The 109471-nt window shown below is 70.3% G+C and carries 115 protein-coding genes, 1 tRNA gene, 3 pseudogenes and 1 riboswitch (2 of these 120 cut by a window edge); of the genes and pseudogenes, 51 read left to right on the top strand and 68 right to left on the bottom strand.

The genetic code is table 11. The features are described 5' to 3' along the window. The 3 genes from DAETH_RS03285 to DAETH_RS03275 all read right to left on the bottom strand — a co-directional run. Positions 1–65, bottom strand: the start of a protein-coding gene (locus DAETH_RS03285) for a tetratricopeptide repeat protein (protein WP_264776506.1). It extends 2425 nt beyond the left edge of the window; 65 of the gene's 2490 nt are visible here — the first part of the coding sequence; it begins with the start codon at positions 63–65; its stop codon lies beyond the left edge, outside the window. A gap of 135 nt (positions 66–200) precedes the next feature. After that, positions 201–821, bottom strand: a complete 621-nt coding sequence (locus tag DAETH_RS03280; RefSeq protein WP_264776505.1) for a LysE family transporter — start codon at positions 819–821, stop codon at positions 201–203. A 53-nt stretch (positions 822–874) separates the two neighbouring features. Beyond that, positions 875–1678, bottom strand: a complete 804-nt coding sequence (locus tag DAETH_RS03275; RefSeq protein WP_264776504.1) for an AraC family transcriptional regulator — start codon at positions 1676–1678, stop codon at positions 875–877. A 206-nt stretch (positions 1679–1884) separates the two neighbouring features. Here DAETH_RS03275 and DAETH_RS03270 point away from each other — a divergent pair, with 206 nt between their 5' ends. Then, on the top strand, positions 1885–3705 hold the full coding sequence (locus tag DAETH_RS03270) for a S8 family serine peptidase (RefSeq protein ID WP_264776503.1): 1821 nt from the start codon (positions 1885–1887) through the stop codon (positions 3703–3705). A 64-nt stretch (positions 3706–3769) separates the two neighbouring features. Here the strand turns inward: DAETH_RS03270 and DAETH_RS03265 are convergent, their stop codons facing one another. From DAETH_RS03265 to DAETH_RS03240, 6 genes are all read right to left on the bottom strand, one after another. Continuing rightward, on the bottom strand, positions 3770–4117 hold the full coding sequence (locus tag DAETH_RS03265) for a hypothetical protein (RefSeq protein WP_264776502.1): 348 nt from the start codon (positions 4115–4117) through the stop codon (positions 3770–3772). A 66-nt stretch (positions 4118–4183) separates the two neighbouring features. Further along, entirely contained in the window at positions 4184–4963 is a 780-nt protein-coding gene (locus DAETH_RS03260) for a PSP1 domain-containing protein (protein ID WP_264777381.1), read from the bottom strand. Between the two features lie 108 nt (positions 4964–5071). Then, positions 5072–5449, bottom strand: a complete 378-nt coding sequence (locus tag DAETH_RS03255) for a RidA family protein (protein ID WP_264776501.1) — start codon at positions 5447–5449, stop codon at positions 5072–5074. Between the two features lie 45 nt (positions 5450–5494). Further along, complete coding sequence (locus tag DAETH_RS03250) at positions 5495–6553, bottom strand: PP2C family protein-serine/threonine phosphatase (RefSeq protein ID WP_264776500.1); 1059 nt, start codon at positions 6551–6553, stop codon at positions 5495–5497. 103 nt (positions 6554–6656) lie between these two features. Beyond that, the gene (locus tag DAETH_RS03245) at positions 6657–7097 is read right to left on the bottom strand and encodes a methylglyoxal synthase (protein ID WP_264776499.1); all 441 of its coding nucleotides are present in this window, start codon (positions 7095–7097) and stop codon (positions 6657–6659) included. Between the two features lie 78 nt (positions 7098–7175). After that, entirely contained in the window at positions 7176–7673 is a 498-nt protein-coding gene (locus DAETH_RS03240) for a YbjN domain-containing protein (protein WP_264776498.1), read from the bottom strand. 136 nt (positions 7674–7809) lie between these two features. Between DAETH_RS03240 and DAETH_RS03235 the strand changes: the two genes are divergently transcribed. From DAETH_RS03235 to DAETH_RS03215, 5 genes are all read left to right on the top strand, one after another. Next, entirely contained in the window at positions 7810–8874 is a 1065-nt protein-coding gene (locus DAETH_RS03235) for a bifunctional nicotinamide-nucleotide adenylyltransferase/Nudix hydroxylase (RefSeq protein ID WP_264776497.1), read from the top strand. Between the two features lie 115 nt (positions 8875–8989). Beyond that, a complete protein-coding gene (locus DAETH_RS03230) occupies positions 8990–10381 on the top strand; it encodes a nicotinate phosphoribosyltransferase (protein ID WP_264776496.1) in 1392 nt (463 codons plus the stop codon). Between the two features lie 2 nt (positions 10382–10383). Next, the gene (locus DAETH_RS03225; protein ID WP_264776495.1) at positions 10384–11043 is read left to right on the top strand and encodes a hypothetical protein; all 660 of its coding nucleotides are present in this window, start codon (positions 10384–10386) and stop codon (positions 11041–11043) included. A gap of 109 nt (positions 11044–11152) precedes the next feature. Next, complete coding sequence (locus DAETH_RS03220; RefSeq protein WP_264776494.1) at positions 11153–11962, top strand: TM2 domain-containing protein; 810 nt, start codon at positions 11153–11155, stop codon at positions 11960–11962. Positions 11963–12047: 85 nt separating this feature from the next. Next, positions 12048–13043, top strand: a complete 996-nt coding sequence (locus DAETH_RS03215) for a hypothetical protein (RefSeq protein WP_264776493.1) — start codon at positions 12048–12050, stop codon at positions 13041–13043. 69 nt (positions 13044–13112) lie between these two features. Here DAETH_RS03215 and DAETH_RS03210 read toward each other — a convergent pair whose 3' ends face one another. Continuing rightward, positions 13113–14402, bottom strand: coding sequence for a PLP-dependent transferase (locus tag DAETH_RS03210; protein ID WP_264776492.1), 1290 nt, complete (start codon positions 14400–14402; stop codon positions 13113–13115). Positions 14403–14442: 40 nt separating this feature from the next. On the opposite strand from DAETH_RS03210, the gene DAETH_RS03205 reads away from it, so the two are divergent. Next, complete coding sequence (locus DAETH_RS03205; RefSeq protein WP_264776491.1) at positions 14443–15426, top strand: NUDIX domain-containing protein; 984 nt, start codon at positions 14443–14445, stop codon at positions 15424–15426. Between the two features lie 24 nt (positions 15427–15450). Here DAETH_RS03205 and DAETH_RS03200 read toward each other — a convergent pair whose 3' ends face one another. Then, positions 15451–17910 carry a phenylalanine--tRNA ligase subunit beta gene (locus tag DAETH_RS03200; protein WP_264776490.1) on the bottom strand — a complete coding sequence of 820 codons (2460 nt, stop codon included), beginning with the start codon at positions 17908–17910 and terminating at the stop codon, positions 15451–15453. A gap of 125 nt (positions 17911–18035) precedes the next feature. Between DAETH_RS03200 and DAETH_RS03195 the strand changes: the two genes are divergently transcribed. Next, positions 18036–18398, top strand: a complete 363-nt coding sequence (locus DAETH_RS03195) for an endonuclease domain-containing protein (protein WP_264776489.1) — start codon at positions 18036–18038, stop codon at positions 18396–18398. Positions 18399–18460: 62 nt separating this feature from the next. Here DAETH_RS03195 and DAETH_RS03190 read toward each other — a convergent pair whose 3' ends face one another. Then, positions 18461–18967, bottom strand: a complete 507-nt coding sequence (locus DAETH_RS03190; RefSeq protein WP_264776488.1) for an NUDIX hydrolase — start codon at positions 18965–18967, stop codon at positions 18461–18463. A gap of 4 nt (positions 18968–18971) precedes the next feature. Next, positions 18972–19991 (bottom strand): phenylalanine--tRNA ligase subunit alpha, encoded by a 1020-nt coding sequence (gene pheS, locus DAETH_RS03185; RefSeq protein WP_264776487.1) that lies wholly within the window; start codon positions 19989–19991, stop codon positions 18972–18974. A 282-nt stretch (positions 19992–20273) separates the two neighbouring features. On the opposite strand from pheS, the gene DAETH_RS03180 reads away from it, so the two are divergent. The 3 genes from DAETH_RS03180 (at position 20274) to DAETH_RS03170 (ending at position 24427) form a co-directional block, all read left to right on the top strand. After that, on the top strand, positions 20274–21761 hold the full coding sequence (locus tag DAETH_RS03180) for a potassium/proton antiporter (protein ID WP_264776486.1): 1488 nt from the start codon (positions 20274–20276) through the stop codon (positions 21759–21761). Between the two features lie 76 nt (positions 21762–21837). After that, positions 21838–23085, top strand: coding sequence for a serine hydroxymethyltransferase (gene glyA / locus DAETH_RS03175; protein ID WP_264776485.1), 1248 nt, complete (start codon positions 21838–21840; stop codon positions 23083–23085). A gap of 205 nt (positions 23086–23290) precedes the next feature. Next, a complete protein-coding gene (locus DAETH_RS03170; RefSeq protein ID WP_264776484.1) occupies positions 23291–24427 on the top strand; it encodes an HD-GYP domain-containing protein in 1137 nt (378 codons plus the stop codon). Positions 24428–24449: 22 nt separating this feature from the next. Here the strand turns inward: DAETH_RS03170 and DAETH_RS03165 are convergent, their stop codons facing one another. The 3 genes from DAETH_RS03165 to DAETH_RS03155 form a co-directional block, all read right to left on the bottom strand. Then, positions 24450–25148 carry an MT-A70 family methyltransferase gene (locus DAETH_RS03165; protein ID WP_264776483.1) on the bottom strand — a complete coding sequence of 233 codons (699 nt, stop codon included), beginning with the start codon at positions 25146–25148 and terminating at the stop codon, positions 24450–24452. Beyond that, positions 25148–25591, bottom strand: a complete 444-nt coding sequence (locus tag DAETH_RS03160) for a BglII/BstYI family type II restriction endonuclease (protein ID WP_406585101.1) — start codon at positions 25589–25591, stop codon at positions 25148–25150. The genes DAETH_RS03165 and DAETH_RS03160 overlap by 1 nt, the downstream gene beginning before the upstream one ends. Positions 25592–25743: 152 nt before the next feature. Continuing rightward, the gene (locus tag DAETH_RS03155) at positions 25744–26649 is read right to left on the bottom strand and encodes a metallophosphoesterase (RefSeq protein ID WP_264776482.1); all 906 of its coding nucleotides are present in this window, start codon (positions 26647–26649) and stop codon (positions 25744–25746) included. Positions 26650–26831: 182 nt separating this feature from the next. On the opposite strand from DAETH_RS03155, the gene DAETH_RS03150 reads away from it, so the two are divergent. From DAETH_RS03150 to DAETH_RS03140, 3 genes are read left to right on the top strand one after another with little or no spacing between them, the layout of a single operon-like run. Then, on the top strand, positions 26832–27098 hold the full coding sequence (locus tag DAETH_RS03150; protein WP_264776481.1) for a hypothetical protein: 267 nt from the start codon (positions 26832–26834) through the stop codon (positions 27096–27098). After that, positions 27095–27913: a metallophosphoesterase gene (locus tag DAETH_RS03145; protein ID WP_264776480.1), complete on the top strand. Its 819-nt coding sequence runs from the start codon at positions 27095–27097 to the stop codon at positions 27911–27913. The genes DAETH_RS03150 and DAETH_RS03145 overlap by 4 nt, the downstream gene beginning before the upstream one ends. Positions 27914–27950: 37 nt before the next feature. After that, a complete protein-coding gene (locus tag DAETH_RS03140) occupies positions 27951–28748 on the top strand; it encodes a CHAD domain-containing protein (protein ID WP_264776479.1) in 798 nt (265 codons plus the stop codon). Positions 28749–28779: 31 nt separating this feature from the next. Here DAETH_RS03140 and DAETH_RS03135 read toward each other — a convergent pair whose 3' ends face one another. Next, positions 28780–29427 carry a nucleotidyltransferase family protein gene (locus DAETH_RS03135; RefSeq protein WP_264776478.1) on the bottom strand — a complete coding sequence of 216 codons (648 nt, stop codon included), beginning with the start codon at positions 29425–29427 and terminating at the stop codon, positions 28780–28782. 148 nt (positions 29428–29575) lie between these two features. Between DAETH_RS03135 and DAETH_RS03130 the strand changes: the two genes are divergently transcribed. After that, positions 29576–30040, top strand: a complete 465-nt coding sequence (locus tag DAETH_RS03130; RefSeq protein ID WP_264776477.1) for an SRPBCC family protein — start codon at positions 29576–29578, stop codon at positions 30038–30040. Positions 30041–30098: 58 nt separating this feature from the next. Here the strand turns inward: DAETH_RS03130 and DAETH_RS03125 are convergent, their stop codons facing one another. Further along, positions 30099–30386 (bottom strand): hypothetical protein, encoded by a 288-nt coding sequence (locus DAETH_RS03125; RefSeq protein WP_264776476.1) that lies wholly within the window; start codon positions 30384–30386, stop codon positions 30099–30101. Between the two features lie 25 nt (positions 30387–30411). Continuing rightward, complete coding sequence (locus DAETH_RS03120) at positions 30412–31440, bottom strand: acyltransferase family protein (protein ID WP_264776475.1); 1029 nt, start codon at positions 31438–31440, stop codon at positions 30412–30414. 82 nt (positions 31441–31522) lie between these two features. On the opposite strand from DAETH_RS03120, the gene DAETH_RS03115 reads away from it, so the two are divergent. After that, entirely contained in the window at positions 31523–32416 is an 894-nt protein-coding gene (locus DAETH_RS03115) for an AAA family ATPase (protein WP_264776474.1), read from the top strand. Positions 32417–32418: 2 nt separating this feature from the next. Beyond that, on the top strand, positions 32419–33669 hold the full coding sequence (locus tag DAETH_RS03110) for a vWA domain-containing protein (RefSeq protein WP_264776473.1): 1251 nt from the start codon (positions 32419–32421) through the stop codon (positions 33667–33669). 68 nt (positions 33670–33737) lie between these two features. Here the strand turns inward: DAETH_RS03110 and DAETH_RS03105 are convergent, their stop codons facing one another. Then, positions 33738–34058 (bottom strand): hypothetical protein, encoded by a 321-nt coding sequence (locus tag DAETH_RS03105; protein ID WP_264776472.1) that lies wholly within the window; start codon positions 34056–34058, stop codon positions 33738–33740. Between the two features lie 52 nt (positions 34059–34110). Next, the gene (locus DAETH_RS03100; RefSeq protein ID WP_264776471.1) at positions 34111–34329 is read right to left on the bottom strand and encodes a hypothetical protein; all 219 of its coding nucleotides are present in this window, start codon (positions 34327–34329) and stop codon (positions 34111–34113) included. A gap of 223 nt (positions 34330–34552) precedes the next feature. Here DAETH_RS03100 and DAETH_RS03095 point away from each other — a divergent pair, with 223 nt between their 5' ends. The 4 genes from DAETH_RS03095 to DAETH_RS03080 all read left to right on the top strand — a co-directional run bounded on the left by DAETH_RS03095 (position 34553) and on the right by DAETH_RS03080 (position 36549). Then, on the top strand, positions 34553–35731 hold the full coding sequence (locus tag DAETH_RS03095) for a M20 family metallopeptidase (RefSeq protein WP_264776470.1): 1179 nt from the start codon (positions 34553–34555) through the stop codon (positions 35729–35731). A gap of 4 nt (positions 35732–35735) precedes the next feature. Further along, complete coding sequence (sufU, locus tag DAETH_RS03090; RefSeq protein ID WP_264776469.1) at positions 35736–36161, top strand: Fe-S cluster assembly sulfur transfer protein SufU; 426 nt, start codon at positions 35736–35738, stop codon at positions 36159–36161. Continuing rightward, positions 36158–36304 carry a hypothetical protein gene (locus DAETH_RS03085; protein ID WP_264776468.1) on the top strand — a complete coding sequence of 49 codons (147 nt, stop codon included), beginning with the start codon at positions 36158–36160 and terminating at the stop codon, positions 36302–36304. The genes sufU and DAETH_RS03085 overlap by 4 nt, the downstream gene beginning before the upstream one ends. An 80-nt stretch (positions 36305–36384) precedes the next feature. Then, positions 36385–36549, top strand: coding sequence for a hypothetical protein (locus DAETH_RS03080; RefSeq protein ID WP_264776467.1), 165 nt, complete (start codon positions 36385–36387; stop codon positions 36547–36549). 54 nt (positions 36550–36603) lie between these two features. On the opposite strand, the gene folE is transcribed toward DAETH_RS03080, so the two are convergent. The 3 genes from folE to DAETH_RS03065 all read right to left on the bottom strand — a co-directional run bounded on the left by folE (position 36604) and on the right by DAETH_RS03065 (position 40219). Continuing rightward, entirely contained in the window at positions 36604–37215 is a 612-nt protein-coding gene (gene folE, locus DAETH_RS03075; RefSeq protein WP_344870222.1) for a GTP cyclohydrolase I FolE, read from the bottom strand. Between the two features lie 132 nt (positions 37216–37347). Then, the gene (locus DAETH_RS03070) at positions 37348–38562 is read right to left on the bottom strand and encodes an adenylosuccinate synthase (RefSeq protein WP_264776466.1); all 1215 of its coding nucleotides are present in this window, start codon (positions 38560–38562) and stop codon (positions 37348–37350) included. Between the two features lie 184 nt (positions 38563–38746). Beyond that, positions 38747–40219 (bottom strand): E3 binding domain-containing protein, encoded by a 1473-nt coding sequence (locus DAETH_RS03065; RefSeq protein ID WP_264776465.1) that lies wholly within the window; start codon positions 40217–40219, stop codon positions 38747–38749. Positions 40220–40447: 228 nt separating this feature from the next. On the opposite strand from DAETH_RS03065, the gene DAETH_RS03060 reads away from it, so the two are divergent. The 4 genes from DAETH_RS03060 to csaB all read left to right on the top strand — a co-directional run bounded on the left by DAETH_RS03060 (position 40448) and on the right by csaB (position 45201). Continuing rightward, the gene (locus tag DAETH_RS03060) at positions 40448–41503 is read left to right on the top strand and encodes a Glu/Leu/Phe/Val dehydrogenase family protein (protein ID WP_264776464.1); all 1056 of its coding nucleotides are present in this window, start codon (positions 40448–40450) and stop codon (positions 41501–41503) included. Between the two features lie 118 nt (positions 41504–41621). Beyond that, positions 41622–42236 (top strand): uridine kinase, encoded by a 615-nt coding sequence (gene udk / locus DAETH_RS03055; protein ID WP_264776463.1) that lies wholly within the window; start codon positions 41622–41624, stop codon positions 42234–42236. Between the two features lie 89 nt (positions 42237–42325). After that, entirely contained in the window at positions 42326–44233 is a 1908-nt protein-coding gene (locus DAETH_RS03050) for a DUF5693 family protein (protein WP_344870223.1), read from the top strand. Next, positions 44230–45201, top strand: coding sequence for a polysaccharide pyruvyl transferase CsaB (csaB, locus tag DAETH_RS03045; protein ID WP_264776461.1), 972 nt, complete (start codon positions 44230–44232; stop codon positions 45199–45201). Before DAETH_RS03050 ends, csaB begins: the two co-directional genes overlap by 4 nt. 60 nt (positions 45202–45261) lie before the next feature. Here csaB and DAETH_RS03040 read toward each other — a convergent pair whose 3' ends face one another. Then, on the bottom strand, positions 45262–45729 hold the full coding sequence (locus DAETH_RS03040; protein WP_264776460.1) for a PaaI family thioesterase: 468 nt from the start codon (positions 45727–45729) through the stop codon (positions 45262–45264). A gap of 23 nt (positions 45730–45752) precedes the next feature. Continuing rightward, a complete protein-coding gene (locus DAETH_RS03035; RefSeq protein ID WP_264776459.1) occupies positions 45753–46712 on the bottom strand; it encodes a CobW family GTP-binding protein in 960 nt (319 codons plus the stop codon). Between the two features lie 201 nt (positions 46713–46913). Here DAETH_RS03035 and DAETH_RS03030 point away from each other — a divergent pair, with 201 nt between their 5' ends. Continuing rightward, positions 46914–48692 carry an ABC transporter ATP-binding protein gene (locus DAETH_RS03030; protein WP_264776458.1) on the top strand — a complete coding sequence of 593 codons (1779 nt, stop codon included), beginning with the start codon at positions 46914–46916 and terminating at the stop codon, positions 48690–48692. On the opposite strand, the gene DAETH_RS03025 is transcribed toward DAETH_RS03030, so the two are convergent. The 6 genes from DAETH_RS03025 to dnaX form a co-directional block, all read right to left on the bottom strand. Continuing rightward, positions 48679–48948, bottom strand: a complete 270-nt coding sequence (locus tag DAETH_RS03025) for a hypothetical protein (RefSeq protein WP_264776457.1) — start codon at positions 48946–48948, stop codon at positions 48679–48681. The two genes, DAETH_RS03030 and DAETH_RS03025, sit on opposite strands and share 14 nt — an antisense overlap. Positions 48949–48967: 19 nt before the next feature. After that, entirely contained in the window at positions 48968–49873 is a 906-nt protein-coding gene (locus DAETH_RS03020) for an ABC transporter substrate-binding protein (RefSeq protein WP_264776456.1), read from the bottom strand. Between the two features lie 68 nt (positions 49874–49941). Beyond that, complete coding sequence (locus tag DAETH_RS03015; protein ID WP_264776455.1) at positions 49942–50433, bottom strand: flavin reductase family protein; 492 nt, start codon at positions 50431–50433, stop codon at positions 49942–49944. A gap of 40 nt (positions 50434–50473) precedes the next feature. After that, a complete protein-coding gene (locus DAETH_RS03010) occupies positions 50474–52006 on the bottom strand; it encodes a family 10 glycosylhydrolase (protein WP_264777379.1) in 1533 nt (510 codons plus the stop codon). Between the two features lie 94 nt (positions 52007–52100). Further along, a complete protein-coding gene (locus DAETH_RS03005; RefSeq protein WP_264776454.1) occupies positions 52101–53168 on the bottom strand; it encodes a GGDEF domain-containing protein in 1068 nt (355 codons plus the stop codon). An 87-nt stretch (positions 53169–53255) separates the two neighbouring features. After that, entirely contained in the window at positions 53256–55535 is a 2280-nt protein-coding gene (dnaX, locus tag DAETH_RS03000) for a DNA polymerase III subunit gamma/tau (RefSeq protein ID WP_264777378.1), read from the bottom strand. Between the two features lie 298 nt (positions 55536–55833). Between dnaX and DAETH_RS02995 the strand changes: the two genes are divergently transcribed. The 8 genes and pseudogenes from DAETH_RS02995 (at position 55834) to DAETH_RS02965 (ending at position 61393) form a co-directional block, all read left to right on the top strand. Then, complete coding sequence (locus DAETH_RS02995; protein ID WP_264776453.1) at positions 55834–56877, top strand: SRPBCC family protein; 1044 nt, start codon at positions 55834–55836, stop codon at positions 56875–56877. Between the two features lie 121 nt (positions 56878–56998). After that, positions 56999–58219 carry a CinA family nicotinamide mononucleotide deamidase-related protein gene (locus DAETH_RS02990; RefSeq protein WP_264776452.1) on the top strand — a complete coding sequence of 407 codons (1221 nt, stop codon included), beginning with the start codon at positions 56999–57001 and terminating at the stop codon, positions 58217–58219. After that, complete coding sequence (gene thpR, locus DAETH_RS02985) at positions 58216–59055, top strand: RNA 2',3'-cyclic phosphodiesterase (protein WP_264776451.1); 840 nt, start codon at positions 58216–58218, stop codon at positions 59053–59055. Before DAETH_RS02990 ends, thpR begins: the two co-directional genes overlap by 4 nt. Continuing rightward, positions 59052–60128 (top strand): recombinase RecA, encoded by a 1077-nt coding sequence (recA, locus tag DAETH_RS02980; RefSeq protein WP_264776450.1) that lies wholly within the window; start codon positions 59052–59054, stop codon positions 60126–60128. The genes thpR and recA overlap by 4 nt, the downstream gene beginning before the upstream one ends. A gap of 133 nt (positions 60129–60261) precedes the next feature. Next, positions 60262–60513, top strand: coding sequence for a type II toxin-antitoxin system Phd/YefM family antitoxin (locus DAETH_RS02975; protein WP_264776449.1), 252 nt, complete (start codon positions 60262–60264; stop codon positions 60511–60513). Continuing rightward, on the top strand, positions 60513–60917 hold the full coding sequence (locus DAETH_RS02970) for a PIN domain-containing protein (protein ID WP_264776448.1): 405 nt from the start codon (positions 60513–60515) through the stop codon (positions 60915–60917). Before DAETH_RS02975 ends, DAETH_RS02970 begins: the two co-directional genes overlap by 1 nt. Positions 60918–60948: 31 nt before the next feature. Continuing rightward, positions 60949–61083: pseudogene (locus DAETH_RS24610) on the top strand (AbrB/MazE/SpoVT family DNA-binding domain-containing protein); the annotation flags it as partial. A 94-nt stretch (positions 61084–61177) separates the two neighbouring features. Next, positions 61178–61393 (top strand): hypothetical protein, encoded by a 216-nt coding sequence (locus DAETH_RS02965; protein WP_264776447.1) that lies wholly within the window; start codon positions 61178–61180, stop codon positions 61391–61393. Positions 61394–61570: 177 nt separating this feature from the next. On the opposite strand, the gene DAETH_RS02960 is transcribed toward DAETH_RS02965, so the two are convergent. The 3 genes from DAETH_RS02960 to DAETH_RS02950 all read right to left on the bottom strand — a co-directional run bounded on the left by DAETH_RS02960 (position 61571) and on the right by DAETH_RS02950 (position 64049). Next, positions 61571–62392 carry a DUF2971 domain-containing protein gene (locus tag DAETH_RS02960; RefSeq protein WP_264776446.1) on the bottom strand — a complete coding sequence of 274 codons (822 nt, stop codon included), beginning with the start codon at positions 62390–62392 and terminating at the stop codon, positions 61571–61573. Positions 62393–62532: 140 nt separating this feature from the next. Next, positions 62533–63117 (bottom strand): biotin transporter BioY, encoded by a 585-nt coding sequence (locus DAETH_RS02955; protein ID WP_264776445.1) that lies wholly within the window; start codon positions 63115–63117, stop codon positions 62533–62535. Continuing rightward, on the bottom strand, positions 63114–64049 hold the full coding sequence (locus DAETH_RS02950) for a biotin--[acetyl-CoA-carboxylase] ligase (protein ID WP_264776444.1): 936 nt from the start codon (positions 64047–64049) through the stop codon (positions 63114–63116). The genes DAETH_RS02955 and DAETH_RS02950 overlap by 4 nt, the downstream gene beginning before the upstream one ends. Before the next feature lie 207 nt (positions 64050–64256). Here DAETH_RS02950 and DAETH_RS02945 point away from each other — a divergent pair, with 207 nt between their 5' ends. The 7 genes from DAETH_RS02945 (at position 64257) to DAETH_RS02915 (ending at position 70855) form a co-directional block, all read left to right on the top strand. Next, entirely contained in the window at positions 64257–64661 is a 405-nt protein-coding gene (locus DAETH_RS02945) for a Fur family transcriptional regulator (protein WP_264776443.1), read from the top strand. Positions 64662–64854: 193 nt separating this feature from the next. Then, positions 64855–67566 carry a hypothetical protein gene (locus DAETH_RS02940; protein ID WP_264776442.1) on the top strand — a complete coding sequence of 904 codons (2712 nt, stop codon included), beginning with the start codon at positions 64855–64857 and terminating at the stop codon, positions 67564–67566. Positions 67567–67575: 9 nt separating this feature from the next. Beyond that, positions 67576–68232: a hypothetical protein gene (locus tag DAETH_RS02935; RefSeq protein ID WP_264776441.1), complete on the top strand. Its 657-nt coding sequence runs from the start codon at positions 67576–67578 to the stop codon at positions 68230–68232. A gap of 55 nt (positions 68233–68287) precedes the next feature. Further along, on the top strand, positions 68288–68965 hold the full coding sequence (locus DAETH_RS02930) for a MarC family protein (protein WP_264776440.1): 678 nt from the start codon (positions 68288–68290) through the stop codon (positions 68963–68965). A gap of 62 nt (positions 68966–69027) precedes the next feature. Beyond that, the gene (locus DAETH_RS02925; protein WP_264776439.1) at positions 69028–69603 is read left to right on the top strand and encodes an HNH endonuclease; all 576 of its coding nucleotides are present in this window, start codon (positions 69028–69030) and stop codon (positions 69601–69603) included. Between the two features lie 78 nt (positions 69604–69681). Continuing rightward, positions 69682–70257 carry an HD domain-containing protein gene (locus DAETH_RS02920; protein ID WP_264776438.1) on the top strand — a complete coding sequence of 192 codons (576 nt, stop codon included), beginning with the start codon at positions 69682–69684 and terminating at the stop codon, positions 70255–70257. A 121-nt stretch (positions 70258–70378) separates the two neighbouring features. Beyond that, positions 70379–70855 carry a hypothetical protein gene (locus DAETH_RS02915; RefSeq protein ID WP_264776437.1) on the top strand — a complete coding sequence of 159 codons (477 nt, stop codon included), beginning with the start codon at positions 70379–70381 and terminating at the stop codon, positions 70853–70855. Positions 70856–70953: 98 nt separating this feature from the next. On the opposite strand, the gene DAETH_RS02910 is transcribed toward DAETH_RS02915, so the two are convergent. Next, on the bottom strand, positions 70954–71424 hold the full coding sequence (locus DAETH_RS02910) for a response regulator (RefSeq protein ID WP_264776436.1): 471 nt from the start codon (positions 71422–71424) through the stop codon (positions 70954–70956). A 182-nt stretch (positions 71425–71606) separates the two neighbouring features. Beyond that, a complete protein-coding gene (locus tag DAETH_RS02905; RefSeq protein WP_102125289.1) occupies positions 71607–72272 on the bottom strand; it encodes a response regulator transcription factor in 666 nt (221 codons plus the stop codon). Between the two features lie 382 nt (positions 72273–72654). On the opposite strand from DAETH_RS02905, the gene DAETH_RS02900 reads away from it, so the two are divergent. The 4 genes from DAETH_RS02900 (at position 72655) to lon (ending at position 79136) form a co-directional block, all read left to right on the top strand. Beyond that, a complete protein-coding gene (locus tag DAETH_RS02900; RefSeq protein WP_264776435.1) occupies positions 72655–74343 on the top strand; it encodes a ribonuclease J in 1689 nt (562 codons plus the stop codon). Between the two features lie 349 nt (positions 74344–74692). Next, complete coding sequence (gene clpP, locus DAETH_RS02895; protein ID WP_264776434.1) at positions 74693–75304, top strand: ATP-dependent Clp protease proteolytic subunit; 612 nt, start codon at positions 74693–74695, stop codon at positions 75302–75304. Next, positions 75301–76515 carry an ATP-dependent Clp protease ATP-binding subunit ClpX gene (clpX, locus tag DAETH_RS02890; protein ID WP_264776433.1) on the top strand — a complete coding sequence of 405 codons (1215 nt, stop codon included), beginning with the start codon at positions 75301–75303 and terminating at the stop codon, positions 76513–76515. The genes clpP and clpX overlap by 4 nt, the downstream gene beginning before the upstream one ends. A 170-nt stretch (positions 76516–76685) precedes the next feature. Further along, positions 76686–79136, top strand: a complete 2451-nt coding sequence (gene lon / locus DAETH_RS02885; protein WP_264776432.1) for an endopeptidase La — start codon at positions 76686–76688, stop codon at positions 79134–79136. Between the two features lie 81 nt (positions 79137–79217). Here lon and sugE read toward each other — a convergent pair whose 3' ends face one another. From sugE to DAETH_RS02825, 12 genes are all read right to left on the bottom strand, one after another. Next, positions 79218–79538: a quaternary ammonium compound efflux SMR transporter SugE gene (gene sugE, locus DAETH_RS02880; protein ID WP_264776431.1), complete on the bottom strand. Its 321-nt coding sequence runs from the start codon at positions 79536–79538 to the stop codon at positions 79218–79220. 20 nt (positions 79539–79558) lie between these two features. Next, a riboswitch (guanidine-III (ykkC-III) riboswitch) is annotated at positions 79559–79628 on the bottom strand. 68 nt (positions 79629–79696) lie between these two features. Next, positions 79697–80230 (bottom strand): hypothetical protein, encoded by a 534-nt coding sequence (locus DAETH_RS02875; RefSeq protein WP_264776430.1) that lies wholly within the window; start codon positions 80228–80230, stop codon positions 79697–79699. Continuing rightward, complete coding sequence (locus DAETH_RS02870) at positions 80227–80721, bottom strand: hypothetical protein (protein ID WP_264776429.1); 495 nt, start codon at positions 80719–80721, stop codon at positions 80227–80229. The genes DAETH_RS02875 and DAETH_RS02870 overlap by 4 nt, the downstream gene beginning before the upstream one ends. Positions 80722–80820: 99 nt before the next feature. Continuing rightward, on the bottom strand, positions 80821–81528 hold the full coding sequence (locus tag DAETH_RS02865; RefSeq protein WP_264776428.1) for an ABC transporter ATP-binding protein: 708 nt from the start codon (positions 81526–81528) through the stop codon (positions 80821–80823). Beyond that, on the bottom strand, positions 81521–82333 hold the full coding sequence (locus DAETH_RS02860; protein ID WP_264776427.1) for an ABC transporter ATP-binding protein: 813 nt from the start codon (positions 82331–82333) through the stop codon (positions 81521–81523). The genes DAETH_RS02865 and DAETH_RS02860 overlap by 8 nt, the downstream gene beginning before the upstream one ends. Beyond that, positions 82326–83309, bottom strand: a complete 984-nt coding sequence (locus tag DAETH_RS02855) for a branched-chain amino acid ABC transporter permease (RefSeq protein ID WP_264776426.1) — start codon at positions 83307–83309, stop codon at positions 82326–82328. The genes DAETH_RS02860 and DAETH_RS02855 overlap by 8 nt, the downstream gene beginning before the upstream one ends. Then, positions 83306–84166 carry a branched-chain amino acid ABC transporter permease gene (locus tag DAETH_RS02850; RefSeq protein ID WP_264776425.1) on the bottom strand — a complete coding sequence of 287 codons (861 nt, stop codon included), beginning with the start codon at positions 84164–84166 and terminating at the stop codon, positions 83306–83308. Before DAETH_RS02850 ends, DAETH_RS02855 begins: the two co-directional genes overlap by 4 nt. Positions 84167–84255: 89 nt before the next feature. Beyond that, a complete protein-coding gene (locus DAETH_RS02845) occupies positions 84256–85398 on the bottom strand; it encodes an ABC transporter substrate-binding protein (protein ID WP_264776424.1) in 1143 nt (380 codons plus the stop codon). Between the two features lie 199 nt (positions 85399–85597). Then, the gene (locus tag DAETH_RS02840; protein ID WP_264776423.1) at positions 85598–87343 is read right to left on the bottom strand and encodes an NAD-dependent malic enzyme; all 1746 of its coding nucleotides are present in this window, start codon (positions 87341–87343) and stop codon (positions 85598–85600) included. 81 nt (positions 87344–87424) lie between these two features. Next, positions 87425–87553, bottom strand: a complete 129-nt coding sequence (locus DAETH_RS02835; RefSeq protein ID WP_264776422.1) for a hypothetical protein — start codon at positions 87551–87553, stop codon at positions 87425–87427. A 62-nt stretch (positions 87554–87615) separates the two neighbouring features. Next, positions 87616–88152, bottom strand: coding sequence for a hypothetical protein (locus DAETH_RS02830; RefSeq protein WP_264776421.1), 537 nt, complete (start codon positions 88150–88152; stop codon positions 87616–87618). Positions 88153–88156: 4 nt separating this feature from the next. Continuing rightward, positions 88157–88579, bottom strand: a complete 423-nt coding sequence (locus DAETH_RS02825) for a thioesterase family protein (protein WP_264776420.1) — start codon at positions 88577–88579, stop codon at positions 88157–88159. A 92-nt stretch (positions 88580–88671) separates the two neighbouring features. Here DAETH_RS02825 and DAETH_RS02820 point away from each other — a divergent pair, with 92 nt between their 5' ends. After that, entirely contained in the window at positions 88672–89859 is a 1188-nt protein-coding gene (locus tag DAETH_RS02820) for a YihY/virulence factor BrkB family protein (protein WP_264776419.1), read from the top strand. Between the two features lie 292 nt (positions 89860–90151). Here the strand turns inward: DAETH_RS02820 and hisA are convergent, their stop codons facing one another. Continuing rightward, positions 90152–90889 carry a 1-(5-phosphoribosyl)-5-[(5-phosphoribosylamino)methylideneamino]imidazole-4-carboxamide isomerase gene (hisA, locus tag DAETH_RS02815; protein ID WP_264776418.1) on the bottom strand — a complete coding sequence of 246 codons (738 nt, stop codon included), beginning with the start codon at positions 90887–90889 and terminating at the stop codon, positions 90152–90154. 67 nt (positions 90890–90956) lie between these two features. Here hisA and DAETH_RS02810 point away from each other — a divergent pair, with 67 nt between their 5' ends. Further along, positions 90957–92120: a glycosyltransferase family 4 protein gene (locus tag DAETH_RS02810; RefSeq protein WP_264777377.1), complete on the top strand. Its 1164-nt coding sequence runs from the start codon at positions 90957–90959 to the stop codon at positions 92118–92120. A gap of 294 nt (positions 92121–92414) precedes the next feature. Here DAETH_RS02810 and DAETH_RS02805 read toward each other — a convergent pair. The 8 genes from DAETH_RS02805 to DAETH_RS02770 all read right to left on the bottom strand — a co-directional run bounded on the left by DAETH_RS02805 (position 92415) and on the right by DAETH_RS02770 (position 97893). Then, positions 92415–92499: transfer RNA gene (locus DAETH_RS02805), tRNA-Leu, on the bottom strand. 198 nt (positions 92500–92697) lie between these two features. Beyond that, positions 92698–93690, bottom strand: a complete 993-nt coding sequence (locus tag DAETH_RS02800) for a malate dehydrogenase (protein ID WP_264777376.1) — start codon at positions 93688–93690, stop codon at positions 92698–92700. 122 nt (positions 93691–93812) lie between these two features. Then, complete coding sequence (locus tag DAETH_RS02795) at positions 93813–93986, bottom strand: hypothetical protein (RefSeq protein WP_264776417.1); 174 nt, start codon at positions 93984–93986, stop codon at positions 93813–93815. Positions 93987–94233: 247 nt separating this feature from the next. Continuing rightward, positions 94234–95130, bottom strand: coding sequence for an aminoglycoside phosphotransferase family protein (locus DAETH_RS02790; protein WP_264776416.1), 897 nt, complete (start codon positions 95128–95130; stop codon positions 94234–94236). A 25-nt stretch (positions 95131–95155) separates the two neighbouring features. Continuing rightward, positions 95156–96331 carry an MFS transporter gene (locus DAETH_RS02785; protein ID WP_264776415.1) on the bottom strand — a complete coding sequence of 392 codons (1176 nt, stop codon included), beginning with the start codon at positions 96329–96331 and terminating at the stop codon, positions 95156–95158. Beyond that, a complete protein-coding gene (locus tag DAETH_RS02780; RefSeq protein ID WP_264776414.1) occupies positions 96328–96924 on the bottom strand; it encodes a hypothetical protein in 597 nt (198 codons plus the stop codon). The genes DAETH_RS02785 and DAETH_RS02780 overlap by 4 nt, the downstream gene beginning before the upstream one ends. A 52-nt stretch (positions 96925–96976) precedes the next feature. Then, a complete protein-coding gene (locus DAETH_RS02775; RefSeq protein WP_264776413.1) occupies positions 96977–97462 on the bottom strand; it encodes a hypothetical protein in 486 nt (161 codons plus the stop codon). Positions 97463–97578: 116 nt separating this feature from the next. Next, on the bottom strand, positions 97579–97893 hold the full coding sequence (locus tag DAETH_RS02770; protein ID WP_264776412.1) for a PadR family transcriptional regulator: 315 nt from the start codon (positions 97891–97893) through the stop codon (positions 97579–97581). A 68-nt stretch (positions 97894–97961) separates the two neighbouring features. On the opposite strand from DAETH_RS02770, the gene DAETH_RS02765 reads away from it, so the two are divergent. Further along, on the top strand, positions 97962–98489 hold the full coding sequence (locus DAETH_RS02765; RefSeq protein WP_264776411.1) for a DinB family protein: 528 nt from the start codon (positions 97962–97964) through the stop codon (positions 98487–98489). Between the two features lie 24 nt (positions 98490–98513). Here DAETH_RS02765 and DAETH_RS02760 read toward each other — a convergent pair whose 3' ends face one another. The 3 genes and pseudogenes from DAETH_RS02760 to DAETH_RS02750 form a co-directional block, all read right to left on the bottom strand. Next, positions 98514–99131, bottom strand: coding sequence for a histidine phosphatase family protein (locus tag DAETH_RS02760; RefSeq protein WP_264776410.1), 618 nt, complete (start codon positions 99129–99131; stop codon positions 98514–98516). Then, positions 99131–99607 carry an acyl-CoA thioesterase gene (locus DAETH_RS02755; RefSeq protein WP_264777375.1) on the bottom strand — a complete coding sequence of 159 codons (477 nt, stop codon included), beginning with the start codon at positions 99605–99607 and terminating at the stop codon, positions 99131–99133. The genes DAETH_RS02760 and DAETH_RS02755 overlap by 1 nt, the downstream gene beginning before the upstream one ends. 162 nt (positions 99608–99769) lie before the next feature. Further along, positions 99770–99847: pseudogene (locus tag DAETH_RS02750) on the bottom strand (hypothetical protein); the annotation flags it as partial. Positions 99848–99892: 45 nt separating this feature from the next. Here DAETH_RS02750 and DAETH_RS02745 point away from each other — a divergent pair. Continuing rightward, positions 99893–100177, top strand: a pseudogene (locus tag DAETH_RS02745) (PTS fructose transporter subunit EIIBC); the annotation flags it as partial. Between the two features lie 28 nt (positions 100178–100205). On the opposite strand, the gene DAETH_RS02740 reads toward DAETH_RS02745, so the two are convergent. From DAETH_RS02740 to DAETH_RS02715, 6 genes are all read right to left on the bottom strand, one after another. Beyond that, on the bottom strand, positions 100206–101588 hold the full coding sequence (locus DAETH_RS02740) for a flavin monoamine oxidase family protein (RefSeq protein ID WP_264776409.1): 1383 nt from the start codon (positions 101586–101588) through the stop codon (positions 100206–100208). Between the two features lie 91 nt (positions 101589–101679). Next, entirely contained in the window at positions 101680–102630 is a 951-nt protein-coding gene (locus tag DAETH_RS02735) for an acetyl-CoA carboxylase carboxyltransferase subunit alpha (RefSeq protein WP_264776408.1), read from the bottom strand. After that, positions 102627–103481, bottom strand: a complete 855-nt coding sequence (accD, locus tag DAETH_RS02730) for an acetyl-CoA carboxylase, carboxyltransferase subunit beta (RefSeq protein WP_264776407.1) — start codon at positions 103479–103481, stop codon at positions 102627–102629. Before accD ends, DAETH_RS02735 begins: the two co-directional genes overlap by 4 nt. Before the next feature lie 132 nt (positions 103482–103613). Beyond that, entirely contained in the window at positions 103614–104078 is a 465-nt protein-coding gene (locus tag DAETH_RS02725) for a LapA family protein (RefSeq protein WP_264776406.1), read from the bottom strand. Positions 104079–104150: 72 nt separating this feature from the next. Beyond that, positions 104151–105461: a thymidine phosphorylase gene (locus DAETH_RS02720; protein WP_264776405.1), complete on the bottom strand. Its 1311-nt coding sequence runs from the start codon at positions 105459–105461 to the stop codon at positions 104151–104153. An 8-nt stretch (positions 105462–105469) separates the two neighbouring features. After that, positions 105470–106003, bottom strand: a complete 534-nt coding sequence (locus DAETH_RS02715; RefSeq protein WP_264776404.1) for a (4Fe-4S)-binding protein — start codon at positions 106001–106003, stop codon at positions 105470–105472. A 207-nt stretch (positions 106004–106210) separates the two neighbouring features. On the opposite strand from DAETH_RS02715, the gene DAETH_RS02710 reads away from it, so the two are divergent. After that, positions 106211–106732, top strand: a complete 522-nt coding sequence (locus DAETH_RS02710) for a DinB family protein (RefSeq protein ID WP_264776403.1) — start codon at positions 106211–106213, stop codon at positions 106730–106732. A 54-nt stretch (positions 106733–106786) separates the two neighbouring features. Here the strand turns inward: DAETH_RS02710 and ftsH are convergent, their stop codons facing one another. Further along, entirely contained in the window at positions 106787–108646 is a 1860-nt protein-coding gene (gene ftsH, locus DAETH_RS02705) for an ATP-dependent zinc metalloprotease FtsH (protein ID WP_264776402.1), read from the bottom strand. Positions 108647–109047: 401 nt separating this feature from the next. Between ftsH and DAETH_RS02700 the strand changes: the two genes are divergently transcribed. After that, on the top strand, positions 109048–109471 hold the beginning of the coding sequence (locus DAETH_RS02700; protein WP_264776401.1) for a tetratricopeptide repeat protein. The gene runs 977 nt beyond the window's last position; the window shows 424 of its 1401 coding nt (coding positions 1–424); it begins with the start codon at positions 109048–109050; the stop codon falls past the right edge of the window.

Genomic DNA, 109471 nt, shown 5'->3' with positions numbered 1-109471 from the left:
GGCGCGATCACCGGGCCAGGAGCCGCCTCCAGACGCGTTCGCAGCCGTTCGGGCAGGGGGAACATCGGTGGACCGAGTATAGAGAATGAGGGCGGGATGGAGACAATCTGGGACGACGCCGTTCGCGTTGGGGTCTCGCCTCGTCCGTCAGGGGTCTTGCCTGGTCTTCCCCGTGGGGCACCCTTCTCCGCCTGCGGCCGTCAGGTCCACACCAATTTCAGGGCCAGCCCGAGGAGCACCGCGCCCGTGGCGCGCTCGATCAGGTGGGCGAAGCGCAAGTACCGCGTCTGAAACACAGGGCGGGAGAGCGTCAAAGCCACCACGGCAAACCACGCGAACTCGGTGAGCACCACCGTCAGCCCGAACACCCCTTTCCAGACGAGCGGCGTCTCGGGTCGGATGACCTGCGTGAACAGCGCCAGGAAAAAGAGCCCCACCTTCGGATTGAGCAGGCAGGTCAGCAGTCCCATCCGCGCCGCGAGGACGGGGCTCACCGCTCGCCCGGCCGTCGCCCCCGTCTCCAGGGAGGGATACGGCCGGGCCCGCAGAAACTGCACGCCGAGGTAGACGAGGTAGAGGGCCCCCGCGACCTGCACCCCGCGAAACAGCGCGGGGGACGCCTCCAGCAGGGCGACCAGCCCCACCAGGCACAGTCCCACGTACACGGCGTCCCCCAGGGCCAGTCCGGCGGCTGTGGCGACGCCCGCTGCCCGGGAGCCGCCCAGCGTGTTGCGGAGGGTGACCGCGAGGTTCGCCCCCGGACTCATCACGGCGAGCGCGCCCACCGTGAGCACCGCCAGCCAATCCGTGGTCAGCGGCACGTCGTCCTCAGCTTGAAGGAGTAGGGTTCGGGCATACGCCACGCTACGGGGGCTTACCTCGTGCGTCTTGAACGATCTGAACCGCGCGCGTACTGGCCGGGCGGCAGGCCGAAGACGCGCGTGAACGCCCGGGTGAAGTGGCTCTGATCGGCGAAGCCTGCCTCCAGTGCGGCCCGGGCCAGCGGGACCCCGGCGTTGATCAGGCGCCGGGCGTGCTGGAGGCGTAACCCCTGCTGGTAGACGTGTGGAGGCAGCCCCAGCGTGCTCCGAAAGGCCCGCACGAGCGAGCCGGGGTGGAGTCCGCACAGCGCGGCCAGGTGCGCGAGGGTCACCGGCTGCGCGAAGTGCGCGTGCAGGTAGTCCCGCGCAGGCTCGACGCGAGCGGCACCCCGGCCACCTCCGGGCAGCCGGAGCGGCCAGACGGGTGCCAGGGCGTGCAGCAATTCGGTCAGCGTGCTCTCGACCCGTAACGCCTCGCCCCCGGAGGTGATCGCGAGGTCCACCGCCCCGAACAACCTGGCGAAATCGGGTCGGGTGTGCAGGGCGGGCACGAATGTGGTGGCTGTGAAGCCCGCGAGGCGCAGCGCGTCCTCTGCAACGTAGAGCGTGCGGTGCGTGAGGTCCCCTGGCCCGCCTGCGCCACCGGAGTGGGGTTCGCCTGGTGGGGTGACGACCAGATGACGCTCGTGGGCCGTCTCCCGACACCTGGCCTGCTCGAAGAGCATGACGCCGTGTTCGACCAGGGCGAGGGAGAGTTCGGGGTGGGCGTGTTTGGGGAAGTTCCGGTGGTGGTCACGGGCACAGAGGACTTCGACCTGTCCGTTCAGGGCCCGTGCCACCTGCATCTGGACTGACATTGCCTTCCCCATGCTGGAGTCAGCCTGGCATGTCGAGAGTCACGGGAGGTGGGCGACCAGCCGCTCGTCGGGCTGAGGCTGCAACGCGAACGGCGAAGTTTCAGACAATCTTTATTTCTCCAAAAGGCCGGGACCTTTGCGTTTTTTTTGAGGGGCCTTTGCTGAAATGACCCCAAGCAAAAATTTCCCCGTTCCAGGAGCCCCCGATGAAGAAGACCTCCCCCGTCGTCCTGAGCCTGACCGTCCTCCTCGCCGCCTGCGGGCAGAGCACGCCCCAGATGTCCGCTCCCTCCGCCTCCTCGAACGGGGCCCCCCTGGGCACCCTGGCGACGGGCACGACGACCTCGGCGTGCAGCGCGCTCTACGCCACGGCGCCGAGCGGCGTGCAGGTGGACGGCACCATGCGTTACGGGCAGGTGGGGACCCTGATCCTCTCCTTCGCGGACGACACCGCCAAGGGCCGCGCGGTGACGTGGATGGACTCGAACCTCCCTGTGGACCTCGGCAAGGGGCTGGGCGCGTTCCAGAACCTGCCGATGATCGCGGTGAAGACGCTCGTCACGCCCGAGCTGGTCGAGACCCTCAAGGCGAAGCTCCCCGGCCTGTCCTCGATCTACCAGGACGCGCCCCTGCAGTACAAACTCGCCGAGAGCGTGAAGTTCATCGGGGCGGACGTGGCGCGGAGCACCTACGGGGTGACGGGCAAGGGCGTGGGCGTGGCGGTGCTCGACTCCGGGATCGACGGCACGCACCCCGACCTGAAGAACGTCGCCAAGAACGTGAAGCTGGTCGGCCCGATCACCGACGCGGGCGTGGGCGGCTACCTGTACGTGGACACCCCCGACAGCGACACGACGAGCGGGCACGGCACCCACGTGGCGAGCACCATCGGCGGCAGCGGGGCGGCGTCCGAGGGCTCGGCCCGGATGCGGCGCGGCGTGGCGCCGGGGGTCACCCTGGTCGGCGTCGGCGCGGGCGAGGGCCTGAGCATCCTCTACGCCCTGCAAGGCTTCGACTACCTGATGAAGCCCGAGGTGCGCGAGACCTACAACGTGCGCGTGATCTCCAACTCCTGGGGATCGAGCGGCGAGTTCGCCCCGTACAACCCCATCAGCCTCGCCGCCAAGCGGGCCTACGACGCGGGCATGATCGTGACCTTCGCGGCGGGCAACGAGGGCCCGGGGGCGAACACCCTCAACCCGTACTCGGCCAGCCCCTGCGTGATCAGCGTGGCGGCGGGCGACAAGAAGGGCTACCTCGCCGACTTCTCCAGCCGTGGCCGCGCCGGGGACGCGCTCGTCCACCCCGACGTGACGGCCCCCGGCGTGGACATCAGCGCCGCCCGCGCCAAGACCGGCCTCGCCGCGACCACCGTGCCCGACGTGGACAACCCCCAGTACGCCACCATCAGCGGCACCAGTATGGCGACCCCACACATCAGCGGCGTGATCGCCCTGATGCTGGAGGCCAACCCGGGGCTCACGCTCGACGGCGTGATGGCGATCTTCCAGAAGACCAGCCGCCCGATGTACTACGCCGAGCCCGCCACGAGTGGCCTCGATCCCAACCAGGTCGTCACCAAGCGCCGCGAACTGTGGGAGGTCGGCTACGGCTACGTGGACGCGAACGCCGCCGTGCGCGAGGCGGTGCGTCAGAACGCAGCCCGCTACACAGTCACGACGACCGGCCTGCCCGGCTGGAGCGGCACCGTCACCACCAGCGTCTGCGGGCCCCAGGTGAATTGCGTGACCACCGCGCAGGACGCCCACACCCTCAGCGTGCCCTCGGGCGCCAGTGCCCTGCGCGTGGCGACCGAGTGGGGGAACCCCGCCTACGACCTCGACCTGGAGGTCTACAACCCCTCGGGCCAGCTTGTCGGCTCCAGCGCCCAGGGCACGAGCACGGGTGAGGCCGTCAGCATCCCCAACCCGGTCGCGGGCAACTGGAAGGTCGTCCTCAAGGGCTACCTCAACGCCCAGACGAGCTACACCGGCACCGCCGAGGTCGACAAGGTCGTCCGCCGGTAAATCCCAGCCACGAGAAGAGTCCCTCCAGGTCGGAGGGACTCTTTCGTCTGTTCTGCGCCCCGCCCTAATTCAGCCGCCCGCGCTCCCGCCGCCCGGCCTGCTCCAGGGCGCGCCAGCTCGGGGAGCCCCACGCGAGGCGCCCAGCGTGATGCAGCCGGAGCAGCGTGGGAAGGTGATACCACTCGCCGTCCACCCTCACGATGTCTCCCGGGCGGAAGGGGGCGGGGAGGAGCCTGGCCCCGGGTCTTCCCCTTCCAGGGGGTCGGTTGGGGAAGGCGAGCTTGCCCAGGGCCTCCGTCCGAATCGACGGGGCCTTCCAACCCCGGTCGACCTCCTGTCCGGTTCGCGGGCGCCGGGAGGAAGCGGCGGCCCACCCGGCCACGCCCAGCAGCAGGAGGACCAGAACGCTCACGCCTTCTCCGGGAGGCAAGAAGAGGAGAGGCCCCTCCTGCGAGGAGCCCCCCCCACGTCGCCGTCCTCACGCCTCGGCATTCTTGCCCTTGCCCTGCGGCGCGTCGGGCATCCGGCGCAGTTCGGCGGCAGGGACACCGAGGAGCATTCCCTGCTCGGTGTGCACGTCCACCGTCCCGGTCAGGGGGTGGAGCTTGGTGACCTTACCGCACGCCCCACTCCCCTCATGGCAGACGCGGGCGTTCTTGCGCGGGAGATCGCCCAGGAGTTCGAGGTACTGGGTGTGCTCGTATTGCAGGCAGCACAACAGGCGCCCGCAGGGACCGGAGAGCTTTTCGGGGTTGAGGGGAAGCTGCTGGTCGCGCGCCATGCGGATGCTGACGGGCGCGAACTCCTGAAGGTGGTTCGACGAGCAGTTCTCGCGCCCGCAGGCCCCCAGCGTGCCGATCATCTGCGCCTGCTCACGCGGGCCCACCGCCGCGAAGTTCACCCGGGCGCGGGTATGATTGCGCAGGTCAGCGATCAGGCTGCCGAGTTCGATGCGGTCCTCGGCGCTGTAGCTGATCGTCACCAGGCTCTCGTCGAGGGTGAACTCGACGGCGACGATCTTGACGGGCAGGCGGCGCTCACGGGCGCGGGCGCGCAGCAGCCACTTCAGGTCCTCGCCCTGGCGGAAGAGGTCGTCCCAGCGGGCCAGGTCTTCCGGGCCAGCAGCGCGCAGCACCGTGCCGTAACGGCCGTTGTCAGAGGGGGTGGAGGCTTCGCCGCGCACGGTGGCGACCTCCGGGCCGCGCTTGCCCTGCACGACGACGCGGGTGCCGACCGCGTGCGGCTCGGCGCTGAGCATCGCGTGCAGACGGGGACTGCGTTCGAAGCGGACGGGAAGGACAACCACGCCCCGCAGGATGTCACGCCGGGGGGACACGCGTGGGGAGCCGAGGCACAAAGGGGGCGCTCAGGGGCGCTCGGCGATGGCCTCGATCTCGACCCGCACATCGCGGGGCAGGCGGGCGACCTGGACGGTCGAGCGGGCCGGGTAGGGCGCCTCGAAGTACTCCGCGTACACGGCATTCATGGCCGAGAACTCGTTCATGTCGGCGAGGAACACGGTGGTCTTGACGACGTGGCCGAGGTCCGTCCCGGCGGCGGCGAGGACGGCCCGCAGGTTGTCGAGCACCTGACGCGTCTGCGCCTCGATGCCGCCTTCCACGGGGGTCCCGTCGGGACGCAGGGGAATCTGGCCGCTGGTGACCACGAGCCTCCCGAGCAAGGTGGCCTGGCTGTACGGGCCGATAGCGGCGGGCGCGTCCCCGGTCTCCACGATGTCTTTCATGCCCCCACTCTAGCGGGGCGGGCCGGAGGGAACTCCTGCCCGCGCTCAGCCCTCCCGGCGGAAGCGGGTCGGGCGGGAGAGGGCCGGATTCAGCGCGCGGGTCAGGGCCGCCGGGCGCGAGAAGGGCTGGCCCTGGCGGGCGCGCATCACCCGCTGGAGGGTCATGACCCCCCCCAGCAGCAGGGCGCCGACAAGGCCGATCAGGAGGCGGCGTTCGGGAATGAGCATCACGCCCAGCAGGGTGAAGTACGCCACCGTCAGCAGCAGGTAGGTCAGGGGGCTGCTCCCCCGCCGGGCGCTGAGGAGAACATCGACGTAGGTGGGCCCGTCCCCCTGCCGCTCGGGGAGGGTGTAGCGCGGCAGTCTCCCGGGGCGCTGCACGTCCACGACCACGGCGGTGATGTTGTCCGGGCCCCCCGCGTCGTTCGCCGCGTCCACCAGGAGGCGGGCCGTCCCGTCGGACGCGAGGGGACGCGCGAGCAGGTCGAGGAGTTCGGCGTCGGTCAGGACGCCGCTCAGGCCGTCGCTGCACAGCAACAGACGGTCACCGGCACGCAGGGGCAGCCCGAAGAGTTCGAGCCTCACCCGCTCCTCGCCGCCCAGGGCGTTGTTCACCACGCTGCGCCACTGGTGGTCGCGCGCCTCTTCCTCGGTGAGGTGCCCCAGCCGCAGTTGCTCGGCTACCCAGGAGTGGTCGTCGGTGAGGCGGTGGAGTTCACCCCCGCGCAGCAGGTACGCCCGCGAGTCGCCCACGTGCGCGACGATGGCCGCGCCCCGGTCGACGAGCACCGCGAGCAGGGTGGTGCCCATCCCGACGTACTCGCCGACCGCGTGGCGCAACACCGCGAGGTTCGCCGCCTGCACCGCCTCCGCGAGCCGTTCGGGCGGCTGGCCGCGCCCCCCGAGGTAACGCTGGCCCAGCGTGTCGAGCGCCAGGTTGGCCGCGAGTTCCCCCGCCGCGTGCCCCCCCATGCCGTCCGCCACGGCGAACAGCCCACCCCCCGGCAGGTCGAGGGCCAGGGCCGCGTCCTGGTTCACGTCCCGTTGCCGCCCCACGTCCGTGAGCAGCCCGGAGGACAGTGGGGGCGTCACGGCGGCGGACATGTGACCAATATAAGGGAACCCTTTATCCGAAACGCTTGAAAAACCCCACGGAAGGGTCGACACACGGCGGGGGGCAGTGTCAGGCCGTTCACGAACGGTGAGGTCAGCCGGGCCGGATGGCCTCCTGCCGCTCCAGCCACAGCACCAGGGCCTCGGCGCTGGCGGGGTTGGTGGCGAGGGGAATGTCGTGAACGTCGCACAGCCTCACCAGGGCCGTCACGTCGGGCTCGTGGGGCTGGGCGGTGAGGGGGTCGCGGAAGAAGAACACGGCGGCGATCCGCTCCTCGGCGAGTCGCGCCCCGATCTGCTGGTCGCCGCCCAGCGGCCCGGAGAGCACCCGCTCGACGCTGAGACCCGTCTGCTTCTGGAGGATGCCGCCCGTCGTGCCCGTGGCGACGAGGTGATAGCGCGCGAGCACATCCCGGTGGGCGAGCGCGAAGAGGGCGAGTTCGAGCTTCTTCTTGTCGTGCGCGATCAGGGCGACCTGCCGCCGCGTGTCGCCCGCCCCTGTCGTTGCCCCCGTGCCTGCTCCCGCTCCCGTCATGGCGGCAATTCTGGCACGGGGGATCGGCGGTGGGGGGAGTCATGTCGAGGTGCCGGGAAGGGGTGACGGGTCCCCGGCTCAGGGCAGCTCGGCCTCGAAGTCCTTCACGTCGCCGAGGTAGTCCTCCATCCAGGCCTTGAGGGCCACCTTGGTGTAGCCCCCCCGCAGGGGGAGGGTCGTGTCGAGGTAGTAAGCACCCTCGTAGACGTAGGCCTGGGTGAAGAAGTTGCTGTTCCACTCGTTGACGAGGTCGGTGTCGAGGCTGTCCTCGTCATCGCTGTAGTCCCAGTTGGTGCTCGCCGTCACGCGGTCGCAGGTCGTGCCCTTGCAGCCGCTGAACCACACGTCGAGTTCGTAGTCGCCCGCCTTGACCGTCAGGCTGGGCTCGTCGTCGCCCTCGACCGGGTTGACGGTCACGCCGTACCCGGCCTCGCGCAGGGCGGAGGCGACGGTGGCGGGCGTCGCGGCCTGGACCTGTCCGCCCCCCGGGGTGGGCGCCTGGGCCCCCCCGGCCCCGGCCACGCCGAGGCTGACGGTGAGAACAAGGGCCGCTGCCGACGTGCCGAGTTCGCGCATGGTTCACACTACGCCCTGGGCGGGTGGGCGTTGAACGCGGGGGCCCGGGCACAAATCTTTATCCTTCCGTCGCCGGACGGGCAGGGGCGGCCCTCCCCGGCCCACCAGCACGGCCCCCAGGACTTATGGTGGGCTCATGACCGCCCCGCGCGACCCCGCCCTGTCCCCTCCCCCACCGGCCCGGCGCAAACGCACCTTCGGGGTCTACATCGGGAGGTTTGAGCCGCCCCACCAGGCCCACCTCCTCGTGATGCTCGAAGCCCTCAGGAGCGTCCAGAAGCTGATCGTGGTGATCGGCAGCGCCCGCGCCGCGCGCAACACCAAAAATCCCTTCACGGCCGACGAGCGCCAGGGGGTCGTCACGGCCATGCTCGCCGAGGCGGGTGTTGCACGCAGCCGCCTCCTCTTCGTCCATGTGCGCGACTACTTCTACAACGAGGGCCTGTGGCTTTCCGAGGTGCAGCGCGGGGTCGGCGAGCACACGCGCGGCAGCAGCGACGTGGCCCTCATCGGCCACATGAAGGACGAGAGCAGCTACTACCTGCGCTCCTTCCCGGGTTGGGAGTTCATCCCCACCCATGTGGTCAGCCCCCTGAGCGCGACCGACGTGCGCAAGGCCTACTTCGAGGACCGCCTGGAGGACGTCTCCGGCATGGTCCCGCCCGCCGTCCACACCTTCCTGACCACCTTTCGGGGGACGCCCGAGTACGCCGAGCTGCGCGCCGAGTTCGACTACCTGCGCGAGTACCGCGCCGCCTGGAAGGACGCGCCCTTCCCGCCCGTCTTCGTCACGGCCGACGGGGTGGTCACCCGCAGCGGGCACGTGCTGATCGTGCGGCGGGCCGGACTGCCGGGGCGCGGGCGCCTCGCCATGCCGGGCGGCTTCCTGGAACAGGGAGAAACGCTCGTGGAATGCGCCGTCCGTGAGGTCCGCGAGGAGACCGGGCTGGGCGAGGGAGTGAACCTCCCCGCCGCCCTACGCGCTCAGGCCGTCTTCGACTACCCCGACCGCAGCCAGCGCGGGCGCACCGTCACCCACGCCTTCCACTTCGACCTCGGCATCGGCCAACTGCCCATCCTCCGCGCCGCCAGCGACGCCGCCGACGCCTTCTGGATGCCGCTTTCCGAGGCCCTGGGCCACCCCGAACTGTTCTTCGAGGACCATCACGCGATCATCGAACACTTCCTGATGCGGGGGTAGGGAGAGATGGGCAACGGGGGGAAGTGTACCCCCGGCGGGGATCACTCCAACTCATTCAACTCATAATTACTAAGAGCAAAGATGAGTCAAGAAAGCCGTTCCCCAGGAGGCCCCCATGACGCTGCCCCACCTCGACGACCAGAACCTCATCCTCGACACCGACTCGTACAAGAGTAGCCACTTTCTCCAGTACCCGCAGGGGACGACGTGGCTGTTCTCCTACCTGGAGTCGCGCGGGGGGCGGTACCCGGCAACGCGCTTTTTCGGGCTTCAGTACCTCCTCGACCGCTACCTGACGCGGCGGGTGACGCGGGAGAACGTGGAAGAAGCCCGCGCCCTCATCGAGGCGCACGGCGAGCCCTTCCCCTACGAGGGCTGGCTGCGGGTGGTGGAGGTCCACGGCGGGCGGCTGCCCCTTGAAATCCGCGCCGTGCCCGAGGGGACGGTGGTGCCCATCCACAACGTCTTGATGAGCGTGACGAACACCGACCCCGAGCTGCCGTGGCTGGTGGGGTGGTTCGAGACAATGTTGATGCGCGTGTGGTATCCAACGACTGTCTGCACCCAGAGCTACTATCTCAGCGAGATCATCCGCGCCGAACTGGAACGCACGAGCGACCGCGCCGCCGAGGAGTTGCCCTTCAAGCTGCACGACTTCGGCTCGCGCGGGGTGAGCAGCCGCGAGAGCGCGGGGCTGGGCGGGCTCGCGCACCTCGTCAACTTCCTGGGCTCGGACACGTTGGAGGCGCTGCGGGTGGCGCGCAACCACTACGGGGCGGACGTGGCGGGCTTTTCCATCCCCGCCGCCGAGCACTCCACGGTCACGAGCTGGGGCCAGGAGTGCGAGGTCGAGGCGTACCGCAACATGGTCCGGCAGTTCGGCAAGCCGGGGGGCATCTTCGCGGTCGTCAGCGATTCGTACGACCTCAAGCACGCGATCAACGTCCACTGGGGCGAGACCCTGCGGCGGGAGGTCGAGGAGAGCGGCGCCACCCTCGTCGTCCGCCCCGACTCCGGCGATCCCCCCGCGATGGTGCGCCTCGCCGTAAATGCGTTGGCCGCCAAGTTCGGCACGACCACCAACAGCAAGGGCTTCCGGGTGCTCCAGCACGTCCGGGTGATTCAGGGTGACGGCATCGACGAGACGACTATCCGCCAGATTCTCCAGAACCTCACCGTGGACGGCTTCTCGGCCGAGAACGTGGCCTTCGGCATGGGCGGCGCGCTGCTGCAAAAGGTGGACCGCGACACCCAGAGGTTCGCCTACAAGGCCAGCGCGGGTGTCATCGGCGGCGAGTACCGGGGCATCTACAAGGACCCGGTGACCGACCCCGGCAAGCGCAGCAAGGACGGCGTGCTCGACCTCGTGATGGAGAATGGGCGCATGGTGACGCGGCAGTACAGGACGTTCGACACCGACTTCCCGGGCTCTCTCATGCGGACGGTGTACCGGGACGGGGAAGTGCTGGTGCGGGACACGCTGGAGGAAGTCAGGGGACGGGCGTAGGGATGAACGCGCTGGAACCACTGCTGCCCGTTCTGCAAACACTGGAACCGTTCGGGCTCCCTGCCGCCGCTCTGCAAGGGTGGTACGCCTATGCCAACCAGAGACAGGCAGCACGCCTTGCCAAACACCTTGAGTACGAACTGAACCTCGTCCACCAGAAGCTCTCCACGCGCGTGAATCACGCCTACCTGCGCTCCGATGCCTTCCAAGCGAATGTCGTGCAAGCCGTTCGTGCTGCCGAAATGGCCGAATCGGAGGACAAACTCCGTTTCATCGCCCGTGCCCTCGCCGGGTGCATCCTAAATTTCCCAGTGCCCCAACTCGACAAGTTCCAGACCATGCGGATCGTCGAAGGTATGTCTGACCGAGAACTGCGCGTGTTCGTCGAGTATTTTCAATTGCTCGATCCAATTGATCCCTACACAGATGCTTTTCCAGATGACAGTCACGTCACGGTGGCAGGACTCACCCGACAGGAATTTATGGCCGCCCTGCTTGGGTTAGAACAACTGGGACTATTGACAAAAGAGAGGCCGCTGGATAAGGGCAGTGAGTGGGTAATTGTTTCGCTACAACTTCGGGGAGGAGAAGGGATGGTTTGGACTCTCACACCCCTTGCCCGCCAAGTTGCCACTCTAAGTCGCCTGCAAGGAGACGAGTAATCCTCCTTATCGTCTCCAACTCAGGGTGGGGGACACATCGAGACTCTACTTTCGGTGGACGCAACCCTCCTTCACCCGTGAGCGTACTGTGGGGCAGGAGGCGTCAGGCATGACCAAGCCCGAAGATCAGTCGCCCGGCAACGAACCCGCTCCCCAGCCCAGCGTGCCGTCCTGGGTGGACGAGGTGCTGCGCGTCCAGGCGAACCCCCAGCCGGTCACCGTCACCCCTTCGCCGAGTGAAGCGACGGGCGGCGAGCCGCGTCGTCCCGAGGAGTCGCCTCCCCCCGCCGCTCCTTCCCAGCCCGCCGCCGAGGACGACTGGATCACGCGTGTCACGAGCAACACGGCCGAGAACCCGGCCGTCTCCGCCGAGCCCGCGAACGACCTGCGCATCCCAGAGGCGTCTCCCCCACCCGTCGCCCCTGCCCCCACGACCCCGCCCCCGGCCAGGGAGGACGACTGGATCGCCCACGCCACGGGCAATGCGGCGAAGAACCCGACGATGCCCACCGGCCCGCAGGTCGTTCCCCCGTCCTCCGGCGGGGTGCAGGACTGGCTTCAGCCCATGCGGCCCGTCGCCTCCTCCACGTCGTCCGACGTGCCCGCCGACATCGCGCAGAAGAAGCTGATCGCGGGGTTGCTCGGCATCGTGCTGGGGAGTCTGGGCGTTCACAAGTTCTACCTGGGGATGAACACGCCCGGCCTGATCATGCTGGGGGCCAACATCGGCGTGTGGATTCTGGCCCTCCTGCTGGGGCTGATCACGCTCGGCCTCGGGCTGATCATCACCGTGCCGCTGGCCGCCCTGGTGAGTGGGGCCATCGGGCTGCTCGGCCTCGTCGAGGGCATCCTCTACCTCACGAAGTCGGACGAGGAGTTCTACGGGCAGTACGTGCTGGGCAAGAAGCCCTGGCTCTGAAGGGCGGGGCGGGGGAGTTTCGGCCCTCGCCGCGCGGAAGGAATTGAGGACGTTCAGAACCCAGCTCCAGACGTGGGGAGGTCGTATGAGGGACGAGGGCGGACGGCGTGAAGTCACCGAGCCGGAAGGGGCGGGCCCGGGGCCGACGCGCGTTTCCCTCCTGCCGACCGTGGTGCGCAGGGCGCTGCTCAGCGCGCTCCTGGGCGGCGGGGCGTTCGTGGCCGTGACCACCCTCTCGCCGGGGCTGGCGCAGGTGCAGGGCTACCGGCCGACCTACGCCCTGCCCGCCGGTCCCTTCACGTACCTCGATCTGCGGAGCCTTCAGGCCGAGTTGCGGCGGGCGGGGGTGGGGGTGTCGGGCCCGCCCACCCGGCCCGTCCTCACCTTTCCAAACACGTCTCGGCCGGTGGTCGTGGAAACCGGGGAGGGCCGGGGGGAGCCCTACCTAAGCCGGGCGCTGGTGCGCGACTACGGAAGCGGGCAGGTGTACCTCGACGCGAACACGTTGGCGCGGTCGCTGCTGAGGGCCGGGCTGGACGTGCGGGTGCGCGGCTGGGTGAATCCCGAACTGCGGGTGGGGAAGGTGGCGCTGAGGCTGGGCACGGCCTCCCGGCCGGTGGACGCGTACAACCTCTACAGCCTGGCGCTGGCCCCCCTGGCGCGGGAGCTGGGGCTGCGCGAGCCGTACAGCGCCCGCTGGAGCGGGGTGAGGCTCTACAGCACCCACACGGTGCGGGCACCGGGAGGCGCGGGGGGCGTGTACGCCCTCGTCAGCGTGATGGACGTGCCGCCGCGCGCCCTGGAGCGGCAGGCGAGCCCCCTCGTGCTGGCTTTCGACCTCGCCCGGCCGGGCGTGGACGGGCGCCTGCACTTCGCCCTCCCCTACGACATGTTCCACCTGCGGCTGACCGGGAACCCCGGCGAGTTGCGGCAGGGCGCCCGGCGCCTCGCCGGGAGGCTGGGCTACGGCAGCGCCGAGCTGCCCGCCCCCGCCCTGCTGCTGCGGCTGAGCGGCGGGCTGTCGCCCCGGGCCACGCCCTACACCCTGATTCCCCGGAACGAACGGAGCGTGGGCGAGTAGGAGAACGGAGCGGCACAGGTTCTTTCTCGTGCGGACCTGTGCCCGGGCGGTTCGGTCGTCTCGCCGCCCCTACCCCAGCGCCTCCCCGATGTCGGCGCGCAGGTCCCCCGGGTCTTCCAGGCCCACGCTCATGCGGATGGTGTGGGGGCTGACCCCGGCGGCGCGGCGGGCCGCCTCGGGCATCCGGCCGTGGGTGGTCGTCCAGGGGTGGACGACGAGGGTGCGGCTGTCTCCCAGGTTGGGGGCGATACGGATGACCCGCAACCGGGCGAGGAAGGCGGCGGGGTCCCCCACCTCGAAGGTCAGGACGGCCCCGAAGCCGCCGCGCAGGTACTTGCGGGCGAGGGTGTGGTGGGCGCTGCTGCTCAAACCAGGGTACGAGACGCGGCCCACGCGGGCGTGCGTTTCGAGCCACGTCGCCAGGGCCAGCGCCGTCTCCGACTCCCGGCTCAGGCGCAGGGCGAGCGTTTCCAGCCCCTGCGCGAGCAGGAAGGCGTTTTGCGGGGCGAGCGTCATCCCGAGCTGGTGGGCGCCGAACCACCGCTGCCGCCACGCGAGGGCCCCTTCTCCCCGGACGCCCAGGACGCTGCTTTCGCCCCCCTCGGTGTAGATGGGATTGCGGGTCAGGTCGTGCCGGTTCCCCACCGTCACGCTCCCGCCCATCACGCTGCCGTGGCCGCCCGCCCATTTGGTCAGCGAGTGGGTCACGATGTCCGCCCCGTGTTCCAGCGGACGGCACAGGTAACCCACGCCGCCCCAGGTGTTGTCGATGCCGAGCAGGGCGCCCCGTTCGTGCGCGATGGCGGCGAAGGCCCCAATGTCCGGCACGTCCCCGGCAGGATTGCCGATGGTCTCGGCCCAGACGAGGCGGGTGTTCGGCTGCATCGCCGCCTCGATGGCCTCCGGCGTGTTCTCGGTGATCGTCGCCGTGACCCCCATCAGGGGCAGGATGTTGTTCAGCAGTCCCGCGCTGCCCCCGAAGAGGCTGCCCGTGGAGACGACGTGATCCCCCGCCCGGCACACGCCCAGCATCGCCGTGAAGCTCGCCGCCTGCCCGCTGGCGAGGGCGACGGTCGCCGTGCCGCGCTCCAGCGCCGTGACCCGTTCCTCCAACGCACGCACGGTGGGGTTCTGGAGGCGGGCGTAGCTGAGGCCCTGATTCGTTTGGAACTCGCCCTGCGCCTGCTCCAGCGTCTCGAACTGGAAGGCGGCGGCCTGGTGGATGGGAATGCCGACCGTCTCGCCCAGGCCCCGAGGGATGCCCGTCTGCACGGCGGTCGTTTCAAACCCCCACTCGGACGTCTCGGGAGCGGTGTTCTGGGCGGCGGTGGCCGATTCGGCATCGCGGAGGTCGGTCATACGGTCATGCTAGGCACTCGGCGCGGCTAGAGTGCAGCCCATGTCCTACCTGCTCGAACTGCGCGGGGTCTGGGGTTCGGCGCCCCTGGTCTCCGTGGGCGTCAGCGTGCTCCTTCGGGACGAATCCGGCAGAGTCCTCCTCCAGCGGCGGGGGGACGACGGGCTGTGGGGCCTGGTGGGCGGTGGCCTCGAACCCGGAGAGAACTTTTTGGAAGCCGCGCACCGGGAACTTCTGGAGGAGACAGGCCTGAGGTGCCCTAACCTGGGCCTCCTGCCGTTGGAGGAGGGGCTGGTGAGCGGGCCCGAGTTCTACCACCGCTACCCGAACGGACACGAGATCTATCTCGTCGGCGTGCGGACGCACGGCACCCTGCCCGCCTCCGCCCTCGCTCACGCCGCACCGGACGACAGCGGGGAGACGCTGGAATTGCGCTGGTTTCCCCTTGACGACCTGCCGCCGCTGAGCAGCAACATCAACCGGGCCAGCATGAATGTCCTGCGCGCCCAGGCGGGCCTGCCGCCCCTGCCTCTGCTCCCCTTCCCGGACCCTCCGCCCGTCGGGAATCACCTGATGGAACTGAGGCGGCTGGTGGGCCCGCGTCCCCTCCTCGCCCCCGGCGCGAACGTGCTCGTGACGGACGAGGCGAGCCGTCTGCTGCTCCTGCAACACGGAGAGACGGGGCGCTGGACCCTGCCCGGCGGCGGGCTGGAACCCGGTGAGAGCTTCGAGGCGTGCGCGCGGCGGGAACTGTTCGAGGAGACGGGGCTGAGTGCCGCCCGGCTGGAGCCCCTGCGCCTGTTCGCCGGGGCCGGGTACCGCTTCACCTTTCCCCACGGGGACGTGATCGACGTGGTGAGCGTCCTGTACCGGGCATACGGCGTTACCGGGAAGTTGACCCTCCCCGCCGACGAGATTCCCGGAGCGGCCTGGTTCGACAGAGGTGCCCTACCCGGCGAGGACGAGTTCAGCGGCTCATTCAGCCGGGCGATGGTCCAGGCATGGAAAGAGGGCCGGAGCACGTAGCCCCAGCCCCCTGCTCCACCATCCTCACTTCTCCCGGATGCTCCACCCCTGCGCCCGGACGGCCCCGATCAGGCGGTCCATCACCGGGTCCACCTCGGCGTCCGTCAGCGTCCGCTGCCCCCGGAACACCAGCCGCACGGCGACGCTGCGCTGGCCTTCCGGGATGGGGGCGCCCACGTACACGTCGAAGGGCTCCACGCTCTCCAGCAGCTCGCCCGCCTCTCGCCTGAGCAGGGCGGCGATCTCGCCGTAGCTGACCTCCTGCGGGGCGATGACAGCGAGGTCTCGCCAGGCGGCGGGGGCCCGGCTGGGGTCGCGGAAGGTCCAGGTGCGGCCCGGCAGCGGCAGGGCGGCCTCCATCATGAAGGTGTCGCCCTTCAGGCCGAACTCCCCCGCGATCTCGGGGTGCAGGGCACCGAGCCAGCCGACACTTTCACCGTTCCACACGACCTCCCCGGCGATCCCGGGATGTAGGGCGGGGGGCACCGCGTCCCCGCGAAGTTGGCGGATGTCGAGGCTCGCCCCCAGGCTGGACGCCAGCGCCTCCACCAGCCCCCGGAAGGCGCTGAAGGACCCGGCCACCCCCGGCTGGTACGTGTTCGCGGCGAGGGGACCGCGCATCAGCAGGCCGAGGCGCTCCCGCTCGCCCTGGGCCGGGAAGACGCGCCCGATCTCGAAGATCAGGACCCGCTCACCCTTGGGATGCGCCTGCGCCGCCTTGAGGAGGCTGGGGTAGAGGGCCGTCCGCATCCCGGTCCGGTCGGCGGTGAGGGGGTTGCGCAGGCGGACGCCCGGGGCTTCGGTGCGCGCCTTCCCCGCCTCCTCGTCGCTCGTGAAGGTGTAGGTCACAACCTCCTGGAACCCCAGACCGCTCAGGGCGCGGCGCAGGGTCGTGCGGGCCGCGCTCTCCTGCCCCGCGCCCAGGTTGCTCTCGTGAACCCGCAGGTTCGGCAACGTCTCGGGGAGGTCGCCGTACCCGTGCAGCCGGGCCACCTCCTCGGCGAGGTCCTGCCAGATGCTCATGTCCACGCGCCAGGAGGGCGGCGTCACGGTCAGGCCGTCACCATCCCGCTCCACCCGGCAGCCCAGGCGGGTGAGGATGTCGGCCATCTCGTCCGTGCCCACCTCCATGCCGAGGAGGGCGCGAATCTGCCCGCCCGTCGCCTCGATGGGGCCAGGGAGTTCGGGGGTGCCGACGACCGTGGCGCCGGGATGTGGTGAACCGCCGCCGTACTCAGCGAGGAGGCCCGCCACCCGGTCGGCACCGCGCGGGGCGAGGAGGGGGTCCACGCCGCGCTCGTAGCGGTACACGGCGTCGGTCTTCAGGCCCAGGCGGGTGCTCGTGCGCCGGAGCAGAACGGGGTCGAAGTGGGCAGACTCGATCACCACGTCCGCCGTGTCGGCCCGCACGTGCCCGTGGTCGCCGCCCACGATGCCCGCGATGCCGAGGACGCCCTGGCCCTGCTTGGGCTGGCCCGCCGTGGCGAAAGCTTCCATCACGGTCGGGATGTGGACCTCGCCCCCGTCGCGGATGAGAAGGTCTTCGGGGCCGACGGTGTGCTCGTTCCCCAGCAGGTCGCGTACGGCCTCGCCTTGACGAAGGCCGAAGGAGACGACGATCTGGCTGTCCGCCACGTCCCGGCGGTCGTAGAGCGCGGTGGGCTGACCGAGTTCGAGCATCACGTAGTTGCTCGCGTCCACGATCAGGTCGATGGGGCGCATCCCGGAGAGCGTCAGGCGGCGCTGCATCCACAGCGGGGAGGGGCCGTTCTGCACACCGCTCACCGTCCGGGCGGCGAAGTGGTCGCAGCCGAAGCGAATCTTGCGCGAGGGGTCGCGCTCGATGGTCACGCCACGCGGGGGTAGGGAGACGCGAATCTCGCCCTCGCCATGTGGCTGCGGCCCGTTCTGCGGCGACACGAGGTCGAGCCTCAGGAACGCCGCGAGGTCCCGCGCGAGACCCAAGACGCTGAGCACGTCGGCGCGGTTGGGGGTCACCTCTACGTCGATCACGGAGTCGGCCTGCCATACCCCGCGCATGGGCGTGCCGGGCGCCGCCGTCCCCGCCGGGAACAACATCAGCCCCGCGCCGCTCTCACCGATGCCGAGTTCCCTCGCGCTCGCGGCCATGCCCCAGGACTCGACGCCCTGCATCTGCCGGACGCCATATTCCGTATCGCCCAGCCTCGTCCCTGGCGTGACGAGGGCGACCATCGTGCCCGCAGGCAGGCCGACGGCGTTGGGAGCCCCGGAGGCGATGGTGCGCGGGCCGTACGGCCCCACGTCGAGCGAGAGCCTGGTGAGCGCCGTCCCCTCGATGGGCTCGGCGGCGGTGACGGCGGCGAGGAGGACCCCCTCGGCGGGAGCGGGGACCTCCTCGATCTCCTCCAGCGGCAAGCCCATGCTGGCGAGGATGGGTTCGAGGTCGGGGGCGGGGGGGAGTTGGGGAATCAATTCTTGGAGCCAAGAGTAGGGGAGTTTCATGGAGGACCTCGAATTGGGGGAGTTGGGAACTTCGTTTTTCGGGACGCTCGGCCCGTTCACCCCCTCCCCGGCCCCCCCCCCTCAAGGGGGAGGGAGAAAAGAAGGCAGGCGCGTTAGGTTGATGTGTGTCTCAACGTTGGTCCAGAACCAGTCCGTCCTCGGACGTTGCGCGTTCGTTGCGGCAACGTATGACCCCTGAAGAGACGCTGCTTTGGCAGCATCTGCGGGGCAAGGGGCTGGGCGTGAGCTTCCGGCGACAGGAACCGATGGGCCGGTACGTAGCGGATTTCGTGTGCTACGAGCGCACCCTCGTCATCGAACTCGATGGCAGCAAACACCTGAACAGCGAGGCGGACCGGGCACGCGACGCGGATATGGCCGAACACGGCTTCGAGACGTTGCGCTTCTGGAACAGCGAGGTGAGAACCAACTTGAGTAGCGTGCTGGAACGAACCCAGCAGACCCTTGAAGCCCGAAAGACCCTTTAACCCCTCCCCCTTGAGGGGGGAGGTTGGGAGGGGGTGAACGAGCCGGGCAACCCTTGCTACGTTCACTTCAACTCTTCTTTCACGCCCAGATACTTGCTCAGAGCGTTGATATGCAGAGGGTAAAAATCAGCGGGATGCTCCCTCAGCATCTCCTGGCATTCGCTCTTACTTATCCAGCGAATGTTTGCTGTCTCGGCAGTTCCTTCGAGCAGGATGCCGTCGGCCTCACAGACAAAGGAATGCAGGAGGATCGAATACCCACCCGAGAGATTCTGAGTGATGCAGAAAGGCATAAAGCTCATGACCTCATATCCGTTCACCGTTTGGACAGTTCGCCCTTGCTCCCCCTGGATGCTGGTGAGGGTAAGGCCCGTCTCCTCACGCACTTCCCGCCGCAGAGCGTCGAAGACATTTTCGTACTCGCGCACTTTTCCAGCGGCCAGTTCCAGCATCCCGTTCTCGATTCCACCGCCAGCCTTTCGGCGCTCCTGAATCAAGATGAACTCCTGACCATCTATCTGGCGGCGAATGATGGCCCCGACACACGGGATGGCGAAGGCTTCGGGCATCTCCCTACCCCAACTCCCCCCGAAACTGCCCGATCACCCTGGGATCGTTCGCGTAGAAGTACCGAATATCCGGAATCCCGTACTTCAGCATCGCGATCCGCTCCGGCCCCAGCCCGAAGGCGAAGCCCGTCTTGCCCTCGTACACGCGCGGCTTGCCCTGGGCTTCCCGCAGATCGTCCACCGCCCGGAAGACGTTGGGGTGGACCATGCCCGAGCCGCCGAGTTCGAGCCACTTGCTCTCGCCGCGCGGGTTCTCCCACCACACCGCGAAGTCGGCGCCCGGCTCCACGAAGGGGTAGTAGCTCGGCTGGAAGCGGACCCTGGCCGTGGGGCCGTACAGCCCGCGCGCCATCTCGGCAATCGTGCCCTTGAGGTCGGCTATGCTGATACCGTCGCCGACGACGAGGCCCTCAAGCTGGTGGAACATCGCCTCGTGGGTGGCGTCGGTCGCCTCGTAGCGGTAGACCTTGCCGCGCACGACGACCTTCAGCGGCGGCTCGTGGTCCACCATGTAGCGCACCTGCATCGGGCTGGTGTGGGTGCGCAGCAACCGGCCGTCCTCCAGCCAGAAGGTGTCTTGCAGGTCGCGGGCGGGGTGATACCACGGCACGTTCAGCGCCTCGAAGTTGTGGTGCTCGTCCTCGACCTCGTCGCCCTCGACGACCGTGTAGCCCATGCGCTCGTAGAGGCCCACGAGGTCGTCGTACACGCGGCTGATGGGGTGCAGGCCGCCCGCCGGGAGACCCAAACCGGGCAGGGTCACGTCGATGGCCTCCGAGGCGAGCCTGGCATCCAGGGCCGCGCGTTTGAGGGTGGCCTCGCGCTCCCCCAGCGCCGCGTCGATGGTCTGGCGCAGGGCGTTGATCTCGGCGCCGCGCGCCTTGCGCTCCTCGGGGGGCAGCTTGCCGAGGCCGCCGAGTTCTCGGGTGACGAGGCCGCTCTTGCCGACGTAGCGGGTCTTGACGGCTTGCAGGGTATCGAGGTCGGGGGCTTGCCGGATGGCTTGCAGGGCTTCTTCTCTCATGGGGACTCCTTCGCGAAAAGAAAATCCCCGCCACGCGAAGAACGCGGCGGGGACAAGGCGCTCGACCGGGGCTCAGGTCAGCGTGACCCCGCCGCGCGGAAACGGCGAACGTGAACCGGCGAGGGGCGTCATGGGGTCAGGGTAGCGGGCGAGGGGGTAGGGGTCAACAGGCCGGAGAGCTTAGCCACCCTCCCGGCGTGTCCTGGCGACTGGCGACTGGCGACCCCACACGGGTCATGCGGCGGCAACGCCGTCCCCTCACCCCTGTGCCACCATGCCCGCATGGGTGAGGTTCACACGGAGGTCTTCCTGCTCGTGGCGGGCGTGCTGCTCCTCGCCAGCCTGATCGTGAGTCGGCTGGGGGGACGGCTGGGCATCCCCGGGCTGCTGCTCTTCCTGGGCGTGGGGATGCTCGCCGGGTCGGACGGGCTGGGCATCCAGTTCTACGACTACCGGCTGGCGCAGGTGCTGGGCACGGTCGCGCTGTGCTTCATCCTCTTTCAGGGCGGGCTCGACACGAACTGGCGGCTTGTGCGGCCCGTGGTCAGGCGCGGCCTGAGTCTGGCGACCCTGGGCGTCCTCCTCACGGCGGGCGTCATGGCCGCGTTCGCCCACTTCGCCTTCGGCTTTCCGTGGCTCAGCGCGTGGCTTCTCGGGGCCATCGTGAGCAGCACGGACGCCTCGGCGGTCTTCAGCGTCCTCAAGGAGCGCAACCTGGGCCTGAAGGGCGACATCGACCCGCTGCTGGAGTTCGAGTCGGGCGTGAACGACCCGATGGCCGTTTTCCTGACCATCGGGATCATTGAGCTGATCGCCTCGCCCGGGGCGGGCGTCCTCGATATCGTGCCCCTCTTCCTGCGGCAGATGGTCCTGGGCGCCCTGCTCGGCGTGGTCCTCGGGCGGGCGGCGCTGTGGGTGCTCAACCGCCTTCTGCTCCAGTTCGAGGGGCTGTACTCGGTCCTCAGCTTGGCCCTCGCGCTGACGATCTTCAGCGGGGCGGCAGTGGTTGGTGGCAGCGGCTTTCTCGCCGTCTACATCGCGGGCGTGATCCTGGGCAACAGCGACTTCATCCACAAGCGCAGCCTGATCTCCTTCCACGACGGGCTGGCGTGGCTGATGCAGGTGGCGATGTTCCTCACGCTGGGGCTCCTCGTCAACCCGCGCGAGCTGCTGCCCACCGCCGGGCTCGCGCTCGCGTGCGCCCTCGTGCTCGTGTTCGTGGCGCGGCCGGTCAGCGTGTACCTGAGCCTCGCGCGGGCGCGGATGCCGCTGAACGAGAAGACGATGGTCGCGTGGGTGGGGCTGCGGGGCGCGGTGCCCATCGTGCTCGCCACCTTTCCGCTCCTCGCCGGGGTGCCGCAGGCGCAGACCTTATTTAACATCGTCTTCTTCATCGTGCTGACGAGCGTGCTGCTCCAGGGCACCACCCTCACCCTCGTCGCCCGCTGGCTCGGCGTGCGCGAGACGTTGCCCGCCAGGGCGGCCTACCCGATCACCTACACGCCGACCGGCCACAACAAGAACGAGATGGTCGAGGTCGAGGTGCGGGCGGGCAGCGACGCCGACGGCGCCCGCATCGTGGACCTGCACCTGCCGCCGGGGGCCCTGGTCATCCTGATCCACCGCGCCGGGGAGTTCCTGATCCCCAAGGGGGCGACCGAGTTGCTCGCCGGGGACAGCGTGCTCGTGCTCGCCGGGGAGGCGGAGTTGCGGGAGGTGCGGGGGAGGCTGGGAGAGGGGGCGCGGGAAGCGGCGCGCGGCGCGCGGTAGGAACCTCTCTTGCCCACGTCCCCATTGCGGAGACAAGCCCCCGATCCCCCTCACCCCGCAGTGTTACCGTACCCCCATGACGAGCACCGCCGAGAAACCCGCCCTCGCCGTCCGCGACACGGCGGCCCAAGATCCGGCACTTTTCGACCTGATCGCACAGGAGGCTGAGCGCCAGCGCGTGGGGCTGGAGCTGATCGCCTCCGAGAATTTCACCTCCGCCGCCGTGCGCGAGGCGCAGGGGAGCGTGCTGACGAACAAGTACGCGGAAGGGTATCCCGGCAAGCGCTGGTACGGCGGCTGCGAGGTCGTCGATCAGGTGGAGCGCCTCGCCATCGAGCGGGTGAAGGAGCTGTTCGGCGCCGAGTGGGCGAACGTGCAGCCGCACTCGGGAAGCAGCGCGAACCTCGCCGTGTACAACGCATTGATCGAGCCGGGGGACACGGTGCTCGGCATGGACCTCTCGCACGGGGGGCACCTGACGCACGGCAACCCGGTGAACTTCTCGGGGCTGCGGTACCGGATCGTCGGGTACAGGGTGAACCCGGACACGGAACTCCTCGATATGGAGGAGGTGCGCCGCCTCGCCCACGAGCACAAACCGAAGATGATCATCGCCGGGGCGAGCGCGTACAGCCGGATCATCGACTTCGCGGCGTTCCGGGAGGTTGCGGATGAGGTGGGCGCCATCCTGTTCGCGGACATCGCGCACATCGCCGGACTCATCGCGGCGGGGCTGCACCCGGGCGCGCTGCCGCACGCGCACGTGGTCGCCTCCACGACGCACAAGACGCTGCGGGGGCCGCGCGGCGGGATCATCCTGAGCAACGACGTGGAGCTGGGCGCGAAGATCGACCGGGCCGTCTTTCCCGGCTATCAGGGCGGGCCGCTGGAGCACGTCATCGCCGCGAAGGCGGTCGCGTTCGGCGAGGCGTTGCGGCCCGAGTTCAGGGACTACTGCGCGCAGATCATCAAGAACGCGCAGGCGCTGGCGAGGGCGTTCCAGGACCGGGGCTACCGGGTCGTCTCGGGAGGCACCGACAACCACCTCTTCGTGCTCGACATCCGGCCGCAGGGGCTCAACGGCACCAAGGCGACGAAGCGGCTGGACGCCAACGCCATCACCATCTCCAAGTCCACCCTGCCGTACGACACGGAAAAGATTCTCCACGGGGGCGGCATCCGCCTCGGCACGCCCGCCGTGACGACGCGCGGGATGGTGGAGGCGGACATGGAGACCATCGCGGGCCTGATCGACCGGGCCCTGGGGGGCGAGGACGTGAGGGCGGAGGTCCACGCCTTCGCGGGGGGCTTCCCGCTGCCCTGAGGGAGGCCGCCCTGCTGACCTCCCGGCGGTGGCCGCACGGGGGGCAGGGTGTCTGCGTCAGCCATGCGGCCCGGGCGAACTTGCAAGGCTGCGGAGCAGGGCGAGAACCCGTGATGGAAGCGGCCTCCGTTACGTTGGTGGGGCGTTGTTTCTCCCGTCAACCGAACGGAGCACGGCGATCACAGCCTGTCGAGTACGCTGGAGTATGGCGGGCTCCTTTCCACCCCGGACGGTGACGGCTCCCGGCTCAGGGCAGGCGACCTCGGTGGCCGACCTGACCCTGGGGCTCACACGCATGGGGCTGATGGCCCCCGATCTGGGGAGCGCGATGCGGCCCGCCCTCGACGCGCTCGTGGAGCGCACCGCCGCCGTGGGGGCGGGGTACTTCCAACTGCGGGAGGGAAGTCTGACCTTCCACGCCCGCGCGGCGAGCGGCGAGATGCCCCAGGGGCCGATGATGGAGGCCCTGCTCGCCCACGGGCTGCCCGCCGAACTGCCGCTGCTGCGGGCACTCACGGGGACTCCGGGGGCGCTGTTCTTCGCGGATACCCGGGATCACGTCGAGGCGGCGGGTTTTCCTGACCTCGGGGTGCTCGCCCTGACCGCCGCGCCCATCCACGACGGGGGCGGGCGGCTGGTGGGGGCGCTGCTCTCGCACGCCTTCACCTCGCACGAGTGGACGGAGGAGGAGCGGGCCCTCTTCGCGGGCGTGACCGGGCTGCTGTCCCTCGTCGCGGCCCGGCTCGACGCCGAGGAGCGCGAGCAGGCCGCGCACGAGGGGGCCCTGCGGGTCCTGGGCCTGACCTTGGAGGCCCGCGACGCCGAAACCCAGGGCCACACCGACCGGGTGACGGCCCTCGCCGTGCGGCTGGGCGCGGCGCTGGGGCTCAGGGGGGCGGAGTTGCGCGCCCTGCGATGGGGGGCGTACCTCCACGACCTCGGCAAGATCAGTCTTCCGGACGCGATCTTGCACCACCCGGGGCGGCTGGACCCCCCCTCCCGCGCCCGGATGGAGGAGCATGTGCTCGACGGGGCGCGGCTGGTGGGGCAACTGCCCTTCCTGCCGCAGGGGGCGCTCGACGTGATCCTGAGCCACCACGAGTGGTGGAACGGGCAGGGCTACCCGCACGGCCTAGCAGGCGAGGCGATCCCCCTGGGCGCCCGCATCTTCGCCCCCTGCGACGTGTACGACGCCCTGGTGAGCGAGCGGCCCTACAAGCGGGCCTGGACCCACGCGGAGGCGGTGGACTACCTGGCGGCGGGAAGCGGCACCCAGTTCGACCCGGCGGTGGTGGCGGCCCTGCTGCAGCTGGCGGGGGACGGGCCGGGACAACCCGCGTGACCGTCTGGCTGGGCCTCACCGATCAGTCGTCGGCCCCCTCCTGAAAGAGGGAGGGGAGTCCCGGCACGGCACGCCCCACCCCGGAATGGTTGGCGTACGTTTCCCAAGTCGGCGCGTAAGTTTCGTCGGCCTGGTTGCCCCAAACCGTCCAACCGGGCCGTGCGCCGCGCGCGAACAGTTCGAGATAGGGACCGGGACTGCAAGCCTCGATCAGCCTGTACTGCTCGTCGGGTTTGCGGGAGTGCTCGCGCTTCTGCGTCTTGAGGATATTGACCTGGCGGCGCCCGGGCGCGAGGGTGCGGGCATTCGGGCCGCGTACCCCGAACAGGATGATCTCGGTCGTGTTCCGGAAATAAAAACCCACGCCCCGCCCGTCCGGCTCGCCGTCCCTGCGGACCTTGTGCCAGATCAGGTTGGTCTTGTACGTAAAGCCCCAGGCGCTGAGCACCGCCAGACCCTCGGGCAGCAGGGCGTTCGGCACCCAGAGGTAGAGGTGGGCGGTGGGCGCGGCGACCTCGGCCACGGGAATGGCCTTGATGGCCTCCAGATCGAGCGTCGGGTAACGGCTCAGCCGGTGGTGCTCGGGGGCGACCTTGCCGGTGCGGTTGGTGAATTGCCACGGCGGGTCGGCAAGGATGGTGGCGAACTGGCCCCGCACGTCCCGGCGGAAGTCGTCGGCGGGGGTTGGCGGGGCCTCATTCACGGCAGCTTCACCGGCCATCAGCAGTCCTCCCGGTAGACCCGCTCACTGATCCCGATCACCAGGACCGGACAGCCCGCGCCGCTGCCTCCCTCGATGCGGGGCAGCAGTTTGCCCATGTGGGTGGTGCTCATGCCGTAGCTGCTTCCCCGACCCAGTCGGTTGAAGATGTCTTGCAGGTGATCACAGCGGGTGATGATCACCCCCACGCTGATCGCCCGCAGGTCGAACAGCAGGCGGAAGTTGTTGAGGTCGCGGTCGAAGAAGGAGTCTTTGTTGTTCCACTCGACTTCGAGCGCCACCCGGTTCTTGAAACAGTCAACCTTGTGGGTGGGGCTGTCTTTTTGCACGCCGTCCACAGTGACGGCGGTAGCGAACTTCTTCTCCCGCCAGCCGCGCCCCGTCAGGAACCCGTCGATGGCGTCGGCCACCCGGCTCTTGTTGCCGCCCCCGACGTGATCCAGGACTGGCAGAAGCGGAAGTCATTCAACAGGTCGACGATGTCCTGCCACTCCTCGGGGAAGTCCATTGCGAGAATAGCGCAGGCGTGCTTCCACTCGTGCACCTCGTACTTCTCACGCAGGGAAGCGGGGATGAGGTCAAGTGCCACAGGGGATCACTTGTCCAGAGTAGCCTCTGCCTCCCCCGTCAGCGTGAGCAGCGTGACCTCCGGCTCGCAGAGGTTGCGCAGCGGCACGCCGCTCGTGCCCAGGCCACGGCTGACGTAGGCGGGAGTGCCGTGGGCGCCACGCACCCAGCCCATCGCGTAACGCTGCCCGTAGCGGCTGGGCACATGAACGGCGCCGACCAGGGGCAGGCGAATCTGGCCGCCGTGCGTGTGCCCGCACAGGGTCAGACCGACGGGGGCGGGCAGGTCGGGCAGCACGTCCGGGTTGTGGCTGAGCAGGAGGGTCGCGCGGTCCCCTGCCCCGGCGAGGGCCGCCGCCAGGTCGGGGCGGCCCTGCCAGAAGTCGTCCACGCCCCCCAGCCAGAGGTCGTCGCGCAGCGCCCGCCCCGTGTTCAAGAGCAGGGTGACCCCCGCGCGGGCGAACTCGGCCGTCAGGCTGTCCCGCCGCGCCTCCCAGTCGGGGCGGGCGCGGCCTCCCCGGCGCGAATCGCGGCGCCCGAAGGAGTCGTAGTCGTGGTTGCCCCACACGCCGTAGACGCCTAGGGGGGCGCGGAGCCGGGCGAGTTCGGGAAACAGGCCAGCGGGCGAGTCGCCAGAGGGGATGTCGATGAAGTCGCCCCCCAGCAGCACGAGGTCGGGGCGTTCGGCGTTCGCGGCGTCCACCCAGGCGCGCACGCTGCCGGGGCCCACGTACAGCCCGTAATGCAGGTCGGTCAGGAAGGCGACGCGCACCGGCGTGCGCAGGCCGGGCAGGGTGGCCCGCTCGCGGGTCACGCCGAAGGCGTACGCCTGCGCCGCCCCCACCCCGCCGAGGGCGCCCAGCGCCGCGCCGCCGCCCAGCAGGCCGCGCAGCACCCGGCGGCGGGTGACGGGAGCGGAGTTGGGGCGGGTCATGGGCACCAGGATAGGGCAGGGGAGCGACCCGGCCGGGGGCCCGGGCTGAGCAGGTCGCTCCGGGAGGACGGGGCGCTCATGGGGAGGGGCGGCGTCACACCCCCATCCCAGCAGACGCGCGGGCGGCGGGCATCCCCCCAAAGGGGGAGGCGGGCCGTGCGCATCCGGGTAGACTAGCGGGTATGACGTGGGCGGGTGAGGTGCTGGTGGTGGACGTGCTCGACGAGGACACGGGCCTGGCGGACGTGGAGGACACGCGGGGCCGCACGTTCCAGCTTCCGGCGGAGTGGTTGCCGGGGGCGCGGGACGGGGCGGCCTACCGGGTGACCGTGACCGGGCAGGGCGTGGAGTTCAGCCCAGAACCGGATGGGGCGCGCCTCCTGCGGGAGCGCAGCAAGCAGACCCTCCTCGACTTCAGCGACGCGCCGGATGACGGGGAGAGGGCGTGAACCGGCCCGTCGTCATCATCCCGGACCTGCACGGGCGGGCAGACCTGCTCGCGGCGGCCATCGGGTACGCGGGGGACACGTGGGGACCGGACACGCACTTCCTGAGCCTGGGGGACGCCATCGACCGGGGGCTGCACAGCCAGGGCTGCGCGGAGCTGCTCCTCGAATTGCACCAGCAGGGCCGGGCGACCCTGCTGATGGGGAACCACGAGCGGATGGCCTGGGAGGGAGTCAAGTGGTACCGCCGCTTTCGGGAGACGGGCGACCCCCAGGATTACCGCCGTGCCCTGGAGGGCTTTCGCTGGTGGATGGGCAACGGCGGCGAGAGCGTGCGGCGCGAACTCGGCGGGCTGACCCTGGAACGCTTCCCCGCCCCCCTCGCCGAGTACCTGGACTCGCTGCGGCGGGTGGTGTACGTCACCGCGAGCGGCGAGGTCGAGGGCCAGCCGCCCGCCGGGCTGAGCGTGCTGGTGGCGCACGCGAGCCCGCCCGTCGCGCACCGCCAGTACCCCAACCCCGAGGCGGCGGCGCTGTGGCTGCGGCCCTTCGACGGTCCCTTCCCGCTGCCCCCCGGCGTGACCTACAGCGTGCACGGGCACACACCCGTCCAGTCCCCGGTGCAGGTGGACCGGCACGTGTACCTCGACCTGGGGGCCTACGAGACGGGACGGCTCGCCCTGCTCCCGGTGAACGTGCTCTCCCCCCCGCCCGTGACGATCCTGTATGGTCCGGGGGACCCCGGGGCGGCGCGGCGGTACGCGGCCTTCGGGGAGGCGCTGCCCACCCGGCCCGTGCCCCTGCCCGCCGCCTACTGAGCGCCCCCGACCGGGCGCCGTCTGGAGGGAAAGAGACATGACGAAACGCAGCCCCACCGCCGCCCGGCTGGAGGAAGTCTGGCCCGCTCTCAAGGCCGGGGACCCGGGGGCCGTCCACGCCGCCCGCAAGCTCACCCGCCGCGCCCAGGCCGAGCTCCGCGTGGCGGGGGCGGGCGGCAAGGTCAGGCGCGCGTGGCGGGACCTGCGCCGCGCCGCCGCCCCGCTGCGCGACCACGACGTCGCCGGGAGCCACCTGCGTGCGGCGCTCGTGGGGCTGGGCGCCCCCCCTCCCCTCCTCGACCGCTTCGACGCGGAGTGGTCCGCCCGGCGCGCCGGCCTCCTGGCGGGGACCGAGTGGCCGCAGAGGCCGCCCTCCTACGACCTCAAGGGGGGCTGGAAGGGCCGAGCCCGCAAGCTCGCCGCCGGGGACGTGGACGACCTGATCCGGGAGGGGGAGGCCGCGCTCGCCTCCGAGGACACGGCGGTCTGGCACGAGTGGCGCAAGAACCTCAAGAGATACCGCTACACCCTCGACCTCCTCGGCGACGTGCCCACGCCGCTGACCGACGTGCTCGACGCGCTGGGGCGCCTCCAGGACACGGAAGTGACCACCACCCTGCTGCGGGACGACCCGGCCCTGGTGGGGCTCCTGGGTGAATTCCGCGACCAGCTCCTCGTCCGCGAGGCGGCGGCGGGCAAGGCGGCGCGGGCGTGGGTGCGCACCCTCTTCCCGGCCTTCGCGGGGGCCCTGCGCGCGGCGGGCGGGAAGGACAAGGCCGGGGAGAAGGAAGGGCGGGTCAGGCCGGGCGGCGAGCCCGCCTCCGCCCAGGCGTAACACCCCGCCCCCTTACGGCAGGAGGTGGGAATCAGCGCGGCGGGAGGTCGGCCAGCCGCGCCTCCGCCTGTGCGAGGGCCTCCGGGGTGTCCACGTCGAGGAGGTGCGCGGCGGGGAAGGTGAGGGTAAGGGCCCCCGCCCGGTGGGCCCGAAGCAGGGCGCGCGGGCCGTGGTCGGCGTCGGGGAGGTCGGGAAGGTCGCGCAGAAGGTCGGCGCGCAGGAGGTGCGGCGGGGCCCCGACCGCCTCTTCCCCGGGGTCCCCGTAGCGGGCCAGCACGGCGGGGGCGCCCGTCTCCCGGAAGGTCCGCACGAGGGCGGCGTGCACCCCCGGGGTGACGAGCGGCATATCCCCCAGCACGAAGTTCGCCCCGGCGATTCCAGGGGGCAGGGCCTGCGCCGCGACCCGGAAGGAACTCGCCAGCCCCCGCGCCGGGTCGGGGTTCTCCACGAAGGCGAAGGGCAGGTCGGCGAGCGCCGCGCGGACGCCCTCCCCCACCTCGCCCGGGGGCAGCACGGCGAGCAGGCCGTCGTGCCCGCCCTCCGCCAGCGACAGCGCCGCGTGGCGCACCAGGGGCACCCCGCGCAGGGGCAGGAGTTGCTTGGGACGGCCCATCCGGGTGCTGCGGCCCGCCGCGAGCAGGACGCCCCAGACGGGCGGGGGAGGTGAGAACTCGGGCACCCGGCGAGTCTAGCCTTCCCGCGTTCCTCTTCCGGTAACGCTCCCCCGCCCGCTACGAATCGGGCACAATGAGAGACGTTCGACAATCTGGCCGGGTCTTCCCGGTGGTCCGGCACGGTCCTCATTCAGGCGCAGCCCGAGGTGACCCATGAAACTCAATTACAGCGGTCAGGAGCAGGTGCAGGCCCCCCCGGCGGCGGTGTGGGCCTTCGTGCAGGACCCCGAGCGGGTGGCGCGCTGCCTGCCCGACGTGCAGGAGGTCGTCGTCCACGACCAGACCCACATGGACGCGACCGTGCAGGTCGGCGTGGGGATGGTGCGCGGCAAGTTCAAGTTCAAGATCGAGGTGCTTCCCGACGAGGCGGCCAACCGCGTGAACGTGAAGGTGCAGGGCGGCGGCCTGGGCAGCGTGGTGGATCTGACGGCGGGAGCGAACATCGTGGACAACGGCAACGGCACGACCACCCTCGATTGGACGGGCGACGCGACCATGCGCGGCCCGGTCGCCACGGTGGGCGGGCGCGTCCTCGACGCCCAGGCGCAGAAGCTCATCCAGAAGACCTTCCAGAACATGAGTGCGCAGGTGGGCGAGCAGTCGGGCACCCTGGCCTGAGCCGGGCGGAAAGACGCCGCTCCCCCATCCCGGAGGAGCGGCGCCGTTTCTGGGCGGCTCAGGATGTGGAGGCGGGCGTCGGCTCGGCCTCGGGAACTGGACGCACCCGGAGCACCCCGGCGACGAATCCGGCCACGCTCGCCGCGACGACGAAGAGCCACAGCAGCCGGGCGGGGGTGGGGTCGAGCAGCGCGCCGAGCCACACCGCGCCCAGCGACACGGCGGCGTGGGCGAGGACGGGGGTCAGGGGCAGGCGGCGGGCGGGGTGCAGGGTCGCGGCGCGGGCGCCGAAGTGGAGGCCCGAGGCGACCACCATCAGCACGCAGAGCAGAAAGGGCACGGTCATGGCCCCAAGGGTAGGCGGCGGGCTGTCACGCGTCCCTCACCCGCGCCAGGATGGACGGAAGGTGAAGGGCTGGGCGATCCTTGAGTGCCAGGGCACGCCGCTCCACGAGGTGCCAGGAGGTGTAAGCCAGCACTACGGTCATTGGGACGCTGATGAGCAGGTTGGAGGCGGGCGTGAGGCCGCAGCCGAGGGACACGACCACCTGCTGAACCAACATCCCCCACAGGTAGATGCCGTAGCTGGGATCGCCCCAGCGTCCCCAGCCTGCCAGACGCCAACCCCGTCCCAGGTGGAGCAGGGCGTACAGCCCGGCGGTGCTGGCGAGCGGGCGCAATCCCGTCCCAGCAGTCCCCGCGACGACCAGCAGGAGCGCCGCGAGGGCGAGGTCGCGCCGCCACGGCACTCGGGTCCGCCAGGCGTGCAGCGCCGCACCAGTCGCAAAGGCGAGGGGGAGATAGAGCCACGGTTGCCCCTGTGCCCCCGGTACCCGCCAGACGATCAGGGCGAGGGCCAGGGCCAGGGCCGTGACGCTCTCCCGGGTGAGCAGCCGTGCAGCGCCCAGAGCCAGCACTGCGGTATAGCACCCCACCTCGTACTCCAGCGTCCAAAGCGGCCCGTCGACTACGCGGGGCAGCGGATTGGTCTCGAACATCCCCGGCAGGAACCGCTGGCCCCCGGGGGGCTGATGCAGGAACAGGTTCTGCGCGTACGCCCATGTCTGCGCGCCCGTCCAGTACCCGGGGTCCGTGCTCAACACCGGGCCGACCAGGACCACGGTCGCGGCCACAACCGTGATCAGGGCGGGCCAGATGCGCAGGGCCCGGGCCCGGGCGAACGCCACCACGTCCGGTCGGCGCTCCCACGACCCCATGACCAGGTAACCGCTCATCCCGAAGAACGCCGTGACGGCGAGCGCCCCGAGCGTCATCTGCCCATCCGAGAGTCGGTACAGTGGGTCCGTGTCGATGCCGCCGCTCGTCACCTGCCAGGCGTGGGAGACCATCACAGCCAGAGCGGCAAGGATACGCAGGGCGTCGAAGCTGTTGAGTCTCACCGGATCAGGGTCACCTGTCCGACCTGACCTTTTTCTTTCTCTCCTTACCGCACGTCGCCCCCCAACAAGCGAGGATAGAGCCATGAGTGACCGCCCCGAGCCGAGCCCCACCGCCCCCGTCCCCGCGCCGATTGATCTGCGCACCGCCTTCCGGGAGCGGGGATACGTGGCGGGGGACGCGCTGGTGACGGCGCTGCGGCTCGTCGTGGCGCTGGGCAAGCCCCTGCTGCTGGAGGGCCCGGCGGGGGTGGGCAAGACCGAGGCGGCGAAGACGCTGGCGGGGGCGCTGGGCGCCCGGCTGATCCGCCTCCAGTGTTACGAGGGGCTGGACGCGCAGGCCGCCCTCTACGAGTGGAACTACGCCCGTCAACTCCTGCACCTGCGCGCGGCGGAGGCGGGCGGGCGCCCGGTGACCGACGCCGAACTCTACGGCCCCGAGTTCCTGATGCGCCGCCCCCTGCTGGAGGCGATCAGCCAGCCCACCCCGCCCGTCCTGCTGATCGACGAGGTGGACCGCGCCGACGACGCCTTCGAGGCCTTCCTCCTCGAACTCCTCGCGGAGTGGCAGGTCACGGTGCCGGAGCTGGGGACGATCACCGCGACCGCCCGCCCCCACGTGATCCTGACGAGCAACCGCGCCCGGGAACTCAGCGACGCCCTGCGCCGCCGCTGCCTGTACCTGTGGGTGGACTACCCCAGCCGGGCGCAGGAGCTGGAGATCGTCAAGGCCCGGCTTCCCGGCATCAGCGAATCTCTCGCCGCCCAGGTCACGCGCGCCGTCCACACCCTGCGCGAGCTGCCGCTGGGCAAGCCGCCGGGGGTGGCGGAGACGCTCGACTGGGCCGCCGCGCTCGTCGCCCTGCACCGCGACCACCTCGACGAGGGGGCGTTGCACGTCACCCTGGGGGCCGTCCTCAAGCTGCGCGAGGACCAGGCCCTCGCCCGCGCGACCCTGGAACGGCTGGCGAGAGGCTGAGGGTGGGGACGAGCCTGGACGCGCCTCCCCACCTCCTCCCCGCTGACCTCCCGGCGCGGGTCGTGGCCTTCGCGGCGCGGCTCCGGGCGGCGCACGGCTTCCTGATCGGGCCCGGCGAGGTGACGGACGCCCTGCGGGCCCTCGGCGCGGTGGACGTGCTGCGCCTGCGCGAGGTGCGCGACGCGCTGCGGCTGGTCTTCACCGCCAGCCCGGCCCAGGCGCCCGTCTTCGACGCCGAGTTCGACGCCTTCTTCCGGCCCCGCACCGGGCCGCCCCCGCCCGAGTTGCCGCCTCTCCTGCCGCAGACGGAGGCGCCGCCCCCCCCTCCCCAGCGGGTTCAGGGGGAGGCGGGGGAGCCGCGCCCGGTGCCCGGCGAGTCGCGGGCCGAGGACTCGCTGGAGGCGGGGGAGGTTCAGGCCCTCCAGGGCCGCACCCCCCCGCGCGAGACGGAGGGCGAGCCGGACGACCCGGCAGACCCGCCCCGGCTGCTCCAGGCCCGGCTCAGCCCCCACGCGGGGGAGGGGGGCCGGGTGGAGGCGGGGGGCGACGATCTGCCGGAACTGCTGCGGGCGGCGGGGGCCCTCGTGCGGGCGGTGGAGCTGGGGCGGGCCCAGCGGCGGGTCCCCATGTCGCGGGGAACGCGGCTCGACCTGCGGCGGACCCTGCGGGGCTCGGCCAAGACGGCGGGCGACCCGGCGCGGCTGCGCTGGCTGGGCCGCCCGCGCCGCGCGCCCCGCTTCCTAATCGTGCTGGACGGCAGCCGCAGCATGGGCCGGAACGCCACGCTGCTGCTGCGCTTCGCCCACGCGCTGCACCTGCGGGCGCGGCGGGTGGAGGTCTACGCCTTCAGCACGGCACTGACCCGCCTGACTCCCACCCTGCGCGGCGCTCCCCCCGGCGAGGCGCTGCACCTCCCCGACCTCGGCGACGCCTGGGGGGGCGGCACCCGCATCGGGGAGAACCTGCTGCGGCTGGCCCGCGACGAACGGGCGCGCGTGACCCGCGACACTATCGTGCTCATCCTCAGCGACGGCCTCGACACCGGGGAGCCGGAGGATCTGACCCGCGCCCTGCGGGACCTCGGGCACCGGGCGGGCCTGCTCGCCTGGCTCTCGCCGCTCGCCGCCACGCCCGGGTATCAACCCGTGCAGCGCGCGGTGCAGGCCGCCCTGCCGCACCTCGACGCTTTCCTGCCCGCCGGGGGGGTGGCCGACCTGCACGCGTTGGCCCGGGCGTTGCGGGGGCGGTGGTAGGGGGAGGGGGACGCGGTAGGCAAGGCCCGCACCCCATCCTGAGAAGCTGAGGCGCCGTTTCCCGGAGGTTAGCGCCCTCTTCGCCACACCCTCCACGAGAGCACAGCGAAGACGGGGGCGCCGAGGATCAGAATCGACAGCGGGTAGACCACAAAGGCGGGACCCCCCAAGCCGGACGGAAGATACAGCAGGCCGGTCACGATCAGGAGTCCCAGAGCACACCACGTTCCCGCCACCACGCCCGACGAATGGCCCGCCCGCTCTAACCCGAGGAGCGACAGGAAGGCTAGCAAGAAGGGAGTGACCGTGAGCGCCAGGACGAGGGCGTTCTTTCCCTCCCGCCAGAAGAGCCAGCCGCTCTGGCGGACGAGCGCGGACAGGGCCGTCATCAGCGCCGCGAGGAGCAAGGCTCGGCCCAGTCGCCCGGCTCCCCGGTCCACCTCAGAACCAGCGCCGCTTGGCCGCCGTCCGCTTGCCCAGCCGCCGCTCCGCCTGGCCGAGCAGGAAGTCGAGGGCGCGGTCGCGCTTGCGCAGCTTGGTGTACTTGCCGCGCTTGGCCTTCTGGTTGCGCCGCATCAGGCCGATGAGTTCGAGAGCGATGGGGGCGTAGACCATCCACTTGCTGACCTTGCCGCCGCCACGGGCACGAGTCGTCTTCATGGCTTCCATTACGACGCCCGAAGAGGAAAAGTTGCTGAGGGAAGGCCGAGACGGGTTCACCGTTCTCCAGGGTCCGGGAGAGGACGGCTCCGCGCGGCGCGGAGGGTTTCGGCGGCGGCCTGCTCGCGGGGGTCCGTCATGGGCCAGAGTGTGCCCCGTTCGGGCACCGGGGACAGTCGGGCGGGCGGCGGATAGCCGGGCGGGCCGCGCCCTACACTGGGGCATGACCCAAACCGTGGACCCGGTCGCCTCCCTGCGCGAACAGCTCGTGGCCTGGCGGCGCCACCTGCACATGCACCCCGAGGTCGGCTTTCACGAGCACGAGACGGCGGCTTACATCGAGGCCGAGCTGCGGAAGATGCCCGGGCTGACGGTCTCACGCCCCACCGCGACGAGCGTGCTGGCGGTCCTGAAAGGGGGCAAACCGGGCCGCACGGTCCTCCTGCGCGCCGACATCGACGCCCTGCCGATGGAGGAGGAGAACACCTTTGAGTTCCGCTCGCAGAACCCGGGCGCCATGCACGCCTGCGGCCACGACGGACACACGGCGATCCTGCTGGGCGTCGCGCGCCTGCTGTCGGCGGGCGCGGCGAACGTCCCCGGCGAGGTCCGCATGATCTTCCAGCACGCCGAGGAGATCGGGCCGGGCGGCGCGGAGGAACTCGTCATGGAGACGGCTCTCATGGACGGGGTGGACGTGGTGACGGGGCTGCACCTCAACAGCCAGCTTCCGGTGGGGCTGGTGGCGGTCAAGCCGGGGCCCTTCATGGCCGCGCCCGACACCATCGAGATTCTGATCAGGGGCAAGGGCGGGCACGGGGCGCACCCCGAGCAGGCGGTCGATCCCATCGCGGTGGGGGCGCAGGTCGTCACCAACCTCCAGCATGTGGTGAGCCGCCACGTCGCCGCGCTCGACGCGCTCGTGGTGTCGGTCACGTCCTTCCACAGCGGCACGACGCACAACGTCATCCCCGACACCGCGAACATGATGGGCACGGTGCGGACCTTCGACGAGGAGTTGCGGAACCGGGCGCCGGGGCTGATCGAGCGGGTGATCAAGGGTGTGTGCGAGGCGCACGGGGCGAGTTACGAATTCAAGTACGAGCCCGGCTACCGGCCCGTCATCAACACGGACTGGGTGGCGGAGCGGCTGAGGGAGATCGCGCTGGAGACGGTGGGCGAAGGGCACTACCAGGACGCGAAACCCACGATGGGTGGGGAGGACTTCAGCGCGTACCTCCAGAAAGCACCCGGGGCGTACTTCAACGTCGGAAGCGGCAGCGACGAGGCCGACAGCCGCTGGCCGCACCACCACCCGCGCTTCACCCTCGACGAGGCCAGCCTGGAGACGGGCGTGCGGATGCTGCACGCCGCCGCGCTGCGCCTGACCCTGCCGGAGTAGGGCCGTGCTGCCGGAAGCCGTCGCGCGCCAGATCATCAGTGACCACGAGCGGCGCCCCCGGGGCCGGGGCGAGATCGCGGGCGCTCCCCACGTGACCCTCGACAACCCCGGCTGCGGCGATCAGGTCACCGTGTGGGTGCAGGTGGAGGAGGGGCGGCTGGCCGGGCTGAGCTTCACCGGGCGTGGCTGCGCGATCAGCCAGTCGAGCGCGAGCCTGCTCACCCAGACGTTGAAGGGCAAGACGCTGGAGGAGGTCCGGGCCCTCGCCGCCGGGTACCGCGCGATGGTGATGGGCGAAGCTCCACCCGACCCGGTGCTGGGGGACCTCGTGGCACTCGCGGGCGTGAGCCGCCTGCATGCCCGGCGCAAGTGCGCTCTGCTCGCCTGGAACGCGCTGGACGCGGCGCTGGTGGAAGCCCGGAGCGCATGAACACCCCCGCCGAGGTCGTCCGCGCCTGGGAGGAGGCCGTCGACGCGCGGAACGAGATGCGGCTGCTCGCCCTTTCCGCTCCTGACATCGAGATCGTCGGGCCACGGGGGAGCGCGTATGGTCACGCCGTCCTTGCCGACTGATTGGGGCGGGCCGGATCGAGTCTCGACACCCGGCGCCGCCTTGCCGCCTTGGTCGGGATGTCGAGGTCGTCCACGACCAGGTGGGACGGTGGCACGACCCAGAGACGGGCGCCGTGGTGGGTGAGGCGCCTGTCGCCTCCCACTCCCGGGTGGTGGACGGCCAGGTGGTGTACGTGGCCCGCCACGACAGCCTGCGCGCGGCGTTGGAACGCGCGGGGCTGGACGAAGCGGACGCGCTGACCTGAGACGGGGCCAGCGCGTCCCGGGAGGCCGCCTGAGAAGTCGGCGGGATCGGCGGCTCAGCGGCTGCGCAGGGTGGTCTGCACGGCGCTCAGGAACTCCATGCGGGTCCGCATGTCCTCCTTGAACAGCCCCCGCATCGCGCTCGTGGTGGTCGAGGAGTTCTGCTTCTGCACCCCGCGCATCGCCATGCAGAGGTGGACGCCCTCCATCAGCACGGCGACGCCCCGGGGGTTCAGCAACTCCTCCACGGCGTCGGCGATCTGGGTGGTGACGCGCTCCTGCACCTGGAGGCGGCGCGAGTACAGGTCCACGATGCGGGCGAACTTGCTCAGCCCCAGGATCTTGCCGTCCGGGATATAGGCGATGTGCGCCCGCCCGTAGAAGGGCAGCATGTGGTGCTCGCACATGGAGTAGAACTCGATGTCCTTCACGAGGACCATCTCGCTGCCCTCGGCGGCGAACACGGCGTCCCCGGCGGCGTCTTGCAGCGTCTTGTGGTACCCGGCGGTCAGGAAACTCCACGCCTTCGCCACGCGGTGCGGCGTTCGTTGCAACCCCTCGCGCTCCGGGTCCTCGCCGATGGCGCTCAGCCAGTCGTGGGCCAGGGCGCTCAGCCCGGGAACTTCGAGTTGCTCATCAGCGGCGCTGATGGTCGGGTAGGTGGTCAAGGTCGGTTTCCCCCTCTCACGCCCACACGGGGCGCGTCTTGAATGGCTCCGAGTCTAAGCTCGGCGGCGGGGAGGGACTGTAGGGGAAGCTCTCAGCAGAAGAGCTGACGGCTGATGGCTGAAAGCTCCCCCTCAGCCCCAGCTCACCTCGCCGTAGGTCTGCTCGCGCGCCGGGCCGCAGGAGAAGATGACGACCGGGCAGTTCACCGTCTCCTCGATCAGGTCGAGGTAGGCCTGGGCCTCCCCCGGCAGCGTGTCGCGGCTGGTCACGCCGTCCGTGCTCGCCCAGCCGGGCATCTCGCGGTAGACGGGCTGACCCGCCGCGTCGTAATCCACGCAGACCCTGACCGTGTCCAGGCCCGCGAGAACGTCCATCTTGTTGATCACCAGGCCGTCGAAGCCGTTCACGTCCACGGCGTAGCGCAGGAGTTGGAGGTCGAGCCAGCCCACCCGGCGGGCGCGGCCCGTCGTCGTGCCGAACTCGTCCCAGGGCTTGGAGCCGTCGCCGCGCAGCCGGGTCTCCATCTCCCCGAAGACCTCGGTGGCGAAGGGACCGTGGCCGACCCGGGTGTTGAAAGCCTTAGCGACCCCGTACACCTTGCCGACCGCCCGGTGGTTCACACCCGCCCCCACCAGGATGCCGCCCACCGTGGGGTGGCTGCTCGTCACGAAGGGGTAGGTGCCGTAGTTGAGGTCGAGCAGGGTGGCCTGCGCCCCCTCGAACAGGACGTTCTCGCCGCCTTTGATGGCCTGCCGAAGTTGCGCTCCGGTGTCGCTCACGAAGGGCAGCAGCGCGTTGCGGATGGGGAGCAGGTAGCCCAGCGCGTCGGCGACGGTCGCCCAGCCCGCCTCGCGGGTGGAGTTGGGCTTGGCCTCCAGCAGCCGCTCGACCCGCTCGCGCAGCAGGGCGTCGTCCGCGAGGTCTCCGAAGCGGATGCCGACCCGCCGCGCCCGGTCCGCGTAGGCGGGGCCGATGCCGCGACCCGTGGTGCCCACGAAGTCCTTGCGCCCGTCCACGTACTTGTGGTGTGGCAGGACGAGGTGCGCCCGGTCGCTGATCCGCAGTTCCGGCCTGAGCCCGCCGTCGAGCAGGTTCTGGCGCTCGGCGAGGAACTTCTCGGGGTCGATCACCATGCCGTCGCCGAGGACGCTCACCGTGCCGGGGTGCAGCACCCCGCTCGGGAGCAGGTTGAGCTTGAAGGTCTGCCCCCCGGCCGTGACCGTGTGCCCGGCGTTCGCGCCACCCTGATAACGCACGACATAGCGGGCCTGCGGGGCGAGGAAGTCCGTGATCTTCCCCTTGCCCTCGTCCCCCCACTGCGCGCCGATAATCGCAATTCCAGGCATCCTGCCTCCAGCCGCGCGCCCGGACTTGCCCTCCTGCGCCCGGGAAGCGGGCAAAAAAAGCACGGCGCGCGGCACCGTGCCCGAGTGTAGCCCGGCGGTGCGGGGCGGGGGCGCGAATGTCCAGAGAGCCGTCAGCCCTCAGAGAGCAGCCGTCAGCCAGATCGGTCGCTGACGGCTGAAAGCCTCAGATCACCAGGATGATCGGCGCCTCCAGGGCCCCTGCCACCTCTGCCAGGAAGCGCGCGGCCTGGACGGGGTCCACGTCGCCGCTGAGGCTCAGGGCGGCGCGGCCCCCCCGCTCGCGGCCCACGCTCAGCGTGACGGTGTGCCCGAGGTGCAGGTCGTCGAGGTCGAGCGTCCCCGCGTCGGTCACGAGGAGGTCGGGCGTGCCCTCCAGGAGGGTGCCGAGGGCGGCCAGGGCGTCGCGCAGTGCGCCGGGACGCACGGTGCGCGCCTCCCCGGCCGTGAGGTCCTGGAGGGCGACGGTGCCCAGCCCGAGGGTGTCCGCATGGCGCCCGGCGGCGCGGGCGACGAGGAGGCCGAGCGCCACGTCCTGCCCCAGAGCGCCCATGAGTTGGCGGCGCAGGTCGGCGGCAGGGGCCACGTTCACGTCGCGGCGCAGGTAGGTGCCGAAGGTGCGGGGGGCCGGGGCGGCGACCTGAACGGGGGCAACCTCCCCGGCGTCCGGCTCGAAGGCCGGGGCTTCCAGCGCCTCCTGCGCCAGGGCGGGCTGGGCCGGGGCGGGGGGGGTCTCCTCCACCCGGGGTTCCACCTCGGCGAGGGGGGCGACCGGGGCGGGCGCGGGCGTCTCGGCCACAGGGACGGGGAGGGAGGCCTGCGCGTCCAGGCTCGGCAGCGGGAAGGACGGCGGGGCCGGGGGCTCGGGGAGACGGGCTTCCGGCGCGGCGGTGGGCTGGGGAGCCGGGACGGGCAGCGGCTCGGGCAGGACGGGCGCCGCCGCGACCTGGGGGTGAACGGGCTGGAGCTGGACGGGTTCCGGCTGGGGCGTGGTGGCGGGGGCCGGGGTGCTGGGCTGGTAGAGGCGCGAGAGCAGGCCCCCCAGCCCACCCGACAGGCTCGGTCCGGCCGCCGCAGCGGCGGCTGCCGGAACGGGCTCCGCACGAACGGGCTCGGGCGTGGTGAAGGCCGCCACGGCGGGCAGCGACGGCTGGGAGGGCACGCTCGCGGCCACGGGCGGGGCGGGCGGCGTCACGGGGGCGGGAGTATTGAAATTCCAGGCCGGGGCCGGGGCAGCCGCCAGCGGCGCGGGCTCGAAGTCGGCCTGATCGTCGTCGAGCTCGAAGTCGAGCGCGTCGTCCTCCAGGGCCGGAGCGGCGGGGGCGGGGGCCGGGGGCGCGGTGCGGGCCTGAGCCACGAAGGCGGTGATGTCCGAGTCCACGCCCGCACCCCGGAGCGCGTCGGCGCTGGGGAGGCCCGGGGTGATCAGGCTGGCGGAGAGGTCCTCGCCGGTCCAGTCGGGCGGCGGGGCGTCCACCGGGGTGGCCGGGGGTTCCTCCTCGCCGCTCATGATGCGGGCGAGGTGGGCGAGGATGTCGGCCTCGACGATCTGTCCACCCTGGCCGCTGCCGCGCAGAGTCTGCCAGTCGATGCCGTTTGCTTCCGCCAGGATTTTGGCGAGCGGAGCGATTCTTTCCATGCATTCCCCCTTGGCCCGTGCGACCTCCCCTGCGGGCAGGACGCGCCGCCCCCGGGGGCGAGCGGGCCGTTTGCTTTGCCGCAGGGTGACGCGTGGAGCCTGACAGCCTTCTTTCAACGGCCCGGACAAAGGGCCCCTCCCCGGCGCCCGGGGCGCGGTGATAGGCTCGGGGCGTTGCCGCGCGGGCGAGGCGGTGCCGACCAAGCCCGCGCGCCTCCTGGGAGAACGATGCTGATATTCGAGGAGATGCAGTCGCGCGGGCACGAGGCCCTGACGCTTCTTCACCACGCCCCCAGCGGTCTGCGGGCGGCCCTGGCGATCCACTCGACGGTCCTGGGCCCGGCCATCGCAGGGGTCCGGCTGCGCCCCCTGGACGAGGAGACCGCCCTGAGGGGGGCCCTGGCCCTCAGCGAGAGCCTGACCCTCAAGGCCGCCCTGGCGGGCCTGAACTACGGCGGCGGCGCCTGCGTGCTGATGCTGCCCGAGGTCGGCGTGGACGACCCGCACGCGCGGGAAGCCCTTTTCCGCGCGCTGGGCCGCCAGGTCAGGCCGCTGGAGTCGCGGGTGGTGCTGACCGAGGACATCGGCGTGACGCCGCGCGACATTGCCTTCGTGGCGCAGGAGACGCCCTCCACCCTGGGCGTGAACACCGACACGAGCAGCGTGACGGGCTACGGGGTCTACCGGGGCATCAAGGCCGCCGCGCGCTCGGCCCTGGGGAGCGAGAGCATGCGCGGGGTGCGGGTGGCCGTGCTGGGGGTGGGGGCCGTGGGCCGCACCCTCGCCGAGCACCTCCACCGAGAGGGCGCCCGCCTGACCGTCGCCGACAACCGCCCCGAGCGCGCCGAGACGCTGGCGGACGAACTCGACGGCGTGACCGTGACGGGCACCGAGGAGCTGTTCGACGTGCCGTGCGACGTCTTCTCGCCGTGCGGGTACGGGCACTCCGTCCGCAGCACCGAGGTGCCCCGGCTGCAATGTCGCCTGATCGCGGGCGGCGAGCACCACCCCCTCACCCGCCGGGGGGAGGACGCGGTGAGGGAGGCGGGCATCATGTACATCCCCGACTTCGCCATCAACGCGGCGGGCCTGATCGCCGCCGCCACCTCCTCCACCCCCGAGCAGGCCGCCGAGCGCGTCTACGCCACCGTCACCCGCATCGTCGCCGTCGCCGACCAGTACGGCAAGCCGCCCCACGTCGTCGCCCGCCGCATGGCCGAGCGCCGCATCGACCTGATCGGGAGCCTGGGAACGGGGGGCGCGGTGACGGGGAGGGGGGCGTGAGGGGACGGTTAGTGGTGAGTGGTGAGTGGTCAGTGGGAACTTTGGCTCAAGCTTTTTGCGTTCGCTATGCTTTTTCCACTCACCACTCACCACTTCCCACTGACCGCCGGGGGCACCCGTGACCTCCCCCTTCGTCATCGGGGTGGCGGGGGGCTCCGGGAGCGGCAAGACGACCGTCACGCGGCGGGTGATCGAGACGGTGGGGCAGGGCGGCGTGGCCGTCCTGAGCCAGGACAACTACTACCGCGACCAGGCGGACATCCCCGAGGCGGCGCGGGCGAAGACGAACTACGACCACCCGGCGGCCTTCGACTGGGCGCTGCTGCGCGAGCACCTCGGGGCGCTGCTGGCGGGCGTGCCCGTCGAGATGCCCGAGTACGACTTCACCCGGCACACGCGCTCCCCCCGGACGACCACCGTGCTCCCCGCGCCCGTCGTCGTGCTGGAGGGCTTCTTCGCCCTGTACGACGAGGAACTGCGGGGGCGGATGCACCTCAAGGTCTTCGTGGACGCCGACGCCGACGTGCGCTTCATCCGGCGGCTGCTGCGCGACACGCAGGAGCGCGGGCGCACCCCGGAGAGCGTGATCACGCAGTATCTGGAGTACGTGCGCCCCATGCACCTGAGCTTCGTGGAACCGACCAAGCGGTACGCGGACGTGATCATCCCCCACGGCGGCATGAACGAGCCTGCGCTGGACATGCTCGCCGCGCGCATCCGCACGACGATCTGAGCCCCGCTCCCCCTTTCGGCGGACGACGGGGCCGGGGGCGGGGAGGCAGGCTGACCCGGCTTCCCTTCCGCCCCCCCTCCCCTTCTAGGATGTGTCCCGTGACCGACCCCACCCCCACCCGTTCCACCGTGATCCGCGCGGCGCCCGGCCCGCTCGCCCCCACCTCCTCACCGCCCCTCGCCCCGCCGCCCACCCGCCACCCACTGACGTGGCCGCTGCTGGGGGTGATCCTGCTCTCACTGATCCCGGCGCTCGTGCTCGCGTGGGGGCGGGTGGCCTACGAGCAGGCGCAGAAGACGGTGGCGGTGGTGATCGACTACCCGGCGCTCGTGCAGCAGGCGCGGCGGGTGGGGCTGGAACCGCAGGCGCTGCTTGACCGCTACAAGGCGCTCGGGGTGAACGGGGCCGCCGTGTACGAGGACGTGATCGGCTCGCTGGAGCAGCGCGGGCAGATTTACGTGCGGTCGGGGGCGGACCTCGCCGTGGAGAACCCGGGGGCGGGCGTGAACCCGCAGTTCATCTACATGCGCTCGCTCGTGCCGGGGGCGGCGGAGGCCCTGCCCGCGCGCTACACCATCCCCACCCGGCAGGTCACGATCAATGGACAGCGTTGGATCGCCTGGCCCACCGACCCGAACTTCCTGCCCGCCGGGCCGAACCGGGCGCTCATCAACGATCTCAAGGCGCAGGGGCTCGTGGTCGTGTACCGCCCCTACGACGACGAGGCGGTGCGGGAGCCGGCGGGGGACTGGCCGGACGTGCCCTTCGTGGCCTTTACCGGGGATGAGGTGATCGGGGCCCGGACGCCCGAGCGGCTGGAGAAGATCAACGAGCGGCTGGGGAGCCGCCTGCCCGCCCTGATCGAGGGCAACCCGCAGCGCGAACTCGACACCCTGGTCGAGACGCACGGCGCCGCGCGCATGTTCGCCATGAATCCGAGCTGGCAAAACCGCCTGGGCCCCGAGGAGGTGGCGAGCAAGTACGCCCTCGCCGCCCGCGAGCGCACCCAGCGCCTGCTCTACGTGCGGCCCTTCCCCACCGTGTATGAGACCTCAGCCTTCCTCTCGCGCACCCGCGACCTCCTCGCCCGCTCGGGGGTGAAGGTGGGCACGCCCGACATCCGGCCCTTCCAGCCGAACGACACTCTGCGCTGGCTGAGCCTGCTCGGCCCGCTCGCCGCGCTCGTGCTGCTGGGGCTGAGCTATCCCCTCCCGCGCCTGGGCTTGGTCGTCGCCGCGCTCGCCGGGCTGGGGGCGCTGGGCCTCAACGGCCTGCGGCCCTTCGAGGGCGGGGCGCTGATCGCGGCGATCACCTTCCCGGCCCTGGGGCTGGTGCTGCGGAGATCACGGGTCACCGACTGGTTCATGGCGACGGGCCTCTCGCTCGCCGGGGTGCTGTTCGTGAGCGGGCTGGGCGCCAACCGGGACAGCGTGCTGGGGCTGGAGCCCTTCCGGGGAGTGGGGCTGACGCTGCTGCTGCCGCTGGTCTTCGTGGTGCTGAGCTTCCTGCCGCGCCAGGACCTGCGCAAGACGGCGCGTGATCTCTACACCGCGCCCATCAAACTCGGGGACATCGCGGTGATGGCGCTCGGGCTGGGCGTCTTCGCCCTAGTCTTCCTGCGGCGCGGGAACGCCACCGGGCTGGGGGTCAGCAGCACCGAGGCGCAACTGCGCCAGGACCTCCAGGACACCATCATCCGCCCGCGCTTCAAGGAACTCGCGGGGCATCCCCTCGCCCTCGTCGGCCTGAGCGGCGTGCTGCCGGGGTACTTCAGCCTGCTGCTGATCCTGGGCGGCGTGGTCGGGCAGGCGAGCATCCTGAACACCTTCTCGCACTTCCACACGCCGCTGCTGATCAGCGCCACCCGCTGCTTCATCGGGCTGGGCGTGGGGCTGATCCTGGGCCTGGTCGCCATCCGGGTGGTGAAGTTCGGGCTGCGGCTGTGGACGACGTACGGCTCGCGCCGCCCGGTCGGCGAGGCCGAGGTCCGGGCGTGAGGGTCGCCGTCAGCGGCTACTACGGGTTCGGTAACACCGGGGACGAGGCCATCGCGCTCGCCATCACCCGTGAATTGAAGGCACAGGGGGTCACACCCCTCCTGCTGTCACAGACGCCGGAGGAGACGGCCCGCACGTACGGCTGCGAGAGTGCTCCGCGCATGAAACCGGCGGGGCTGCTCGGGGCCCTCGCCCGCTCGCAGGTCGTGTTCTCGGGGGGCGGCGGGCTGTTGCAGGACCGGACGAGTGCGCGCACCCTCACCTACTACCTCGGGGTGATCCGGGCGGCGCGGCTGCTGGGCAAGCGTGTGGTCGTCTTCAACCAGAGCATCGGCCCGCTCAGCGAGGCGGGGGGGAAGCGGGTCGCCGCCGCCCTGAAGGGAGTGCGGGTGATCGTGCGCGACCGGGGCAGCCTGGACACCCTGCGCGCCCTGGGGGTGGAGGGGGAACTGGGGGGCGACCCGGCCCTCCTCCTCGCGCCGACTCCGGGGGTGAGCCCCGACCCCGACCGGGTGATCGTCGCCCCGCGCGGGGACGTGACGGACGCGACCGAGCGTTTGAGAACCGTCACCGCCCTCCTGCGCGAGCAGGGCCGCCGCGTGACCGCCCTGAGCTTCATGCCGGAGCACGACGACGCGGCGGCGCGGAGCCTGGGGGCGGACGAGGTGCTGAGCACGCGCGACCCGCAGGTGGCGCTGGACGCCGTCGTGGGGAGCGGCTTCGTGATCGGGGTGCGGCTTCACGCGGTCATCCTCGCCGCCGCCGCCGGGGTGCCCTTCGCGGGGGTGGCCTACGACCCCAAGGTGCGGGGCTTCTGCGACGATGCGGGGGCGCCGAGCCATCCCACCACCCTCGACCCCGAGGCTGTTTGCAGGCAGGTTCTCGCCCGCACCGCTCCCGACTGGGACGCTGTGACAGAGATGCGGGCGCGGGCGCGGCGGAGTTTCACGCGGGCGCTGGAGCGGTAGGAGCTGGAACGTCCGGGCGAGAGGCGGCCTGACGACGGGCCGCCTCTCCCACTTGTCCCCTCAACCCCCCGCGTTGCTGATCACGTTGCACGTGCACCGCGCCACCGTCGTCGTCCGGCCCCTTTCGTCCCGCACCTCGACCGTCCAGACCATCACGCTGCGGCCCCGGTAGACGAGTTCGGCTTCAGCGGTGACGAAGCCGTCGGTCACGCCGCGCACGTGGGTGCCGTTCACGTCCACCCCCACGCCGACCTGCCGCCGCACGTCGAGGTTGAGCCAGGTGCCCACGCTGGCGAGTTCCTCGGCGAGGGCGAGGCTCGCGCCGCCGTGCAGCCGTCCGGCGGGCTGGCGGTTTCCCTCCACCGGCATCCGGGCGGTCAGGCGCTCACGGGTGGCGGTGATGAGTTCGATGCCCAGGTGACTGCCCAGGGTGCCTGTAAGCCCGTTCAGCCCGGCGGCGATCTCCTCGGGGCTCAGGCGGTCGAGGTCGTCGGGCGTGGGCAGCCGCAGGTCGGGGTGCAGGGTCATGGGGAGGAGGATACGACGGGCGCTCAGGCGGGAACGTCCGCCACCACGCACGCCCCGAACGCCGCCTCGTACTCTGCCCGGTCGAGCCCCCGCCCGATGAAGACGAGTTCGGTGCGCCCGTCCGAGTCGTCCCAGGCGTCGGCGGTGAAGAGGTCACGCACCGCCTGGAAGAGCACCCGCTGGGGGTAGCCGTGCAGGCCGAGCGTGCCCTTGACCCGCAGCACCTCGGCGGGGCGCGAGAGGATGTGGCTCGTCATGAATCTCTGCCAGCGGTACGGGTCGAGCGGGCGGTCGGCGCGCAGGGTGAAGGACCCCAGGCCGGGCGTGTGCCTGACCTCCGGGGCGCCTTCCACCACACGAGGGTCGAAGTCGTCGCGGGCGAGCAGGGCGTCCGCGTCCACCTGCCCGCGCTCCACCCGCACGACGCGGGCGAGCGGATTCACGCCGCGCAGCACCTCCTCGGCGTGGTCGAGCAGCGCGGGGTCGGCAAGGTCCGTCTTGTTCAGGACGACGACGTTCGCGTAGGCGAGCTGCCGCGCCGCCTCGGGGTGCTCGCGCAGGGTCTGGAGGACGTGCCGGGCGTCCACCACGGCGACGAGGGTGGTCACGCGGAAGGCCGCCCGCACCGAGCGTTCGAGCAGGGTGGTGAGGACGGGGGTGGGGTCGGCCACACCGCTGAGTTCGACGAGCACGGCGTCGGGCCTGTGCTCGCGCATGGCGATGGTCACGAGCGAGCGCAACAGGTCGTCCCGGCCCGTGCAGCACAAGCACCCCGCCGTCAACTCCGTCACGTCGTCCGAGAGCCGTTCGATCAGCCCGCCGTCCACGCCCGCCTGGCCGAACTCGTTCACGATCACGCCGAGGCGGTGGGGCAGCGAGCGGATGAGGTGGTTGACGAGGGTGGTCTTGCCCGCCCCCAGGAAGCCGCCGATCACGACGACGGGGATGCGCTCGTCCGTCGAGCCGGTGCCGGGGGTGGTCATGGCGCAAGGATAGCGCCGGGTTGACCCCGCTGCCGTACCGCCTCACCCCTCTGCAAGTCGCCTTAAAGGGAAGCAACAGACTGGGCGCTCTAACTCCGTCCCTGGCTTCCCTCCAAGGGGAGCTGTCAGCGAAGCTGACTGAGGGGTTAATCGGTGCGTCCTCTTCCCCTTCGGTTCTGGACGGCACGCTAGCCTTCCCCGGTGAGTCGTCTACCCGAGTCCGGGAACGTCACCCGGCGCCTGTACGGCCTGCTGACCCCGTACCGCCGTACGGTCGCGCTCGGGCTGCTGCTCCTGGTGGGAAGCGTGGCAGCGGAGCTGTACCCGCCGCTCGTGTGGATCAGGGTGGTGGACGAGGGCCTGCCCGCGCGGGACTGGGCCTTCATCGCCTGGCAACTCGCCCTGCTGGTGGGGGTGTTCGGGCTCCAGCAACTCCTCTCGGCGTGGCGGGGCCTGCTGCTGGAGCGGGCCGGGCAGCGGCTCACGCTCGACCTGCGTTTGAGCGTCTACCGCAAGCTCCAGGGGCAGTCGGCGGCGTACTTCGAGTCGCAGCGCACCGGGGACCTGATCGCGCGGGTGACGGGCGACGTGGACGCCTTGCAGGACGTGCTCGTGCGCGGCACAGACGCGGTGCTCGCCAACGCCCTGCGCCTCGTCGGCGTGGTCGCCATCTTCATCGCGCTGCAACCCCTCCTCGGGGTGCTCGTCACCCTGCCCATGCTCGCCGTCGCGCTCATGCTGCGCCGCTACGCCCGCACCGTCCGGCCCGCCTACCGGGCGGCGCGGACGCGGCTGGGCGACCTGACGGCCCTCATCACCGACCGCCTCGCCGGGATTCGGGTGGTGCAGGGCTTCGCGCGGGAGGGGGCCGAGCTGCGGCGGGTGGAGGCGCTGGGGCGCGAGCTGTACGACGTGCAGGTGCGGGCCGTCACCCTGCGCAACCGGGCCTTTCCGCTCGCGCGCTTCGTGGCGAACTTCGGCAACGTGATCATGCTGGGGGGCGGGGTGGCCTTTATCCTCGCGGGGCAGTTCACCGTCGGCGGGCTGCTCGCGTACCGGGGCTACGGGCGCTACTTCTACGGCCCCATCGACGACCTCGTGAACATCGGCGACCTGCTGCAACGGGCGGAGGCGAGCGGGCGGCGGGTGTTCGAGGTGCTCGACGCCCCCGTGACCGTCGCCGAGCGGCCCGGAGCGCAGCCCCTCCGAGAGCCCGCGCGCGGTGAGGTGCGCTTCGAGGACGTGGCCTTCGGCTACGACCCCGCCCGGCGCGTGCTGGAGGGGCTGAGCCTCACCATTCCCGCCGGGCAGCGGGTGGCGATCCTGGGCGAGTCGGGCGCGGGCAAGAGCACGCTGCTCGGTCTGGTGGCGCGGGGATACGATCCCCTTTCTGGCCGCGTCCTGCCGGACGGGGTGGACGTGCGGGACGTGACACTGGAGAGCCTGCGCACGCACGCCGTCACCATGCCGCAGGAGACCTTCCTCTTCCACGACACGGTGCTGGAGAACGTGCGTTACGCCCGCCCCGACGCCACCCCCGAGGAGGTCGAAGCGGCCCTGCGTGCCGCCCACGCGCTCGACTTCGTGCGGGCGCTCCCAGAGGGGCTGGACACCGTGGTGGGCGAGCGCGGCGTGCGGCTCTCGGGCGGGCAGCGCCAGCGCCTCGCCATCGCGCGCACCCTGCTCGCCCGACCCGCCGTTTTGCTTCTCGACGAGCCGACGAGCGCCGTGGACGCCGAGAGCGAGGCGCTGGTGGTCGCCGCGCTGGACGAGCTGATGCGCGAGAGAACGGCGCTGATCGTCACCCACCGCCTCAGCCTCGCCCGGGGGGCCGACCGCGTGCTCGTCCTCGCGGGCGGGCGGATCGTCGAGGACGGCCCGCCCGCCGTCCTGCGTGCCCGGAACGGGGCCTACGCCGCCTTGGAGCGTACCGCGCGGAACCTCGACGGCGCGATCCCGGGGGCCGTCAGCCCGGCGTGAGTGCCCGGACCATCGCCCAGGTGATCAGCGCCGCCGTCAACAATCCCAGCACGACGAACCACGCAGACGCCCGCCCCCCGTTCATCTGATTCGCTGCCCCCCAGCTCACCCGCAGATTCACGAGCGCGAAGACGAGCAGAAAGGCGTCGAGCGCGTCCACGCTGCCCGCGTCCCCCACCCGCAGCGGGTACGACACGAGGAAGGTCAGGCCCACCAGGGCGAGCGCGATCAGGAGTTGCAGGAGGTAAGGGGGCATGGGGGCAGCAGGGGGGAGATCAGCGGCGCACGAGGTTGGCGACGCCCTCCAGCCGCTTCAGGTCGGTGAGCGGGCCGCTGGACGCTTCCTGCGGGTCGAGGGGATAGGTGAAGACCGGCTTGCCCAGCCGGGCGAGCACCGCATCGGTGGTGTTGCGCTCGACCAAGCGACCGCCCGTCTTGACCCGGAGCAAGACGATGCGGTCGGTGTCCAGGGCGAGGAGCGCTTCGGGGGAGAGGACCTGAAACGCGACGTTCGGGTCGATGCCGCGCGGGGTCGTCAGCGTGAGCCCGAGCAGACCGAGGGTCCTGGAGAAACTGAAGCCCCGGCCCAGCACCATCACGCTGCCCGGCTCGTACATGTACAGCAGGGTGGTGCGCGGGGCGTGGGCGGCGATGGGCCCCAGCCGTGTTCGCAGGGCACGCACCCGGGCATCGAACGTCGCCAGGTAACGGTTGGCCTGCGCCGCCCTGCCGAAGAGCCGTCCCAGGTCTCCCAGGGCCTGACGCCAGGACGTCTTGTCGTAGTCGTAGGCGACCGTGGGCGCCAGCTTCTGCATGGCCGGATAGAGGGCCTCCGTGCCGTCGCCACTGCCCATCAGGATAAGGTCGGGGCGCAGGGCCGCGATCAGTTCCAGGGAAGGCTGGTTGTAGCTTCCGACGAACACGGCTCCCCGGAGGCTGGGTGCGGCGAGCGTGGACAGCTTCCCCAGCGGCTGCCCGAGCTGGCCCCCCACGCGCCCGGAGGCGTACCCCACGGCGGGCACCCCCAGGACCGCCAGCAGCTCGGCGACCTCCTCGCTGTTGGCGATCACGCGGTCGGGCACCGCGCCGAACGTCGCCACGCCCAGATCGTGCTTCACGGAGACCGGGGCCGCCAGGGCCGGAAGCCCGACGCCCCACAGCAGGCAGAGGAGAGAACGCACAGCCCACTCTCTGAAATCCGACCGAGAAAGTCAAGATTGAGGCGTGGACGTCAGCGAGGGACCGCCCCTCAGCCCAGCTCGTGGTACTGCCCCCGGAAGTACACCAGCGGGTCGTCGTCCGTGTAGCGCGAGTACTCCACCAGGCCGAGATACAGGGTGTGGTCCCCGGCGGGGATGGCCTGGTGCTTGCGACACACGAGCTGGGCGACGCTGCCGCCGATGAGGGGCAGGCCCTCGTGGTCGAACCAGGGGACCGTCTCCTCGGGGCCGGGGCGCCCGGAGAAGTGGGTGCTGAGGTGGCGTTGCGCGGCGCTGAGGATGCTCACGCCGAAACGGGTCACCTCCTGGCGGGAGAGCAGGGCGTGCATCGTGGCGCGGTGGTCCACGCTGACCAGGATCAGGGGCGGGGTGAGGCTGACGGACACCAAGGCGCTTGCGGTCATGCCCCGGCGTTCCGGGCCGTCCTGCGCGGTAATGACCGTCACGCCGCTGGCGAAGCGTCCGAGGGTCTGCCGGAACTCGTGCGGGGGAATGCCTCCTGGGTGGGCGGGAGAGGTCATGGGCGGAGTGTAGCGGGCGGGCACCCTTCCCCTTCCCTCCTCACGGCCTGCCGCTCGCCGCCGGTTGCACGTCCCGCACGAGAAGATCGGGGTAGCGGATCACGCCCACCTCGGGCACGGGCTCGGCCCAGCGTTGCCCGCTCACGCGCACCTCGACCGGGCCGGGGGCGAGGTTCAGGAAGCCGTAGTTGCCGCCGCCGTCCGTCAGCGTGCGTGCGACGACCTGCCCGCCGCGCAGGGCCTCCACCACCCGGCCCCCGGGGACGGGGGTGCCGACCACCCGCCCGAGGAGCCCCCGCACGGTGCGCGGCTGGGCGGTCCAGGGGCTCACCCGCGCGAGCGCGCCGCCCGGGGCAGTGAGCAGGTCCCGCACGGCGGCGAGGCCCTCGGGGGTGCTCTGGCGGGTGCCGTACACGTCCAGGGTGGGCGTGCGGTACGAGTAGCCGACCCAGCCCAGCCCGGCGGCCACGGTGCGCGCGGCCTGGGCGGCGGTCACGGCGGGCGGATTGAGGTACAGGGCCGTGCCCCCCGCCACCTCCGCCCCCCGGAGATCGCCGGGAGCGGCGCGCACACTGGCGGCAAAGGCGTTCCAGCCGTCGAACCAGGCGGCCTGGGCGGGCACGGCGTCGCGCTTGTAGTTCATCAGGACGTTGAGGTCGATCAGCCCCTCCTGCATCCAGGTGGGCCAGTCCTGAAGTACGTCGGCGTAGGTACGGGTCTTGCGAAAGGCCGCCAGGTCACCGGGCGCGGGCGGGGCCTGATAGGTGATCGTGGCGGCGCTCACCCACGCCGAGGGGCGCGCGGCCTTGACCTCCAGGCTGATCCGGCGCACGAGCGCGGTGACCTGCCCGCGCTTCCAGTCGAGCCAGCGAGGGTCCGTGGTGGCGGGCGTGCCCCGCGCCCCCGTCTCCGCGCGGTAGCGGGCGAGCACCTTGGGGTCGTAGCCCCACACGCCGCCGTCGGGGTAGCGGATGCGGTCGAGCTGCACCCCGTCCACCGGGTAGTTCCGCACCAGGCTGACCAACCCGGCTACCATGAAGTCGGCGGCGGCGGGGATGGCGGGGTCGAGCCAGGCGTCGGACCCGGTGCGCCACGAGCCGTCCGGGCGACGGGCAAGCCAGGACGCCGCCCCCGCCCCCGGGCCGTGGACTCGGAAGACATGCGCCGGGCTGGTGTTGGGCACCTGGGTATTCGACGCGCCCGTGACGCTCGCCCAGGCGATCACCCGCATTCCCCGCCCGTGCGCGAGGCGGGTGATTTCCCCCAGGGGGTCGAAGCCGGGCTCCAGGTCCGCGTCGGTCACCACCGGGAGGGCCGAGCGGCGGCACAGGCAGTCGCCGCGCCGGATCGCCTGCACGAAGAGGGTGTTCACCCCGAGCCGGGCGGCCTCCTCCACCGTCTGCCGCACCTGCGCGGCCGTCTTCAGCCCCGGCCCGAAGGCGTCCACCCACAGCCCGCGCACGTCGCTGATGGAGGCGGGCGCCGGGGCCGGGGCGGCGACCTCGGGCCGGGGCCCTTCCGGGGCGGGGTCCGGCGTGGGCGGCGCCGTGGCTCCCGCCAGGGGGACGAGCATGAGGGCGCACAGGGCGGCGAGGCGCGGCAGGAGGGAAGTCGTCACGGTCGTGCGGGCAGCCTACCGCAGGGGCGGGTGAGGATCACCCCACGGGTCAGACCGCCAGTTCGACGAGGGCTCGCCCGCCCCGCTTGGCGGCGTAGAGGGCCTCGTCGGCGCGTTTGAGCACCGCGTCCGGCGCCTCGCCGGGCAGGGCCTCGGCCACGCCGCAACTGATCGTCACCCGGCCCACGTCGGGGTGGTGGACCGACGCGACCGCCGCCGCGATCCGCTCGGCCACCCCCCGCGCCTCGGGGCCGCCGCTGCCGGGAAGGATCACCAGGAACTCCTCCCCACCCCAGCGCCCGAGCTGATCCTGGGGGCGCAGGGCCTGACGGGCGGCCCCGGCGGCGGCCTGGAGCACCCGGTCTCCCGCGTCGTGGCCGTGGGTGTCGTTCACCCGCTTGAAGTGGTCGAGGTCGAAGAGGATCACGCTGAGCGCCGAGCCCTGCCCCCCGGCGAGCCAGGCGTCGAGTTGGCGGCGGTTGGGCAGGCCGGTCAGGGCGTCCACGTTGGCGAATCTCGCCTCGCTCTCGGCCCGCTGGACGGCGCGCAGGAGTTGCCCCAGCAGGCGGCTCTGTAGCGCGAGAAAGGCGATGAAGACCCCGTGCAGCAGGTACATCTGCACGATGGTGTTGCCGTGCAGCCGCTTGAGGGAGACCGGGATGTCGTCCGATGCCCAGTACAGGCCCCCGATGACGAGCAGCCCCGCGAAGAAGGCCAGGGATGCCAGCAGCGCCCGCCGCCCGCGCAGCACGAGCGAGGCCACGAAGGGGTACAGGATCAGCCAGAAGACGTACCCGCCCAGCCCGTAGGAGGTCCGGTCGGCGAGCAGGACCATGCCGAACTTGTAAAGACCCCCCACCCCCTCGAACATCAGCTCCAGCACGCCGATCAGCGTAAAGTCCCGGGGCCGCCGCCACAGCCACACGAACAGCGCCACGTTCTTCACGGTGAGCGCACGCAGGCCCGTCTGCTCCCACCTCGCGAAGGACCACAGCGAGGACAGGCTCAGCGACAGCACGGACACCACCGCCACGCACCCGAACATGGCGAGCAGGGCGCTCTGCCGGAACTCCACCTCCGGCAGAGCGCCCGTCTCGCCTGTCGTCCTCCTCCTCACGGGGCGCCACTCTAAACGCGGCCGTATGACAGATGTCTGCCCCGCCCAATTTTTAAACGTTGAACAAATGCCCGGTCGCCCCGAGCGTCAGGACTCGTCGCCCTCGTCGCCCCCGGAGGACGCCGCCGGGTGGGGATTGCGGTTCTTGCCGATCTCGCGCACCCGTCCCGCGAACCGGCCCTTGATCTCCTCGTACACGGGGTGGGCGCGGATGTCGCCGGGCCGGGTGCTCGCAGGGGTGGCCGCCGCCTGGGCCGCGCGGGGGGCGGGGGGGCGGGGGGGCGGCGCGGGCCGTTCGGGCACCACCCCCGCGAAGGGCGCGTCGTCGAGCGTGGGGGGCGACCCCTCCACCTCGCCGCCGATCTCGCCCCAGTCGGGTTCCTCGGTCACCGCCTCCACGATGTAGAGGTCGGCGCGGGCCCCCTCGGGCGGCACCCGGTCGCCCGCCTGCGCATCGGCGGGCGCGGGGGGCGGGTCGGCGGCGTGCTCCTCGTTCCAGGGAGCCGGGTCGGCCCTGGGCAGCGGCGCGGGAGCCACGTCGTCCGGGCTGGGCGGCGGGGCGGGGCGCAGCGCGGTGGGGGGGTCGAGGGTTGCCGCCATGCGGGGAGGCGTCCGGGCGGGCTGGGGTTGAGCCTGCGGCGCCTGCGTCGGGGGGGAGGCGGGACGGTCCAGCGGGGCCAGGTCCGGCCCACGGCCCGCACGGGGCCGGGCGGTGGGCTCGAAGGCGGGAAGCTCCGGGCCGGATTCCGCCGGGCGGGGTGGCTGGGCTCGGGCGGGCGTGGGGGCGGGTCCGGCCGGGGCGACCGGGGCCGGAACACCCCCTCCCCCTCCCCCGTCGGGGCCGCCTCCACCCCCGCCCAGCCTCACCTTGCGGCCCCCCTCGGGCGCGATCAGCTCGAAGGTGACCGGGCCGAAGACCTTGAGGACCAGGGCGCCGACCTCGTCGAACTTGCTTACCACCTGCTTGGCGTGGAAGGCGCTCTTCTCGTCGTACGTCAGGCTGACGTACCCGGGCTCGGCGTGGGTGCGGGCGGGCTTGAGGAAGGCGCGCAGTTGCATCGTCGCCTGCCGCACCACGTCCGCCCAGTTTCCTTGCGGTACGGGTGCGGGTGGGGGTGACGTGGGGACGGTGCGCGTCGGAGCCGGAGCCTCTGCCGCCGCAGACGCGGGAGCACGGCGTGCCCCGGGGTCGAAGGCGGGCACCTCGTTCACAGCGGGAGCCTGAACTCCGGCGGACCGCAGGCTGGCGACCTCCTTCTCCAGCCGGGCGAGGCGGGCGGCCACGTCGGCGGGCACGCTGGCCGCCCCCGCGCTCACCATGCTCGCCCCTCCACCCGCGTCGGCGGCCAGGAGCGCGTGCGTCAGGGCGAGTTCCAGGCTCAGCCCGTCCGCCGAGCGGGCAAATCTCGCCTCCTGCTCGTCGAGGGCCGCCTGCAACTTCAGCAGCCTCGGCACGTCCGCCCCCTCCAGCCGCTCGCCCTCCAGCCCCAGTTCGGCGTGCAGGGCGTCCGCCAGGGCTGCGACCAGCCCCTCCACCACCGTGCGGGCGGCGAAGCCCTCGCGGTAGAGGGCGGCGGCCCCCTGAATCGCCGCGCCCGCCTCCCCCAGCACGAGGGCCCCCGCGATGTCCCGCACCCGCTCGCCGGGCGGCAGGCCCAGGGCGTCCTCCACCCCCGCCCGCGTGATGCTGGACCCCGCCGCGAGCATCCGTTCGAGCAGGCTCTCGCCGTCCCGCATCGCCCCGTCGGCCAATCTCCCGATCAGGTTCAGGGCTTCGGATTCGGCGCGCACCCCCTCGCGGCCCACGATGCCCGCGAGCTTCCCGGCAATCTCCTCGGGGGTCAGGCGGCGGAAGCGGTAGTGCTGGCAGCGCGAGAGGATGGTGGGAATGATCTTTTCGGGCTCGGTCGTCGCCAGGATGAAGATGACGTGGGCGGGCGGCTCCTCCAGCGTCTTCAGGAGGGCGTTGAAGGCCGCCCGGCTCATCATGTGCGCCTCGTCGAGGATGTAGATCTTCCTGCCGCCGCGCATGGCCGCGAGCCCGACTTTTTCACGCAGGTCGCGCACGTCGTCCACCGAGTTGTTGCTCGCCGCGTCGATCTCCAGCACGTCGGGGTGGGAGCCGTTTTTCACGCTCATGCACGACTCGCACTCTCCGCAGGGCTTGGGCAGGGGCCCGGTGCAGTTCGCCGTCATGGCGATGAGGCGGGCGGTCGTCGTCTTGCCCACCCCGCGCGGCCCGGAGAAGAGGTAGGCGTGCCCCACCCGGCCCTGCTCCAGGGCGGCGCGCAGCACGTCCTTGACGTGTTCCTGGCCGACCACCTGATCCCAGCGGATAGGGCGGGCACGCTGGTAGATGGCGCTCACGGGCGGGCCCCCGGCGCGGTGAGTGGTGAGCGGGTCGTGGTGGGTGGGAAAGCCAAAAACCACGACCCACTGACCACTGACCACTCACCACTGCCTGCTGACGCGCCCGTGTCCCTCACCAGCCCAGTGTACCGGGGCCCCGGACGGCGCGGGGTGAGGCAGGCACGCCGGGTCTCCTCGCCCCAGGGAAGGGGCGGGACTCCAAGCCACAGCCCGCCCTCGCGGGTGGCGCCGCCCACCCTCTGGGGGAGGCGGGGGAACGGGACCTCTGTGAGAGGCGTGAGGGATAGGGTGGGGCATGGGACCGTACGGCCGGGGGATCGTGGCGGGCGCGCTCGCCGGGGTGGGGTATGGGCTTCTGGTGTACCTGTGGTTGCACCGCCTGAACGGGGACGTGGGCGTGATGGTCTCGACCTACCTGTTCGCCGTGCCGTTCGCGCTCGGGGTGCTGTCGGCGCAGTTCGTCCCGCCGCCCACGCCCGGGGCTCCTGCCAGGAGCGAGGGGGCACCCGACGCCTGGGGCGATGCCCCTCTTTTCCAGCCCCCTCGCCGCCCCCACCCCCTCGCCGAGGCCCTGCTGGTCGCCTTCACCACCATCACCACCTTCCTGGTGGTCGCCACCGTCACGGGTTTCGAGGGGGTGCTGTGCGCGTTCCTGGCGGCTCCGGCGATGTACGTGGTCGCCCTGCCCGGCGCGTTGCTGGGTCTGGGTCTGCGCTCGCTGTGGAGGCGGGCCCGCGCGGGCGCCCTGCTGCTCACGCTGGGACTCCCGGCCCTGCTGGGCCCGCTGGAACAGGCCCGCCCCCTGCCGGGCGAGTACCGCACGGTCACGAACGACATCCTGATCCAGGCCTCCCCCGACCTCGTGTGGCAGCAGATTCGCAGCGTGCCCCGCATCGAGGACCGTGAAATTCACGCCGGGTGGGCGCACCTGATCGGTCTGCCGCGTCCGCGTGAGGCGATCCTGAACAGGGACGGATTGGGTGCGGTGCGGCTCGCCACCTTCGACGGCGGCCTGAGCTTCCGGGAGACCGTGACCGACTGGGCCCCAGGCCAACGGCTTTCGTTTCGCATCCGGGCGCAGGACCCGGATTGGCTCGACCCCCATGTCCGCGTCGGCGGTCGCTTCTTCGACGTGCTCAGCGGCACCTACACCCTGGAGGAGGTCTCCCCCGGCGTCACCCTGCTCCACCTGGGCAGCACCCAGCGGGTGAGCACGCACTTCAACGGGTACACGGCCTTCTTCACCCGGTCGATCATGCACGACCTCCAGCGCACCATCCTCGAAGTAATCCGAGACCGGGCGGAGGGCCGGGGCGTGGGCCTGACGGCGGCGCGGTAGGCTGATCCTTCAAGTTCGGCCCCTTGCCCACCTCACACGCTTACACTCGCCGGGTGCCTTTCTCCCCCTCCTGCCCCCTGGTATCGGGTTTCGTTTTCACCTATACTCTGGCGAGGTTGTTATGCTGCTAGCAGAAATCATCAGCGTGGGGACGGAGCTGCTGTTCGGCGAGATCGTCGACAGCAACGCCGCCTTTCTCGCGCGCGAACTCGCGGCGCGCGGGGTGACCCTGCACCGCAAGAGCGTGCTGGGCGACAACCTGGGGCGGGTGACGGAGGCGATCAAGCTCGCCCTGTCCCGCGCCGACCTCGTGATCCTGGGGGGCGGCCTCGGCCCCACCGACGACGACCTCACCCGCGAGGCCATCGCCGCCGTCGTGGGCGAAACGCCCGAGGTAGACCCGGAGCTGCTGGCATGGCTGGAGGGCTTATTTACTGGCCGGGGCCGCGTGATGCCCGAGATCAACCGCAAGCAGGCGTGGCTGATCCCGAGCGCCGAGGCCCTGCCCAACGCCGTTGGCACAGCGCCGGGTTGGCTTGTCAGGACGAATGGCAAGATCATTGTCGCCCTGCCCGGCCCGCCGCGTGAGATGCAGAGGATGTGGCGCGATCAGGTGCTGCCCCGCCTGCCTCTGCCCGATCAGGCCCTCCACGCCGTCACCGTCCATACCCAGGGCGTCGGGGAGGGCAACGTGGCAGAACTGCTCGGCGACCTGACCCGGCAGGCCAACCCCAGCGTCGCCACCTACGCGCGGCGGACGGGGGTGGACGTGCGCGTCGCAGCGAGTGCGCCCACTCTGGAGGAGGCGCAAGCCCTCGCCGCCCCCGTGCTGGAGACGGTGCGTGCAGGGCTCGCCCGTTGGACGTGGGGTGAGGACGACGACACCCTTGCCGGAGCCGTCACCCGCGCCTTGAATGGCCGCACCCTCAGCGTGATCGAGGCGGGGAGCGGCGGCGCCCTGTGCCTCTCCCTGGCCGACGAGCCCGGTTTTCTCGACGCGGCGATCACCGAGGACCACGCGCGGCTGATCACGCTGGGACTCACGCCCGTCACGCTGAGCACGCACGGCGTCGTGAGCGAGGACGGGGCGCGCGAACTGGCGGCGGGGGCGCGGGAGCACCTGGGGGCGGACGTGGGCCTGGCCGTGGTGACCGCCACACGCGGCGAGCACACCGGACACACCTACGTCGCCATCAGCGCGGACGGGGTAGAGAAGGTCACCGCCCTCAACTGGCCCGGGGACGCCGGACAGGTGCGCGAGCGGGCCGCGACCGCCGCCCTCGGCCTCGCGTTCCGGGCGCTCAGGCCGCAGGAAGTGGGCTCGGCGGGGGGGAACGCATGACCCGTCCGACCAAGATCAAGCTCGGGAAGGTGAGCAAACCGCGTCCTCAAGTGGACGCCGAGCCCGCCCAGGAACCCGAGACCCCGCCGCAACCGCAGGAAGCCGCACCCGCTCCTCGTCAACAGCGACCACCCCGGCAGGAGGACGGGCACGAGGGACACGAACGCACCCTCCGCATGTTCTACGCCCTCAAGGTTCCCAGCGACGTTGCCGCCCCCCTCGCCGAGGCCCAGCGGCACCTGCGCGGCAACTGGCGTCCGGTGCGTGCCGACCAGTTCCACGTCACTCTCGCCTACCTGCCGAGTGTGCCGCCGGAGCGGGTGGCAGACCTCAAACGACTCGGCGCGAGACTGACGCAGGACGTGCCGCCGCTCGATATTCGTCTGCGCGGCACCGGCTATTTTCCCAACGAGGGCAGCCCGCGCGTCTGGTTCGTGAAGGTGGAGGCGGAGGGGCTGGACGACCTTGCCAACGGGTTGCGGCAGGGTCTCCGGGACCTCGGGATCGAGACGGACGACCTTCCCTTCCGGGCCCACATCACCCTCGCTCGGAAGAAGGGACCGGCGCCGCGCGTGCCACCCCTGATCTTCGACCTGGGCTGGCAGGCGGGCAATGCCGCGCTGATCCGCAGCACCCTCCGTAAGACCGGCCCGATCTACGACACCGAGAGCACCTTCCGGCTGAGGGGAGAGGTAAGGACGGCAGGACCGGAGACGGTAGCCACGTCGCCCCCTCACCCCAGCCCTCTCTCCTTCGGAGCTGTACCAGCCCCACCAGGGGAGAGGGAGCAGGCCCAGAACCCACGAGCCCCCCTTCCCATTGAGGAGACGCCATGAGCAAGGACATCACCAAGGAACTCGGCACGCCCGGCGACAGCAAGGAGCGCACCAAGGCCATCGAAACGGCCATGAGCCAGATCGAGAAGCAGTTCGGCAAGGGCTCGATCATGCGGCTGGGCGCCGAGAGCAAGCTCGACGTGCAGACCATCAGCACGGGCAGCCTGAGCCTCGACCTGGCGCTGGGTGTGGGCGGTATTCCGCGCGGGCGCATCACCGAGATCTACGGCCCCGAGTCCGGCGGCAAGACCACCCTGGCCCTGAGCATCGTCGCGCAGGCCCAGCGGGCAGGGGGCACGGCGGCCTTTATCGACGCCGAGCACGCCCTCGACCCCGTGTACGCGCGGAGCCTTGGCGTGAACACCGACGAGCTGCTCGTGTCGCAGCCCGACAACGGCGAGCAGGCGCTGGAGATCATGGAACTCCTCGTGCGTTCGGGCGCTATCGACGTGGTGGTCGTGGACTCGGTGGCCGCGCTGACCCCCCGCGCCGAGATCGAGGGCGAGATGGGCGACTCGCTGCCCGGCCTGCAAGCCCGCCTGATGAGCCAGGCGCTTCGCAAGCTGACCGCCATTCTGAGCAAGACGGGCACCGCCGCCATCTTCATCAACCAGGTGCGCGAGAAGATCGGCGTGATGTACGGCAACCCCGAGACCACCACGGGCGGCCGGGCGCTGAAGTTCTACTCGTCGGTGCGGCTCGACGTGCGCAAGATCGGCCAGCCCATCAAGGTCGGCAACGACGCCGTGGCGAACACCGTCAAGGTCAAGACCGTGAAGAACAAGGTCGCCGCTCCCTTCAAGGAGGTCGAGCTGGCGCTGGTGTACGGCAAGGGCTTCGACCAGCTCAGCGACCTCGTGACCCTCGCCGCCGACATGGACATCATCAAGAAGGCCGGGAGCTTTTACTCCTACGGCGACGAGCGCATCGGCCAGGGCAAGGAAAAGGCCATCGCCCACATCGCCGAGCGCCCCGAGATGGAGCAGGAGATCCGCGAGCGCGTGCTGGCGAGCATCAAGAGCGGCGGCGCCGAACTGCCCACGGTGGCGACGGTGCCCGCCGTGGCGGAGTGAGCCGGTAGACCGAAGAACAAGACAGGAACGCCCCTGCCCGGAGGACGGGTGGGGGCGGTTCTTGTTGAGGGGCCGCAGGGGCGCATGGTACTCTTACTTTAGACAGGCCAAGCTAGGCCAGGAGGTGTAGGCCATGCAAACCATCAATCTGTACGAGGCCAAAAATCAGTTCAGCAAGCTCGTAGATGCCGTGGAGAACGGTGAGGTCGTGATTATCGCCCGCAACGGAAAGCCTGCCGTCAAGCTCGTGCCCCTCAGCTACGGCGAACGGACTGAGTGGAGCCCTGAGGTCCAAAGGTTTCTCGATAGTGGTGAATATGACCCTGACGCCTTTGAGATCGACCGGAGCGATGTTCTCCCTGCCCCAGAGCGTGACCTGTTCTGATGCGGTACTTGCTGGACACAAATACAGTCAGTGACATTTTGAAACGACAACCGCCGGTCGTTGCCCGATTCCGAAAGGTCTCACCTACCTCTCTCGCCATCAGTACGGTCACCGTGATGGAAGTCGAATATGGCTTTGAGCGCAAGCCTGCCGCCCGAGAGAAGTTCGGTGGGGTCTGGACGGCGCTGCTCGGTGACCTCCACGTGCTGCCCTACGATTCACGTGACGCGGCGTTTACAGCGCGCGTTCGCGCCTACCTCGCAGGGTTGGGCAAACCTATCGGCCCTTTTGACACCCAACTTGCGGGGGTGGCCCTCGCCCGCCACCTGACGCTGGTGACCCACAACACGGCAGAATTCGAGCGCGTTCCCGACCTGACTGTGGAGGATTGGTGGCGGCCTTGATCCTCCATCCACCCTCTCCATGAGGTAGGCCATGCAAACTTTCACGGCGACCATCGGTTGTGAAGGAGAGATCATTCTGCCCCCCGAGCTGTGCGAACGGCTCGGCGTCGGCCAGGGTGACGAGATTGAGTTTGTGTTGGACGACCAAGGCGTCCACCTTCGTCCCAAGCGGCAGGAGGACAACCCCTTCTTGGCGTGGGTCGGTGCCATTCCACTTACGGACGGAGAAACCACCGAGCAATGGCTGCGCGAAACGCGGCATGAGCGACGAAGAACTCTGCATCCTGCGAAGCGGGCCGGGAGCGCGAGTGGTCAGAGTCAGCGAATTGGCCCCGGAACCGGGGATCGAGAGCGACAACTCGCAGCCTCCGGCTGAACCCTTCGTCAATGCCATGTCCGCATTCAAGGAGATGCCCCGCGACGAGGAATTCAAGCTCGACCGCATTCAAGACACGCCACCCGACCCCGACCTCTAGCCTCCCGCCATCCCGCCTACCCCCGCCTCCCCCTTTTGGCCGATGCCCCCGCCCCCGCCCCCCGCGCACACTGGGCTCAGACTTCGGGTGGGGCCTCCGCACGGGAGCGCACCCACAACCCACACGGAGAAAAAGCCCCCACCCGAGTGAAGGTGGGGGTTACTCTAGAGTGCTATTTCAATAGTAAGGAGTGTGGTCAAGCCTTGATATAAGCAACTCCCTAGAAATTCCATACTTTCGTATTATATCTGAAGCAATATCATATTCCCATTGTTGTCCATAAGGAGCAAAGTATATTTTCTGAATCAAATTCTCGATATTGGTGGGAATAGATATACCAATAGAGGCCAAGGGTTCTCTCTCATGACTTTGAAGCAGAGAGTATCTTGGGTCTCTATATAAGCACCTCAACTCATTTTCATGCGAAAAACTGACATCTTTTAAGAAAAACCTTCTGTAGTGGTCCCCCTCAGGAATAGAGAAGACTCCTTGGAGAAAGTTCCCATATTGAACTTTAGATATAATAATATCCTCCTCTACCCCGCCGAAACTTTTTATTAGATCTTCATAAGTGGTTTGTATTGCGAAACTCGTACCAAGACCTGCATACTGCGACCACATAGACGCAGATTCGTCCTCGCTTATATGCCAACAATTAATGTAGGTGTATTTGCGAAGCTCTTGATATGTGCGAGCTATCTCCAAGTGACCACGTTGGATAGCCTCCTTAATTTCACTTTCAGTCCGTTGTTGAGACTGACTCAACATATAACGCAGTGCAGCGAGGACTTGAGGCGGAGTACCTGGCGGCAAACCTTTAGTTTCAAAGCCCTCTATTATTTCTTTGAAAGCATCGTTCGATCTGGCTACAAAATCCATGAAACCCTCAGGCGGTTTCTCTACAATTTTCACCCGTTCAGCAATATTCGCCATTGGGGTTGACCCTTCAAAACGGTCTTGAAACCGGTCAACGCGACGAAAAAAGAGCGTCCTCGTCATAAACATAGAAATTAAAGTGGGCAAATTGATGTAACGCCATACCTTTGTATTTGGCAAAAGTAGTTCCCCGTAACTAGGCTCTGACTTATACACGCTCCATTATAAACCATCCTTTCTTAGGCTGCTTGACGCCTGCCACGCTACTTTTTTTGCGCCCACGCCCACGCCGTCGGCAGCAGCAGGGCGGCGAGGCCGAGTTTCAGGGCGTCGCCGAGGAGGAAGGGCGTGAGGCCCGCGTTCAGGAGGGCCTGACCCTTCAGGCCGGTGGTGGCGCCGAGCCAGGGCAGACCGAAGGCGTAGATCACCACGCTGCCCGCCAGCATGGCGAGGGCGGTGCCGCGCACGGTGCGGTCCAGGGCGTACCGCTCCACCAGCCAGCCGACCAGGGCGGCGGCGAACACGTAGCTCAGCAGGTAGCCGCCCGTGGGCCCCGCGAACTTGGCGAGGCCCGCGCTGCCCCCCGCGAACACGGGCAGGCCCGCCGCCCCGGCGAGGAGGTACGTGGTCAGGCTCGCCGCGCCCCGCTTCCAGCCCAGCGCGGCGCCGACGAGCAGCACGGCGAGCGTCTGGAGGGTGACGGGCACGGGCTTCAGCGGAACCTCGACCTGCGCGACGAGGGCGACGAGGGCCGCGCCGCCGAGGATCAGCAAGAGGTCACGGGTCAGGCCGTGGGCGGGGGCGAGCGTGCGGGAGAGGGTGGGGTAGGCAGATGCGGCTCGGGTCATGGCTGTTCCTCCGGTGAGTGGGGTGGGGTGAGAGTGCCGACAAGCCGAACGTCGCCCGCGTGGACGGTGACGGGGGGGCCGCCGGGCGGACGGATGACGAGGCCCCCCTGCGCGTCGAGGTCCACGGCGGTCCCGGTGATCTCGCCGCGTCCGGTCACGACCCGCACCTCCCGCCCGAGGGTGACGCTTACGCCCCGCCACGCCTCCAGTACGTCAGCAGGCGGCGCGGCGAGCCAGCGTTCCAGCTCGGCGAGGACGCGGGCGAGGAGGGCGGCGCGGGTGACGCCGGGAGCGAATTCGGCGAGATGGGCGGCTCCAGGCGGCGCGGCGGTGACGTTGACGCCGATGCCCAGGACGGCGCGGCGGGCCTCCTCGCCCCGCAGGTCGGCTTCGAGCAGGATGCCCGCGAGTTTGCGGCCATCAGCAGAGAGCAGGTCGTTGGGCCACTTCAGCCCGCCGACGCCGCACGCCGCTTGGAGTGCAACGCCCGCCGCCAGCGGCATGAGAGCGAGGTCGGGGAGGGGCAGGGGACCGTCCAGCAAGACGCTGAAGACCAGCGTCCCGTGCGTCGTGTCCCAGGCCCGCCCCCGTCTTCCCCGCCCGGCGGTCTGCCGTTCCGCAACGACGACTGCGCCGTGCGGAGCGGGGTCCCGCGAATCGTCCGCCCACGCCCGCACCTCGTCCTGCGTGCTGCCGACCGTGCCCACGTAACGCATCGCGCGCCCGAGGGTGCCCGTGACGGTCACAAGCTGCGGTGCGGGCGTGCCCGGCTCCAGCGCGTACCCGCCCCGCGTGGTGACGACGGGCACGCCGTCTTCCGCGAGCCGCCGCACCAGGGTGTTCACCGTGACACGGCCCACGCCCAGACGTGCCCCCAGCACATCCCCCGACTGGGGTTGATCGGTGAGCAGCGGCAACAGGCGGGCGGGCACGTTCAGCACTATGCGGGGAAAGGGTGAACGAAGGCAATGGGCGCTCAGCGCCCGTCAGTGGTCAGTGGGAAGCGGTAAGTGGAAAAAGATGCAGGGAGCAAAGGCTTTCGCCGTTCCATCCCACTCACCACTGACCACTTCCCACTCACCCTTCCAACCGTGACGCTCGCGTCAGGCCCACGTCACCCCTTTTGCTATCCTCCGGGCATGACGATGGTGCGGCAAACCCGGCAGCGGCAGGCGGTGATCGAGGTGCTTCGGGCGTCTCGGGAGCACCCGGACGCGGCCTGGATTCACGGGCAGGTGCGGGGGCGCTTGCCGCACGTCAGCCTGGGGACCGTGTACCGCACGCTCGACGCGCTGGTGCGCGACGGGGTGGTCTTGACCATCGAGCGCGCGGGGCAGGCCACCCGCTACGACTACAGGCACGAGGGCGAGGACCACCACCACGCGGTCTGCCGGGGGTGCGGCGCGATCTTCGACGTGGATGCCGAGGCGATGCCGTGCATCCCGGTAGCGGCCCTCCCGCCCGGCTTCCAGGTCACCGAGGTCAGGCTCGAATTCATGGGCCTGTGCCCCGACTGCACGCCCCAGCCGAACGCTGAGAGCTGAACTCATCTCCCCACCTGCCCCGTCCCTCGCGGCGGGGTTTTCTTGTTCCGCGTCCCCACCGTCCACGACCGGGAAGGTGGACGAAGTACCGTGGCCCTGAACATCCACACCAGGGCAACACCGCGCGAAGGGGGCAGGGCATGGGAGACACCGGGGTCTCGGCGGGGCATGGGCGGAAGGTGGGGCGGGAGGCGTGACGACCCTCGCGGTGGTGCTGGCGGGGCTGCTCGCCCTCTGGGCGCTCGTCCGCGCGGCCCGGCTGGAACGGCGGGCGGACGAGGCCCGTGCAGAGTTGCGGCGGCTGCGGGAGGGACAGGAAGCCTTGCGGGCGGAACTGGCGCAGCTGCGGGGGCCGTCCCCTGAGCCTACCCGGGCCGACCTCGCCGTGACGACACCCATTCCGGCAGAAGACACCGCCCCCCCTCCCCCAGTCTGGCCCGAGGACGTGCCCGCCTCGGTGGGACCTTCCCCGGCCCGGCCACGCGGACCTTCCCTGTGGGACCCTATCTACAGCCGGGCGCGGATCAGCGTGATCGGCGGGGTGCTCGTGCTGGGTGGGCTGGCCTTTACCCTGCGAGAATTGGGGGCACCGGGGTGGACCCGGCTGCTCGCGGTGTTCGCCTTCGGGGCGTTGCTGTACCTGAATGCGCGACGGGTGCCGTGGCCGGTGTCGGGGGCGCTGCGCGGGCTGGGGTACGGGGTGATGGCGCTGGGCCTCGGCAGTGTCGCGCAGGCCCTGCCGGACGCCTGGGGACCGGGCGTGGTGCTGGCGGGGCTGCTCTCGCTCAGCGCCGGGCTGCTGTGGGACGGGCTGCGGCGGGGTGAACCCCTGCTCGGCGCGCTGGCGGTCTTCGGCGCGGGCCTCTCGACCTGGATGCTGACGGACGACCTCGGGCAGGCGTCCATCCCGGCGGCGGGGGCGGTGCTACTGCTCGCGGGGGTGGCCGTCTCACAGGGAAGCGCCCAGGCCCGGGAGGCGCAGGGAGACCCCGCCGAGGAACCGGCGCATCCGCCCCGAACTGCTCTCGCGCTCACCCTGGGGGCCGCCGGGCTCGTGCCAGGGGGCTGGGCCGTCGCGTCGGCGAGCCACGCGGACCCGGCGCTGCTGTTCGAGCGGGAGGGGAGGTTCGCGCAGGAAGTGCTGGCGCTCTCCGGCGGAGCCGTCCCCAGTCTGCTCGCCTGGCTGGCCTTCGGCGTGCTCGCGCTCGCCCCGGCCCTGGCCCTGCTCGGGCGGCGGGAGCGGGGGGAGGTGGGAGGCCCGGTGCCCGCCCTCGCGGCGTGGGCCGTCCTGGGCCCCCAGGTGCTCGTGGCCGCCGCCGTGGGGACGGCGCTCTCGGCCCGGGGACACAAAGACCTCCTCGTCCTGGGACTCGCCCTCGCCCCGCTGGTTCCCCTCGCGCTGGGCGCCCGTCACGCCTGGAAACAAAGGTTGGGCGACTCGGCGGAAGAGGCGGGCGCCTTGCTGGTGGGCACGGTCGCGGGCAGCCTGACCGCCGCCGCCACGGGGGTCGCGGGGGCGGCGGTGCTCGGCCTCCTGGGGGCGAGGACTCAACCCGCCGCCCTGAGCGGGGTCGCGCTCGCCCTGCTCCTCGTGGGCCTGAGCGCCCGCAGCCGGAGCTGGCTGACGGCCGGGGCCCTGGGCCTGGGGCTGAGTGCCCTGTGGGGCGCGAGCGTGTCTGGGATGGGGCTGGACAGTGCCTGGCACGCGGCCCTCCTGGGCGCGGTCCCGGCGGTGGTGGGACTTCTGGGGGCGCTGCGGGTCGCGCGGGACCCCTGGGCGAACGCCCCGCGTCGAGAGATGGCCCCGGAGGCTCCCGGTACGCCTCCCGTTTCTGGGCTCACGGCCCCGCTCCTCGCCGGGGGATGCAGCGTCCTGCTCGTGGCGGCACTTCAACCGGGCGGAGTGGAACTCCTGGCGCCCGCCTCGGCGGCGCTCGCCGGGGGGCTGTGGTGGCGGCGGGCGGGCGGGGAAACGACCGACGCCTTGCGGACGACGATCTTCTGGGCCCTGGCCCCCGGAGCCGCCCTGGGCGCCCTGCTGCTTCTCGTGACGGCGGACGGCGCGGGTGGGGCCACGCTGGCCGCCTGCCTCGTGGCCCTCGTCTCGGCGGGCAGTCTCCTGGGCACAGCGGGGCGGGGTGGGGAGGCGCGCCGGGCCGCCGAACTCACCGGGCTCGTCCTGCTCGCGCTCGCGCTGGGCGTGACCTGCGTGACGTGGCTCCCCGCGCTCGGCGTGCCGGGGGCGCTGGCCCTCGCGGCGGCGCTGACGGTGCCGCTGCGCCTCGTGTGGGGGTGGGGGCGGCTGGACGTGGGGCTCGGCCTGGGCCTGTTCGCCGCGCTCGTGGCGCTGGCGGACGGGGTGTGGAGGGGGACCTCCCCGGTTCCGGCCCCGGGCGTCCTCCTCCTCGGTGTCGTGTGGTCCCTCACCCGCACGGCGGGCGGTCTACGGACATTGAGGGGATTCGTCCAGAGCACCGCCGCGCCCCAGCGGCCCCACGTCCGGGCCCTCTGGTTGGCCGCACTGCTCCTCGTGGGCCTGCTCTCCCTCGGGGCGAGGCTGGACCCGTCGGTGGAGGCCCTGCGGCCCTGGCTGGCTATCTCCAGCCTCGCGGTGCTGGGGGTCGGCCTGTGGGCCTGTGTGGGAACACACCGGGCGGCGCGGCAGGGGACGGACGAAGAGGCCCGTCCCCTCTGGGACACCGGCCTCACGCTCGTCGTGGCGGGGGGGCTCAAGGGAGCCCTGCTCGACGCGCCCGCGATGGAAAACCCCGGCGCGGGGGTGGGCGTCGCCGTGCTCGTCACCGGGCTGAGCCTGCTCGCGGTGGCGATCCTGGCGCCCCGGCCCGGGGGTGGGCGGCCCGGACCCGGGGAGGAGGGCCCCTTTGTCCCCCCGCCCCCGCGCTAGCCTGCCCGCATGATCGCGTCCGCCCGCCGCGCCTGGCCCTCGTCTCCCCTGGCCGCCTTCCTGCTGGGGTGGGGGCTCGGCGTCGGGGTGTTCCTGCTCGTGCGGGCAGCCGGGCTCGCGCTGCTCTCTGGGCCGTGCGAGGGGCGGACCACCCTGGCCCTGCTCGCGCCGCTGCTGCTGGGGCCGGGGGGCCTCGCCTTCACCGCGTCGAACTGGGCGCGGCCCCGGCGGGTGGCCCTGGGGCTGGGGCTGGTGGTGGCGTCCTTCCTCCCGGCGCTGGCGGTGGGGGCGCGGGACATCGGGGTGCTGCGCGGGACCGGGTGCGCGGGCGGCTATGTGGTGGTCACCCCGGCCTCGGGTGGCAAGTCGGTTTCCGAACTCAACGTGCGGGCCGGGAAAACACTCGACTTCACCGCGCGGGTGGGCGGCTACACCCGGCAGACGCACCCCGGCGAGTTCCGGCTGAGCACCCAGAGCAGTGCGCCGGGGATCACCCTCACCCTGCCCGACCGCCAGGCGCAGGCGGGCGAGAGCGTGCCGCTGCGTCTGGCAGTGGCCCCGGGCACGCCGCCGAACACCTACACGGTGGGGGTGCGGGCCACCCAGAAGCGCGGCGGGCAGACGTACACGGCGGACGGCGTGCTGACGGTGAACGTCCTGCGCTGAGGGCAGGGGACTTCCGGGAAGGCCTGGGGGCGGGGGAGCGGGTAGGCTGACTGGTGTGAACGTGGCCGAACTCTCCAGCCTCAGCCTCCAGACCTTCCTCACCATGCTGGTGGTCATGGACCCCGTCGGCCTGGCGCCCATCTTCCTGGGGCTGGCCGGGAACCGCCCGAGCTTCGAGCGGCGGCGGGTGGCGGTCAAGGCGACGCTGGTGGCGGGCGGGATCATCCTCGCCTTCGCGCTGTTCGGGCGGGCGCTGCTGGAGCACCTGGGAATCAGCCTCAGCGCCTTCCGGGTGGCGGGGGGCATCCTGCTCTTTCTCATCGCTCTCGACATGGTGTTCGCCCGCCCCAGCGGCAGCCGCGAGAACCCCGACGAGGAGCGCGAGGCGCAGGACCGCCCCGACATCAGCGTCTTCCCCCTCGCCATCCCGCTCATCGCGGGGCCGGGCACCCTGGCGAGCATCATGATCCTCGCCGGGGACGCCCACGGCAGCGTGCCCCTGCTCGCGGCGGTCTTGTTCGTTACGTTCGGAGTCTTGCTGCTGTGTTACCTCGCGCTGCGCCTGAGCGGTCAGATCGCGCGGGTGATCGGTCTGACGGGCGTGCATGTGGTGACGCGGGTGCTCGGCGTGCTGCTGGGCGCGCTCGCCGTGCAGTACGTGGCGGACGGGGCGCTGGAGTTCGTGCGGGGGGAGGCGGGGCGGGCGCTGGCGGGGCTGGGGGCGCGCGGGTAAGCTCGGTCTTACGGCTTTCTAAGCCACTCGGCGCAACATTCCCTTCACGGCGGCGCTCTAGAATGCGCGGCGTGAACCCCGGAACGAGCGTGACCAGAGAGGAGGCGCGCGGGATGCGCGTGGCGGCGGACCTGAACGCCCCACGTGTCCTTGTCCTGAACGCGTCGTACGAGCCCCTGCACGTGACGAGCGCCAAGCGCGCGATCACGCTCGTCCAGTACGGGGTCGCCGAGGTGCTGGAGGCGAGCGACGACGTGGTGCGCTCCCCGTCCACGGTGCTGCGGGTGCCCAGCGTGATCCGGCTGCGGCGCTACGTCCGCCGCCCGCGCGTCCACCCGGTCCCCTTCAACCGCCGCAACGTCCTCAGGCGCGACACCTTCGCCTGCCAGTACTGCGGGGCGCCGGAAGACCTCACCCTCGACCACGTCCTGCCCCGCTCGCGCGGCGGGCGCCACGGCTGGGAGAACGTGGTCACCGCCTGCCGGGGCTGCAACCAGCGCAAGGGCAACCGCACCCCCGACGAGGCCGGAATGCCGCTGCGCACCCGCCCCCGCGCCCCCACCTTCGGCGTGTACGCCCACGGCCAGTTCGCCCACTGGCAAGACGAGTGGGCCAAGTACATCCACGACCGGGGCTGAGCCTGTGGGACGCAGAAGGGGCGGGCGGGAAGAGGTGCCCGCCCCTCTTTTCATGCCGCTCACCCCCTAGACTGCGGCATGAACCGCGAGCAGGCCTACGCCCTGATGCTGGAACACACCCCCTCCGAATCCCTGCGGCGACACATGCTCAACGTGGAGGCCGCGATGCGCTGGTACGCCCGCCACTGGGGCGAGGACGAGGACCTCTACGCGGTGACGGGCCTGCTCCACGACTTCGACTACGAGGCGCACCCGGGGGAGCATCCGACCTGGGGCGTCGCCTTCCTGCGTGACCACACCGACACGCCGCCCGAGGTTCTGGAGGCGATCCTGGGTCACGCGACGTACACCGGCACCCCGCGCGAGACACGGCTGGCGAAAACCCTCTTCGCCGTGGACGAACTCACCGGGCTGGTGCAGGCGGCGGCCCTGATCCGCCCCGACAGGGACGTGCGGGCGGTCGAACTGAGCAGTCTGAAAAAGAGGTTCCGCAACCGCGCCTTCGCGGCGGGCGTCAACCGCGAGGAGGTGGAACAGGGGGCGCGGGAACTCGGCGTGGACCTGGACACTCACCTCGGCAACGTCCTGCGGGCGGTGCAGGAACTGGGGCCGGACGTGGCGTCCGCGAGTTCCGGAGCGGAAGTGACGCCCTGAGCGTCTAAAGAACTTATGGAGGCGGGGCTCAGCCGCACCCGGGGTGGGTCCCTCAGCATGTGGTGCACTGCAAGGCGGCTGCGCAAGCTGCCTCCCGGACGGTACACCCAAGGAGACTTCCATGAACAAGACCCTGCTGACGCTCACCCTGATCTTCGCTGCCCCCACCGCCCTCGCCGCCGCGCCGAACCCCACCTACGTGCAGGTGCAGGACACGAGCACCTCGACCGGCACCGACGCGGGAGACGGCGCCGCCGAGCAGGCGGGCGAGGCCGTGGACAATGCCGCCTCCGCTGCGGGCGACGCGGTTCAAGACGCCGCCGCCGCGACGGGCACGGCCGTGGACAACGCGACGGACGCAGCAGGCAACGCCGTGGACAACGCCACCGAGAGCGTGAGCAACGCGGTGGATCCCAACGGCGACGGTGTGGTCGACACCAACAACAACGGCACGGCCGACACCCGCGAGTTCCCCTGGGGCCTGCTCGGGTTGCTGGGCCTCCTCGGGCTGGCGGGCCGCAACCGTCGCCCCGAGCGCGTCGTGACCACGACCACGACGGCCGGCACGAGCTACACCGGCACCAGCGACCGCCGCTGACGCCCCCCGTTCAGCTCCGTTCAAAACTGTCCCCCGGCCTCTGGCGGTCGGGGGACATCTCTTTGCCCTGAGGGCACGGCGGGGGAGCGGTGACCACCCTACGCGCGGGGCGGGAAGCGCACGAAGGTCATCCAGAAGTCCTCGAAGGCGCGAATGGCATTCAGGAAGTTCTCGAAGCCGACCGGCTTGACCACGTAACCGCTCGCGTGCTGCGCGTAGGAGTTGCGCACGTCCTCCTCCGCCTGGCTGGTGGTGAGCATCACGACCGGGATGCTGCCGAGAGCAGGGTCCGCCTTGATCTCGCCGAGCACCTCCAACCCGTTCTTGCGCGGCATGTTGATGTCGAGCAAGATCACGTCGGGGCGCGGGGAGGAGGCGTACTCGCCCTCGCGGCGCAGGAAGCGCAGGGCCTCGACCCCGTCGCGCACGACATGCACCTGGTTGGGCACCCGCGCGCCCTCGAAGGCCTCCTGGGTCAGCAGCACGTCGGGCTCGCTGTCCTCCACCAGCAGGATTTCGATTCTGGGCCGGGCGGGGGGACCGGCCTCGGCCGCATGCGGGGAGGTCACGTGCGACCCCCGGCACAAAACAGGACGGCTGGCGACCCTCCGGCACGGTTCTCCGCGCTTCCCCCGGGACGCCGCCTGCCCCCAAACATCGTCAACACGGCTTCATGATACTCAGGAACGATGACACTGCCGTCACCAGGCACACGAATGTGAAGTTCCAGACGTCCGCGCGGGGCGTCCCCTTACCCGCGCAGGGCATACCCGACGCCGCGCACGGTCCGCAGCAGGCCGTAGCCGTCGAGGTCGCGCAGCTTGGCGCGCAGGTTCGCCATATGCACGTCCACCACGTTGCTGCCCTCGGGCAGGCGGCCCTGCCAGATCTCCTGACCGATCTCCTGCCGGGAGTAGACCCGGCCCGGCTGGCGGATCAGCAGGGCGAGGATGTCGAACTCCTTGGGCGAGAGCCGCAACTCCTCGCCCTTGTAGGTCACCAACCTCTTTTGCGGGTCGAGGGTGAGGTCCCCCATGCTCAGGCTCTCGGTGGTGCGCTGGCGAAGCTGGACCTTGACGCGGGCGAGAAGCTCGTCGGGGTGGAAGGGCTTGATCAGGTAGTCGTCGGCCCCGAGCCCGAGGAGCCGGACCTTCTCGTCCACGGTGTCGCGGGCGGTCAGGACGATGATGGGCACGGCGCTGTTCTTGCGCAGCCGCTGGACCACGTCGCCGCCGTCGAAGTCGGGCAGGCCGAGGTCGAGCAGGATCAGGTCGGGATGATCCTCGCGGGCCCTGATCAACCCGTTCATGGCGGAGTCGGCATGTTCGACCCCGTACCCGGCGTCGTTCAGGTCCATCCGCAGCACGTTGGCGATGTCGAGGTCGTCCTCGATCACGAGAATCCGTTGGGCGCTCACGCGTTCATGATACCCGCCTTCACCCGCACTTCACGCCACAGACGCGCAGGCCCCAAGGTTGGGGCAGGAAAACGCCCTGCTGGAGCGTCTTCCCGGCGGCCTCTTTCCCCAGGCGTGTCGCTTTCGCGGGTCTCCCCAATCGTTCCTCGGGGGCAGCGGCGGCGCGGACCCCTGTGCTAGGCTGTGCCCACTGCGCCGTGGCTCCCTGCGAGCTGGGCGACACAATCCGTCTTTCCCGGGCCGCGCCCTCCCGCGTGGCCGCATCATTCAAAACCGCACCCGCCCCCTTTTCCCAACGGAACTTCCCAGCGGAACATCCTCCCCAACGAAGAAGGGCCCGACCAGGGGCAGGAGGCGACCGTGCGCCGGAGCATAGACCCACATGACCAACCCAGAGAAAACCTCCCGGAATCCCCAGCCCGGGCCTGAACAGGGTGAGACCCACCTCGAAGTCATCCCGCTCGGCGGCATGGGTGAGATCGGCAAGAACATCTTCGCGTACCGCTACGACGACGAGATCATGGTGGTGGACGGCGGCCTCGCTTTCCCCGACGCGCACCAGATGGGCATCGACCTGATCATCCCGCGCATCGACTACCTCCAGCAGAACGCCGCGCTGATCAAGGGCTGGATTCTGACCCACGGCCACGAGGACCACATCGGCGGCCTGCCGTACATCCTCCCCCGGCTGCCGCGCGTGCCCGTGTACGGCGCCCCCCTCACCCTCGGCCTCGTGCGCGAGAAGCTCGCCGAGTTCGGGGTCAAGGACGGCGACGTGGACCTGCGCGAGGTGGGCCTGAACGACAAGGTCCGCATCGGCAAGCACTTCCACGTCGAATTCATCCGTATGACCCACTCGATCCCCGACAACGCGGGGTACATCCTGACCACCCCCGTCGGTCGGGTGCTCCACACCGGCGACTTCAAGCTCGACGAGCACCCGAGCGACGGCCTGCTCAGCGACCTGCCGCGCATCGAGCAGGCGGGCAAAGACGGCGTCCTCCTCCTCATCAGCGACTCCACCAACGCCGAGCGCCCGGGCCGCACGCCGAGCGAGGCCGAGGTGGCGAAGAACATCGAGGAAGTCATCGCGAACTGCCGGGGCCGGGTCTTCCTGACGACCTTCGCCTCGCAGGTCAACCGCATCCAGAACATCCTCCACATCGCCCACCGCCAGGGCCGCCGGGTGGTCATGGAGGGACGTTCGATGCTGAAGTACGCCCAGGTCGCCCAGGCCCTCGGCCACCTGGAGACGCCCGACCCCTTCCTCACGAACGAGGAGGTCGGCGAGCTTCAGGACCAGCAGGTCTTGTACCTCTGCACCGGCTCGCAGGGCCAGCCCATGAGCGTGCTGTCGCGCCTCGCCTTCGGCACCCACGCCAAGATCGCGCTGCGGCGGGGCGACTCGGTGATCCTGAGCAGCAACCCGATCCCCGGCAACGAGGAGGCCGTCAACCTCGTCATCAACCGCCTGTACGAGATCGGGGTGGACGTGTACTACCCACCGACCTACCGGGTCCACGCCTCCGGGCACGGCTCACAGGAGGAGCTGGCGACCATCCTCAACCTCTCTCGGCCCAAGTTCTTCCTGCCCTGGCACGGCGAGCCCCGCCACCAGATCAACCACGCGCGGCTGGCGCAGACCCTCCCCCGCCCGCCCAAGCGCACCCTGATCGCCAAGAACGGGGACGTGGTGCGGCTCGGGCCGGACGAGTTCAAGGTCACGGGCACCGTGCCTGCGGGCGCCGTGTACGTGGACGGCCTGGGCGTGGGCGACATCAGCGACGAGATTTTGCTCGACCGGGTGAGCATGAGCCAGGAGGGCATCCTGATCATGACCGCCGTGCTGCACCCCTCCCCCCACGTCGAGATCGTCTCGCGCGGCTTCGTGCGCGCCAACCGCGACCTCGACAACCAGATCCGCAAGGTCGCCCTGGAGGCCATCGAGGGCGGCGTGCGCGAGAAGAAGCGGCTGGAGGACGTGAGAGACGACATGTACGGCGCGGTGCGGCGCTTCGTCCGCAAGGTGACGGGCCGCAACCCGGTCCTGATCCCGATGATCGTGGACTGAGCAGGACAGAGAGGAGGGGCCGGGGTGAGGGAAGCTCCGGCCCTCTGCTTTTGGCCTGGTGGACGGGCTCTTTACTCCTCTGCTGCGCAGCTCTGCGAGTCCCCCTTGAGGGGGGAGGCCGGGAGGGGGTGAACCGCAGACGACCTGCGGCGCAGCGGGAAGAGGGCTGCCTGGACATTCCAACTGGCCTTGGGACGCTATGCCTGCCCACCCCCTCCTAACCTCCCCCCTCAAGGGGGAGGAACTTTTGGTGCTCACCTCTCCAAGACCGTTCAGCCGCCCCCCAGCACAGCCCCCCTCTCCCCCCAGCGCAGCCTTGCCTACCTTCCACCGGCAACCCCGTGCGATAATGCCGCCCATGAGCGTGATCCCGTATGTGATCGAGCAGACCGGTCGGGGCGAGCGGATGTACGACATCTACTCGCGCCTCCTCAAGGACCGGATCATCTTTGTGGGCACGCCCATCGACTCCCTGATGGCGAACACCATCGTGGCGCAGCTGCTGCTGCTGGATGGTCAGAACCCCGAGCAGGAAATCCAGATGTACATCAACTGCCCGGGTGGCGAGGTGTACGCGGGACTGGCGATCTACGACACCATGCGCTACATCAAAGCGCCGGTCTCGACCATCTGCGTCGGGATCGCCATGAGCATGGGCTCGGTGCTGCTCATGGCGGGGGATAAGGGTCGGCGGCAGGCGCTTCCGAACAGCCGGATCATGATCCACCAGGGCTCGGCGGGCTTCCGGGGCAACACGCCGGATCTGGAAGTGCAGGCCAAAGAGGTGCTGCACCTGCGTGACAAGCTGGTCGAGATTTACCACCGCCACACCGATCTCCCGCACGAGAAGCTGCTGCGCGACATGGAACGCGACTACTTCATGTCGCCAGGTGAAGCCCAGAAGTACGGCCTGATCGACACGGTGATCGAGCACACCCGCGTGACCGAGGGCGCCCTGTGACGGGCCGCAGCGTGGGCGGGGACCGCTGCTCCTTCTGCGGACGGCAGCACCCCCAGATCGCGCAACTGATCGAGGCGCCGGGCCGCGCCGCCTTCATCTGCAACGAGTGCACCGAGCGGGCCCACGAACTCGTCAAGCAGAACAAGACCAAGGGGAGCGAGTTCAGCCTCGAGGAGCTGCCGAGCCCCAAGGAGATCAAGGCGTACCTCGACGAGTTCGTGATCGGGCAGGACGAGGCGAAAAAGGCGCTGGCGGTCGCGGTCGTCAGCCACTACCAGCGCCTCGCGCACCCCGACGTGAACCTCCAGAAGAGCAACATCTTGCTCATCGGGCCGACGGGGACGGGCAAGACGCTGCTCGCTGCCAGCCTCGCGGAGATGCTGGAGGTTCCCTTCGCCATCGCGGACGCGACCACGCTCACCGAGGCGGGGTACGTCGGCGACGACGTGGAGAACGTGATCGTGCGTCTCTTGCAGGCCGCCGAGTACGACGTGGCCGCCGCCGAGCGCGGGATCATCTACATCGACGAGATCGACAAGATCGCGCGCAAGTCGGAGGGCACGTCGATCACCCGTGACGTGTCGGGCGAGGGCGTGCAGCAGGCCCTCCTCAAGATCATCGAGGGCACGGTCGCGCAGGTGCCTCCGCAGGGGGGCCGCAAGCACCCGCAGCAGGAACTCGTGCAGGTGAACACGAAGAACATCCTGTTCATCGTGGGCGGCGCCTTCGAGAGCATGAGCGAGATTGCCCGCGCCCGCACGAACGTCCGCGCGGTGGGCTTCGGCGCCGAGCACAAGGGCGAGGAAAAAGAAGAGCTGCGCTTCCTGCCCGAAGACCTCGTGAAGTTCGGCCTGATTCCCGAGTTCGTGGGCCGTCTGCCGCTCGTCGTGCAGCTTCAGGACCTCGACGAGGACGCGCTCGTGCGCATCCTCACCGAGCCGCAGGGCGCCATCGTCAAGCAGTACCAGGCCCTCTTCGGTTTTCAGGACGTGGACCTCAGCTTCACCGAGGCAGCGCTGCGGGAGGTCGCCCACCGTGCCAAGGAGCGCAAGACGGGAGCGCGCGGGCTGCGGGCGGTGCTGGAAAAGGCGATGACCGACCTGCTCTTCGAGCTGCCCCTCGAGGGGCTGCGCGAGTTGCGTTTCGACGCGGGGAACATCGACCACCCGTTAAGCCTGATTGAGTCTAAGGGACTCAAGAAGTCTGCTTAAAAGCGAGATAGGTTACAGCCACCTCCCGCCCACGTCCTTACAATTGGGGACATCGTGGGCGGGGTGTCTTTTCCTGAAGGTCACGCCAGCGGTGGATGTGACCTCAGGCGGGCACCCCGCGTTGAACTCACCTCTTCCCGGGCTTTGCAGCCCGGTGCCAAGGAGCAAGCATGATCTGGGAACTTCCCGTAGTTGCGCTCAGAAACATCGTGATCCTGCCCGGCATCACCATGAACGTCGATGTGGGGCGTCCCAAGAGCAAGCGTGCCGTGGACGAGGCGCAGGCTTCGGATCGCCGCGTCCTGCTGCTGACCCAGCGTGACGCCCGCACCGACGACCCTACCCGCGCCGAGCTGTACGACATGGGCGTGCTGGCCGTCGTCAAGCAGGTCGTGCGGATGCCCGACAACACCTATCAGGTGCTCGTGGAGGCCCAGGAGCGCGCCCAGGTGACGGGCGAGGTGCCTGCCGCCTACCTGCGGGTGCGCGCCGAGACAATTCCCGCCGCCGAGGCCCTGGGCGAGCTGGAGGCGCGCGAGGTGCAGGTGATCGCGGGCGAGGTCAAGTCGGCCTTCGAGGAATACCAGCGCCAGAACAAGAACCTGCGGCTGGACAACTACCAGCTCGAGGGGCTGAAGAACCTCAACGACCCCGGCGCCCTGGCCGATTCTGTCGCGCACCACGCCACCTGGACGCCCGAGGAGAAGCAGGAGGTCCTCTCGGCGGCCTCGGCGCGTGCCCGGCTGGAGGCGGTGCTGAAGTTCCTGACGCGCGACAGCGAACGCTTCAATATGGACAAGAAGATCGCGGGGCGCGTCAAGGAGCAGATGGACGCCAACCAGCGCGAGTACTACCTGCGCGAGCAGATGAAGGCGATCTCCAAGGAACTCGGCGGCGGCGAGGACGGACCCGCCGAGGTCGAGGCCCTGCGCGAGAAGATCGAGGCCGCCGGGATGCCCGAGTCGGTCAAGGACAAGGCCCTCAAGGAACTCGCCCGCCTGGAGCGCACGCCCGGCGGCAGCCCCGAGAGCACGGTCGTCCGCAACTACATCGACTGGCTGACCGACGTGCCGTGGAGCAAGCGCGACGAGGAAATCCTCGACATCGCCCGCACGCGCGACATCCTCGACGCCGACCACTACGCGCTGGGTGACGTGAAGGACCGCATCCTGGAGTTCCTGGCCGTGCGGCAACTGACGCACAAGGACGGCGAGACCGAGGAGCAGCGCAGGGAGCGCACCGCCGAGGAGCGCATCGAGGACGGCGAGCTGCGCGCCCCGATCCTGTGCCTGGTGGGCCCTCCCGGCGTCGGCAAGACCTCGCTGGGCAAGAGCGTGGCCCGCAGCCTGAACCGCAAGTTCGTCCGCATGGCGCTGGGCGGCGTGCGTGACGAGGCCGAGATTCGCGGCCACCGCCGCACGTACATCGGCTCGATGCCCGGCCGGATCATCCAGGCGATGAAGTCGGCGGGTGTGACGAACCCGATCATCCTGCTCGACGAGATCGACAAGATGAGCAGTGACTGGCGCGGCGACCCCTCCAGCGCGATGCTGGAAGTCCTCGACCCCGAGCAGAACCACACCTTCCAGGACCACTACCTCGAAGTGCCCTACGACCTCTCGCAGGTCATGTTCATCACGACCGCGAACACCCTCCAGACGATCCCCCGGCCGCTGCTCGACCGCATGGAGGTCATCCAGATTCCGGGTTACACCCAGCCCGAGAAGGTGGAGATCGCCAAGCGGTACCGGGTGCCCCGGCAGCTCAAGAGCCACGGCCTGACGGGTAAGCTGGAGATCACCGACGCCGCGCTGAACCGGATCGTGGAGGAGTACACCGCCGAGAGCGGCGTGCGCAACCTCGACCGCCAGATCAGCAAGCTGACCCGCAAGGCGGCGCGCGAGCTGCTGGAAAAGCCCTGGGAGGGCCTGCGCGTCTTGGACGCCGCCGATGTTCCCGCTTACCTGGGGGTGCCGCTGCACCGCCCGGACAAGATGGAGAAAGAACCCCAGGTCGGCGTCGCGCAGGGCTTGGCGTGGACGAGCGTGGGCGGCACGATGCTGGTAGTCGAGGCCCTCGCCACACCCGGCACTGGCAAGATCAGCATGACGGGCTCGCTGGGGGACGTGATGAAGGAGAGCGTCTCGGCGGCCGTCGCCTACCTGCGGGCGCACGCCCACGAGTACGGCGCGGACCCCGAGTTCCACAAGAAGCTCGACCTGCACGTGCACTTCCCCGACGGCGCGACGCCCAAGGACGGCCCCAGCGCGGGCATCACGATTGCGACCGCCGTCATCAGTGCCGTTACCGGGCGCCCCGCCCGCATGGACGTGGCGATGACGGGCGAGATCAGCCTGCGTGGCCGTGTGCTCCCCATCGGCGGACTCAAGGAGAAGCTGCTCGCGGCGCACCAGGGCGGCATCCGGGAAGTTATCTTCCCCAAGGACAACGAGCCCAACCTCCAGGAAGTGCCCGAGAGCATTCGCGGTGAGCTGCGCATCCACACCGCCGAGCGCGTGGGCGAGGTGCTCGACCTCGTGCTCCTGCCCGCCCCCGAGACCGAGCAGCCCGCCACGATTCCGCCCACCCAGGGCCGGGACGTGACGCAGCCGGGAGCGTAAGGGAAGCGGTCAGCTCTCAGCAGTCAACGATCAGCAAAAGAAGGAACGCCCCCAAGTCAACGGGGGCGTTTCTCTTTTTGGTCAGTGGCCGCTCGTCGCCTTGAGGCCCACGATGGCGACGACCATCAGGGCGAGGAAGACGAGGCGGGAGAGGGTGGCGGGCTCCTTGAAGAGGACGATGCCGAGGACGGCGGCACCCACCGCGCCGATGCCAACCCAGACGCCGTAGGCCGTGCCGATGGGCAGAGTCCTGGCCGCGAGGCCGAGCAGGCCGATACTGCCGACCATGCTGGCGACGGTCAGCACCGTGGGCAGGGGGCGGGTGAAGCCCTCCGTGTACTTGAGGCCGACAGCCCAGCCGACTTCGAGCAGCCCCGCGACGACGAGCAGAATCCAGGCCATGACGTGACACCTCCCCCGTGTCCGCGCCGTCTTGTCGTGACCGGGTACGGCGGTGCTCTCGTCCGGAGTTCCGCCCCTCGGGGCGACTGGGAAGCAGTTTAGCGGAGGGGTGTCAGCAGAACGCGAGCGGTGTGTAAACGGGCCCTTACACTCCGTTCCTAGCGGCTGTAGACCCGGTAGCGGGCGGTGATGTCGTAGGTCACGCAGGGGGCCTCGCCCGCCCGCACCGGGGCCACGCAGACGGTCAGCTTGCCGCCGACGCCTACGGTGTCGGGCCGGTCCTGCGCGGCCACGTCGCTCAGCTTGCCCAGGCGCCCGGTGAGTTCGACGGCCTCGTAGCTCCCAGAACTCACGGCGCGGTGCATGGGGTCGTCTCCGGGGTTCACCAGGGGCGAGAGGGGGAGCCAGCGGCCCTTGCCCCGGTTGTCCCTGGCGTACAGGGACGCCGAGACACGCGGGATGAAGTAGAAGGTGCGGGCGCCGGGCCAGCGTTCCTTGAGGGCGAGAGGGAGCCGGACGGTGCAGCTCGGGTAGGTCTCGTCCAGCAGCAGGAAGTTCACGCGCGGCGTCTTGAAGTAGGTGTCGGCGCAGGTCAGGGAAACTCTCTCACGGGGGACGCGGACGGTCCGGGCAGTCTGGGCCTGGACCAGACCAAACACACTGAGGGCGAGCAGGGCAAGGCGTCGCTTCATGGGCTGTCCTCCTGAATGAGTTCGACCTGAACGGTCCCGTCGGCGGCGGTGAAACTGCAACTGAAGTCGGTCGGCCCGTGGCCGGGCCAGGAGACCCACCCGTCCCAGCGTTTGCCGTCGGCGCTCGCGCTGAATTGCCCGGCGGCCTCACGCCCCTCGGGGTAACGCAGGTCGGCCTGACCGAGCCGCGCCCCCACCTCGGCCCGGCAGCGGTCCATCAGCGCGGAGTTGGAGATACCGCCTGTGGTGTCGTCGTTCACAGCGGGGACCGGGCGCAGGAACACCACCGCCGCGATGACGGGGAGGAAGGGCAGCGCCCAGCGGACGGGGAGCCACCAAGGTGACTTCGGCGGACGGAGTGCGGCCCGCACCTCCCGGCGGTAGGCGTGCCGGGCCAGTTGATGACGGGCGCGTTCTTCCCTCTCTTCCAGGGCGCGGGCGGCGGCGAGTTCCTCGGTCTCGATCCGCCTCCTCTCCTCGTCACTCAACATACTCAACAGAGTGACCCGCTCAGGGGAGTACCGTCATCCTTCCAAAGAAGGAGGCGGAGGGCCGACGCGTGCCAGCCCTCCGCCATTTCCTGTTTGTCGCTACACGCCCAGGTACGCGCTCCTCACCCGGTCGTCGCCCAGCAACTCGCCCTGACTCCCCTGGAGCGAGACGCGACCACCTTCGAGCACGTAGCCCCGGTGCGCGATGCCGAGCGCGGCAAAGGCGTTCTGCTCGGCGAGGAGGACGCTCACGCCCGCCTGATTCACCCGCTGCACCGCTCCGAACACCTGCTCCACCACGAGGGGCGCGAGGCCGAGGGACGGTTCATCGAGGAGGAGGAGTTGCGGGCGGGCCATCAGCGAGCGGGCGATGGCGACCATCTGCTGCTGCCCGCCCGAGAGGCTCCCGGCGGGGGCGGCGCGCTTCTCGACGAGGGCGGGAAAGAGGGCATAGACCCGCTCCAGTTCCCGCGCGGTCCCCGTCCCGTCCCGGCGGTGGACGAAGGCCCCCAGCCGCAGGTTCTTCTCGACGCTGAGGTCGGGGAAGAGGAGGCGGCCCTCCGGGCACTGGGCGACCCCGTGCGCGACGTTGTGCTCGGGTTTGCCCCCCGTCAGCGGCATCCCGTTCCAGGTCGCCGTGCCGCCCGACGGGCGTTGCAGGCCGCTCAGGGTGCGAAATAAGGTGCTCTTGCCCGCTCCGTTCGCCCCCAGCAGGACGACGATCTCGCCGGGATTTACCGTCAGGTTGACCGCGTGCAGGGCGGTGAAGTGCCCGTATTTGACGCTCAGGTCACGGACCTCAAGCACGGGGGGCCCCCGTGGTGGTCGCCGTGATCGTCTGCCCCATCTGCCCGCCGTGCGCGTGGCCGCCCAGGTACGCCTCGATGACGGCGGGATCGCGGCTGACCTCCCCCGGGGTGCCCTGCGCGATCTTCTGGCCGTGGTGGAGCACCACGATCCCGTCCGCGAGGCCCATCACCAGGCTCATCTTGTGCTCCACGAGGGCGACGGTCAGGCCGCCCGAGACGAGTTCGCGGATCAGCGCCATCAGGTTCACGGTTTCCTCGGGGTTCATCCCGGCGGCGGGCTCGTCGAGGAGGAGGAGTTTGGGATCGCTCGACAGCGCCATCGCTATGCCGACGCGCTTCTGGCCCTCCTGGGTCAGTGCCCCGGCGGGCCGTCCGGCCTGCGCGGCGAGGCCCACCCGTTCCAGGGCCCGCAGCGCCCCGGCGCGGCTCTCCTCCTCGTCGCGGCGCTCGCGGCCCGTGCGCAGCAGGGCGTCGAGGAGCCCGGCGCGGGTGCGGACCCGGTGCCCGATCATCGCGTTGTCGAGGACGCTGAGTTCCTTGTAGATCGTCGTGGTCTGGAAGGTGCGGGCGATGCCGCGCGAGACGACCTCGTGCGTCCTCAGGCGGGTGATGTCCTCACCCTGAAAGCGGATGCGGCCCGAGGTCGGTTTGTAAAAACCCGAGATCAGGTTGAAGAAGGTGCTCTTCCCCGCCCCGTTCGGCCCGATGATCGCGGTGATGTGCCCCGCCGGGATGGTCGCCGTCACGTCCCGCACGGCGTGGAGACCCCCGAAGCGGATGCCGAGGTCCTGAACCTCAAGCATGATCCACCGCCCTCTCGGTGCGGGCCTGCACCCGGCGCGCACTCCACCGGTCCCACAGCCCGGCCAGCCCCTGCGGCGCGAACAACACGAGCAGGACGAGCAGCGGCCCGAACACGATGTACTGGTAGTCCTGGAGGCCCTTCATGAATTGCAGCGCCACGTAGATCAGCGCCGTGCCGAGCAGTGGGCCCGCGAGCGTTCCCACCCCACCGACAAGCAGGTACAGCAGGATCGTGAAGGTCGTGGTCGGCCCGGTCACGCCCGAACCCAGGAACCCCACGTAGGCCGCGTACACGCCGCCCGCGAAGCCCGCGATGGCCGTCGAGAGCATCAACGCGCGCAGCTTGTGGGTGAAGACATCGATTCCCGCGCTGCGGGCAAGGTCTTCCCCGCCCCGGATGGCGACGAGCGAGCGCCCGAAGACGCTGCCCCGCGCCCGCGCCACGATCAAGACCGTCAGCGCCAGCGCCGCGAGCGCCACGTAGTAGAAGTTCGCCGACTTCGAGAAGTCGATCCCGAAGAGGGAGGAGGCGGGCGGCACCCCGTTCAGGCCGTCGTTGCCGCCCGTCAGGTCGTCCCACTTGTTGATGATCAGGGCGATGATGACGCCCACGCCGAGCGTGAAGATGGCGAAGGCGTCCCCCTTCGTGCGGAAGGCGACGAGGCCGAGCAGGAGCCCGCCGAGCGCGGAGACGATCACGGCGGCGGGCCACGCCAGCCAGAAGTTCCACCCCTGCTTCAGCGTCAGGATGCCCACCGTGTACGCCCCGATGCCGAAGAAGCCCGCGTGCGCCAGCGGCAGTTGCCCGGTGTACCCCAGCATCACGTTCAGGCCGTAGGCGAGCATCGCCCAGATCATCGTGTTGATCGCCACGTCGAGGACGTACCCGCCGGGCCTGAAGAGGGGCAGCAGCGCCGCCAGCGCGAAGACGGCGACCCAGCCCCAGAGGCCGAGGTGGAGACGGGGCCGGGTCACGTCCCCCTCCGGAACAGCCCCTCGGGCCGGATCGCCAGCACGAACACGAGGGCCGCGAAGCCGATCACGTCCGCGAAGTCGAGGTTGATGTAAAAGCCCCCGAAGACCTCCGCGAAGGCGAGCAGGAAGGCCCCCACGATGGCCCCCGGCACGCTCCCCATCCCGCCCAGGATGATGATGGCGAAGACCTTGAGGTTCATCACCTCGCCCATGCTGGGGGCGACCGAGATGATGGGCGCGATCAATGCGGCGGCGGCGGCGGCCAGGGCCCCCGAGATGGCGAAGGTGAGCATCCCGACCCTATTCACGTTGATCCCGACGAGCCGGGCGCCCTCGCGGTTCTGGCTCATCGCCTCGATGGTCGCTCCCGTCAGGGTGCGTTTGAGGAAGAAGTTCAGCCCCAGCATCACGAGGAAGGAAGCCAGGATCACGAGGAGGCGCTGCCAGGTGATGATCACGCCGCCTGCGTTCAGGATGCCCGGCACCGGCTCGGCGATCTGCTTGAAGTCGGGACCCCAGATGAGTTGCACGGCGGCCTCCAGGAAGAACAGCACCCCGATGGCGGCGATCATCGCGTGGACGTGGGGGGCGTTTCTCAGCGGATAGAACACCAGCCGCTCCAGCACCGCCGCGAGCACGGCTACCCCCACCGCCGCGAGGAGCAGGGCGGGGACGTAGCCGACCCCCAGCCCGGTGAGGATCGCGTAGGTGAAGTACGCGCCGAGCATGTACAGGCCGCCGTGCGCGAAGTTGGGCACCCGCATCACGCCGTAGACGAGGGTCAGGCCCAGCGCGACGAGGGCGTACACGCCGCCCAGCGCGAGCGCGTTGAAGAGTTGTTGCAGGAAGAGGGTCAAGGCTTTGGCTCCCGGTCAGAGGGGACCGCGCCCCTCGTGGTGACGGGACGCGGTGGCGGGGTCGCTGAGGTCAGGTCCTTCCGGGGGCCTTACTTGTAGACCTTGTTCACGCGCAGGCGGCTATACTTGCCGTCCTTCACGCTGGCGATCAGGAACTCGGCGTCCACGTGCCCGCCGGGGGTCACGCCCGTCAGCTTGTAGACCGTCTTGTTCTGCGGCAGGGCCTTGGCGGCGGCGTTGAGCTGCGCCCGGATGGCCTGCGGGTCGTCGGTGGTGCCCGCGAGTTCCATCGCCTTGGCGATCACGTTCATGCCCATGTAGTTCAGGGCCGCCTCGCTGGTGGGAATCTTCTTGTAGGCGCGCTGGTACTGGTTCACGAAGACCTGGGTGCCCGGGAACTCCTTGGTGGGCAGCACGCCGACCGAGCCGTCGAGGTAGGCGCGCGGCACCACGGTGTCCATCTGCTCGAACTTCGCCTGGTCCATCACGATGAAGCCGCCCTTGAAGCCCTGCTCGCGCGCCGCCTTGATCACGAGCGCGGTGGGCTGCGAGGGCCCGCCGATGAACAGCACGTCGGGCTTCTCCGCCAGAGCCTTGGTCACGGCGCTGGAGTAGTCCACCGTGGTGGCGTAGTCCACCCCGTTGTTCGCGCCGACGGTGCCGCCCTGCTTCTTCCACTCCTCGGTCACCGCCTCGGCCCACTGCTTGCCGTAGGCGCTCGTCGTGCCCACCATGCCCAGCTTCTTGCCAAACGCCTTCATCTGGGTGCTCACGAAGGGCTGGAGGTAGTTGTCGTATCTGGGCGGCAGCATGAAGGTCATGGGGTTGTTGGCCGCCAGGATCTTCGGCTCGCTGGAGTACGCGACCAGCAGGAAGTTGGGGTCGCGCGTCGTCAGCGGCTGAACCGTCAGGATGCCGCCCGCGTGGGGCACGAACACCACGTTGATCCCCTGCGAGGTCAAGCGCCGCACGTTCGTCGCCGTCTCGTTGGGCAGGTAGCGGTCGTCCAGGCTGACCAGCTTGAAGGTCACCTTCTCGCCCTTCACGTTGACGCCGCCCGCGCGGTTGAGTTCACCTATCGCCATCTCGATGCCGCTCTGCACGTCCTTGCCGTAGAAGGCCGCGCCGCCGGAGAGAGGACCGCTGTAGCCGATGTTCACGACCTTGTCGGCCAGGGCCGAGCCCATGCCGAGGGCGAGCAGGAGGGGAAGGAGGGTGCGGGTGTGCTTCATAGGGGACCTCCGGCGTGGGGCACGGCACGGGATGCCCGGAGGCAACGGGAAAACGTGCGGCCCTGAACGCAGTTCAAGTTATGTGTGCCCGTCATGCTGGCACGGGTAGGGGGGGGTGTCAATTCCCCTGCCCCCATTTCACGCCTGCCCTGGAAGCGGTTCAGAGAGGAGACGACCGCACTCTCCTCGTCCTCTCCCCTCAGTCCCGCGCGTCCGCCGCCTTGCGCAGCGGCAGGTACTTCGGCACCCACGAGCGGCGACGCACGAAAGCCTCCAGCTCGTCGTCGGTCAGGTTGCGGATGCGACGTTCGGCACACACGCCCTCGTCGATGGCGCGGCGGGCGACCCGGACGGCCACCCTCATGCTCACCTCGCGCAGGCACGAGATGGGCGGGTACACCCGGTCCCCGTGCGCCCTCGTCTCGTCCGCGAGGGTCAGGGCCGCCTCCATCACCATGCCGTCGGTGATCTCGCGGGCGCGGCTGATGACGGCCCCGAAGCCCAGCCCGGGGAAGATGAAGGCGTTGTTTCCCTGCCCGACCGGGTACATCCTGCCGCCGTACTCGATGTCGGGAAAGGGGCTCCCGGTGGCGATGATCGCTGCGCCCGCCGTCCAGCGCAGCACGTCGCCGGGCTGGGCCTCGACGTTGCTGGTCGGATTGGAGAGGGGGAAGACGATGGGGCGGGGCGTGTTGGAGAGCATCGCCTCCACCGTGAGTTGCCGGAAGAGGCCGGGCACGCCGGTCAGGCCGAGGAGGGCGGTCGCGCGGGCGTTCACGACCGTCTCGTGCAGGGTGGGCCACTCGCCCGCGACCTCCCAGCCCGCAAGGTCTCCCGGGTGTTTGGCGAAGGAGAGCTGGTGGTCTTCGAGGGGCTGGCCGTGGGTCAAGAGGCCGTAACGGTCCACCACGAAGATTCGGGCGTTCGCCTCCGCGTAGGTCAGGCCGTCGCGCATCAGGCCCTGCCGGATGGCGCTCGCCACCCCGATGCCGCCCGCCCCCGCCCCCACGACGACGAAGACCTGATCGTGCAGGCTCTCGCCCTTGAGACGGCTGGCGCCGATCAGCCCGGCGAGGGCCATCGCCCCCGTGCCCTGAATGTCATCGTTGAAGCTGGGCACGACCCGCCGGTAGCGTTCGAGCACCCGGAAGGCCGTGCCCCGCGCGAAGTCTTCCCACTGGATGATCGCCTTGGGGTAGCGCGCGGCCACTCCCTCCACGAAACGGTCGAGGAACTCGTCGTACTCAGGGCCCGTCAGCCGCCTGTGGTGGACGCCGAGGTAGAGGGGGTCGTCGATCAGGTCCTGGCGGTCGGTCCCCACGTCCAGTTCCACGGGCAGCGTCTTGTCGGGCCCCACGCCGCCCGCCGCCGTGTAGAGGCTGAGCTTGCCTATCGAGATCGCCATGCCGCCGAAGCCCTGGTCGCCGATGCCGAGGATGGCGCTCGAATCGGTCGCCACGATCATGCGCACGTCGTTGAGGGGCACGTTCTCCAGCAGTTCGTCCACCCGGTCGATGTCTTCCGTGCTCACCGACAGGCCGCGCGGGTAGCGGTAGATGTGGGAGAAGATGCGGACCGCCTCGCCCACGGTGGGGGTGTAGAGGATGGGCAGCATCTCCTCCAGGTGGTCGGCGAAGATCGCGTAGAACAGCACCTCGTTGCGGTCTTGCAGGGCGCGCAGGTACTCGTGCTTTTCCAGGTCGGTCGTCTGCTGGAGGTAACGGAGATAGGTGCGCTCCTTCTGCTCCTCCAGGGTGCTCGTGTGGGGGGGGACCAGGCCCTCCAGCCCCAGGGCGCGGCGTTCCTGGCGGGTGAAGCCGGTGGACTTGTTCAGCAGCGGGATGTGCAGCAGCGAGAAGCCGGTCACGTTCACGTCGAGGAAACGGTGGCCGTCTTCGTCGCGCCGCACATCGTAGTAGCGGGAGACGCGGCGGGCTTCGGGCATAACTGGAGCAGCTTAGCTCGGGTGCGTTGAACGGGGTTCAGGCACGTATCGCACGGAAGGCACGCCAAGAGGGTCACGCAGTCATCCGTCGAACAGGTGCGGGTAGACGACCCGGACGGTCTGAGTGGGGGCGAGATCGACGGCAATCCAGGTAGCTACGTCGGGCTCACCGTTCTCCCCGATCACGACGTGCTTCCAGGCGACGGCCACATGAGCGTGGCACACCTCCCCCACGTGCAGCGGGGGGTAGCCGACCTGGAGCCCACGTTCATTCAAGTGGGGCGGTCGGTGCCCGTGAGCCAGGGCTCGCCATCCTCAGACGGGGAATACCAACGCCTCGGCAAGGTGAACCACTCGTTTTGGCCCAGGTAGGCCAGATCGATCTCATTGCCGGTGCCCACGCAAACGTCGATCTCGCCGCCCTGCCAATGCCAGGCGTCCACGGTAGCCCCGGAGTCATAACCCGCAGTCTGGGAAAGAATCGAAGGACCGGGATCGAGCCAGAAACAACGGAACAACAACTGCTCTCCGTCCGCCATGTCTTGCAGGGCTTCCACCTGCCAGAGGACGCCGTAACACATCTCGACGGATTGCCCGGGCAGCAGGTCCGGGTCGATAAGCAGGTCAGAGTCGATGGTGCCCATCCAGAACGAGACTCGGAAGGTCTCGGAGGTCCACTCTGCCCGTCGAAAAGACTCCAGCGGGACGGGGAACAACTGACCCAACTCCACCGTTGCCTGCCCCAGGACAGCCTCCAACTTCAGCACTCCGAGCGGCGTCTCGATGGTGGGTCCAGCCGTATCCTCCATCCGGTTAGCCTCTCCCCCTCTCCGCCCACCGCTCCCGCAGGGCCTCGAAGTTCGCGTCGATCCGCTCCTGGGGCAGCACCACCTGGGTCGTCGTGCCGTGCCCGATCTCGTCGCCGAGGTCCGAGACGGCGCGCAGGCGGCAGAAGATGCGGCGGCCCTCCACCCGCTCGCAGGTGGCGGTGACCGTGACCGTCATGCCGGGAAGGGCGGAGGCGGTGTGCCGGACCTCGACCGCCGTGCCCAGGCCGCCCTCGCCGTCCTCCAGGAAGGGGAGGATGACCAGGCGGCCCGCCTCCTCGAAGTGGCGGGCCATCCAGTAGGTCGCGTAGACGGGGTGGACGGGGCCGAGTTGCTCGAACTGCACCGTCATCTCGCCCGTGACGCGGACAGTGAGGGTCTGGGCGAAGCCGGGCGGGATGGGGCGCATGGGGGGAGCGTAGCAGCGGCCCGCCTGAGCGTGAAGGAAAGGCGCGGCCGGGGTGGCCCGGACGTTCGCGACCCGCCCCGTAGACTGCCCGCATGAAGCTCGCGGACCTGTTCACCCTGATCCGGGAGGCGGCGCTCGCCTTCGGGCAGGACAAGGCGCCCCGACTGGCGGCGGCCATCGCGTACTACGCCCTGTTCAGCCTCGCGCCCCTGCTGCTCTTCGCGGTGGCGGTCGCCGGGTTTTTCCTCTCGGACGAGACGGTGGTAAGCAACCTGTTGGGCCCGGGCAGCTTCGTCGCGCAAAACCTGGGGGAGCAGGCGGCGGGCTTCCTGCGCGAACTTGTCTCCAATCAGGAGGGCCTCCAGCGCGGGTCACTCGTCGCCACCAGCGTGGGGTTCGTCACCCTCTTCCTGGGTGCCACGGGCCTCTTCGTGCAGCTTCAGGACGCGCTGAACAGCATGTGGGGCGCCGACCCGGGCCCACCGCAGGGCGTGCTCAACATCGTACGGACGCGGGTGGTGTCTTTCCTGCTCATCCTGGGAATCGGGCTGGTGCTGCTCGCCTTCCTGGGCCTGAACACCTACCTCGCGTCGGTCGCGCAGCGGCTCGGGGACATCATCGGGGCCGGAGCCTTTTTCGTGCGGCTGGGCACCGTCGCGCTGGGATTGGTGCTGCTGACCGTGGTGTTCGCCGCCGTGTACAAGCTGCTCCCCAGCGTGCGGCTGGAGTGGCGCGAGGTCTGGGTGGGGGGAGCCGTGACGTCGGCGCTCTTCACGGTCGGTCAACTCCTGATCGGTCTGTACCTCGGGCGGGCGGCGCCGGGAAGCGTGTTCGGGGCCGCCGCGTCGCTCGTGATCCTGATGTTGTGGATCTATTACAGCGGCATGATCTTCTTCTTCGGCGCCGAGGTGACCTGGGTCTACTCGCAGAAATACGGCACCCGCGCGGGCGGCGCCGCCAATATCGGCAAGAAGCGGGCGGTGGCCGCGCAGGGGGCGGACATCGACACGCGCCCCAGCGATCAGGAGCAGGAGGCCGCCGCCCAAGCGTCTCCCGAGAACCCGGTTCAGGACGCGCGGGGCCGGGTCCTCGGCGTACCGCTGCCCCGTTTTCCCGGCAGGCGCCGCGCCGGTCCACCCTCCCCCACCTCATCCTCCCGTCCGGAGCCCGCCCTGCCCGGGGTGGGGGCCGCCCTTTGGAACGCCGTGACCGCCGTGCTCGCCATTCCGGCCGTGCTCGTGTTGCGGGTGCTGGGGCTGCGGGGAGGGAAGAAGGGGTAGGGGTGGGAGGACCGCCCCTGTCGGTACGATGGCCCTATGACGCCTGGCAAGCGGCCAATAAGACAGAACCGTCGAGACATCCTGCGAGCTTTCTTCGTCCTGGAGCGTGAGACCGGGCGGACGGCGTTCAAGTACAGCGAGGAGCTACGCAAAAAGGCTCCGCACGTTGATCCAAGTACGCTGGGTAAGGAAGGCAGAAGTCATTTGTACGCCCTCTCCTCTCTTGGTAGGCAACGGGTCAAGGAGCCAGGGTTAGACAAGGACTGACTTCGGCGCCGTTGTTGCAGCGACTTCAAATCTCCGTCACCGGATACGTCAGCGTCCCCTCGTAGATCGCGCGGCCCACGATGGCGCCGTGAATGCCCTCCTCGGCGAGGAGGCGCACGTCGCCCTGCGTGGCGACGCCTCCGCCCACGATCAGGGTGTTCGTCCACAGGCGACGCACGGTGCGCATGAGTTCGCGGTCGAGGCCCCTGAGGGTGCCGTCGCGGGTCACGTCGGTGAAGATCAGGGTCTCCAGGCCCACCCCCGCGAGCGTGGGGGTGAGGTCGGCGACCATGAGCCCGCTTCCCTGCGCCCAGCCGTGGGTGGCGACCTCCAGGCCCCGCGCGTCGAGGCTGACGACGACCCGTTCGGAGCCGTGAGCGGCGATCAGGTCCCGCACGAGCCCCGGGTCGCGGACGGCGGCGGTGCCGATCACCACCCGGCTCACGCCCGCCCCCAGCAACTCCTCCGCCGTCTCGCGGTCGCGGATACCGCCTCCCACCTCGACCTTGACGCCCGACTCGCCCAGTTCGGCGGCAATCTCGCAAATGATGCCCCGGTTCTCGCCCCGCCCGGTCGCGGCGTCGAGGTCCACCAGATGCACGAGGCCCGCGCCCAGCCCGGCCCAGTGGCGGGCGGCGTCGAGGGGCGAGTCGAAGTACACCGTCTCCCGGTCGGGGTCACCCTCGTACAGGCGCACGGCGCGGCCCGACTGGATGTCCACGCAGGGGATCACGAGGGGAACGGGGGAGGCGGCTGCGGTCATGCCGGGCAGGATAACGCGCTCCTCCCCGCGTGCCTTCCCCGCCGCCGCCCGCTACACTCCGGGGGACGTGCGCATCGGGATCGTCACCGCCACCTACCTGCCGTCCCGCAACGGCGTTGCCACCAGCACCGCTCTGTACGTGCGCGGCCTGCGCGAGCGCGGCCACGACGTGCGCGTCTTCGCCCCGCGCCACCCCCAGGCCCCGGCGCACGAGGAGGGCGTCTACCGCCTGAACTCCTCCTTCGCGGGGGCGCGGGCGCTTGGGGCCCCGGCGGACTACCCGGTCATGCTCGCCCCGGGGCCGCTCCTGACCGCCCGGCTGCCGCTGCGCGACCTCGACGTGCTGCACACCATGCACCCCTTCCTGGCGGGAAGGCTGGCCCTGAAGTGGGCGCGGCTCTCGGGGGCCCCGGTGGTCTTCACGGCTCACACTCAATATGACCAGTACCTGCACTACGCGCCCATGCCGAAAAGGGTGGGCCGCGCGATGCTGCGCCCGCACGTCTCGGCCTTCGCGCGGCGGGTGGACGCGGTGCTCGCCCCGGGCCGGGCGATGGTGGAGATGCTGCGCGAGTACGGCTACGGCGGCGAGGTCCACCTCTTCCCCAACCCGGTGGACCTCGCCGCCTTCGCGCGGGCACGGGGCGAGGCGTTCCGGGCCGAGCATCACGTCCCGCAGAACGCGCCTCTGGTCATGTACCTGGGTCGCCTCGCCGCCGAGAAGAACCTGGGCGTGATGCTGCACGCCTTCGCGCAGGCCCAGGCGTCCCGCCCGGAGCTGCGGCTGCTCGTCGTGGGCGACGGCCCGGCGAGGGCGGAGGCCCTGGCGAGCGCCCCTGAAGGTGTCACCTTCAGCGGCCCCATCCCCTACGCCCGGGTGCCAGAGGCGCTAGCCGCCGCCGACGCCTTTCTCACCGCGAGCACCTCGGAGGTCCTCCCCATGAGCATGATCGAGGCGCTGGCGGCAGGCACCCCGCTCGTGGCCGCGCACAGCCCTGCCGCCCTGGACCTCGTGCGGAGCGGGCTCAACGGCATTGTCACCGACCCGACGCCGGACGCGCTGGCCGCCGGGCTCCTGGGCGTGCTGCGTCCCGACCGCCTGCCCGCCCTGCAAACCGGGGCCCGTGAGAGCGCCCGGCACTACGACCTGCGCGTGCGCGCCGCCGCGCTGGAGGAGGTCTACGCGCGGGCGGTGGTGCGTGGGCGGGGCCGCGTTCATCGGTCCATATGACGCCGGAAAGGATGAGCCCCCGAAACGCCGCGCCTCTGTCCGGTTCCGCCTCCTCGCGCTCCTCATCGTTCAGGCGGCCTGGCTCGTCGGCCTCCTCATCCTCGCGTTGAGGGATGAGGGGGACTTTCCCTCCGTCGTGGGGCTCTCGGTCTGCCTGCTGACCTCGGCGGGCCTGGCCTACCTGCTCAGTCGGTCCTGATCAGTGGGTACAGGGCGAGCAGGAATAGGGCCACTGACCTGACTTGACGCCCACAACAGCAAAAACCCCCGCTCGCGGGCGGGGGCTTCCTGATCTGGTGCCGAGGATGGGATTTGAACCCACACGCCTCGCGGCGCTAGTCCCTGAAACTAGTGCGTCTACCAATTCCGCCACCTCGGCTTTCGTTGGTCCGCCCACTGGGGGCGCGTTTCAGGCTTGCTTACTTTAGCGGTGAGCCCGGGGGCTGTCAACGGGTAGGCCACCTGGCCGACGGCACAGCCGCGCGGGAGGATGGGGAGGCCTGTCCTCCCGCTTGCTCCCCGGAAACGGGAGCGGGCCGCCCCTCGACCCGAGGGACCGCCCGCCCGACGATTCCCCTTACTGCACCAGACCGAGCTTGCGCACCTCGTCGCGCTCCTCGATGAGTTCCTGGGCGGTGGCGTCCATCCTGCGGCGGCTGAAATCACCCACGGAGAGGCCCTGAACGATCTCGTACCGGCCGCCGCTGCACCGCACCGGGAAGCCGTAGATCAGCCCTTCCGGCACCCCGTAGGAGCCGTCACTGGGAATGCCCATGCTGACCCACTCGCCCTCCGGGGTGCCCAGCGCCCAGTCGCGCATGTGGTCGATGGCCGCCGACGCCGCCGACGCCGCGCTGCTCGCCCCGCGCGCCTCGATAATTGCCGCGCCGCGCTTGGCGACGGTGGGGATGTAGGTGGTCTCGTACCACTCGCGGTCCACGAGGTCGAGCGCGGGCTGGCCGCTGACCGTCGCCTGCGAGAGGTCGGGGAACTGGGTGGAGGAGTGGTTGCCCCAGATCGTGATGTTCTTGATCGCGCTGACGGGCTGGCCCGTCTTCTCGGCAAGCTGCGAGATGGCGCGGTTGTGGTCGAGGCGCACCATCGCGGTGAACTGTTTGGGATCGAGGTCGGGCGCGTTCTGCTGGGCGATCAGGGCGTTGGTGTTGGCGGGGTTGCCCACCACGAGGACCTTCACATCGCGGCTCGCCACAGCATTGAGCGCCTGGCCCTGCGGCTTGAAGATGCCGCCGTTGGCACCGAGGAGGTCGCCGCGCTCCATCCCGGCCTTGCGGGGCATCGCGCCGACGAGGAGGGCATAATCGGCGTCCTTGAAGGCCACCATCGGGTCGTCCGAGGTCACGATGTCGGCGAGCAGGGGGAAGGCGCAGTCGCGCAGTTCCATCACCACGCCGTTGAGGGCCTTGAGCGCGGGCGTGATCTCCAGCAGTTGCAGGATCACGGGCTGGTCCTTGCCGAGCATGTCCCCGGCGGCGATGCGGAAGAGCAGGCTGTAGCCGATCTGCCCGGCGGCGCCGGTCACGGCCACGCGGACGGGTTGCTTGGTAGTCATCGTCATGGGCTTTTTCCTCCTGAAGGTGAGTTCGGGCCAACAATAACGCGGGGGGAGGGGTGGAGGTGGGGGGCGTTCCCCGGGGGGAGACAGGGAGGAAGGGAGGCCGAGACGGACCTCTCCTACTCCAGAAGGAATTCCTGCGGCTCGCGTTCCGAAAAGATGACGGCGAGACCTTCGCGCAACTTGGCCCGCTCCGCATCGTCAAGTTCCAGGCGTAGTCGGAAGCCGTTGACCCCAAATGCTTCTGCTCCCCTGGGCGAGAACTGGAGCGTCAGGAAGCCGTCGCGCAACACGCAGGACGACATGTCGTCGTAATGGACGACCGCCGCGTTCCAGACCGGACAATATAGGTGTCCGTTCCCCTGCCCTGCTCGTCAAGTTCGCTCCCCGGCAAGGCTCGCTGAAGCTCCAACACCTGCTCTTGCCGTTCGGGGTCGTCCGCAAGCGCAACGAGGAACGGATCAACGTCTTCCATCGCTTCTACCGCACAGGCCGTCACCGTTATTTCTTCCAGTTCCATCAATCGGTCCTCCGTGAGCGTCATTCCACACGCCCCAGCCCCTCGATCACCCGCTCACAGCGGGGCGGATCAATCGTCAGCCCCGTCTCCAACCCCGAGAGCCAGTAGTCCACCGTGCGAACGTAGGCCCAGGCGAAGGCCCGTCCGGCGTCCACTTCTGCGGACTCGACGAGGCGATCAAGCGCCCACCGCACCCCGGCCCGTGCCTCGATCTCCTCCAGCCGCCACCACAGCCACTGGGCCAGGCCGTACTCCACGTCCCCGGCGAGGGTCTGGGGGTCGATCACCAGCCACGGCTCGCTCGCGGCCCGCAGCACGTTCCCGTCGTGGATGTCCCAGTTGACGAGCAGGTTCCCGGCCGAAGGGGCGAGGTGGCGGGCCAGTTCGCGCGCCCGCTCCACGACCTGCCGGGGGAGGGGACGACCCTGCCGCTCCCAACGCTCGGGGAGGGTCGCCTCGATCCGCTGCACCACCGTCTTTAGTGAGGGAAAGTCTGCGGGTGCCGGGACGGCGAGGCGCCTGAGCAGACTCCCGGCCACACGCAGAGCTTCTTCGACCCCAACGCTCCCCAGCGTCGCCGTGCTGTCCAGGCGTTCGAGCAGCAGCGCGTGACGCTCCATATCCGCCCGCAGCAGACGCACCGCCCCCCGACCGTTCCACAACGAGAGCGCCGTTACCGCCCGATGAAAGCTGCCGTCCTCGTCCGGCCAGGTGACCTTGAGGACGGCGGGCGAGTCGGTGCCGCGAACGGCGAATACCAGGCCCCACTCCCCGTGCATCGCGGGGCTTTCCACCTCCAAGTTCCACAAATTGCACAGCTCGCCCACCCGCCCGGGCAGTGATTCGATCCACGCGCGGCCCGCCTCGCCGGAGCGGGCGACGGTCCTCTCTGCGAAGGCGGCGGGAACGGCGATCATCGCCCGACTGTAGCCGAGCGGAGTATCAGCCCTGCCGGGTTTCGACCTGACCCGCCCGCCTCCACCCCACCGCACCCACCACCGCCGCGAGGCCCACGCTGCCCGCGACGAGGGGAACGACGCCGGGCCAGCCTCCCGCCTCGTAGGCGTGCCCGGCGACCACGCTCGCGGCGGCCCCCCCGCCGTAGTACGCGAGATGGTAAAGCCCGGTGGCGAGGCTGCGCGCCCCCGTCACGCTGCGCTGCACGGCGGCGAGGGCGGCGGACTGGGCCAGGAACACGCCGCACGCCCCCGCCGCCACCCCCGCGACCACCAGGGGCAGGGGCGCGGCGAGGGTGACGAGCAGGCCCGTGATGCTGAGGGCCACGGCGGTCAGCAGGCCGGTGCGTGGACCGCGCGAGGCCAGAAACGGCCCGGCGACCGGCGTCACGACCACCCCAAGGAGGTAGACGGCGAAGACGGCCCCCGTTCCCGCCGTGCTCAGGTTGTAGGGTGCGTCGTCCAGCCGCAGGGTGAGGGTGTTGAAGGTGCCGACCAGGGTGAAGAGGATCAGGAACCCGACCCCGCAGGTGGCGAGCAGGGCCGGGTTACGCAGGTGAGCGGCGAACCCGGAGAGGACCGCACGCGGGTCACGGTGCGGGGTAAACCTCGTCTCGCGCGGCAACCCGGCCCCGGCGAGGACAAAACCCACCAGGGACGCGGCGGCGAGCAGCCAGAACGCCGCGTGCCAGCCGAAGGGGGCGGCGACGAGTCCGGCCAGGAAACGGCCCAGGAAACCTCCCAGCACCGTGCCCGTCACGTAAGCGGTCAGGGCGCGGGCCCGGCCAGTCTGGGGAACCTCCTCGGCGATGTAGGCGTTCAGGGCCACCATCACCCCGGGAATGAGGAGGCCCTGGGCGAAGCGGGCGGCGTTCAGGAGGGGCAGGCTGGGCGCGAACGTGGCGAGGACGGCGGGCAGGGCGAGCAGGGCGAAGGCCCCCACCACCGTTCGCCGTCGTCCCCAGGCGTCCGCGAGGATGCCCACGACCGGGGAGGCCAGCGCCATCGCCAGCGTCGTCGCGCCCACGACAAGGCCAATTTCCGCCGCCCCGACCCGGAACTCGCGCGCCAGCAGGGGCAGGAGGCTCTGGGGCGCGTAGACGTTGAGGAACACGAGCGTCCCCAGCGCCGCGAAGAGGAGGGGGTGGGGGCCGGGCCTCAAGGCAGCCCGACCAGCCCGAGGGAATTGACCAGGGCGAGCGGGACGCCCAGTTCCGCCGCCCGCCCCAGGTCCGGCACCCCCGGCGGCCCGGCGAAGAGCAGCGTGGCCCGCGCCTCCAGCCCCACGCTGCCCGTGTCGTCGAGCCGGGTGAGGAGCGCGTCGAAGGTCCAGTCCTGCGCCCACAGCCGCTTGAGGGCGTGCAGAGCGGCGGTGCCGGGGGGCGTCACGCGCGCCGTCTCAACTTCACGGGAGCCGGGGCGCCGGACATGCACTTCGCCACTCGTCAGCCCGGCGTTCCCCAGCGCCCGGTAGAAGAGCTGCACCGCGTCGTCCGAGAGGTAACTCGTGCGTATGAGGGCCTGGGCACGTTCGGCGAGGGCTTCGAGGAGATCCTCGTCGATGCGGCTCGGCTGGATCGGCGCGAGGAGATTACGCAGTTGCTCGGGCAGGTTGGCTCCCCGGTAGAAGCCCTCCTCGAAAGCGGGCGGCACCACCATCCCGGCGGGCAGGCGGGCACCGTGGGCGGCGAGGCGGCGGGTCTCCGCGCCCACCAGCGTGTCCGGGAAGCGCGCGGCCTCCGCGAAGGTCAGCATGGGAGAAAGCTTAGCGCGGGGTGTTGGGGGATTTGGACCCTCGGAAGGGGCGCTAAAGCTGGGCTCCACCCACGAGGGCGAGGGTATGGCGGAGGCGTCGGTCTTCGTGCCAAGTACTCCATAGATAGTAGCCGATGAAGAAAGGCCACAGGGTCAGGAAAACAGCATTCCAAAGATCATCAGAAGTGCCGTTCAGAAAATCGGAGAGATTACTAAGCCAAGAGCTTATCCACCATGTCGTAAACCCCACCGCACTCCCCCAGAAACGGCGACGCACAAGAGAAAGTCTCTGAGTCAGGAGAAGAGTAAAAATCCAGAGACCCAGCACGATCAAAACGGCCTGACCAAGAAGATCGTCATATGGCGACCTGGGGTCGGAACGTATGTCGGAGAACGCAAGACCCAGAAAAAGCATGGGAACAACATATGTACTTCCAAAAGAGGTACCTTCTATCAAACCACGCAGACGCTTAACAGGCACATACAACCGCCCCAACTCCCGCCGCATCGCCTTGGGATTCCCCAGCACGGCGCGCACGTCCGCCCCCTCCCCTACCCCCGCGTCCTCCAGGTGCGCGAGCGTTTCGGTGTGAACCCGGTCCTGCACGGCCTCGGGCATCCCCTTCGTGGCCTTCTCCAACCACTCCCGAGCGTTCACGCCTTGCCCCCAATCACGGCCCCGACCGCCCGGACCTGCCTCTCCCAGTCGCCCCGCGCTTCCGTCAGCGCCTTCTTCCCCTTCTCGGTCAGGCAGTACTCGCGGCGCACCCGCCCGGCGACCTCGGTTTCCCGGCTCTCGATGTGGCCCTCGGCTTCCAGCGCGTGCAGGGCGGGGTAGAGAGTCCCCTCCTTCGCATCCAGCAACCCCTCCGACCGGGCCTTGATCGCCTGCGCGATGGCGTACCCGTGCTCGGGCTGTCGTTCCAGCACGGCGAGGATCAGCAGGCGCAACTGCTCGCGGGCGTTCATGGGGAGAGCATACCTCAAAATTCAATGTATAGGATCAAGAGGAACGGGTGGCGCGTGATACTGGCGCCATGACCTCCCCTGCCCAGGACGCCCGGCGCTTCCCCATCGGCCCCATTCAGGACCTTCCCGGGCGGGACTGGGCGGCGTTGGAAGAGGTCGCGGCGCGGATGGAGGGGGCGGCGCAAGAGTGGCACGACCTGTTGTCGGGGCTGGACGACACGGCCCTCTCCCGCACGTCCCGGCCCGGCGGGTGGACGGTGCGGCAACTCGCGCACCACACGGCGGACGCGCATGTCCACGGCCTTAACCGTCTGCGCTACGGCCTGACGACCGAGGAATACGTGATCCAGCCCTTCGACCAGGACGCCTGGCTGACCCTGCCCGACGCGGGATTGCCCGTAGAGGCGGCGCTGGCCCTGCTGGGCGCGGCGAACGTCCGGTGGGCGGCCCTGCTGCGTGGGGTGAGCCCAGCGGAGTTCTCCCGGGAGGTCACCCACCCACACGAGGGGCGGCAGGACCTGTGGCGGCTCGTCGCCAAGCACGACTGGCATCTGCGCCACCACCTCGCGCAGGCGCGGCTGGCGCCAGGGGAGTGACGAGGGGCTGTCGGGCGTCCCGCATCACTCCAGGTGCGCGTGGTCGTTGTACGTAAGCAGCGTCCAGCGACCCGCCGCCCGAGTCAGGCGGGTCAGCCCGGTGTGGGTATGCAGGTACGGAAAGGGCAGGACGTAGCCCGGCTGCGGCGCGGCGGGCCAGCCGAAGAGGTCACACAGCAGGGCGCGCAGGGCGGCCCCGTGGGTGAAGGCGATGATGTCCCCGGCGGGAAGTTCCTCGGCCCAGGCCCGCAGCCGGTCGGCCACCCCTCGCAGGCTCTCGCCGCCGCCCGGAGCGGGGAGGGTCCAGGGGTCACGCTGCCACTCGGCATACTCGGAGTCGTGGAGCACATCTTCGGTGGTCGCGCCCTCGTAGCGCCCGAAGTTCAGCTCGCGCAGCCGGGCGTCGGGGGTGACCCGGTGGCCGGGCAGGGCCACGGCGGCGGTGTCCAGGGCACGGCGCAGGTCGCTGGCGTACACGGCGTCCCAGGGGCGGCCCGCCAGACGGCGCGCGAGGCGCTCCGCCTGGGCGCGGCCCGTCTCCCCCAGCGGCGTGTCGGTCCAGCCCTGCCAGCGGCCCGCGCCGTTCCAGTCGGTCGCCCCGTGGCGGACGAGGGTGAGGTGCAGCGTCTCCCCTTCCGCCATCAGGGGCGGGCCTCGGGGTCGGGTTCCTCGCCGTCCGTGCCCTGACCCTCCGCCAGAGGCCGGACGGGGCGGGGTTTGCCGTCCTCGCCCACGGCCACGAAGACGAAAAAGCCGGTGGTGGCGAGTTGCTGCTCGCCCGAGGCCATGTGCTCGCGGTACACGTCCACCCGCACCCGCATGGAGCTTCGGCCCACCCGCACCACCCGCGCGTCGAGGGCCACGGCGTCGCCGACCCGGATGGGCACGTGGAAGTCCACCCCGTCCATCCGTGCCGTGACGACCGCGCCGCCTGCGTGCCGCACCGCCGCCACCGAGGCGGCCTTGTCCATCAGGGACAGCACGAAGCCCCCGAAGGCCGTGCCAAGGTAATTGGTGTCCTTGGGAAACACCAGTTCCAGCATCCGGGCGCGGCTGCGGGGGGCGGGGGTCGTCTCCCCGGGCGGGGGGCTGGGGGCGGCCGAGTCCTGGTCGTTCATCGCGCCCGAGTGTAGCGGGGCCAGCCGCGCCTCAGCCCTCCCCGCGTGCCTCGATGACCTCCACGCCCGCGCCTCGAAGACCTCGCGGGCTCCCGGTGGGGCGTGGTCGGTGACCCAGGCGCGCACGTCTCCGAGCGCCGCGAGGGTGGCGAAGCCCGCGTGGCCCCACTTGCTGTGGTCGGCGATCAGGACGCTCCGGCGGGCGCGGCGCATGATCGCCGTCTTCTGCTGCGCCTCCACGAAATTGCTGTTCGTGAGGCCACGTTCGGAGTCGATGCTCGTGTCGCCGCCCGCGACCCCCTGCGCGTGATCCCCTCGCTGATGGTGGGCTCGGCGGTCGCCGGGGCGATCAGCATGGCGACCGGGTGCCTGCTGCGCGCCCCGCACGGCGGCATCTTCGTGCTGTTCATCCCCAACGCCGTGACCAACCTGCCCATATACATCCTCGCCATCGTGGCGGGCACGGTCGTCAGCAGGGTCATGCTCGGCCTCCTGAAAAAGCCCATCGTGCAGGAGGCCCTGCCCGGCGTGACGAACACGCAGACGGTGGCGGGCGCGGCGGACGACTGAGCGAGAGCTCGTGGAGGAAGGGGGCGGCTCAGGCGGGCAGACTGGCCGTTTCGGGCCTCAACACCCCCAGCACCTCCGCCGCCACCCGCTCGCCGCTTTCAACAGCGCCGTCCATGTAGTTCATCCACACCCGGGCCGTCTCCGCCCCCGCCCAATGGAGGTGGCCCACGGGCTCGCGCAACGCCTCGCCGTACCCGGTCCACACTCCGGGACCGAAGAGGGCGCCGTAACACCCGCCGCTGTGGGGCTCGGCGGCCCAGTCGCGCTCGACGGTTTCCAGGGGGCGCAGCGCCTCCCGCCCGAAGAGCCGGGCGAGACTGGCGAGGGCCGCGTCCCGCCGCTCCGCCTCGCCCGCCCCCATCAGCGCGCGGGCCTCCCCGCCCTCGATGAAGCCCAGGAGCACGCCCGGGCTCCCCTGCGGCGGGCTGTTGTCGAAGGTGACGGTCACGGGCCCCTCGTCGCTGATCGCCATGCCACTTAAGCCCGCGTCCCGCCAGAAGGGGCGGTCGTACACCGCCATGAATTTCACCACCGCCCCCATCGGGAGCCGCTGCTGGAGTTGCGCGCGGCGGGGAGGGAGCGGCGGGTCGAAGGGCACGCCCGCGAGCAGGGCCGGGGGCACGGCGAGGACGGCGCGTTCGGCGTGATGGGAGCCGCCCGGGGTGTGCAGGGTCACGCCCTCCCCGCCTTGCTCCACCCGCGTGACCGGGCTCCTCAGCCGCACGTCGGGTAGAGCGTCCGCCAGCCGCAGGGCGATGCTCTGAGCGCCCCCCAGCACCCGGTCTTGCAGGGCGTGCCCGCGCGTCAGGGTGTGGCCGTCGATGCCGCCGCCGTGCCGGGTATACGTCAGGGCGTGGAGCAGGCTCAGCTCCCCGGCGTCCGCGCTGAAGACCGCCCCGGCGTACAGCCGCATCAGGGCGCGCGTCTGCGGGGTGCGCGCGTTTCGGTTGATCCAGGTGTCGAAGGTCTGCGCGTCGAGGGTCCCCGCGTCCGGGGCCGTCCAGGGGGCCTCCGGGGGAATGCGGCGGCTCAGCGCCTCGAACCGTTTCGAGAGCAGGGCGTAGTCGGCGAGCACATGCGGCGGCAGCGGCGGGATCAGGCCACGGTAACGCAGCGTCTGGCCCAGCAGGTGCGCGAGGTTCTGCCCCTCGTCGTGCGTGGGGTACACCTCCAGGCCGAGTTCACGGATCAGGGCCATGACGTGCGGCTGGTCGGGACCGACCCACTGCCCGCCCAGGTCCACCCCCACGCCCGTGACGGGCAGGCGGACCGTGTGCATGCGCCCCCCCACCCGGTCCCGTGCCTCCAGCACCCGCACGCGCCGCCCGGCCTGCGCGAGCCTGCGGGCGGCGGTGAGCCCGGCGAGGCCCGCGCCGACGACGATCACGTCGGCCCTGTCCACTGTCGTCATGGGTCAGCCTAGCGCGGGCGGCAGGCCGCCGGGGCCGCATCTGCGCCTGCACGGCCAGCCTGGACAGCGAACGGGCCGACCCTCCTCGGGCTCAGCCCTCCGTGAACGCCCCCAGCGACCGGAAGCGCGCCGCCCGCTGCGACCGGAGTTCCTCCCCGTCCAGACTGCCCAGTTCGGCAAGGTGGCGGGTCACGGCCTCCCCCAGCGCCCGCGCGGCGACGTCCGGGTCGAGGTGGGCGCCGCCGGGGGGCTCGGGCACGATCTCCTCGACGATCCCGAGTTCCAGGAGGTCGGGGGCGGTGAGCTTCAAGGCCTCGGCGGCCCTCGGGGCCTGGGCCGCGTCGCGCCAGAGGATCGCCGCGCACGACTCGGGGCTGATCACGCTGTACCAGGCGTTCTCCTGGATCAGCACCCGGTTCCCCACGCCGACCGCCAGCGCCCCGCCGCTGCCCCCCTCACCGATCACGGCGCAGACGGCGGGCACCCGCAGACGGACCATCCGCCGGATGCTCTCGGCGATGGCCCAGGCCTGTCCGCGCTCCTCGGCCTCGATGCCGGGGTAGGCGCCGGGCGTGTCGATCAGGGACACGACGGGCAGCCCGAAGCGGTCGGCGAGGTCCATCAGGCGGATCGCCTTGCGGTAGCCCTCTGGGTTGCTCATGCCGAAGCGCCGCCGAATCTTGCCCTTGGTGTCTCGGCCCTTCTGCTGCATCAGGAGCATGACGGGCGTGCCCTGCCAGCGGGCGGGGCCCCCGATCAGGGCAAGGTCGTCCCCGAAGGCGCGGTCGCCGTGGAGTTCGGTGAAGTCGCTGCACAGTCGCTCGGCGTAATCGAGGGCGGTCGGGCGGCCCGGCGCGCGGGCGAGCCCCACCCGCTCCCAGCGCGACAGGGGCTCGCGGTGGGCGGCACGCAGCCTCTCGACCTCCGCGCGCAGGGGAGCGAGGGCCGCGTCGAGGTTCTGCCCGGTGCGGCGGGCGGTGTCCTCCAGGTCGTGAACGCGGGCTTCGAGTTCGCGGACGGCCTCGACCGGGCTGGGGCTCACGCGCTCACCTCGCGGTGAAGCAGCACCCCGAGCAGCCGGGCGAGGTACGCGCGGTGCTCGCGGCGGTCCACCACGTCGTCGATCATGCCGTGGTCCTTCAGGAACTCGGCCCGCTGGAACCCCTCGGGAAGGCTCTGCCGGATCGTCTGCTGGATCACGCGCGGCCCCGCGAAGCCGATGAGTGCCCCCGGCTCGGCCAGGATCACGTCCGCCACCGTGGCAAAGGAGGCGGTCACGCCCCCCGTCGTGGGGTCGGTGAGCAGGCTGACGTAGGGCAGGCCCCGGGCGGAAAGCCCTTCGAGCGCCACCGTCGTCTTCGCCATCTGCATCAGGGACAGGGCGCTCTCCTGCATCCGGGCCCCGCCGCTCGCCGCCACGAGGACGAAAGGGGTGCCGTGCAGGGCGGCGTGTTCGGCGGCGCGTGAAATCTCCTCCCCCACCACGCTGCCCATGCTGCCGCCGCTGAAGGCGAAGTCCATCACGGCGAGGGTGACGGGCACGCCCCCCACCGTCCCCGTGCCCGTCAGGATCGCGTCGGGGCGACCCGTCTTGGCCTGGGCGCGGGCGAGGCGCCCCACGTAGGGCTCGGTGTCCTCGAAGTGGAGGGGATCGGTGGGGCGAACGTGACCCGAGAGCTGAACGAACGAGCCGGGGTCGAGCAGCACGTCCACCCGCTTCCCCGCGTCGATACGCAGGTGGTGCCCGCACTTGGGGCACACAAAGCGGCTGGCCTCCAGGTCGCGGTTATACAGCCCTTCCTTGCACGCGGGGCATTTGGTCCACAGATCCGGCACGTCGGCCCCCGCCTGAGGCTGCGGGCGACGTCTGCGGAAAAAACGGTCGAGCGCCATTCTCAACTCCTTCGGGTGGGAAACTGCTCCTCGCGGGCCATTCTAGAGGGGCCGCTCCCTCCGCAATGAACCCGGTGTAAGCGCGCCGACAAAAGAAGTCCCCCGCCACAGTCGGCGGGGTCCGGGCGGGCCTCAGCGCAGTCTGCGTTTGAGGTAGTCGTCGATCTGCGCGAGCTGCACGTTCAGGTTCCGCTCCAGGGCGTCGATGCGCGCGTTCGTCGCCGCGAGTTGCTGAGAGACCGTGTGGTCGAGGTCCGCCGTGCTCCCCGTCCCCAGCGTGTTGAAACGCTGGTCGAGGTAGCCCTGAAGCTGAGCGAAGCGGCTCCCCTCCTGGTTGTCGAGGCTGGCGCGCAGGGCCTCCATGTCGCGCAGCAGCCGCGCGCTGTCCGCCTGCGCCCGCAGCCGCGAGACCCCCGCCCAGAAGTAGAAGATCAGCGCGAGCACCAGCCCGGTCAGGAGCAGGATCAACCCCAGCGGCACCTCGCGGTACGTGACGAAGCCCAGGCTGAGGGTGTGGGGAAACAGCAGGGCGTTGCGGTTGAGAATCGCGAAGATCACCGCCAGCACGACGACTAAGGCGAGCACGATGGTCCGCATGGGTCGAGGGTAACACCCACCCCGGAGGCGGGACGCGGGGGCGAATTGGGGGAACGTTTAGGACCACCTGGCTCAGTTCACCCGGCCAAGGATGAGCGGCTGCACCTCGGGCGCCGTCTCCGCCACGCTCAGCCCCGCCTCCAGCAGCGCCCGCGCCGTCTCCAGCCCGCGCCCATTCCGGTGATAGAGCCGCAGCACCGCCTCGCCCGCCCCCACGGCCTCGCCGGGCTTTTTCAGCAGTTCCACCCCGACCCCGTGGTCGATGGCCTCCCCCTTGCGCTCCCGCCCGCCGCCGAGGGCGAGGACCGCCCGGCCCACCGCGAGGGCGTCAATTCTCGCCACGAAGCCGGAGGAGGGGGCTGTCACCTCCGCCCGTCCGGGGGCCACACCAAGCATTGCGGGATCATCGACATAACCCCCATCTCCGCCCTGGGCTTCCACGAAGGCTCGAAACTTCGCCAGCGCCGAGCCGTCTTGCAGGGTCGCGCGGGCCCTGGCCTCCGCCTGTTCCTCCTCCTCCCCATACGCGGCCAGCGCCTCCACCGCAAGGGCGACGCACAGTTCGGTCAGGTCCTCTGGGCCCTCGCCACGCAGGGTGCTCAGCGCCTCCAGCACCTCCAGGCTGTTTCCGGCCATCCGGCCCAGGGGCGCGTCCATGTCGGTGAGCACGGCGCGGACCTGCCGCCCGGCATGGCTGCCGATGTCCACCATCGCTCGCGCCAGGGCCCGCCCGTCGTCCAGCGTCCGCATGAAGGCCCCCGCCCCCACCTTCACGTCGAGGATGACCGTGTGCGCCCCCGAGGCGAGCTTCTTGCTCATGATCGAGGAGGCGATCAGGGGCAGGCAGTCCACGGTGGCCGTCACGTCGCGCAGGGCGTAGAGCTTGCCGTCGGCGGGCGCGAGGTCCTTCGACTGCCCCACGAGCGCGAGGCCAATTTCCCGCGCCTGCTCGATGAAGCGTTCCTCGGGCAGCTCGGGAGTCCAGCCGGGGAAACTTTCAAGCTTGTCGATGGTGCCGCCCGTGTGCGCCAGCCCCCGTCCACTCATCTTGGCGACCGTCAGGCCCAGGGCGGCCAGCATCGGCGTCAGGATCAGGCTGGTCTTGTCGCCCACGCCGCCGGTCGAGTGCTTGTCCACGGTGCGCGGGAGCCCCGCCAGGTTCAGCTCGTCGCCCGACTCGGCCATCACCAGGGTCAGATCGGCCGTCTCCTGCGGGGTCATGCCGCGCAGGTACACGGCCATCAGCCACGAGCTGACCTGATAGTCGGGCACCTCGCCACGCGTGTAGCCCAGGATCAGGTGTTCGAGTTCGGCGCGAATGTGCGTTTCCCCGTCGCGTTTCTTGCGGATGAGGTCGGGGATGGTGAGGGAGGAAGAGGTCATGGGGCAGTTTAGCGGCGGTCCCCCTCCTGCCCTGCCCCGTCCGCCCGCTGCCCCTCGCCGTGCTCGTCGTCGCCGCGCACCTCGGGCGAGGTCGCGCCCCCGCTCTTCCAGCTGATCTTCGCGTGGGTGCCGTCGCAGAAGGGCTTGTTCCCGCTCGCGCCGCAGCGGCACAGGGCGGCCCGGACCTCGCGCTGCTCGCCGCCCTGGGTCTGAATCCGCAGGTCGCCGCGCATCGCCAGGGGCCCGTCGGGGACGGGGGTAATGGTAGTGGGCACCTCGGGCGCTTCCGCCTGGCCGTTCGCCAGCGCGTAGTGCAGTGCCCCGGTCGGACAGGTGCGGACGACCTGAGCCACCTGCCCGGCATCCGCCTCGTTCCAGAGCTGAATCCAGGGGCGCTCGCGGGGTCGGAACACCTCGGGGAGGCCCCGCACGCAGTTGGCGACGTGGACGCAGCGGGGCGCGTCGTAGTACACGGTCACGCCGTCTCCCGTGTACGCCTTGCCGCGCAGAAGGTCGTCGCCGAGGGGAGGAACAGGCGTCATGGTGTAGTCTACGCCCCAACACGCCAAGTCCTGACGGCTATCACGCGTAAGCTGGGCTGGAGGCTCCGACAACCCACACTCCGGTTCCCCATCCGCCCGGCCTCCCCACGCCCGCCGACTTCCTGGCAGGGCCACCGCTGCCTGAACGTCATCCGCGCGGTGCGGACCCAGCAGGCTTGAGAAGGACCCTCCACCCCAGAGGTCGCCATGAACGAACTGAGTCTTTTGCTCGAATCCTTCCGCCGGAACGGGCGTGTCAATGGGACGCTGCTCGACGCCCTGACGCCTGCCGACTTCGAGCTGAGCGACGGCCGGGGTGGCTGGACGGTCGAGCGGCACCTGCGGCACATGGCGGCGTTCCGCGTCGGCTGGCTGTGGAACCTGTCGCCCGAACACGCGAACCCGCTGCTCGACCATACGCAGAAGGATGCGGACGGTGACCCGCTGTGGCGCTGGCAGAACAGTCCCCCCGCCGAGCTGGCGGCGGCCCTGGGCGCGGGCGACGAGGCCGCCCTGGAGGCGGTGCGGGCGCACCTGGCGTCGGGCGAGCCCTTCAATGACCCCTGGAACGAGGGCGCGTACCGGTCGAACCCCGCCCACTTCCTCCAGCACACCATCGTCCACGACTCGCACCACCGGGGGCAGGTGCTGGCCCTGTTGCGTCAGGGCGGGCGCACCCCCGAGCAGATGGAAGCTCTGGACGAGCACTGGGCCATCTGGCGGGAGTAGTCAGGACAAAGAAAAACCCCCCGTTGCCGGGGGGCCTCGTCCTTCGAGCTGCGCTTACGCCGTCGTCTGCGGCATGGGCTGGGGGTTATTCGTCGCCCGGGCCACCGAGTCGCGCACCACGTCGCCCGTGATGAGTTCCTGCGTGAGCAGGGCGTCGGCGACCTCGTGCATGGCCCCAGAGTACTCGGTCACGAGCGAGCGGGCGCGGTCGTAGGCGCGCGTGAGGATGCGCTTGACGTCCTCGTCCACAAGCTGCGAGGTGTGCTCGGAGAAGGCCTTGGGCTTCGCCATGTCCTCGCCGAGGAACACCGGGCCGGAGTCGGTCATCAGGGCCATGTTCTTGAAGTTCTCGCCCATGCCCCACTCCAGCACCATCTTGCGGGCGATGTTCGTCGCCTTGCGGAAGTCGTCGGCGGCCCCGCTCGTCACGCTGCCCATGAACACTTCCTCGGCAGCGCGACCGCCCAGCGCGACGACCAGCTGGTTTTCCAGCCGCTCCTTGCTCATCAGCACCTGCTCCTCCGGCAGGTAGAAGGCGGCGCCGAGCGCCCGTCCACGCGGAATGATGCTGACCTTCTGGAGCTTGTCGCTGCCGGGAATCACGGCGGCGGTGACGGCGTGCCCCGCCTCGTGGTAGGCGATGGCCTTTTTCTCCTCGGGGCTGATCGTCAGAGAAGCGTTCTCCAACCCCAGCGTGATCTTGTCGAGCGCCCGGTAGAAGTCGCTCATGTCGATCTGGGTCTTGCCGAGGCGGGCAGCCTCCAGCGCGGCCTCGTTCGTCACGTTCTTGAGGTCCGCACCCGAGAAGTACGGCGTGCTCTTGGCGATCTCAGGGATGTCCACCCCGCCCGCCATCGGCTTGTTGCGCAGGTGGACCTTGAGGATCGCCTCGCGCTCCTTGAGGTTGGGGAGGTCGATGGTCACCTGACGGTCGAAACGGCCGGGACGCAGCAGCGCCGGGTCGAGCACGTCGGGGCGGTTCGTCGCGCCGAGCACGATGACGCTGCTCGTCTTGTCGAAGCCGTCCATCTCGGAGAGGATCTGGTTGAGCGTCTGCTCGCGCTCGTCGTGGCCGCCGCCGATCCCCGCGCCGCGCTTGCGGCCGATGGAGTCGATCTCGTCGATGAACATGATCGCCGGGGCACTCTTGCGGGCGTCCTCGAAGAGGGTCCGCACGCGGCTCGCGCCGACGCCCACGAACATCTCCATGAACTCGGAGGCGGAGACGCTGAAGAAGGGCACGTCCGCCTCGCCCGCGATGGCCCGCGCGAGCAGAGTTTTACCGGTGCCGGGAGGGCCCACGAGGAGCACGCCCTTGGGAATCTCGGCGCCGATCTGGTGGTACTTGCCGGGGTTTTTCAGGAAGTCCACGACCTCGATGAGTTCGCGCTTGGCCTCCTCGTGCCCGGCCACGTCTGTGAACTTGGTCTGGACACGGTTTTCCTTGCCGTACTTCTTGGCGCGCGACTGGCCGAACTGCATCACGCCGTTCTGGCCGCCCTGGGCGCGCATGAAGAAGAAATACATCATGCCGAACAGCAAGATGATGGGCAGGAAGTTGATCAGGATACCGAACCACTGGCTGGGAGCGTCGAAGCGGTAATCCACGCCCCGGGCCTCAAGCTGACTGATCAGGCTGGCGTCGGGCGTGGCCTGGTTGCTCGGCAGCCGGACCGAGAAGCTCGGAATCTCGCGCGGGGTGGGCGAGCCCGCCACCGGCACGCTGGTCGGCTCGGTGAGCTGCACCTGCGCGATGTTGTCTCGCACGATCACCCGCTCGACTTTGCCCTGGTCAAGCAGGTCCTTGAACACGTTGTAATTGACACTCGACCGTCCGCTCATGGGCGCCTGCGAGAACATCAGGAACAGCGCCAGAACGAACAGGACGATCAGCCAGGGATTGAGTCGCCTCAAGAGGAGTCCTCCGGGAAAGGGAACGATGGGGCGCAAGCACGCCCCGCTGAAGTTGAGTGTACCAGACTCAAGATGCGTGTGCGTATCCGCCGTCACACGTGGGCTTTAGCGTCCCCAAACCCTGTCGGGGAGGCGTCGGCGCAGGGGTGGCGGGCGGCACTGGAACAGCAAAATCGGAGGTGGTGTCCTCGTCTGGCAGAGGCGCGGCGCCTGCCTGGACTCTCCCCGATCCTCCCGACTCAAACCGCGCTGCCATCGCCCGGTCTCCCGCACGTCCACCTCCTCGATCTGGCCCGCTGCCAGCCACGGCCTGAATTCGGGGAAAGAGGCCGTTCCCTCCTTCGGCCCCTTCGTGCCCACGAACCCGACTCCCACCCTCCCCCGCGCTATTCTGAGGGGTGATGATCGACGTGCCCACCACCTGGCAGCAGGCCTGCGCGGCGCTTGCGGGGGGCGACTACGACACGGCCTTCGACGTGCTCGAAAGCGCCATGAGTGAGGCCCGCAAGCCCGAGCGCGCCCGCATCGCCCTCTACCTCGCCAGCGTCCACGCCCTGTACGGCGACGCCGCCACCGCCGAGGTCGGCGCGGCGCTGCGCGAGGCGCGCACCCTCGACCCGGCCCTGCGCGGGGACGCCCTCTACCTCGCCCTGAGCGCCGAACTCGACGCCCGCTCGCGGGGCCCGGACGCCGCCCTGCCCGCCCAGGGCGTTCGCGAGGCTCCCGACCCTCTCGCCCGCTTCCACGCCCTGAGCGCCCTGGCCCTCGCCGAGCGGCCCCAGGAGGCGCTGGACATTCACCTGCCGCTCCCGGAGCTGCCGCCGC

This window comes from Deinococcus aetherius, assembly GCF_025997855.1.
Lineage (GTDB): Bacteria > Deinococcota > Deinococci > Deinococcales > Deinococcaceae > Deinococcus > Deinococcus aetherius.
The sequence above is the reverse complement of the archived record's forward strand: the minus strand, read 5'-3'. Positions and strand labels throughout refer to the sequence as shown.

What these genes read in the sequence shown, in the direction of transcription:
- lon (WP_264776432.1), top strand. Translation starts at nt 76,686, where the DNA reads ATGATCTGGGAACTTCCCGTAGTTGCGCTCAGAAACATCGTGATCCTG.
- DAETH_RS03240 (WP_264776498.1), bottom strand. Translation starts at nt 7,673, where the DNA reads ATGCGCGAACTCGGCACGTCGGCAGCGGCCCTTGTTCTCACCGTCAGC.
- DAETH_RS02955 (WP_264776445.1), bottom strand. Translation starts at nt 63,117, where the DNA reads ATGACCCGAGCCGCATCTGCCTACCCCACCCTCTCCCGCACGCTCGCC.
- DAETH_RS02820 (WP_264776419.1), top strand. Translation starts at nt 88,672, where the DNA reads ATGAAGCTCGCGGACCTGTTCACCCTGATCCGGGAGGCGGCGCTCGCC.
- DAETH_RS03070 (WP_264776466.1), bottom strand. Translation starts at nt 38,562, where the DNA reads ATGCCTGGAATTGCGATTATCGGCGCGCAGTGGGGGGACGAGGGCAAG.
- DAETH_RS02715 (WP_264776404.1), bottom strand. Translation starts at nt 106,003, where the DNA reads ATGACGCCTGTTCCTCCCCTCGGCGACGACCTTCTGCGCGGCAAGGCG.
- DAETH_RS03260 (WP_264777381.1), bottom strand. Translation starts at nt 4,963, where the DNA reads ATGCTCAGCGCCGAGCCGCACGCGGTCGGCACCCGCGTCGTCGTGCAG.
- DAETH_RS03050 (WP_344870223.1), top strand. Translation starts at nt 42,326, where the DNA reads ATGTGTCCCGTGACCGACCCCACCCCCACCCGTTCCACCGTGATCCGC.
- DAETH_RS03205 (WP_264776491.1), top strand. Translation starts at nt 14,443, where the DNA reads ATGTCCTACCTGCTCGAACTGCGCGGGGTCTGGGGTTCGGCGCCCCTG.
- DAETH_RS03155 (WP_264776482.1), bottom strand. Translation starts at nt 26,649, where the DNA reads ATGACCCGCCCCAACTCCGCTCCCGTCACCCGCCGCCGGGTGCTGCGC.
- clpP (WP_264776434.1), top strand. Translation starts at nt 74,693, where the DNA reads ATGCCGCCCATGAGCGTGATCCCGTATGTGATCGAGCAGACCGGTCGG.
- DAETH_RS03245 (WP_264776499.1), bottom strand. Translation starts at nt 7,097, where the DNA reads ATGACGGGAGCGGGAGCAGGCACGGGGGCAACGACAGGGGCGGGCGAC.
- pheS (WP_264776487.1), bottom strand. Translation starts at nt 19,991, where the DNA reads ATGAGAGAAGAAGCCCTGCAAGCCATCCGGCAAGCCCCCGACCTCGAT.
- DAETH_RS02740 (WP_264776409.1), bottom strand. Translation starts at nt 101,588, where the DNA reads ATGACGACAGTGGACAGGGCCGACGTGATCGTCGTCGGCGCGGGCCTC.
- DAETH_RS02765 (WP_264776411.1), top strand. Translation starts at nt 97,962, where the DNA reads ATGACCTCCCCTGCCCAGGACGCCCGGCGCTTCCCCATCGGCCCCATT.
- DAETH_RS03040 (WP_264776460.1), bottom strand. Translation starts at nt 45,729, where the DNA reads ATGACCCTGCACCCCGACCTGCGGCTGCCCACGCCCGACGACCTCGAC.
- DAETH_RS02975 (WP_264776449.1), top strand. Translation starts at nt 60,262, where the DNA reads ATGCAAACCATCAATCTGTACGAGGCCAAAAATCAGTTCAGCAAGCTC.
- DAETH_RS02970 (WP_264776448.1), top strand. Translation starts at nt 60,513, where the DNA reads ATGCGGTACTTGCTGGACACAAATACAGTCAGTGACATTTTGAAACGA.
- DAETH_RS03130 (WP_264776477.1), top strand. Translation starts at nt 29,576, where the DNA reads ATGAAACTCAATTACAGCGGTCAGGAGCAGGTGCAGGCCCCCCCGGCG.
- DAETH_RS02870 (WP_264776429.1), bottom strand. Translation starts at nt 80,721, where the DNA reads ATGTTGAGTGACGAGGAGAGGAGGCGGATCGAGACCGAGGAACTCGCC.
- DAETH_RS03215 (WP_264776493.1), top strand. Translation starts at nt 12,048, where the DNA reads ATGAGGGACGAGGGCGGACGGCGTGAAGTCACCGAGCCGGAAGGGGCG.
- DAETH_RS03255 (WP_264776501.1), bottom strand. Translation starts at nt 5,449, where the DNA reads ATGAAAGACATCGTGGAGACCGGGGACGCGCCCGCCGCTATCGGCCCG.
- DAETH_RS03190 (WP_264776488.1), bottom strand. Translation starts at nt 18,967, where the DNA reads ATGCCCGAAGCCTTCGCCATCCCGTGTGTCGGGGCCATCATTCGCCGC.
- DAETH_RS03180 (WP_264776486.1), top strand. Translation starts at nt 20,274, where the DNA reads ATGGGTGAGGTTCACACGGAGGTCTTCCTGCTCGTGGCGGGCGTGCTG.
- DAETH_RS03065 (WP_264776465.1), bottom strand. Translation starts at nt 40,219, where the DNA reads ATGGAAAGAATCGCTCCGCTCGCCAAAATCCTGGCGGAAGCAAACGGC.
- DAETH_RS03125 (WP_264776476.1), bottom strand. Translation starts at nt 30,386, where the DNA reads ATGACCGTGCCCTTTCTGCTCTGCGTGCTGATGGTGGTCGCCTCGGGC.
- DAETH_RS03060 (WP_264776464.1), top strand. Translation starts at nt 40,448, where the DNA reads ATGCTGATATTCGAGGAGATGCAGTCGCGCGGGCACGAGGCCCTGACG.
- DAETH_RS03225 (WP_264776495.1), top strand. Translation starts at nt 10,384, where the DNA reads ATGAACGCGCTGGAACCACTGCTGCCCGTTCTGCAAACACTGGAACCG.
- DAETH_RS02945 (WP_264776443.1), top strand. Translation starts at nt 64,257, where the DNA reads ATGACGATGGTGCGGCAAACCCGGCAGCGGCAGGCGGTGATCGAGGTG.
- accD (WP_264776407.1), bottom strand. Translation starts at nt 103,481, where the DNA reads ATGGCGCTCGACCGTTTTTTCCGCAGACGTCGCCCGCAGCCTCAGGCG.
- DAETH_RS03250 (WP_264776500.1), bottom strand. Translation starts at nt 6,553, where the DNA reads ATGTCCGCCGCCGTGACGCCCCCACTGTCCTCCGGGCTGCTCACGGAC.
- DAETH_RS02900 (WP_264776435.1), top strand. Translation starts at nt 72,655, where the DNA reads ATGACCAACCCAGAGAAAACCTCCCGGAATCCCCAGCCCGGGCCTGAA.
- DAETH_RS02760 (WP_264776410.1), bottom strand. Translation starts at nt 99,131, where the DNA reads ATGGCGGAAGGGGAGACGCTGCACCTCACCCTCGTCCGCCACGGGGCG.
- DAETH_RS03230 (WP_264776496.1), top strand. Translation starts at nt 8,990, where the DNA reads ATGACGCTGCCCCACCTCGACGACCAGAACCTCATCCTCGACACCGAC.
- DAETH_RS02830 (WP_264776421.1), bottom strand. Translation starts at nt 88,152, where the DNA reads ATGGAGGATACGGCTGGACCCACCATCGAGACGCCGCTCGGAGTGCTG.
- DAETH_RS02915 (WP_264776437.1), top strand. Translation starts at nt 70,379, where the DNA reads ATGAACAAGACCCTGCTGACGCTCACCCTGATCTTCGCTGCCCCCACC.
- DAETH_RS02840 (WP_264776423.1), bottom strand. Translation starts at nt 87,343, where the DNA reads ATGCCCGAAGCCCGCCGCGTCTCCCGCTACTACGATGTGCGGCGCGAC.
- DAETH_RS02755 (WP_264777375.1), bottom strand. Translation starts at nt 99,607, where the DNA reads ATGAACGACCAGGACTCGGCCGCCCCCAGCCCCCCGCCCGGGGAGACG.
- recA (WP_264776450.1), top strand. Translation starts at nt 59,052, where the DNA reads ATGAGCAAGGACATCACCAAGGAACTCGGCACGCCCGGCGACAGCAAG.
- DAETH_RS02790 (WP_264776416.1), bottom strand. Translation starts at nt 95,130, where the DNA reads ATGATCGCCGTTCCCGCCGCCTTCGCAGAGAGGACCGTCGCCCGCTCC.
- DAETH_RS02710 (WP_264776403.1), top strand. Translation starts at nt 106,211, where the DNA reads ATGAACGAACTGAGTCTTTTGCTCGAATCCTTCCGCCGGAACGGGCGT.
- DAETH_RS02875 (WP_264776430.1), bottom strand. Translation starts at nt 80,230, where the DNA reads ATGAAGCGACGCCTTGCCCTGCTCGCCCTCAGTGTGTTTGGTCTGGTC.
- DAETH_RS02845 (WP_264776424.1), bottom strand. Translation starts at nt 85,398, where the DNA reads ATGAAGCACACCCGCACCCTCCTTCCCCTCCTGCTCGCCCTCGGCATG.
- DAETH_RS03015 (WP_264776455.1), bottom strand. Translation starts at nt 50,433, where the DNA reads ATGACCTCTCCCGCCCACCCAGGAGGCATTCCCCCGCACGAGTTCCGG.
- DAETH_RS03210 (WP_264776492.1), bottom strand. Translation starts at nt 14,402, where the DNA reads ATGACCGACCTCCGCGATGCCGAATCGGCCACCGCCGCCCAGAACACC.
- DAETH_RS02935 (WP_264776441.1), top strand. Translation starts at nt 67,576, where the DNA reads ATGATCGCGTCCGCCCGCCGCGCCTGGCCCTCGTCTCCCCTGGCCGCC.
- DAETH_RS02780 (WP_264776414.1), bottom strand. Translation starts at nt 96,924, where the DNA reads ATGCTGACCTTCGCGGAGGCCGCGCGCTTCCCGGACACGCTGGTGGGC.
- DAETH_RS02920 (WP_264776438.1), top strand. Translation starts at nt 69,682, where the DNA reads ATGAACCGCGAGCAGGCCTACGCCCTGATGCTGGAACACACCCCCTCC.
- DAETH_RS02825 (WP_264776420.1), bottom strand. Translation starts at nt 88,579, where the DNA reads ATGCGCCCCATCCCGCCCGGCTTCGCCCAGACCCTCACTGTCCGCGTC.
- DAETH_RS02965 (WP_264776447.1), top strand. Translation starts at nt 61,178, where the DNA reads ATGAGCGACGAAGAACTCTGCATCCTGCGAAGCGGGCCGGGAGCGCGA.
- DAETH_RS02800 (WP_264777376.1), bottom strand. Translation starts at nt 93,690, where the DNA reads ATGACTACCAAGCAACCCGTCCGCGTGGCCGTGACCGGCGCCGCCGGG.
- glyA (WP_264776485.1), top strand. Translation starts at nt 21,838, where the DNA reads ATGACGAGCACCGCCGAGAAACCCGCCCTCGCCGTCCGCGACACGGCG.
- DAETH_RS03095 (WP_264776470.1), top strand. Translation starts at nt 34,553, where the DNA reads ATGACCCAAACCGTGGACCCGGTCGCCTCCCTGCGCGAACAGCTCGTG.
- DAETH_RS02990 (WP_264776452.1), top strand. Translation starts at nt 56,999, where the DNA reads ATGCTGCTAGCAGAAATCATCAGCGTGGGGACGGAGCTGCTGTTCGGC.
- DAETH_RS02960 (WP_264776446.1), bottom strand. Translation starts at nt 62,392, where the DNA reads ATGACGAGGACGCTCTTTTTTCGTCGCGTTGACCGGTTTCAAGACCGT.
- DAETH_RS02725 (WP_264776406.1), bottom strand. Translation starts at nt 104,078, where the DNA reads ATGCGGACCATCGTGCTCGCCTTAGTCGTCGTGCTGGCGGTGATCTTC.
- sugE (WP_264776431.1), bottom strand. Translation starts at nt 79,538, where the DNA reads ATGGCCTGGATTCTGCTCGTCGTCGCGGGGCTGCTCGAAGTCGGCTGG.
- DAETH_RS03220 (WP_264776494.1), top strand. Translation starts at nt 11,153, where the DNA reads ATGACCAAGCCCGAAGATCAGTCGCCCGGCAACGAACCCGCTCCCCAG.
- DAETH_RS03150 (WP_264776481.1), top strand. Translation starts at nt 26,832, where the DNA reads ATGACGTGGGCGGGTGAGGTGCTGGTGGTGGACGTGCTCGACGAGGAC.
- DAETH_RS03100 (WP_264776471.1), bottom strand. Translation starts at nt 34,329, where the DNA reads ATGAAGACGACTCGTGCCCGTGGCGGCGGCAAGGTCAGCAAGTGGATG.
- DAETH_RS03275 (WP_264776504.1), bottom strand. Translation starts at nt 1,678, where the DNA reads ATGTCAGTCCAGATGCAGGTGGCACGGGCCCTGAACGGACAGGTCGAA.
- DAETH_RS03170 (WP_264776484.1), top strand. Translation starts at nt 23,291, where the DNA reads ATGGCGGGCTCCTTTCCACCCCGGACGGTGACGGCTCCCGGCTCAGGG.
- DAETH_RS03025 (WP_264776457.1), bottom strand. Translation starts at nt 48,948, where the DNA reads ATGCCCCCTTACCTCCTGCAACTCCTGATCGCGCTCGCCCTGGTGGGC.
- DAETH_RS03035 (WP_264776459.1), bottom strand. Translation starts at nt 46,712, where the DNA reads ATGACCACCCCCGGCACCGGCTCGACGGACGAGCGCATCCCCGTCGTC.
- DAETH_RS02995 (WP_264776453.1), top strand. Translation starts at nt 55,834, where the DNA reads ATGGGACCGTACGGCCGGGGGATCGTGGCGGGCGCGCTCGCCGGGGTG.
- DAETH_RS03115 (WP_264776474.1), top strand. Translation starts at nt 31,523, where the DNA reads ATGAGTGACCGCCCCGAGCCGAGCCCCACCGCCCCCGTCCCCGCGCCG.
- DAETH_RS03085 (WP_264776468.1), top strand. Translation starts at nt 36,158, where the DNA reads ATGAACACCCCCGCCGAGGTCGTCCGCGCCTGGGAGGAGGCCGTCGAC.
- DAETH_RS02925 (WP_264776439.1), top strand. Translation starts at nt 69,028, where the DNA reads ATGCGCGGCGTGAACCCCGGAACGAGCGTGACCAGAGAGGAGGCGCGC.
- DAETH_RS02770 (WP_264776412.1), bottom strand. Translation starts at nt 97,893, where the DNA reads ATGAACGCCCGCGAGCAGTTGCGCCTGCTGATCCTCGCCGTGCTGGAA.
- DAETH_RS02860 (WP_264776427.1), bottom strand. Translation starts at nt 82,333, where the DNA reads ATGCTTGAGGTTCAGGACCTCGGCATCCGCTTCGGGGGTCTCCACGCC.
- thpR (WP_264776451.1), top strand. Translation starts at nt 58,216, where the DNA reads ATGACCCGTCCGACCAAGATCAAGCTCGGGAAGGTGAGCAAACCGCGT.
- DAETH_RS03010 (WP_264777379.1), bottom strand. Translation starts at nt 52,006, where the DNA reads ATGCTCGTCCCCCTGGCGGGAGCCACGGCGCCGCCCACGCCGGACCCC.
- DAETH_RS02720 (WP_264776405.1), bottom strand. Translation starts at nt 105,461, where the DNA reads ATGACCTCTTCCTCCCTCACCATCCCCGACCTCATCCGCAAGAAACGC.
- DAETH_RS03165 (WP_264776483.1), bottom strand. Translation starts at nt 25,148, where the DNA reads ATGGCCGGTGAAGCTGCCGTGAATGAGGCCCCGCCAACCCCCGCCGAC.
- DAETH_RS03140 (WP_264776479.1), top strand. Translation starts at nt 27,951, where the DNA reads ATGACGAAACGCAGCCCCACCGCCGCCCGGCTGGAGGAAGTCTGGCCC.
- hisA (WP_264776418.1), bottom strand. Translation starts at nt 90,889, where the DNA reads ATGACCGCAGCCGCCTCCCCCGTTCCCCTCGTGATCCCCTGCGTGGAC.
- DAETH_RS03105 (WP_264776472.1), bottom strand. Translation starts at nt 34,058, where the DNA reads ATGACGGCCCTGTCCGCGCTCGTCCGCCAGAGCGGCTGGCTCTTCTGG.
- DAETH_RS03200 (WP_264776490.1), bottom strand. Translation starts at nt 17,910, where the DNA reads ATGAAACTCCCCTACTCTTGGCTCCAAGAATTGATTCCCCAACTCCCC.
- DAETH_RS03270 (WP_264776503.1), top strand. Translation starts at nt 1,885, where the DNA reads ATGAAGAAGACCTCCCCCGTCGTCCTGAGCCTGACCGTCCTCCTCGCC.
- DAETH_RS03235 (WP_264776497.1), top strand. Translation starts at nt 7,810, where the DNA reads ATGACCGCCCCGCGCGACCCCGCCCTGTCCCCTCCCCCACCGGCCCGG.